Below are 115343 nucleotides of genomic sequence, written 5' to 3'. Positions count from 1 at the left end.
CCATGCAAATGTAGATAGCGCTCATCCGCAGGATTCACACAAATTGCTGCATCCGCCATGATGGTTTCTGGTCGGGTCGTGGCGATTGTCACATATCCAGAACCATCCACGAGTGGATATTGGATGTGAAATAATTTGGCCTGAACATCTTTGTAGATTACTTCTTCGTCCGACAAAGCCGTTTTTCCTTGCGGATCCCAGTTTACCATGCGCACGCCTCGGTAGATCAAACCCTTGTTGTATAAACGAACAAAGGTGTCAATCACCGCTTGATATAAGGAAGGTTCCATCGTGAAACGGGTACGATCCCAATCACATGAAGCGCCTAATTTTTTTAATTGATCGAGAATAATTCCGCCGTATTTGTCCTTCCATTCGAAGGCATGTTTTAGGAATTCCTCGCGTGTAATGTCTTTTTTCTCAATGCCTTTTTCCTTCAACATCGCTACAACTTTCGCTTCTGTAGCGATTGAAGCGTGGTCGGTGCCCGGAACCCAACATGCCTCTTTTCCTTCCATGCGCGCTTTACGAATCAGCACGTCTTGGATGGTATTGTTGAGCATGTGCCCCATGTGCAATACGCCCGTCACATTGGGTGGAGGGATGACGATGGAATACGCTTCTTTATTTGGGTTAGGCTTCGAAGCAAAGACTTTTTGCTCTAACCAATAGGCGTACCATTTCTGTTCAATTTCCTGCGGGGCGTAATTCTTATCAATCATAAAAGGGTATGAGTATTTATAGCCTACAAAGATAATTGATTTCAGTCAAAGGAGCGGGTGGATTATTAAAACAATTCGCTGTAATTTTGGTTAAAATCCAAAATGCAAATAATGGGAATTCTACTTTGGTTGGGGACATTTTTAGGAATGGAAGGTGTCGCTTGGTTTACACACAAATACATCATGCATGGAATTATGTGGAACTGGCACGAATCCCACCATGTGCATCACAAAAATGCCTTGGAAAAAAATGATTTGTTCTCCGTGGTTTTTGGGATTTCATCCACGCTCACGATCATTGTGGGCGCAGAAATTCCGGAATACTGGCCCTTGTTTTACATCGGCCTAGGCATTGCGACGTATGGAATATTTTATTTCATCTTCCACGACATCATCGTACACCGAAGAATTAAAATCAAATACAAAGCGGGATCAGCCTATATGAAACGCATCATGAAGGCACATTATGTGCATCATGAGGTACATACAAAAAAAGGCGCAGAGGCTTTTGGTTTCCTCTACGCCCCTAAAAAATATCAATAGTTCTATTGAACGAATCCTACGCCTACCGTCGAGTTAGAAAATTCATCAATTAAAATAAATGCTCCGTTCGAAGGATTGTTTGCGTACACATCCGCGCTAATTGGCTGCGCGGTACGTAAGGCAATACGCCCGATTTCGTTTAGTTTCAACGAATCTACACCTTCTGTTGCAGTTTGTGCAACGACATCTAAGCGCTCAGTAATCTGAGAAATCTTCGCTTTGGTGATGTTGATGCCGTGTTGCAACAAATAGGTTTTTCCAGGAGTAAGGGCTTGGTGATCAAGCCAACAAACCTGCGCGGAAAAATCTTTTAACTGCGGAGCGTTCGCTTCCGAAGCTAGCACAATCGTGTTGCCGCGTGAAATATCGATGTCGGTGGATAAGGTAATCACGACAGAATCGCCCGCTTTGGCATGGGTTAATTTCGATTCAAATTTCTCAATCGTTGCGATTGTACTTTCTTGACCTGTCGGTAAAACCCGAATCGCATCACCCACCTGAAATGTACCCGAGCTTATTTTGCCCGCATATCCACGGAAATCGTGGTAGGCCTCCGTCATGGGACGAACAACAAATTGCACAGGGAAACGTGCAGGAGCGTGCGCTAATGTTTCTGCGTATTCAAAAGCCTCCAATTCACCCAAAAGCGTGTTGCCTGTAAACCAAGGCATTTGCTCCGCTTTCGTTGTGATGTTTTGCCCATAAAGTGACGAGATAGGTAAGAAGCTAATTTCTTGTCCTTCAAAAGTCGTTTGTTTAACGAGTTCCGTTAGGCTCGCTTTTATTTCTTCAAAAGTCGATTCTTGGTATTGAACCAAGTCCATTTTGTTTACACAAATGATCACTTTGGGAATGCGCAACATGGCTGCGATAGATAAGTGACGAGCCGTTTGTTCGACCATTCCTTGGCGAGCATCCACCAAAATCAAGGAAACTTTCGCATTGGATGCTCCTGTAACCATGTTTCGTGTGTATTCTACGTGACCGGGTGTATCCGCAATGATGTATTTGCGGCTAGGGGTAGAAAAATAGATATGGGCAACGTCGATGGTAATTCCTTGTTCGCGTTCTGCGATCAGGCCATCAGTCAAAAGGGATAGGTCTAAGAAGTCCAATCCTTTGCGTTTCGAAGCTGTTTCAAGTGCTTCAATTTTATCTTTGGTAATCGAATTTGTCTCGTATAATAAGCGACCGATCAAGGTACTTTTTCCGTCATCTACGGAACCGGCTGTTGCTATGCGTAATATATCCATTGTCTTTCTTCGCTTGATTAAAAATACCCTTGTTGTTTCCGTTTTTCCATGGCGGCTTCGGAGCGTTTATCGTCGATACGCGCACCCCGTTCCGAAATTTCTGCAGATAAAATCTCTTCGATGATGACATCGATTTCCGTTGCTTCGGATGCAACTGCAGCTGTACAAGTCATGTCACCCACCGTGCGGAATCGAACAGTTGCCTCAAATGGGATTTCATCAGCCTCTTTGTTCAAGTGTTCTGAATCCGCCCAAAGCATGCCATCGCGCTCAATAACTTGGCGTTTATGCGAGAAATAGATGGATGGAATTTCCATGTTTTCCTCTTTGATGTAATTCCAAACGTCTAATTCTGTCCAATTGGAAATAGGGAAAACGCGGACATTTTCGCCTACGGCAATGCGGCCGTTCAACATATCAAATAATTCTGGGCGCTGGCGTTTCGCATCCCATTGACCGAAGTCATCACGAACCGAGAAGATTCGCTCTTTAGCTCGTGCTTTTTCCTCATCCCGACGAGCCCCTCCGATGCAGGCATCGAATTTAAATTCCTCGATCGTGTCCAACAAAGTCACTGTTTGCAAAACATTGCGAGAAGCGTATTTACCGGATTCTTCTTTTGCTTTCCCTTGGTCAATCGAATCTTGGACATAACGAACGATTAATTCTGCGCCGGTTTCTTTGGCTAACCAATCTCTAAACTCAATGGTCTCCGGGAAATTATGTCCCGTATCAATGTGTACGAGTGGGAAAGGGATTTTACCTGGATAGAAGGCTTTTTGGGCCAAACGAACTAAGGTAATGGAATCTTTTCCACCAGAAAATAACAAAGCTGGACGCTCGAACTGAGCCGCCACTTCGCGCATGATGTAAATGGATTCGTCCTCCAACTGGCGAGGAAAATGTCCGATTTTATCGTTTAACTTATTCATATTCTGCTATTAGGCGTGTAAACCGCATTCTTTTTGTGAATTTTCCCACCACCAACGGCCCGCGCGGGGATGTTCTCCTTCCGCAATGGCCCGCGTACAAGGGGCGCAACCAATGGAAATGAAGCCCTTTTTGTGTAATGGGTTTTGGGGTATTTTATATTCAGCTAAATAATTTTCTAAGGTCTCAAATGACCAATCAATCAATGGATTGATCTTATATAAATTCTTTTGAGCATCCCATTCGATCATCGGCATATCAGCGCGATTCTCCGATTGCTCAGCACGTAAGCCGGTAATCCAAACATCCGCTCCTTGTAATGCACGATTTAAGGGCTCGATCTTCCGGATAAAGCAACATTCTTTCCGGTTTTCCACCGAGCTATAAAAGGAATTAAAGCCTTTCGTTTCAACAAGTTTTTCAACAGCTGATGTTTGTGGAAAGTAGGTTTTCAGATTGAAGCCCAACTTTTTTACGGTTAAATCGATGAGTTCGTAGGACTCTTGAAATTGTCGGCCTGTATCCAAAGTGAAAATTTCGATGGCCAGTTTTTGGGATGCAATCGCATGGGTAATGGCTTGGTCTTCTTGCCCAAATGAGGTAGAGAAGACGATTTTTTTGCCCGCAAAAAGCGTTGTAATCTGCTGCATGCGTTCCAATAAGGAAAGCGTCTCAAGCGATTTTTCGAAATTTTCTGGAATCATTTTGACAAAATTTTCACAAAGATATATAAAGCCTATTGAATTGCTATACTAAGTAAAAAAATAAACGGATTTGTTTGAAAACTTTTTAATTTAGTCGGGGTTTATAAGCTATGCGAACAGGGAACGAAATTTTGTTGGATCAAGCTACGGGAGACGAGACTGAAATGCACTTAGATTTGCGAAATCTTAAGCATTTGGTGCGTCATGGGGAAGGGCAACGGCTGGAGTTTAAAATGAAAGTCAAGTTTCCTGAAAAAATCATCAAGGAGTTGGTTGCCTTTGCAAATTCAGATGGCGGGCATCTGTTCGTGGGTGTCTCGGACGATGGGCAGATTGAAGGATCAAAGTTTGTAGATGAGGATGAATTTTTGTTGGAAAAGGCTATATCCCAGTATTGTTTTCCTGCATTTACCTACCACGTGTATCGAATTGCATTGGAAAATGGGCGGTCCGTATTAGTTTTTCGGGTATTTGAGAGCATCGATAAACCCCATTTTGTCCAATTGGAAACGGACCCGAATCCGGTTTGTTATGTTCGTGTTAAAGACCGAACGATTAAGGCAAGCAAAGAGATGAAGCAAATATTGCGTCGGGAAAACGAAGAAGGCCTTTCTTTTGCCTATGGAGATGCGGAGCGCTGGTTGATGGAATATCTTCGGGCAAATGAGCAGATTACTTTGGCCGACTTTGCGTTGAAATGTCAACTGCCTGCGTGGTTGGCCTCTCGGAAATTGGTATTGCTTGTGTTAAGTCGTGTCTTAAAAATAGAGCCTGGTGAAAATCAGGATCATTATTTCTTGCGATGAAAAAATGGTTTTTATTTCTAGTGATTATTCCATTTGCGTGTTCCAAAGTCGCGAACGATCCGGGTGTTACTCCAACGCCGCAAGCAGTAACTGTATCATCATTTGACTTATTGCAGGATAAATTGTTGACGCCCAGTTGTGCGAGTTCGGGTTGTCATTTTTCGTCGAAGGATGCAAGTTTTGCCCAACATGGTTTGGTATTAACGAAGGGGAGTGCTTATGCTAATTTGGTGGGAGTAGCTTCTGTTAACCCAGTCGCGTTGAAAAATTCGGTTATTCGGGTTCGGAAATTTGCTTCGGGAGAGAGTTTGTTGTTTCATAAATTGAATTGGGATTTAAGTCATCATGGACTTGTAAGCTACGGAGCTCCGATGCCTTTAGGCGGAAAGCCGATTTCAAAAGGCCAATTAGCCTTTGTACAGAAATGGATTGATGCGGGTGCACCTGCCGCCGGGGAGGTCGCTGATGCTAGTTTGCTTGACGACACGACTCCAAGTTATGTGGAAGACACGAACTTTAGTCCTTTGGCCAGCCCATCAGAAGAAGGGCAGTCGGGGATACAGTTGAAAGTAGATCGTTTCGTGGTTCCCCCCAACTTCGAACGCGAATTGTTTGTTCGTCGGCCACTGAACAACACAGCACCCGTTTATGTTGCTCGAATTAAATTGAAATCACGGGCCAACAGCCATCACATGGTATTGTACGATTTTCGGTCGAAAACCTTGTTGCCCAATACCGACGAAGTGCGTGATTTAAGAAATTTAGACAACTCTTTAAATATTCCGACCGTTCTTCAAATGTCTAATCACATTTTTTTAGGTGGGGGAACGGATCCAAATTCTGATTATCGATTCCCTGCGGGAATGGCATTGCAATTACCTGCAAATGCTTCGATTGATTTAAATCCCCACTACTTTAATAAGACGACGGATAATTTATATGGCGAAAATTATGTGAATTTGTATACGGTTCCTGCCGATCAGGTTAAGCAGGTTGTCAAAATGATTGATTTTAATGTGACGAGTTTTACGTTGCCTGCCAACCAGAAAACGACTATTACTACGGATTTCAAATTTGATAAACCTGTGGCAATTGTTTCCTTGACTTCCCATTACCATGCCAGAGGAAAACTATTTCAAATAAAGATAAAAGGAGGAGCACGTGATGGTGAAGTGGTATATGAGAATACGGATTGGGCTCATCCGAAGGTCATTAACTACGATAGCCCCATTTTGCTGCAAGCGGGCGAGGGTTTAACTTCTGTGGCGACATATTTAAATGATACAAATAAAGTCCTTGGTTTTGGCCTTACTTCGGAAGACGAAATGGACATCATTTTTGGCTATTATTACGAGCGGTAATTCACAAGCTTTCAGGCTTTTGTCGAAAAGTTTTTGAAAGCTATTTGATATCTAAAACATTGAATTATATTTGCCTCCGCTTCTTGAAATATTTCAAGAAATAACACCTAAATAGTACAATTTTCTGCAATTTTTGCATTCTAACCATAAACAATTCTGCTTGGATAGACTTTTACTCCCCTAGGTTAAAATGGAACATAAACACAAGAATAAAATGACGGCTGCTGGTCTTTTGGTAGCCATGGGAATTATCTACGGGGATATCGGAACTTCTCCGCTCTACGTAATGCAAGCCATCATTGGCGACAATCCCATTAACGAACTAACGGTATTAGGTGGCTTGTCCTGTATTTTCTGGACCTTGACACTTCAAACAACCTTGAAATACGTTATTTTAATTTTACGAGCTGATAATAAGGGTGAAGGAGGAATCTTTGCCCTTTTTGCTTTAGTTCGTCGGCATGCCAAATGGCTTACGCTACCCGCAATTATCGGTGGCGCGACCTTGTTGGCCGATGGAATTATTACGCCACCAATCTCGGTTTCCTCGGCGGTAGAAGGGCTTCGCATGTTGCATCATGCTGATGGCCGACCGTTTGTTACGGATACCGTTCCGTTGGTGATCATGATTCTTACGGGATTGTTTTTGTTTCAAATCTTGGGTACCAAGATTGTCGGCAAGTTTTTTGGACCGGTCATGTTAGCCTGGTTTTCTATGTTGGCCTTAACAGGGCTTTTAGGTATCGAAAATGATTGGTCGATTTTACGTGCCGTGAATCCAACGTATGCATGGGATTTATTAACAACGCATCAAGCGGGAACCGCCGGATTCTGGAGTTTAGGAGCCGTTTTCCTTTGTACAACAGGAGCCGAAGCCTTGTATTCGGATTTAGGACATTGCGGTCGTGAGAATATTCGTGTATCCTGGATGTTTGTCAAAGTCGCATTATTGTTGCAGTATTTCGGCCAAGGTGCTTGGTTATTGTCGCAAAATGGAGCTTTACTAGGCGTTAAAAAACCGATTTTTGAATTGTTGAAATCTGAATTAGGGGTTCAGTTTCTGTTCTCTGGCATCATGCTTGCTACCTTGGCAGCCGTTATTGCTTCGCAAGCCTTGATTTCAGGTTCCTTTACCCTGATTTCGGAAGCGATTCGCTTGAACTTTTGGCCTCGCGTTCGTTTGATTTACCCTTCGGATCAAAAGGGTCAATTATATGTTCCTTCTATTAATTTATTGCTTTGGATGGGTTGCATCGGGGTTGTATTGTGGTTCCGTGAATCAGCGAATATGGAAGCAGCCTATGGTTTGGCGATTACAATGACCATGTTGATGACCACGTCATTAATGGCTTATTATTTACATATCAAGAAAATCGATATGTGGTGGATCCTACTCTTCTTAGTCGTTTATGTTTCGCTGGAGGGTGCATTTTTAGTGGCCAACTTGCAGAAATTCTGGCATGGAGGTTATGTCTCACTCTTTATTGCGGGTGTCATTGTGCTGTTGATGTGGGTGTGGTTCCGTGCGACGCGTATCAAAAAGAAATTAACCGAGTATGAAAAATTGGCTGATTACATTGAGCCATTGAAGGAGTTGAGTAAGGATGAAACGATTCCGAAATATGCGACCCATTTGGTATTTATGTCGAATGCTGCACGCGTGACGGATATTGAATCAAAGATTATTTATTCCATTTTCCAACGCCGTCCGAAGAAGGCTGATATCTATTGGTTCGTACACGTAGACACGATGGATGATCCCTATACCATGGATTATAAGGTAACTGTGATTGAGCCGGATGATATCATCAAGGTGAATTTCAAATTGGGATTCCGGGTGGAGCAACGCATCAACTTGTATTTCCGTAAGGTTGTGGAAGAAATGGTGGCACGCGGAGAGGTGGATATTACCTCTCGTTACAAGTCATTGAACGAGCAAAATGTGATTGGTGATTTCCGATTCGTCGTTTTGGAGAAATTCTTGTCTTACGATAATGAAATGCCATTATTAGATCGTTTGGTGATGAAAGCTCACTTCTTTGTGAAGCAGTTTACGCATTCGGAGGACAAGTATTTTGGCCTAGATAGTGATGCGGTGAAATTGGAAAAAGTGCCTCTAATTATCAAACCGATTACGAAATGTAATCTTAGACGGATCGACTAATATGGCGACGATATTTACCAAAATTGTGAATCGTGAGATTCCTTGTCACTTGATCGCAGAAGACGATCGTTTCATGGCATTCTTGGATGTTATGCCACTTGTGGAGGGTCATGTGTTAGTAATTCCCAAACAAGAGGTTGATTACATTTTCGATTTGGAACCAGAATTATTGGGGGACTTGATGAAGTTTGCCCAAAAGGTTGCACCCGCCATTAAAAAAGCGATTCCTTGTAAGCGGGTGGGTGTTGCCGTCATTGGATTGGAAGTACCCCATGCACATGTGCACTTAGTGCCGATGAACCGCATGTTGGACATCAATTTTTCGCAAGAAAAACTGAAGCCAAGTCAAGAATCTTTGGCCGCTACAGCTGAGAAGATTCGGTCTTTTTTACTTTAAGAAACCTTTGAGTTTATTCATTTCCACTTGTGGATTCGCCTTCTGATAAACGATGTTGTAAACAGCTTCGATAATCGGAAGGTGAATATTGTGTTGGCGCGAAATCGAATAAATACTGCGTACTGCATAATAACCTTCCGCAATCATGTTCATTTCGATTTGAGCGGATTTGACGGAATATCCCCGACCAATCATATTACCAAAGGTTCTATTCCGAGAGAATTGCGAATAGGCTGTCACCAGTAAATCACCTAAATAACCCGAACTGTTCAAGTCACGATTCGTTTCTGGATAAACCGCATCCAGGAAGATTTTGATTTCTTGCATGGCGTTGCTCACCAACACAGCCTGGAAGTTATCTCCAAAACCCAAGCCGCGTGTAATACCACAAGCCATGGCGATGATGTTTTTGATAACGGCACAATACTCTACGCCATATAAATCTTCGATCGCATGTGCTTGCAAGAAACGACTATTTAATAAGTTCGAGAAGGATTGCGCAACCGTCAAAGACGGAGATGCGATGGTCAAATACGATTGTTTTTCAAGCGCAACTTCTTCCGCATGGCAAGGTCCTGCAATTACACAGGTCTGGTTGATGGGTACATTAAATGCTTTTTCCATCCAGTCGGTGACCAATAAATTCTCCTCCGGAATCATCCCCTTGATCGCTGAAACGATTTTCTTTCCCTCAAAATGTTTACTGTTGAGGTCCTTCAATGTCTCCGGAATAAATGCAGCAGGTACGGCTAAGATGATGTATTCGACGCCGGATAGGGCTTCCGACATCTTGCTATAGGTCTTAACTTTGCGGGGATTGATGGCCACATCCGTTAGGTAACTCGGATTGTGATTGTATTTACGTATGAAGTCAACGTCTGATTTCCGGCGAATCCACCACTTGATTTTTACCTGATTTTCGGATAAAATTTTAACAAGTGCTGTTGCCCAACTACCTCCACCAATCACAGCAACCTGTGTGGGAATCTTCTTTTTTAATTCTTCTAATTGACTCATGGCCGTAAAATTACCTATTAAATTAAAATTTAGCTGAAACAATCAGAAATTTTGCCGAATTTGTTTTCGCTTTGCTTAATGCCAAGCACAAATCTAAACCTATGAAAAAACTATTTGCTATCCTATTGCTAGGAGCTAGCTTTCTTGGCTATGCTCAAAAATCAAATCAAGCGCTTCCTGAACATCCTCGGCCCGATTTAATGCGAACACAATGGTTAAATTTGAATGGATCTTGGGATTTTACGTTTGATTCAACTTTTGCCATTCCTTCCAAATTCGCTTATAAAATTCAAGTTCCATTTCCATGGGGTTCTAAACTTTCGGGTGTGAAGGACGAAGCCGATGTGGCTTGGTATCACCGGACATTTCAGGTGCCAGCTGCATGGGGATCGAAACGAGTATTCTTGAATATTGGAGCCTCTGATTGGCATACTTCAGTATATGTGAATGGTCAATTTGTGGGGGAACACAAGGGCGGATATACCCCGTTTGATTTCGATGTGACCTCATTGATGAAGCCAGGTCAAGCTCAGCGCGTGGATATTCGTGTCGATGATAAACGTCGGATGTTTACCTTATATGGAAAACAAGGCTATGGAAATGCGCGTGGACTTTGGCAAACCGTTTATTTAGATGCACGTGGTTCAGATTACATTGATCATTATGCCGTTTATCCGGATATAGACAAGGGCTCGGTGCTTGTCAAAGCTTATTTGGGGGGTGAGGCCTCGAAAGATACGCGGTTGAGTCTTAAGCTTTCGAATGGACAATCAGCTGCTGCACTTGTGAAAAAGGGCTCGTCCGTTGCGGAACTCTCATTACAATTGAATAAAGCACATTTGTGGTCTTTGGAAGATCCATATTTGTATGATTTGACTTTAAGATTAGGGACGGATGAAGTGCATGGCTATTTTGGATTGCGTAAGATTTCAGTGACGCCACTTCCGGGATCAAAGATTCCCTACATCGCCTTGAATAATAAGCCCATTTATGTGCAATTGGCCCTGGATCAAAGTTATCATCCAGATGGATTTTATACGTTTCCATCCGATGCATTTATGAAGGATGAGATCATTCGGAGTAAGCGAATTGGTTTGAATGGGATTCGTACACACATCAAAGTGGATATTCCGCGTAAATTGTATTGGGCAGACAAATTGGGATTATTGGTCATGTCGGATTTGCCAAATTCCTGGGGAGAGCCAGATGCGGATATGCAACGGGAGTCGGAATATACCTTGCGTGAGATGTTGAAGCGTGATTTCAATCATCCTGCGATTTTTTCTTGGATTACCTTTAATGAGACCTGGGGTTTGTTTACGCACATTGATAAGAAATCGGTTTATACCCCTGAAACCCAAAAGTGGGTGGCATCGGTTTATCGATTGGCCAAATCCTTGGATCCTACGCGTTTAGTAGAAGATAATTCGGTTTGTTGTGGACGCGGGCATACGGAGACGGATATTCACTCATGGCATGCCTATCAGGCGGGTTATGAGTGGGATAAATTGATGGATGATCAGTCGAAAAATTTATTTCCAGGAAGCCAATGGAATTTTGAAAAGGGATATGTGCAAGGGGCCCAACCGATGATTAATTCGGAGTTTGGGAATGTTTGGGGATATCAGGGAAGTACGGGCGATGTGGATTATACATTTGATTATCACAAGGCGATGAATTCATTTCGGAATCATCCAAAGATGGCGGGCTGGTTGTACACGGAGCATCACGATGTGATTAATGAGTGGAATGGCTATTATAAATTTGACCGTACGGAGAAAGAAACGGGATTGGGTGCTATCGTGCCAGGCATGACCTTGAAGGATTTGCATGGGCCATTTTATATTTCGACGGGCCAGGAAATAACCTGGGCAGGGAAGGCTGGCCAAACGGTAAAAATACCTTTGCATTTGTCTTCCATGACGGATTTGTCGGGGGACTTACGTCTGAAGATTTCATTCGCAGGCGTTACTGCATGGGGTGAAAAGCAAAGCCATTGGACCAAAGAATTGCCGCTAAAATTTGCGCCTTGGGATGTGAAAGCCTTGGATTCTTTGGCAGTTGTACTGCCAAAAGACAAGTCGGTGAATACCCTATCTTTTATCTTAACGAATTCAGCGGGCAAAGTTTTGCACAGAAACTTTGCGCACATCATCGTAGAAGAAGGGAACATAAAACCATCGAATCCTAAATTGGAATTTATTTCGGTTCCCGTAGAGCGTTTTAGCGCCGCGCAATTTCCTGAGAAGCAATGGTCAGGGGTTTTAGGGCATAAGTTGAACGGGGCAGGAGCCGGTTATTTTGAATATGAGTTTCCTATTTTCGGGACTGATATTGCTGAAGTTCGTTTTATGGTGGAGGCGTCGTCCAAACCTGTTTTAGGGAAAGATCGTTCAGATGCAGGTAAAATGGATGGGGATTACATGCTTGGCAAAGGCACTTTTGATCCGGGAGTGAATCCGAATGCATATCCGCAAACGGATGTGTATCCTTCAGCTTCCTCCATGCGGGTTTCGGTGAATGGAATTACGGCGTTAGAAACTGTATTAGCAGATGACCCTGCGGATCACCAAGGAATCTTGTCGTGGCATTACCAGGCTCGAAATAATAAATTGGATGAAGCGGGAACCTATGGCTATTTAGTGCAAGGTATAATTCCACCAGCTGCGTGGCAGGCGGCTTTAAAAACAGGAAAATTGGTGCTTCGTTTTGAATCGACTCGGGGTGGCTTGGCGCTTTATGGCGATCAATCTGGTCGTTATGTGACAGATCCGAGTATCTTGATTTTGCGGAAGTAAGATTATCAACTACTTGAACTTTTTCCCTTGTACCTTTGGCAAACCTGGTTTGAGGATTGCCAAAGGTAAGGGGGTATTAAACGCCGAATTGCGTAAGGTGATGATCTATATGTTTGTATAGTAGGTTATTCCACTCCAACGCTGAGAGTTTTCCTAAACTTAGGGATGGTGTATTTGCTAGTTTTTCCGCCCCCATTTCTTGGATGGTTTTGATTAAACTTTTCAAACGCTCTTTTTCTTTCTCTACATCATATTGCTCTGTTCGAATGAAGCTGGGGGCAGTTGGCAAATTTTGTTTATATGGCGTCTCATTCACCATCGATCTCTTTAAAAATAGAGTCAAAATGATGCGCATCAATAAAGGAGGTTGCTCCTTATTAATACCAAGGATTTGTTCATAAGGAACCGCACAATGCGAAAGCATTTGACCTACTGTCATCTTTCCCCAAATTCCTTGACTATGCTCATTTAATTGATCAATCCGACCGAACAAATCTTCCGTCGTTTTTGCGAGGTAAATAGATGGATACGCCATAATTTTATCGATTTCTTGAACTTATTTCTGCGTACCTTTGGCAAACCTGGTTTGAGGATTGCCAAAGGTAAGGGTTAATTTAACTTCCAGTTCTTCACGTGATACAATTCCGATTTCTTCGTACCTGTTTCCGTGAATTTAGCTTGATTAATCGTAATATCTTTCGCTTCAATCACGCGATATCCTTGCACACTCTCAATATCTAAATTGCTCAACTGAATATGATGAATCGGCATTTCAGGTAAGCCACGAATTAATAAACCTGTTTCAGCCCCTTTCGCTACCACGTTATCTACAAAAATGTTTTTGAATTGCGGCGTACCTTCATTCACCGGAAGCAATTCGATTTTTGGAGCCTCGCCTCCATTTCCAAACGTCGCCACAGGATCCTTGCCTTGGTAATACATGTCGAAGAGAATCGCCTCCCCGGCAATATTTTTCATGGATATATCACGGATGAATACGTTTTCCACGATGCCACCCCGACCGCGTGCTGTCTTAAATCGCAATCCCACATCCGTTCCTAAGAACTGACAATTGCGGACAAATAAGTCATGCACGCCGCCCGACATTTCACTTCCCACAACAAAACCCCCGTGTCCATGGAACACGACACAATTTTCAATCAAAATATGGGCACTTGGTCTTCCGCGTTTCCGACCTTCAGCATCCTTACCTGATTTGATACAAATTCCGTCATCTCCCACATCGAACCGCGAATTACGTAATGACACATATTCACAGGATTCGATATCGATTCCATCTCCATTTTGCGCATACCATGGATTTTTTACCGTAATATTCTCTACGGTTAAATGCTTGCAAAGCAAAGGATGCACGTTCCACGCTGGGGAATTTTGAAAGGTTACGCCTTCCAATAATACTTGCTCACATTCCCGTAAACTGATCATGTTCGGACGAACAAATTCCTTGATTTCTTCGGTGTTCGCTTCTGTAAATCCAGCCGCTACCACGCCGGGTTGGTCCATCGCGGAAGCCTTCAATGCACCTGCTGAAGGATACCAGGTTTCTTTTTTTGGATCTAAAACACCTCCCGAACGAACCAGTTTTTCCCATTCACCCGCAGTTAATTTGCCTTTTTTAACCGGTCGCCAAGCTTCTCCTGCACCATCAATGATACCTTGTCCCGTAATGGCAATGTTATGTGCACCCAAAGCCGAAATGGGTGATTGTGCTCGAATGGCATCTACACCCTCCCAGTTTGTTCGCACCAATGGATAATCTTTGGGATTATTACTAAACTGCAAAACCGCACCTTGAGCCAAATGTAAATTCACATTGGACAAAATTCGCACCGGACCACTAATCCATAAACCTGCCGGAATAAGTACCACGCCACCACCTTGTTCATTCGCCACCTGAATGGCTTGTTGGATTGCGGCAGTATTCAATAATCCAATGGAACTTTTAGCGCCATATTGTACGATATTAAACGTGTCTTTTTTAAATGCCGTACCTGCTACATTGGGTAATTCGAAGGCGTATTTTTGCGTAAAATCGGATTTCTTCAGAAAGCTTTTTAAGTGCTCCGTCGAGTTATTTAATGCATCTGCTACCAAATTAGCCATACGCGTTGCCCCATAAGGCGAGAAATGCGTATCATCAGCTACGCCTTTCATGAATTTCTTAAAAATACCCACTGGATAATGAAGGAATAGTTTTTTTGCTCCTTCAGGCCCTTCTTGCTGAATGATTGTTTTGCTCGCTTTTTCAACATCGATTAACATCACCTTTTCCTGTGCAGCCACTTCGCGAACGACACTCGGGTAGTCGGCATGCTGATCCAGAAACACGCCCGTCGAATCAAATTTACGACGCTGTGTTGGGGTTAATAAAATAGGCGTTGCTCCAGCAGCACGCGTTTCTTTTACATAACGAATCAAGTTTGCGCGGAAATCCGTTTGAGCAGGCGCAAAGCGCGATGTATCACTTGCTTTGGCATCGTTATGGCCAAATTGAATAAACACATAATCCCCTTTTTTTAATTGGGCTTGTACTTTCGCCCAGCGACCTTCGCGTCGGAAACTTTTGGTGCTCCGACCATTATATGCATGGTTTTGAACCTCGACTGCCTCGTTGAACAATTTGGCAAATGGCATACCCCAACCGGTTTCAGGAAAATCTGCGGGGATTTTGTCGGCCATCGTTGAATCGCCGATTAAAAATACACGGAGTGGTTCAGTAGCTGAGAAGCTGAAAAGTAAGAACGTGCTGATGATCAGCGCAAAACGAAGTTTCATAAGGTCATAATTTGACCTTAAAAGCATTTAATGTGGCTGATTTACTGATGAATTAGCGATTAATCGCCACCGAACTCAAAATCGTCTGAATGATTTGTAAACTCGTGATGTTATCCGCCTCTGCCTCGTAAGTCAAAATAATCCGGTGATTTAACACATCCGGTGTCATTTCCTTGATGTCTTCTGGCAAGACATAATCACGGCCAGCCAAATAAGCCATCACTTTGGCCGCTAAATTTAAATGAATACTCGCACGCGGAGATGCACCAAATTGAATGTAATCCGCCTCCTTCGTTAAACCATAATCCGCCGGATTACGCGTCGCAAAAATCAATTCAATGATGTAGCGCTCCAAGGTTTCCGATATCGTAATCTCATTAATCTCTTTCCGAATCGCTTGGATATCTTTTAAACTCAAAACAGATTTGGGTTCATACTTGAAGTCCATGTTGGACATCTTTCGCATGACCTCTAGTTCCTGATCCTTGTCCAAATAATTCAAGAAGACCTTCATCATGAAACGATCGACTTGTGCCTCTGGTAAAGGGAAAGTTCCTTCTTGCTCCACGGGATTTTGTGTTGCTAATACCAAAAATGGCTTGTCCAACGGATAGGTTGTTTCGCCAATCGTCACCTGCTTTTCCGCCATGGCCTCCAACAAAGCTGATTGCACTTTCGCAGGGGCACGGTTGATCTCATCCGCCAAGATAATTTGTGCGAAAATAGGCCCTTTTTTGACTTCAAACTCGTTTTTTAAGGGATTGTAAATCATGGTTCCCACCAAGTCGGAAGGAAGCAAATCCGGTGTAAATTGAATCCGTTGGAAATGTAAATCCAAGATTTTGGCAAGCGTATTGATCGTCAATGTTTTGGCTAAACCCGGAACACCTTCTAATAAGACGTGCCCACCGGTAAAAAGGCCAACAAGCAAACGGTTGATGAGGCGCTCTTGCCCAACAACCACTTTACCCATTTCGTCAATGACTGCTTGAATTTTTTCTCTCGAATTCATATTACCATTTTTTAAAAATCACGATGACCGCCAGGATGATTAATCCAAAGCCGACGAAGTGATTCCAAGCTAATTTTTCGGACTTGACTACGAAAATAAGAAAAAGTGTGAACACTATCAGGGATAATGCCTCTTGAATCGTTTTCAATTCGAAGAAAGTAAACGGTCCTCCGTTTGCTTTAAATCCTAGTTTGTTGGCGGGAACTTGCAGTACATATTCAAAGAACGCGAGTCCCCAGCTGAAGAAAATAATACTCCAAATCCCCGCATGTTTTAACCATGAGGTTTCTTTCCATTGCAAATGTCCATACCAAGCGATGGTCATAAACAAATTGGAAAGGGCCAACAAGATGATCGTAATCAATCCTCTCATCTATTGCAATTTCTTGTAACGAATACGTTTCGGTGCCGCGTCGCCTAAGCGTTTCTTGCGCGCTTCCTCATATTCAGAATAGTTACCTTCAAAATAAGTCACCTGCGAATCGCCTTCAAATGCCAAAATATGCGTAGCAATACGATCCAAAAACCATCTGTCGTGGGAAATAACGACAGCACATCCCGCAAAATTTTCAAGGCCTTCTTCTAAAGCACGCAAGGTATTAACATCCAAGTCATTGGTTGGCTCATCCAGCAATAACACATTCGCACCTTCTTTTAGCATCATAGCCAAGTGAACACGGTTACGCTCCCCTCCAGATAAATTGCCAATTTTCTTCTCTTGATCTGCTCCGTTGAAGTTGAATTTACTTACATAAGCGCGCGCATTCGATTGCTTACCGCCTAACATGATCCAATCGTTCCCTTCGGCAATGGTTTCGTAGACCGATTTTTCTGCTTGGAGTTGATTGTGCTCCTGATCTACATAGGCTAACTTCACCGTTTCACCCACCTCAAAACTACCTGAATCCGGCTGTAATTGGCCCGTAATTAATTTAAACATCGTTGTTTTACCGGCACCGTTTGGCCCAATAATTCCTACGATCCCTGCTGGTGGTAATGAAAAGCTTACGTTTTCATACAATAATTTGTCGCCAAAGGATTTAGAAACTCCTTGAACTTCAATAACCTTATTGCCCAAACGAGGACCTGCTGGAATGAATAATTCCAACTTGTCTTCTTTCTGGCGATTCTCTTCGGATAATAATTTCTCGTAAGCGCCGATACGTGCTTTGGACTTGGCTTGGCGTGCTTTAGGTGCCATGCGAACCCATTCCAACTCGCGTTGTAAGGTTTTTTGACGACGTGATTCTGTCTTCTCTTCTTGTGCTAAACGATTTTGTTTTTGCTCTAACCAAGAAGAGTAATTTCCTTTCCAAGGAATTCCCTCGCCACGATCTAATTCTAAAATCCATCCTGCCACGTTATCCAAGAAATAACGGTCGTGGGTAACGGCAATAACCGTTCCTTTGTATTGACGTAAATGTTGTTCTAACCAATCCACAGATTCCGCATCCAAGTGGTTGGTCGGCTCATCAAGCAATAAAACATCTGGCTCCTGCAACAACAAGCGGCAAAGTGCCACGCGACGTTTTTCTCCTCCTGAGAGCGTGCTAACTAGCGCATCTGAATCGGGACAACGCAAGGCATCCATCGCTTTTTCTAAACGCGTATCTAATTCCCATGCATTGCAGTGGTCAAGTTTTTCTTGTACTTCCCCTTGTCGGGCTAATAATTTATCGAAATCGGCATCCGGATCTGCAAAAGCTTCATTGATTTCATCAAACTCTTTTAACAAGTTTTTGATTTCAACCACGGCTTCCTCCACAACTTCTAAAACCGTTTTATTGGGATCTAATTGGGGCTCTTGTTCAAGCAAACCAACACTGTAACCCGGAGACCAAACCACATCTCCCGTGTAGGATTTATCTAGTCCCGCGATGATCCGAAGTAAAGTCGACTTACCAGATCCATTGAGACCTAATACCCCGATTTTAGCTCCGTAAAAGAAGGAAAGATAGATGTTTTTAATAATCGTTTTCTGTGGTGGGATGACTTTGGAAACCCGTTCCATGGAAAAGATAATCGTCTCGTTACTCATGTTATTTGCTTAAAATTTGAAAAGAACCTGCAAAGAATGTGAAATTTGTGTAAAAAAATGAATTTCGGGGATGGAATTCTTTATTTATTCATAAAAAATTAGATAAATTGTGTCAGGATTTTATTTGAATAAATCTCAATGTTAAGCCCTTGAGTTAGTGCGCTTGCGCGAAACTCTTTATTTAAAACCTTATATGAACCACCTCGTTAAAAATGAGTACGGATTTTGCCAAGATGGCAAAGTGTACATCAATGCCTATTTAAACTTCCCTCAACGCGAAATTGGATTTGTTCGAAACACTGAACAAGAAGCTTTAGATTACTTTGTTAATCGCTTTGAATTAGCCAAAACCAAAGTAATTCAGTTAGCATCCGAAATTAATGATGTCCAAAATAAAGGATCTTATTTGACCAAAGTCGTACAGATGAAGGCCTATTTGGCTGAATTTGATGGCCTTGGTGATTTTGTTCCGCTCTTTAAGCAGCTGGATTCATTGGAAGTGTTCTTGCGCGATTTGATCCAAAACAATCAAATTAAAAATCTCGAAATCAAACGTGCCCTTATTGAGGATGCGAAAGCCATTGCGGGTCAAGAAGATGTCTTGCAAGCGACGGAAGATTTGATGGAGTTGAAGGCCAAATGGGTGAAGACAGGTCCCGTAGATAAACAGTTTCAAGATAGCTTAACGGAAAGTTTTCAAGCGGTGATGGATGATTTCTTCTTACGTCGTCGTGCGTATTTTGAAGAGAAAAATCGGCAGATTGATGAAAAGATTGCTTTGTTACAAGGCTACATCGATGCTGTGCACCAATTACGTAAAGCGGAAGATTTGGATGACTCAATCATCAAAGTAAAAGAATTGCAAAAAGAATGGAAGAATGTCATCGGTTTGCCACCAAAGAAACAATCCATGTTATGGAAGAATTTCAAGAAGGCGAATGACATGTTCTTTGAAAAATATAACCGGGTTAAAGGAATTGAATACAAACCGCGTGTCGATCCACGCATTCAAGAATTGACCACAATGACTGGGGAGCTTGAGTTGAAGCTGCATGACCAACCGAATATGGCTGCGACTGCTGATTTAGCTAAGGCTTATTTGGTTAAATGGAAAGAAATTACCGCACAAATCAAGTCGATAGACCGTCAAATGGCCGAACGTTTCCGCAATGTTTGCGACAAGATTTTCGAAATGAATTATTTGTTACGCGTTATTTCCTATCGCCATCCAGCTTTGAATGAAAAGCCTCGTATCGAGCAATTGAAAATCATGATTAATCAAATGGATTACATGACCAAAAAAGAGCGTGGCGAATTAGAGGATTTCATTGCCCAAGCCGAACGTGACCGTCAAATGGAAGAGAAGCCTGTCATCAGTAAAATCAATACGCAGAAGCGTAAGATTAGCATGAAGGAATTGCTTTTGACCGGCTTCAAAACAGAACTTGACGCGCTGCTAAACGCTTAATAGTCCCATTTCTTTTCCCAAAACAGGAAGGTCCAAACCATCAAATGTTCCGGATGACATCATCAGGAGGTTCGCATTTGACCAGGTTTGGGCCAAAATTGCCTGTTTCAGTGTTTCCGAATCACGGATGACTTTCAGATTCGGATGTTTGAAATAGGTTTGCACAACGGATTCTTCCATGCGATCCATGCGTTTGATTTCCCGCGCATGTTCACTTAAATACACAATTGCTTCATCCGCCAAATCTAAGGTTCCCGCATATTCCGGTAAAAAGGCTGGATTCAAACTGCTAAACGTATGCAGTTCTAAACAGGCAACGAGTTTTCGGCTAGGAAATTGATTCTTTAACGCTTGCGTTGTCGCTTTTACTTTTGATGGAGCATGTGCAAAATCCTTATATAGCAAACTCGTTTCTGAAGAAGCGACTAATTCTAAACGCTTTGCAGCGCCTTTGAATGTAGCAATAGCTTCATAAAAATCTGTTGGGCTAACTCCAATTTGCTCACAGATTAAGCGCGCACCATTCAAGTTTTTCAGTGTATGTTCCCCAAAAACTTGAATCGGATAGGACTTCCCATCTTCGCCTCTTAGAATGGTTTGGCCATGTTCGATTTTCGCCGGGTGCGCCTCGTATCCCGTTTTTTCGCAATGTTCAGGACAGTCGGCCGTTAAATCATTCAATACCGAATCGGTTTGGTCAAAGAACAAACTTCCTGCTTTGGGTAATCCGGCAATCAAGGTTTTGAATGAGTCTGTGTAGGATTCAAAGGTTGGATAGACATTGATATGATCCCAGGCTATTCCTGAAATCAAACAAATGTGTGGCTGGTATAATAAAAATTTCGCCCGACGGTCAATTGGCGAAGCCAGGTATTCGTCTCCTTCGATGATGATGATGGGTGCATCGGATAGGGAGGCCATGAGTTCAAAGCCTTCGATGCGGGCGCCAACTAAATAGTCAAATTTGCGTCCTAAGGTTTTGAGTACGTGCAATACCATGGAGGTAATGCTCGTTTTGCCGTGACTTCCTGCAATAACGATGCGTTGCTTATTAAGGCTTTGCTTATATAAAAAGGATGGATAGGATTCTACGGGAATACCCAATTCCTGGGCTTTCAGTAATTCTGGATTATCGGGACGCGCGTGCATGCCCACGATAACCGCCTCCAAATCTGTTGTTATTTTTTCTGGGAACCAACCAAATTCCTCAGGTAAGATGCCATGTTGGGCCAATAAACTTTTGGAAGGCTCATAAATCTCATCGTCGGAGCCACTGATTTCGTAGCCTTTTGTTTTCAATGCTAATGCTAAATTGTGCATGGCAGCGCCGCCGATTGCGATAAAATGTATTTTGGGCATAATAACTTAATCTGTAATTCGTTTGCAAAGTACATACTTTTATTGCAGTTTTGCACGTTTTTCCACAAACTCAAGTGCGCTTGGGTACAATTCATCTGACTGAATGAAAAATTACGTCGATCTAATTGATCAAACCATTGAATTCCCTACACGTGAATTCAATATCAATGAGAATAATGAGTTGTTATTTAACAACGTACCCTTGATGGAAATCATCAAACAATATGGTACGCCGTTAAAAGTTTCCTATTTACCTAAGATCTCAGAGCACATCGAAAATGCCAAATTGCTTTTTCGTAATGCGATTAAGAAATACAATTACAAGGGAAATTATACCTATTGCTATTGCACGAAGTCTTCCCATTTTTCTTTCATCTTAGAAGAAGTGTTGAAGCAACATGTACATTTAGAAACGTCTAGCGCGTTTGATATTCCCATTATCCGGGATATGTACAACCAAGGAAAAATCACGAAATCGACCTATATTCTTTGCAATGGCTACAAGCAGCCCTTGTATACGCAATACATTTCGGAATTGATCAACGATGGATTCAATTGCATCCCGGTCTTAGATAATTTAAAAGAAATTGACTTTTACGAGAAGTCGGTTACTGCTGAAAAGGCCAACCTAGCCATTCGCATCGCAACAGATGAGGAGCCTGATTTTGCATTCTATACCTCGCGTTTAGGAGTTCGTTATTCGGATGTTATTTCCTTGTATGAGGAAAAAATCAAGCCAAATTCGAAGTTTAAATTGAAGATGTTACACTTCTTCATCAATACCGGTATTAAAGATTCAGCCTATTATTGGTCGGAGCTAAGCCGCTTCATTTACAAATACTGTGAATTAAAGAAGGTTTGCCCTGAATTGGATTCTATTGATTTGGGGGGTGGTTTACCTATTCAAACGTCGCTTCAGTTCAACTATGATTACCAAGCGATGGTAGATGAAATTGTGGAATCAATCTCATGGATTTGCAATAAAAACAATGTGCCCGTACCGAATATCTTCACGGAATTCGGTTCTTATACCGTAGGGGAGAGTGGCGCGGTTTTGTATGAAATTATTGACCAAAAATTGCAAAATGATAAAGAATTGTGGTACATGATTGATGGTTCTTTCATTACACAATTGCCAGATTCATGGGGCATGAACCAGAAATACATCATGTTGCCGGTCAACAACTGGAGCTCGCCTTATCAAAAGGTAAACTTAGGTGGATTGACCTGTGATTCCATGGATTTTTATAACACGGAAGCGCATAGCTCCGATTTATACTTACCGATTTTCGAAGAGGATCAAGAGCGTCAATACGTAGGTTTTTTCCATACAGGAGCTTATCAAGAGTCACTGGGTGGATATGGTGGAATTCAACATTGTTTGATTCCTGCGCCGAAGCACGTGATCGTGGACCGATTGGAAGATGGGACGATTACTACGCGTTTATTCCAGGAGGAGCAAGCGAGTGGTTCAATGTTACATATTTTAGGTTACAACAATCCTGCGGATAAGACCGTTGCGATCGATGCAAATAATGAAGTATCAAAAGGCAATCCAAAGAAATTAGCTTCTGTTTAACTCAATATATCATGAAAAAAATTATCGCAATGAGTGTTTTGGCAGGTATGATTTTGAGCTCATGCTCTCAACAAGCCAACTGCCCAGCTTATGGTACAACGCGTGCGGATGCTCCTAAGGTAAAAAGAGCTTAGTCCTCCGCCCAGTCGAAACTTTTCGTAACGGCTTTTTTCCATTGCTTCCGAAGCTTATCTCTGCTTTCGGCCGGCATGTTTGGCTTCCAGGTATGGGCAATTGCCCAGTTTTTCCGTAAGTCATCTAAGTTTTCCCAATAGCCCACGGCTAGTCCAGCGGCGTACGCAGCACCTAAGGCTGTTGTCTCGATGATTTTTGGGCAAATAACTTCTTCACCCAAAATATCTGATTGAAATTGCATCAGTAATTGGTTGACAACCATACCCCCATCTACGCGCAAGGAACTAATTGCGATTCCCGCATCTTTTTCCATGGCTTCTAATACTTCCCAGGTTTGGAAAGCTGTTGCCTCCAAGGCCGCGCGTGCAATGTGCGATTTATTGATGTAACGTGTTAATCCTACAAGTACCCCGCGCGCATCTGATTTCCAATAGGGCGCGTAAAGACCCGAAAATGCTGGGACAAAATAGCATCCGCCATTATCATCTACAAGTTTCGCGAGTTTTTCGATATCGGGACTGTTTTTGATGATTCCCAAATTATCACGCAGCCATTGAACGAGTGCTCCCGTAATCGCAACGGATCCTTCAAGCGCATAGTGTACAGGTTCATTTCCTAATTGATAGGCTACTGTTGTTAATAAACCATGTTGGGACGGTACCGGCTTTAAACCCGTATTCATTAATAAGAAGCATCCTGTGCCATAGGTATTCTTCCCCTGACCTGGATTAAAGCAGGTTTGACCCACCAAAGCAGCTTGTTGGTCCCCCAAAATCCCCGCCAACGGCACACCTCCTAAGACCCCTTTCGCATGGCCATAAACCATGGAACTCGATTTGATTTCAGGAAGCATCTTTTTGGGGATATTCAGGACTTCAAGGATCTCATCGTCCCATTGGCAAGTTGCTAAGTCCATTAATTGGGTTCTGCTGGCATTGGTCACATCCGTGATGTGAATTCCCCCTGCTGTTCCCCCAGTTAGGTGCCATGCGATAAAAGTATCCATGTTGCCAAAAAGAGCATCGCCTTTTTCAGCATCTGCTCGGAGGCCTTCGATGTTATTAAGTAACCAGCGTAATTTTAAGCCACTAAAATACGTGGCCAAAGGCAAACCTGTTTTCGCTCGAAAACGATCCATGCCACCATCTTTGGCAAGTTCAGCTAATTCATTCCCGACACGTGTATCCTGCCAAACCAAGGCATTGTAATAGGCTTTTCCTGTGTGTTTGTTCCAGGCAACGGTTGTTTCCCGTTGGTTGGTAATTCCCACCGCAGCAATATCTTTCGCTGAAAGGTTGGCCTTCCCTAAGGCTAAACCAATCACTTCTTGTGTATTTTTCCAGATTTCGGCGGGATCATGTTCGACCCAACCGGCTTGCGGATAAATTTGTTTATGCTCTTTTTGGCCTACGGAAATAATTTCACCGCCTTTGTTGAAAATAATGAAACGCGAACTGGTGGTTCCTTGGTCAATCGATCCGATGTACATGTTCGTATTAATTTAATGTCAACAAATATGCGCCTAAAACAGCACCAGCAGCTGGCCCCAAGACTGGAATCCAGGCATATCCCCAATCGGAATTTCCTTTGTTTGGAATCGGTAAGATGGCATGCATGATGCGAGGACCTAAATCACGCGCAGGATTAATGGCATATCCAGTGGTGCCTCCTAAGGCTAGACCTACGACCCAAACTAAAATGCCAACCATAAATGGTCCTAATCCTGTTTCAATCGTACTAAAAGTTCCTAATGCTAAGACTGCAACGGCAGAGGCAAAGGCTTCAGAAATAAAGTTGAATGGCGTATTGCGGATGGCAGGGTCCGTGGAGAAAGTGGCTTTAATTGCTCCGGCATCTTCTGTGATATCATAATGAGGTTTGTAATGAATCCAAACGAGTAATTGGCCTAGCATGGCTCCCAATAATTGGGCCCCAATAAACGTAGGGAATAGACTCCAATCGCCTGATTTAACACAACCAGCTATCGTAACAATCGGATTTAAATGAGCTCCTGAACTTCCGAAATAGGTGGAAACGAAGATCGCAACCGTTACGGCAAATGCCCAGGCTGCTGCGATGGCTAATAATCCGGTTCCGTTTCCTTTGGTATTTTTTAAGAGGACATTGGCAACGACGCCATTTCCGAGGTATAAAAGGGTAGCTGTTCCGGCTAACTCGCCGATAAAAATAGAGCTCATAGGTTTAGATATTCTTGTTGGTTTATCAAAACTATAAAATCTTCGCAATAAAAAAATTATCTTTGAGTTCAATTTTGAATCAACAGAGTCCTATGCGGGAAGATTATTTAACAGGGGATGCGGAAGCATTGAATCCACAGGAACGTGAGATCGATAAAGCCTTACGTCCGTTGAGTTTTTTCGATTTTACCGGTCAAGGAAAAATCGTTGATAATCTCAAAATTTTCGTAGGGGCTGCTAAAGCCCGCGAGGAAGCCTTGGATCATGTCTTGTTGCACGGCCCTCCTGGTTTAGGCAAGACAACCCTTTCGCATATTATTGCCAATGAGTTAGGCTCTACCTTGAAAATTACTTCAGGTCCTGTCTTGGATAAACCCTCTGATTTAGCCGGTTTATTGACGAATTTGCAACCTTTTGATGTGTTATTTATTGATGAAATTCATCGCTTGAATCCGATTGTGGAAGAGTATTTGTACTCGGCCATGGAGGATTATAAGATTGATATTATGTTGGATTCCGGCCCGAATGCCCGGAGCATCCAGATTAGTTTGAATCCTTTTACTTTAATCGGTGCCACCACGCGTGCGGGTCTGTTGACTTCGCCATTACGTGCCCGTTTCGGGATTAATGCACGTTTAGAATATTACGATGCCAAATTATTAACGGGTATCGTCAAGCGTTCCGCACAAATTTTAAAGATGCCGATCGAAGAGTCGGGGGCATTTGAAATTGCGCGCCGGAGTCGAGGAACTCCACGTATTGCGAATAATTTATTGCGTCGCACCCGTGATTTTGCCCAAGTAAAAGGCAATGGAGAGATTGATGTGCGCATCGCACAAATCGCTTTGGATGCCTTGGATGTAGATCAAAATGGCTTGGATGAAATGGATAATCGTATTTTGATGACGATTATCGAGAAGTTCAAAGGTGGGCCTGTGGGACTAACAACCATTGCTACGGCTTGCGGTGAGGAAGCCGAAACGATCGAGGAAGTATATGAGCCCTTTTTGATTCAAGAAGGATTTCTGAAACGGACCTCACGCGGAAGAGAAGCAACCGAAAAAGCCTATCGTCACGTGGGTATTGAACCCAAAGCTCAAACCGGATCTTTATTTTAATGCGCTATATTATCTGTTTTTTATTGTTGGCCTCCACCTGTTTTGGCCAAAAGGTGCAATCTTTTGATGTCATCGTCTATGGCGCTACACCAGCTGGTGTGATGGCAGCTTATGCGGCAAAAGCGGCCGGGAAAAAGACTTTGCTGATTGATGCTTCGACAACGTTACCCTATGCCCAACAAGGCTTTGGGATGAAATTTGAATTGAATCCTGCCCAAATTCATGGATTACCTCGGGATTTTTTTCGTAAGGTAGGAGGGAAGCTAGGGAAATTTCAAGCCTTTGAATTTGACTCCTCCACGGGATATGAGGTTTTGCAGTCTTATTTAGATGACGCTAAAATCGTTGTTTGGCCAGGACATCAGGTGATCGCAAGTTTGGTGGAAGGAAATGAGGTTAAGCAATTGAGTTTGCAAGCTGAGGAAGGAGTGAAGTTAGTGAAGGCTAAATCCTATATTGATTGTTCTTATAACGGAGATATGTTGTTGAAAACCGGTTATCAAGCCACCAAAGAATTGGAAGAAGATGGTATGGGCGGTTCTACTTCACGTTTGATCTATGCGGAACCTACCTGGACAAATATGCAAGCGCCTGTTTTGATTGCCGGGAAAGGGGTCGACGTAATCAACATGCAATTAGGGCAGTCGGCGGCCATCAAAGCCGTGGAGTCCATTTTGCGCGATATTCCTGTCGCTAAAATTTCTTCCGAAGAAGTGGAGCGTTACTATAAATACAATCCCTGGATGGATGGTTCTCGTCCTGAATTAATCGTCGATGATGCGGAGGCGGCGAACATGGAGATTATAGGTCATTGGAATAAAATCAAAAATCAGCCAGGTACGTTTGGCGGAACATATTTGCAAACAAATCCTTTGGATGATTTGGGGTCTCGCATACGATTTACCTCTAAAACACCGTTGAAAGGTGATTACCAACTTTACTATTACATTCCTGCCGTAAGAGGAGGAACTACCGTGATTAATTTAGAGGTGTATGTTGCCAAAGTTCGCCATGTGGCAAGTGTACATATAGCGCCTGATACAACGGAAACATGGGTTCCAGTAGGGACTTATCATTTTGAAGATAACACAACGGGGGACGTATTGGTTTCTCAACGCGGGGCCAATGGCCTTCTGGTTGCAGATGCCGTATTATGGTTACCCAAAAATAAATAAGTATGAAAAAGTATTTGATTTTACTCATGGGAATGCTCGTAAATTCGGCCGCATGGTCACAATTGGTTTATCCGAAAACCCGCCAGGTGGAACATACGGATGTTTATCATGGTGTCACCGTGGCGGATCCTTACCGCTGGCTGGAGGATGATAACAGTGCCGAAACTAAGGAATGGGTGAAGGCTCAGAACAAAGTGAGTTTTGGCTACCTAGAAACCTTACCCTTACGCGAAACTTTCAAGAAACGGATCGAGCAATTAAGTGATTACGAGAAAATTTCTGCACCGTTCAAACGAGGCGATTGGTTTTATTTTTACAAGAACTCGGGCTTGCAAAATCAATCGGTCTTGTATCGCCAAAAAGGATTAACAGGTACTCCGGAGGAAGTTTTGGATCCCAACAAATTATCCACGGATGCTACGACGCGCTTGACTGTTTTCAGCCTGAGCAAAAATGGCCGCTATGCTTGCATCGGCTTGAGTAAAGGCGGGAGCGATTGGCAGGTTTTTGGCGTAAGGGATATGGAAACGGGTCAAGATTTGCCGGATCAATTGAATTGGGTAAAGGTTAGTGGCGTTGCCTGGAAAGGGGATGGTTTTTATTATTCGCGCTATCCAGCACCCGCTGAAGGCAAGGAACTAAGTACGAAAAATGAAAACCACCAAGTTTGGTTTCATCAAGTAGCCACTTCGCAAAGTCAAGACCGCTTGGTCTACGAAGACAAGAAAAACCCACAGCGCTTTCATACAATGAGTACATCGGATGATGAAACCTTAGCCTATTTGACGATTAGCGATCGGGGTAAAGGCTTGGATGGCAATGCATTATGGTTTATTCGTACGGATGTGGTTGGCGATGTCTTCCGACCAATCGTCCGCGAACCGGGTGCCTTTCATTATTCGGTCGTGGACAATGAAGGTGATCGTATTATTTTAGAAACAAACGATGGCGCTCCGAATGGGAAATTGATGGAGTTGACTTTGGCAAAGCCGGAAAAGTCGAATTGGAAACCCTTGGTACCTGAACGTGCGGAGCCATTGCAGGCTGTTGCAAGTGCGGGTCACCGATTGTATTTGACGTATTTGAAAGATGTTACTTCCCGTACGTTGATTTACAATTATAACGGCGTTGGCATCGGGTCCGTGAAATTGCCTGGTTTAGGGAATGTGAGTGGTTTTCACGGGGAGAAGGAGGACAAGTTTAGCTTTTTTACTTATTCGTCGTTCAACTTCCCGCCAACGGTTTACAAATATGAAATTGCTCAAAACACGAGTAAAATATTTCAAAAGCCTCATTTGGCCTTTAAGCCCGAAGATTTCCAAGTGATTCAAAAGTTCTATATGAGCAAAGATGGGACACGTGTTCCGATGTTCATTGTGAGCAAAAAAGGATTGGTATTGAATGGGAAAAATCCAACTATTTTACACGGATATGGTGGATTTAATATTAGTTCGACACCAAGTTTCACAGCAAGCTTAATGGCCTGGTTGGAAAAAGGCGGAGTCTATGTATTGGCAAATTTACGCGGCGGAAGTGAGTATGGAGAGAAATGGCATCAGGCAGGCATGAAGCTCAACAAGCAAAATGTCTTTGATGATTTTATTTATGCAGCGAAGTATTTAATCAAACAAAAATATACTAATGCGTCGTATTTAGCCGCTTCGGGTCGGTCAAATGGAGGATTGCTGGTGGGGGCGGTTATCAACCAACATCCTGAATTATTCGGCGTGGCATTGCCAGGCGTAGGGGTAATGGATATGTTGCGCTTCCAAAAATTCACGATCGGTTGGAACTGGATCGCCGATTACGGCTCGAGTGATAATGCGGAAGAATTTAAGGTGTTGTATAGCTATTCTCCATTACACAACATTGAAGCAAAAGCCTATCCTGCGACTTTGATTACCACAGCGGATCACGATGATCGGGTGGTTCCTGCGCACTCATTTAAGTATGCGGCAACTTTGCAAGCGAAGAATACAAGTAAGAATCCGGTGATTATTCGGATTGATATGAACAGTGGACATGGGTCGAGTAATACGGCGAAGTTGATTGAATTGACTGCGGATATGTACGCCTTTGCTTGGGCGAATATGGGTAAATAAAAAACCCCGAACGTACGTTCAGGGTTTTATCTTAGGCGGAAATTAAAACCCCAGGCTTTAGCCTGGGGAAATGAACTAATCAACCTTAACTCGTCTTACAGCTCCGTCGGTGCCTTGGCTAACACGGATGAAATAGACACCTGCACCTGCTTTTTTGATATCGATTTGTCCCAAGTAATCACCTTGGAAATCTTTGATTTGCTCATTGGCTAATTCTTTGCCGTTGACATCAAGGATTGAAATCGACACATTTCCTTTTTCAGGGGCGTTAAACTTTACGCTAATTTTTCCATTGAACGGTTTGTTGGGCGTTGCTTTTAAGCCATGAATGGTTTTGGATCCTTCACCTAGAACGTCTTTATGGATTTTACGGAAGGCTTTCATGCGATCACCTGGGCCATCAAATTCAAACTTGAATTCACGAGGACCTTGGATATCTTCTGAAATGATATTGCCATCTTTATCGCCTTTTCGAATAATCATGACACGTTTTTCTTGACCAGGAGTGGGGGAACCGGCATGGCGTTCCATGACAACATCGCCGCCTTTTAGTTCTTTTTTATTCACATCCATGCGAATGATTTTCTTTACATCTCCAGAGATTTTCACTTCTAAATCAAGCGAGTCCGAAAGCTTTTTGATTTCACCTTCCGCTTTGCTGATGTCGGAAAAGTGACGCTCGATAACTTTTTGCTTACCGTTGTCATCAACAACAATTTTGATCGTTGCTTCTTGTTTTTCTTGAGCCCAAGCTGTTGTACTCGCGAAGGCCAAAACGGCCGTTAGGATTAAATATTTCATACGTTATTTTTTTAATGCGGAGCAAACTTACGAAATGCCTTTGAATCTTGTTTGTTAAGAAGTGTTAAGAGCTCTTTTATCCTCCCTGCATTTTGATAAATTTGTGCTTTCGATTTTTATAATAAAATGACTCAAAAGAAAATACGCTTGATTATTGGCTTGATGACCCTCGCATTGCTGGGGCTCATTGCTTTTCAGGCATATTGGCTTGGGTTCATGCTCGAAACCAAAAAGGAACAGTTCGCATCCGACGTACAAGATGGCTTGGCACAGGTGGTTCGGAAACTCGAGAAACAGGAGCTGGTGATGCTCGCCCAAAGGCAGCAATCGTATGAAAGTCAACAACAAAAGCTCAAGGCTTTGTCAAAAAAACTTGCGGTAAAACCGCAAAAGAAACCTAAATCGAAGGACTTCGAAATGACGGTGGACGTTCGTTCCGCGGATAATTTTATTAGTTCCGAAGGTGGGACTCATAATCAGCGAGGTGCGATTCATAATGAAGTTCGATCCGACATCATGTATGTTCGAAAATCATTTTTGCTTCCCAATGGACAGATTGCCGAAATTACGGAGGAGTATCAAGTTGATGTGGATCCGGAACAAGATATCCAACGGCGCTTGCAAGAAGACCAGCAAATTGCTGATTTGTTATCTCCCCGAGTTCAAAAACGCCAGCGGGCAATTCGGCATCGCCAGTTTATCAAAAGGGATACTAAAATGCATGTTAAAAAGGACGAAATCCCTTTGAAACCATCTGCAGCTGATGTTGCTCCCAAAGATGATGAAAAAGTGATCCAAAAAACAGCTTTAGCGAAAGAAGTATTTTCTGATTATTTGTTCAAAGAGCGCCCAATTCCGCAACGCGTTGAACCGCATTACATCGATAGTATGTTGCGAAAGGAATTAGCCGCGAAACATATTCAATTGAATTATGCCTTTGGGATTGCTCCACAAGCGCCCAAACAAGCGAAAGATTGGATTTTTGCTTCTAATACAAGCATCAAAAAACATACGCCACAATTCATGGCGGCACTTTTTCCGAATGACTTGCATGCCTCGGGTCAATTCTTGCATGTGTACTTCCCTGACTCGATGGGCTTCATTTGGCAAACGATGGGGGTAAATTTATTAGGCTCCGCAATCTTGCTTTTTATCATGGTCGGCTGTTTTTACATTGCCATGATGACCATTCTCAAGCAAAAGAAATTGGCCGAAATAAAAAATGATTTCATCAATAACATGACGCATGAATTCAAGACCCCTATTTCAACAATTTCTCTTGCTACCCAACTAATTCAGGAAGATGCTAGTGTGCATGACAATGGAAGTATCCAACGCTATTTGGGGATTATTAAGGATGAGAATGTGCGCTTAGGCCAACAAGTTGAGCGAGTTTTGCAAACAGCTCAAATGGAACGGGAAGAAATTGTGTTGAAGAAGAAACAGATTAATATGCATGAGCTGATTCAGCAGGTTATTGAGATGAACCAACCGATGTTGATGGCCAAAAATGGGGTGATTCATACGGTATTTTCAGACCTACCGGCAGAATTATTGATTGATGAAGTTCACATGAGTAATGTGATAAACAATCTGATTGACAATGCAGTTAAATACAGCGCTGAAGCTCCTGAGATTACGATTGAAACGAAAGTCATTGATTCGACATTTACGATCTTAGTTACTGACAAGGGAATCGGGATGCAAAAAGATGTGTTAACCCAGGTGTTTGAGCCCTTTTACCGGGTTCCTACGGGCAATGTGCACAATGTCAAAGGCTTTGGCTTGGGATTGAGTTATGTGAAGAAAATTGTTGAAGCACATGGAGGGAATGTCCAAGTGAAAAGTCAATTAGGAAAAGGAAGTACATTTGAAATTACGATACCTTATGGCAATTAATCCACAAATTTTATTGGCAGAAGATGACCCTAATTTGGGGCTATTGTTGAGCGAATTTTTAAAGAAAAAGGGCTATGAAGTAGTTTGGGCGCAAGATGGAGATCAGGCCTTGGACTTTTTCGTTAAGGGGACTTTTGATCTCTGCGTTTTTGATGTCATGATGCCCAAGAAAGACGGATTCTCTTTGGCCAAAGATATTCGCGCGACTCATTTAGATGTGCCCATTATTTTTTTGACGGCCAAATCCATGGAAGAAGATACCTTGCAAGGTTTTAAAGTGGGTGCGGATGATTACCTAACCAAACCATTTTCTATGGACGTACTCGTTGCGCGCATGGAAGCCATTCTGCGTCGGGCCCATTCGGATAAATCTTTACCGGCTTTGGCAGATGAAATTCAATTAGGCGATTTTACATACTATCCAGCGAAAATGCGCCTGGTTTTTCAAGGGAACGAACAAAAGTTTACCCCAAAGGAAAACGAGCTCATGAAGTTATTGTGTGAGAACTTAGGCCGACCGGTAAGTAGGTCCTATGCACTGAAATTGATTTGGGGAGATGATACCTATTTCAATGCGCGCAGCATGGATGTATACATGACGAAGCTACGCAAGTTGTTAAAAGAAGACCCTCGCGTACAATTATTGAATTTGCACGGCGAGGGTTTCCGATTGAGTGTGGACTAGTTGATGTGCGTATAGCCCGTATATGGAACCAAAACAGCTGGAATCTTAATGCCATCCGGCCCTTGGTTGTTTTCCAAAATTGCAGCCACGATACGAGGCAATGCTAATGCCGAACCGTTCAAGGTGTGGCATAGAATGGATTTTCCCTCGATCTTCGTACGCAATTTCAAGCGATTTGCTTGGTACGTTTCAAAGTTGGAAACCGAACTCACTTCCAGCCAGCGTCCTTGTGCCGCCGACCATACTTCCATGTCGTAGGTCAACGCAGATGTAAAGCCCATATCACCACCACATAGTCTTAATACACGGTAAGGCAATTCTAATTTTTGTAGAATGCTTTGCACATGCAAGGACATTTCTTCTAAGGCAGCGTATGAATTTTCCGGTTTTTGAATCTGTACAATTTCGATTTTGTCGAATTGATGTAAGCGATTCAAGCCACGTACGTGGGCTCCCCATGAACCCGCTTCCCGACGGAAACACGGCGTATGGCCTACGTTTTTGATGGGCAATTCTTTCTCGTTGACAATCACGTCACGGTATAAGTTGGTAATAGGTACCTCGGCCGTTGGGATTAAATACAATCCTTCCGCTTGGGTTACATACATTTGACCTTCTTTGTCAGGCAATTGGCCAGTACCAAATCCCGAATCTTCATTGATCAAGATAGGAGGTTGGATCTCATAATAGCCAGCCTTGATTGCTTCATCCAAGAAGAAGTTGATCAATGCACGCTGCAAACGAGCTCCTTTCCCTTTATATACCGGAAATCCTGCACCCGTAATTTTGTTGCCTAAATCAAAGTCGATGATGTCATAATCTTTGATCAAATCCCAGTGGGGTTTGGCTCCTTCGTTTAAGGTAGGGATAGTCCCCCAGTTTAAAACGACTTCATTATCTTCTGCAACTTTTCCTTCCGGAACAGAACTGTGTGGAAGGTTCGGAAGCGTAACGAGTAAGTCGGTTAATTCTTTCTCTGCGACACGCGCCGCTTCTTCCATGACTTTGATATCACCTTTTAGCGCGGCAGTTTCTGCACGCTTGCCTTCGGCTAACTCCTTTTGTCCAGATTGCATCAGCGCCCCAATTTCCTTGGCAGCGGCATTGGATTTTTCCAAAGCTTGCTCTGCTTGTTGGAGTAAAGACTTCCGTTTGTCATCCATAGCGATGAGTTGGCCTACGATATCAGCAGCATTTGCTACGTGTTTTTTCGTTAAACCGGCAATCGTAAGTTCCGTGTTTGTCCGGATAAATGGAATCGTTAACATGGTGTTTGTTTAAAAAAGTCCTTCGTTTAATGCGTTTAATGCATCATTTTTATGTTTGGCATCGACCAAAAGTGAGATGTTATGCTCAGAAGCTCCGTAAGAGATCATGCGGATTGGGATGTTTTTGATGGCATCCAAAACCTTGATCGCAATGCCTTCTTTGTCAGCCCAGAAATTACCCACGATGCAGATAATTACTTGGTCTTTATCCGGATCTTCTAACTCGGCAAATTCACGCAATTCACGCATGATGGCATCCAAATTCGCGGTTTGATCAATCGTTACCGAAACTGAAACTTCGGATGTTGTGATCATGTCCACGGGTGTTTTGTATTTTTCGAAAATCTCAAACACACGCTTCAAGAATCCATAGGCATTCAACATCCGAGTCGAGTGAATGTAAATAGCCGTGATATTGTCTTTGGCAGCGATGGCTTTGATTTCCACATCTGTCGATTTTTCCGAAATCAAGGTACCAAAGGCGCTTGGTTCCATCGTGTTTTTCAAACGTACAGGAACACCTTTGATTTTGGCTGGAGTTATGGTGCTTGGGTGCAAAATCTTTGCGCCAAAGTAGGCCAATTCCGCTGCCTCAGCGAAAGATAATTCACGAATCGGGAAGGTGTTTTTCACGATGCGCGGGTCATTGTTGTGCATCCCGTCGATGTCCGTCCAGATTTGAATTTCTTCGGCTTGAATGGCACCACCAATTAACGAAGCGGTGTAATCGGAACCTCCACGTTTCAGGTTATCAACTTCGCCCGCTGGATTGCGGCAAATGAAACCTTGTGTGATGAAGATTTGCTTGTCTTTTACTGGGGCTAAGGTTGCCGCTAATTTCGTTTCGATTTCAGCCATGATTGGCTCATTGTCCTCATCGATCACCATAAAATCCAAAGCAGGTAATAATGTTGAATTTACCCCTTCTTCTTGCAAATAGGCTTCGAAAATTTGCGTCGATAACAATTCGCCCAAAGCGACCATTTCCTTCGCTTGTTTGACGGTATAAGGTACCGTAGCGATCAGGCTGTCGATGAACGTAAATTCCTTCGTAACGATTGCTTGACCTTTCGCAAGACCCGCAGGCGTTTGGTAAAGCTCGGTTAAAAAGGCATCGTAATGCGCACGTAAATCAGACGCTTTGGTTTTCGCCTCCGTTTGATTTTGTGCGATTAATGATTCTGAAATGGATAACAATGCGTTCGTGCTACCTGATAATGCAGATAAAACAACAATTTTAGGTTTTCCGTCTTCTGTGATAAGTTGACGAATCGATTGCATTCTTTCTGGCTTTCCTACGGATGTGCCGCCAAATTTCCAAACTTGCATAATAGTATATCTTAATTTATTGCTAACATTTTAATGGCAGTAATGGCTGCCTCATCTCCTTTGTTGCCATGTTTGCCGCCTGCGCGATCCATGGCTTGTTCTTGGTTATTTGGTGTTAATACGCCAAAAATAACCGGTTTATTGTATTTCAAACTCACATTTGTAATGCCATCAGCTACGGCTTGGCAAATGAAATCAAAGTGACGTGTTTCGCCTTGAATGACACAGCCTAAACAAATCACCGCATCGATGTCTGCTTTCACAGCCATCTTTTGTGCTCCTAAGCTTAATTCAAAACTGCCTGGAACTTGAACGCTGACGATGTTTGATTCTTGAGCGCCGTATTTCAATAGTGTATCATAAGCTCCTGTATATAAGGCGCCCGTGACTTCTGTGTTCCATTCTGCGACTACAATCGCGAATCTCTTTTGGGAAACATCCGGCAAGTTGGCAGTACTAAAATCACTTAAGTTTTTTAAGGCAGATGACATGGTGATGGGGCTAAAACAAGAAGGGATAAAAGCTGATGCTCTTATCCCCTCATGACAATTTCGTAAACTTTATTATTCAGAGATAGAGCTTTCTAATAGCGCTTTATATTTCTTCGCTGGAATTGCTTCAGCAGCTTCTGGATATTTTTCCGTGATTGCTGTGTAAGTATCCAATGCCTCTTTCGATTGTTTATTTGCTTCGTATGCGTTTGCAAGTTTCAACAAATAACCTGGCGAAAAGAACTTGTTTGATTTGTAATCAGCTGCTTTTGTATAATATTCGATTGCTTCAGCATAGGATTTCTTTTCAGAATATGCATCGCCAATTAATGAATAAGCACGTGCTTGAACTAATAAATCGCCGCTGCTGAAATTTTTCAATTTCTCAATTGCGTTATCGTATTTACCTTGTTTCAACAAAGTAATACCCAAATACAAGTCAGCTAAATTTTGTGTGTTGCCACCAAATTCATCCGAAACTTTCGCTAAATCTTTCGATGCAGCTGCTAATGAATCTGATTCAAATGCGTAAACCGCTTTGTATAATTTCTTCTCACCTTCAGCATCTTGTGTGTTTTGGTACCAGTGGAAACCAAAGTATCCCACGATGATCGCAACGACAAGCACTGCAGCACCAATAACGGTTGATTTATTTTGATCGAAAAATCCAGTGACTTTTTCTAATTCGTGTTGAAGTGCCTCCGGGCTTTCAATGATTTCAATGGATTCGTTAACGTCTTTCTTCTTTGCCATAAAATTATAATGCTTTGATACTTTGACTATATGTTGCTAGCCAAAGGACTGCAAAATTATAAAATCTCTTCTATTTTTATCAATTTTAAATGAATCTTTTGCGTTTTATTTTAGAATTTGTTGAGTAAATTGAAGTAAATCGTACTTTATCCTTTGTAAACCTAATTTAAACGGATGGCCTTTAATCGCGCGGACCAAATAAAGAAATTATCAGAGCCTTTTGATTTGTGTATCATCGGAGGTGGCGCGACGGGTGCTGGTGTGGCATTGGATGCTACATTGCGCGGTTACCGAGTGCTATTAATCGAAAAAGGTGATTTTGCATCGCAAACTTCCTCCAAATCAACGAAGTTGGTCCATGGCGGCGTTCGTTATCTAGAACAAGCTGTCAAAAAATTGGATTGGCAACAATTCAAAATGGTTTACAAAGCCTTGCATGAACGTAAAATTTTATTGCAAAATGCGCCCTTTTTGGCCCATCCATTAGCTTTATTGACGCCTTGTTATACTTGGTTTGATCGAGTTTATTACCGCATTGGTATGTGGTTATATGATCAAATTGCAGGTCACACAAATTTAGAACCCAGTCGAGGTTTAGGCCCAAAACAAATGCGCGAATTAAGTCCTGCCATTTCGTTGGAGCATGTGCGTGGAGGTGTATTGTATTATGACGGCCAATTGAACGATGCACGTTATGCACTGGCAATTCTCCAATCTGCGGAAGCGGCAGGCGCTTGTGTGTTGAACTATGCGGAACTTACAAGTTTTGTGCATTCTCCCAAAAGTTTAAAAGTCAAGGAGGTTTGTTTTCAGGATGTCATTTCTGGGGAAGCTTATCAAATAGCTGTGAAGGCCGTTGTCAATGCAACTGGGCCCTTTACGGATGCGATTCGTGCCATGGCGAATCCGAAATTAAAACCTCGCATGAAGGTGAGTCGGGGTGCACATATTGTGTTACCGGCAACTTTTTGGCCTGGTAAAACAGCCTTATTGATTCCAAAAACAGATGATGGTCGGGTGATTTTTGTGATTCCATGGCGAAACTATGTGTTGGTGGGAACCACCGACGAGCCTGATACCTTACGTGAAAACCCGCCAATTTTGTCGGAGGAAATCGATTACCTGCTCGATTATTTTAATCGCTACGCTTCGGGAAAAGCCTCTCGATCGGATGTGACTTCTACGTTTGTGGGCCAAAGGCCTTTGCTACAAGCTGCCTTAGATGCTGCTATGGCGTCTGATACCAAATCATTGGTACGTGATCACGAAGTTGAAGTGGATGGCCGGAGTAAATTGGTCAGCATCATGGGTGGTAAATGGACCACTTACCGGGTGATGGCTGCTGATACGATGGACGTCTTAGAACGAGAGGTATTGAACCAAGTTCCCCAACCTTGTTTGACGGCCAATCATGTTTTGTCGGGAGGTAACGAATCTTTGCGCGAACAATTTTTGCAAGATGCCTCTACATTATCAGAATCTACACAACAACATTTATGGGAAACCTATGGCTCAAACAGTTTTGCTTTGCTTCAAGGGGATACCCAATTGTTGCATCCTGACTTGCCTTATATTCAATCTGAAATTGATTATTTGAAGCAACATGAAATGGTGACTTGTTGGGACGATGTCTTGCTTCGTCGCTGGGGGATTGCTTTACGTAACCAGGGCCTAAGTGAGGAAATTAAGGCCATAAAAAAAGAGGCTTTCGCCTCTTAATTAATATTCGTCTTCGTTGAAGAAGAAGTCATCCTTTGTCGGATAATCTGGCCAAATTTCTTCGATGCTTTCGAAGGGTTGACCATCGTCTTCTAATTCTTGTAAGTTTTCAACAACTTCTAAAGGAGATCCCGTACGGATCGCGAAGTCGATTAATTCATCTTTTGAAGCTGGCCAAGGCGCATCTTCTAGGTAGGAGGCAAGTTCTAATGTCCAATACATATTTTAAGTAATTTTATTATTTCATTTTGATCTGTGTGCAAAAGTAAAATAAAAAAATATTTATAAAAGATTTATTTCTTAAATTTTCGTTAATTATCAAAAAAGCTATTTAACGGCCTATTTAGGCCTATTTTTATGAAAAGAAATTCAAGGCTCGCAGTAGAAGTTTGTGCTTATTCATTGGAATCCTGTTTGGCGGCTGATCGTGCAGGTGCGGATCGTGTTGAGCTATGTGCTTCCCCATATGAAGGCGGATGTACGCCGTCGGCCGGGCTTGTTAAAGCAGTAATAGCTGGAACGAGTTTAGAGGTTCATGTGATGTTGCGACCTCGGGGTGGCGATTTTTGTTATGATGATTTCGAGAAGCAAACGATGCTTGAGGATGCTAATGAACTCATTCGTTCGGGTGTTCATGGATTGGTTGTTGGGGCTCTTCTGCCAAATGGGGATTTGGATGTTCCATTTCTTCAGGACTTACGAAACCGAGTAGGGAATTTTCCCTTGACTTGCCATCGGGCAATTGATGTGAGTCGGGAGCCAGAAGTCGTTTTAGAGCAATTGATCGAATTAAAATTCCAACGCATTCTGACCTCCGGACAAAAGAACAAGGCGCTTGAGGGAATTGAAAACATTGCCCAATTAGTTGCTAAGTCTGCTGGTCGAATCGAAATCATGGCGGGGAGTGGTGTGAATCCACAGAATTGCCGACAATTTATCGACATAGGAGTTGACGCCGTGCATACAAGTGCACGAACCGTGCGCGATTCAGCCATGGATTATCGCAGACCGGGTATTTCGATGGGTGGATTGACGGAAGTATCCGAATTTGAAATAGCGTACGCCAGCGAAGCATTAATTCGCGAAACAATACAACAAGTTCGGTTGGATTAGTACAAATCAGTTGTTACCCACTCTTCCTCTGGAAGTCTATTCAACGCATATAACTTCACAGAATTACGGCGATACGTAGGAACTTCGAATTCTGTTTCGCTCAGGCCTCCGTTTGTGTAAACATCCACCATATAGCTGAAACGCTCCTCCTCATTCATCGGGTTATTCGTTGACTCTGCATCCAAGGTAATCGTGCTGCCAGGTGTAAACTCTCGTTGACCAGAATCATCCGCTGTTTCATAATTCACCTCATTGCCTTCGAAATAAGTACTGAACTCATCGCCTTCATGCTCAAATCCAGCTGCAATAACCGTCAAGTACAAACTATCTCCTAATTCTTCATCTGTTGAGAATCCGAATTTGACCATATCTGCTTGTAATTTGATACGCTCGTTCAGGTAATTGATAATGATGTTTTGTTCCTTCATCTTCAGCGGATTACCGCTTCCTGTAGAAACCGTTACCAAGATGCGTTTTGCGCCATTGATCTGTTGTGAGTTCAATAATGGAGAAGTCAATGCTTCTGCGATGGCATCAAATGCTCGGTTGTCGCCGATTCCGTATGCGGAACTCATCATCGCCCGACCAGCATTCGTCAAAACTTTCTTCACGTCCATGAAGTCGGTATTGATATCGCCAGGTTTCGCAATTACGTCCACAACGGATTTAACCGCTTTAGCTAAAACATCATCTGCTTTTGAGAAAGCCTCCGACATCGGCAAGTTTTCGTAATGCTCAGCTAATTTATCATTCATGACCACGATGACCGTGTCACAATATTTTTTCAAAGATTCTACCCCGTTCAGGGCATATTGGATTTTATCGCGTCCTTCCCAATTGTAGGGTGCAGTTACTACGGCAACGGTTAACAAATTGCGTTCTCTTGCAATTTCAGCAATAACTGGCGCTGCTCCCGTTCCTGTACCACCGCCCATACCAGCTGTAATGAAAACCATTTGGGTTTCATTCGACAACATGTGTTGGATTTTTTCCCGACTTTCCATCGCTGCCAAACGGCCTACTTCGGGGTCTGTACCCGCTCCTAATCCTTGTTGGCCTAACTTAATCTTCGTCTGCACCGGATTTGAAGCCAAAGCCTGTGAATCGGTATTGCAAATAACCAGATCGGCACCTTTAATATCCATCTCTTGCATGTGCTTCACCGCATTGGATCCGCCGCCACCGATACCTACGACTTTGATAATTGATTTGAAGGTATTTTCGGGAATCATTTCCATGTCGTGATCGTAAAAAGAAGGATTAGTCGTATTCATAAGGGTATAGAAAAAATCAATTTGTTGCAAAAATAATCAAAATGCTGAGAATTTAATTATTTCCCCAGCGCCATTCATTTCCGAGCTCTAATTCGTGGCGCAGGTTTTGTTTGATAAAGAAATCGCGTGTCGAATAAAAGTCTAATTTCTTCGCCGGAATTGCGTTAGCATTCCCTAAGGCATATAAGAGCATCGAGGTATATTTGACATTATTTTCCATCTCTTTTTTATTCACCAAACTAAACACGTCGCAGTTCGCATGATAACAATCAAGTACCGATTTACTTAATTTACCCATCGGATCCGCCGCTGGAATTCCTTCCATCAAAAAGGCTTGATTGTCTGAGTGTAAACCTGCTGCGTTGTGTAAATCATTCGCAAAACTTGGATCGATGGATTTGATTTTATCGCCAATCTCTTTTAATAAAGGCATCATCTCATCGCGACCTCCTCCATTAAATCCATGTACATTGTTCGCCATGTCTAAATTGATCATGTAAACAATCTCATCTATCTCGCCCGTTTTTTTCGCACGTTCGATATAGGCTTTTGAACCTAAAAGTCCTTCTTCTTCGCCCATGAATGCCACAAACTCGATTGTACGCTTGCTCTTTAGTCCTAAGGCTTTGAATGTGCGAGCAATATCAATCACTGAAAATGATCCGATTCCATTATCGATTGCCCCTGTCGCTAAATCCCAAGAATCTAAGTGGCCACCGATGATAATTTTCTCATGACGTAAATGTCTGCTTTCTCCTTTCAGGGTTGCGACTACATTGCGCGCTTTGATCGGTTGGCTTACATTATGCATTTCAATCATACTCAATAAGCCCGGTTGATCAACAAGCCATTTTCTGATTTCGGTACCGCTTTCCAAGGAGATACAAACCGCCGGAATCGAAATTAAATTTCCCGTTACTGACGCCGTACCCGTTAATAAAACTTGGCCTTTTACTGTATTAACGAAAATAACGCCAGCTGCACCGTATTTGATGGCTAAAGCTGTTTTTTCGGAACGGTGTAGGTTTTTGCTTCCAGATGGGGCGTCGATTAATCCGATATTTGCAAGGGCAATTTTACCTTTGACTAATTCTTTTTTCGCTGCGAAATCTGCATCTAATCCATTGCCGCAATCCACAATTTGTCCTTGAATTTTCGATTCCACGGGCGTTAACGCGAGAGAAACGACAGGGATCTCACGGAAGTCATCCGATTTGGGAGGTGCCACCGATAAAGTTACCGTATCACGAGCCCAAGCTTCTACTTGAAAACCCTGGTATTTGGTATCCCGAAAGCCATATTTCTTAAATAATTGAAAAGCAAACTCTTCTGCTTTTTTGCCATTTTCGCTACCGGTTAATCGGTGACCAATGGTTGAACACGCCGTACCCAGACTGGAATATGCCTGAGAGTTAGCATCTACTTCCTCTTTGATCCGCTTGAATACGGATTCTAACGATTCTTCACCTACCAAAGGGATGGCGTTTGTAAATCCGACAAGCGTTAAAGCAGTTAAACAGAATAGTAAGGTTTTTTTCATTGTTGATGGTTTGTACGGCGTATGTTATCCTGAAAATTACTCGATTTTACAGAATTAAACAAGAAGTTTTAAGGAAGCGGACAAGGATTTTTAGAGTCCGACTTTTGACTTAACCATTTGCACCAAAATTCCTTTTCTTTTGCTGGAATTTCCTTGCCCTGATAATAAGATTTGATTCGTTCCGTGGCAATGGCCAATTGGTCTTTGTCTAAGTCAATCAGCACTTCTAAAACGATGCATCGATTCGCTATTTGCGCATCAGTCAAACCGATTTTTTGTAAGCCATATTTGATTCCCGCGATACGATCGGGGCTGAATTTACGTGCCCGACTAGAAAATAAAGTCGACATGAGGGTATTTTCGGCTGCTTGTCTGACTATAACCGAGTCATTGGACTTTCGGTAGGTGGCCAAGTTGTTGATAAAATGATCAAACAAGGGATTGTTATTGTCGAGCATCACTTTCCGAATTAATAAAAACCCCAATTCTGATTCGTATTTGTCTTTGGGTAAAGCCTCTGCGAGCTGTTGAACGATTTCAATGTTTTGAACGGTGTCCAAGGTCATCCGAGTGAAATTGGCCAAGCCAATCATCTCATTAAATTCGCGTGCGCCTTGTAAGTATTTTTTTAAAGTTGCCTCATCTCTTTTTTGAGGATCTATCGCTTTTTGTAATGTGGCAAGAATTCCACTGACTGAATTTAATTCATCGCCCATGTTTTGAATATCCCATGGTTTTCCATCTGGACCCAGCACAATGAAGCTCGGTGTGGAGGGAATATACACTTTTTGTTTGCGCAAGAACATTCCATTTTCACGCTTGCTAATGTCTAGTTGGTAAGCCAAGACGTTCTTGTCAAGAAATTGTTTGATTTTTGGGTTTTTCAAGGTCACATCATAAGCCATGCAATGGGAGCAATTGGGTAGATAGGCCTCGAAGAATATGGGTTTGTTTTCTTTTTTCGCACGGGCAAAAATGGCATCAAAACTTTCCAACGTTTTAAATGAAGGGTTCTGTGCATTAGCAAAAAAAGCAATGAATGTGCTTAATACAAAGGCGAATAAAATTCTCATACAGGTTCTTTTTTTCAAAAATACATTATCCTCCCCAATTTTCCCTATCTAAACTTCGATACGCGATGGCTTCACTTAAATGTTCCAATGCTATTTTGTCACTTTCAGCTAAATCAGCAATGGTCCGGGCAACTTTAATAATGCGATCATAAGCGCGCGCGGAGAGGGATAATCGGTTCATGGCGGATTTTAAACGTATTTCTGAATGCTCATCCAATGGGCACATTTCTCGAATCATGCCTCCATCCATCATGGCATTTGTTCGTACCATCGGGAATTTCTCAAAGCGATTTTCTTGAATTTTCCGCGCACGAATTACCCGTTCATATATGTGTTGGCTTGATTCATTAGTGCTCTGTTTGCGCATTTCTTCAAATTGGATTGGAAGAATTTCAATATGAAGGTCAATGCGGTCGAGTAAGGGTCCTGAAATTTTATTTAAGTAGCGTTGGACTATTTCAGGCCCGCAAGTACAATCTTTCGACGGGTGATTGTAATAGCCGCACGGACAAGGGTTCATACTCGCCATGAGCATAAAATTAGCGGGGAACTCAACGGCATAGCGCGCTCGAGAAATATGGACAATGCGGTCTTCTAAAGGTTGGCGCATCACTTCCAAGGCATGTTTGGAAAATTCAGGAAGTTCGTCGAGGAATAAAACGCCATGATGTGCTAAGGTAATTTCGCCGGGTTGCGGATTCGATCCGCCGCCGATTAAGGCCGTGGATGAAATTGTATGATGCGGTGCACGAAAAGGGCGCTGGTTTATTAAGGATTGTTGGACTCCTAATTTCCCGGCAATGGAATGTATGATCGTACTTTCCATCGCTTCTTGAAGACTTAGCGGGGGTAGGATACTAGGTATACGCTTTGCAAGCATGGTTTTTCCGGCACCTGGTGGGCCAATCAGAATCAGGTTGTGTCCTCCCGCGGCAGCGATTTCGAGCGCCCTTTTGGCCATATCTTGCCCCTGAACTTGTGAAAAGTCGAGCTTGTGAACGCTAGATTCGCGCTCGTGCGGTTTAACTTGTATGGGTTTGTGAAAGGATTTTCCGCGTAAAAATTGGACGGTTTCTTGCAGGGTCTCCATCCCAAAAACCTCCATGTCTTCAACATAAGCGGCCTCATGCGCATTTTCCAAAGGCAGGATAATTTTGCGAATTCCATTTTTACGGGCTTCCATCGCGATTGGTAAGGCCCCCTTGATTGGACGAATGATTCCATCCAACGCCAATTCACCCATGATGACATATTGATCTAAATCGGGAAGGTAGATTTGCTCAGATGCTTGGATGATGGAGAGCGCAATGGCTACGTCATAGGATGAGCCTTCTTTTCGCACATTGGCGGGTGCCAGGTTGATGACGACTTTCCTTCGCGGGAAGAAACAGCCCATTTGTTTCATGGAAGATTCCACACGCAAAATGGCTTCTTTAATGGTGGAGTCGGGGAGTCCCACCAAATGGCATTTACTTCCTTGTCCCACATGGGTTTCAATCGTAATGAGCGCTGCGTTTACGCCAAAAACGGAACAGCCAAAGGTTTTTGCTAGCATGGTTTTTTTTGACCAAAACTAGCTGATTTCAATATTGAAAAGGCTTAAATCTGTCCAAGAACTTGGACATTTTCATTATTTACCAAGAACTTGATTTTTGTGCCAAACGGCAAGGCGAAATTGTTGGGGATATGACCTGCAGGGAAATCAAATGCGATGGGATAATTGGTCCCTGCGCAATGTTCTAGGACAAGTTCTTCAACAGTTTTTCCTATTTCTAATTTGGCCTCTTCGCAATCAGTAAATCCTCCTATGATTAAACCTTTCAGTTTAGCAAGGTAACCAGCACGTTTCAGTTGAACTAGCATTCTGTCGACGTGGTATAAGCGTTCTCCGACCTCCTCTATAAATAGAATTTTACCTTCAGGATTTGGGAAGCTTTCCGAGCCGATGAGGTGGGCCAGCAACGATAAATTTCCACCTACAAGTGTGGATATTGTTTCACCCGCACGATTGGCTTCATGGGATGGAATTTGAATATGCGTTTCTCCTGCAAAAAGGAGTTTGTGTAAGGATTCTAAGGCCTCATCGCCCCCTTTTTGGCAGAAATTATTTGGCATTGGGCCGTGAATGCCCGCAATTTGCAAGTTGTCAATGTGGCATATTAAAGCCGTGATATCTGAAAAGCCGACCATCCATTTGGGCGATTCTACAAAATGAGAAAAGTCCAAGGCGTCTAAAAAACGACTGCTGCCATAGCCCCCGCGTAAAGGGAAAATAGCTTTAATGCTGGGGTCATCTAAGGCCTGTTGCATGTCGGCCCGACGTTGCTCGTCGGTACCCGCCAGGCCAAAGTGTTTAGCTAAAAAATTTTCCGCAAATACGACCTCCAAACCCCAGGATTCCAATACTTCAATGCCCTTTTTCCATTGTTCGGAGCTAGGCGGAGAAGCGGGTGAAACGATGGCTACGCGGTCACCTTTTTTTAATAGCGCGGGAATCTGCATGAGGGTTTATTGGGTTGAGCTACAAATATGTCCTTTTTTTTCGTCAAAGGAAAGCCTGAAATTTCGTATTATTGTAAAAAAAACGGCTTGGCTTCCTCAAGATCTTTAGATTTGGTACATCCTTGTTACAACCCACATACGGGCTGGGCGGAGGATTTGCTATACTATTTTCAGCAATTTCGTGATCAATTGCCTGCAGATTTGCAGGTATCTGTGTATCTCGTCAATGATGGGAGTTCGCAGGGAATTCAAGCTTCTGATTTGTCCTTGCTTGAGGCAGGTATCGCTTCGTTTCACTTCATCGATTTACCTAAAAATGTAGGTAAGGGTGCTGCATTGCGTGAGGCCGTTAAGCAAACAACAGGCGATTTGATCATTTATACCGATGCAGATTACCCATATAAAATGGAAAACGCACTTGAAATGTATCGCCGCTTAGCTACAGGAAATGTGGATGTTGTTGTGGGTGTGCGTGATGAGCAATATTATGACTCATTGCCGCTTCGTAGGAAGATTTTTTCCTTGAGTTTGAAGTTGATGAATTACTTGTTTTTCCCTCGCTTGAAAGTCAAGGATACCCAATCCGGTTTGAAAGGCTTCAACCAGCGTGGAAAGGAATTGTTTTTGAAGACCCAAATCTCCGCTTTTCTGTTTGATATGGAATTCTTGGTTTTGGTTAGCCGTTCCAAAGACATTCGTTTTGAATGGATTTATGTCCAGTTGCGAGATGGGATTCAGTTTTCGAGCATGAAATTCAAGACGATTTTGACCGAGTTATTCAATTTTACATCGATCTTAATTCGCCGATTAATCTAAGTCTATGCGCCCGCAAATCATGATTACCTTGGATGTAGAGGAGTGCGATATCCCCACAGAGTATGGCTATGATTTGCCTTTGGAGGAACAATTATCGGTTTCGCGCAAAGGGGTAGAATCTTTCATGAATTTGATGGATAGATATGAAATCCCGGTTACGATATTTTGTACAGGCGTTTATGCGGAGGCGAATTCGGATTGGATTAAGGCATTACATCCCCGACATGCTTTAGCATCACATGGGTATTACCATGGGCATTTTGATCCGAAGACGGATTTAAAATCGTCCAAAGATTTATTGGAAAAGCTTAGTGGAAAGCCTATTTGCGGTTTTCGGATGGCGCGCATGCAATATGTTCCAGAGGAAGAAATTGTGAAGGCTGGCTATACCTACCATTCTTCCTTAAATCCGACTTGGATTCCAGGTCGTTATGATCACCGCGATAAGCCTATGAAAGCCTTTTTTGAAAAGGGGCTTTGGCAGGTTCCGGCTTCGGTCACGCCACGTTTCCGAATACCATTGTTTTGGTTGGCCTTCAAGAACTTCCCACTCATTCTATATAAGTACTTCACGTGCGCTTCGATGCGAAATGGCTTTTTGAATTTATATTTCCATCCTTGGGAATTCACGAATTTGGATGCCTATCCTTTGCCGGGGCATGTGAAGCGTGGACATGAGGGTGGATTATTGGAGAAAATGGAGCGATATTTACGCTGGTTGAAGTCGGAGGACTTAGGGGATTTTATAACAATGGATACTTATGTCGGTCAAATCAGCAAATCGTAATCCTTGGTATGCGCGATTCTATGTCTTACTCTTCATTTGGATAGGGGCGGGAATCTTTACAGGTTGGAAGCAGTATTCGCTTTCGGAGGTAAACTCACACATTAATAATTTTCAGATTTTCCGGGCGAGTTTTGGGCATTTTGTTCAAGGCATGCATTTGTATCCCTTGTATCCTCGGGAGTATTTTGACTTGTATCTATATGGTCCAGCCTTTGCTATTTTGATGGCACCCTTTGCTTATTTGCCTTTAGGCTGGAGTGTGGTTGTGTGGAATGCGTTGAATGCGGGGATGTTGTTTTGGGCGGTTTGGAATTTACCTGTAGGCCAAAAGCAGCGTGCATGGATATTATGGATTATTCTGAATTCCACGATTACAGCACTGTTAAATACGCAGTTTCATGCTTTGTGTGTGGCGATGATCTTGTGGAGTTATATCTTTATGCAAAGAGGCAAATTAGGCTGGTCGGCCTTATTGATTGCCTTGGGCGTATTCATTAAGTTTTATGGCATTGTAGGTTTAGCATTTTTCTTTTTCACCAAAGAGCGTTTTCGCTATGCGGCCTATTTACTGTTTTGGTTTGTGGTGGTATTTCTTTTTCCGTTTCTATTTGGCGGCTGGGATTATACCTGGCAATGTTACCAGGAATGGATGGAGGTTTTGTCGCATAAAAACACCTTGAATGTAGATATACGAAATTTAAGGACGGATGTATGTGTGATGGGCGTGTTCCGACGGATTACGGGGGATGGGACTTTGTCGAATATGTGGTTTTTGATTCCCTCTATGTTGCTTTCGGCTTGGGTATATTTTCAGCCGAAGAAATGGTTTCATGTGGATTTTCAGTTGCGATTGATGGCCCTGGTGTTGATTTATTTAATGTTGGCCAGTACAGGCACAGAATCTCCAACTTTAATTATGGCCTTTCCGGGTGTAGGACTTTGGTTTGTTTTGGGCGAAAAATCGCGTGGGCGCTGGATATTGTTTGTAATCACTCTGTTGATTTCGAGTTTTTCTCCGACAGATTTGTTCCCGAGGTTTTTGCGTGAGGCCTATGTGAATCGCTATGCGTTGATGATATTGCCTCTATTTGTTGTGTGGCTGAGCTTGTTGTGGGATTTGCGCAAGCCTTTGCAGGAGGATTAAAGGAAGATTACTTCTTGGATGACGGTTTTGCCGGCATGTTTATTAATTAATTCAATCATTTTTTGTTTCGCCATGACCAGTTCCTTTTTCAGGGGGGCTGAGTCGATTTGCAGGTATAATTTCTGGTTTTTCGCGTAGACTTTGGTGGTTCTGGCGGCGATGGGTTTGCCCATAATTTCGGCCCAATTCGCTTCGATCGAGGTTTCGTCGAACTGGTTCTGGAGTTTATAGACACGTAGGAGTGCGTCAATCGCGTCTTTCAGCGGTTGGCTATCGTTTTTACGCGTTGCAGCTCGGGGTCCTTTGGGGCTAAATGGCGAGTCCATGGAAACAAATTTGGGAAGACAAATGTACAGTATTTTGGTACTTTATGGCGTGTAAATAGGTTTAAATTAATTTTTTTTGAAAATTTTTTAAAAAAATAATTCTCAAAAAAGTACCTAATAATGGGGGGATTTTTGGTTAAAATATCAAGATAATACAATAGCGATGTGGGATAGGGGGGTATTTTGGTAAGGGAGGATAAATGCAGGTGTGCAAATTAATTGAGAATTCTATTACTTTTGCCTTTACCGAAAAAAGTTGTGGAGGCAAAACCTATGAAAACTACTCCCGCATTTTTCAACAAGTTTTATTAACAAAAAAATAATTCTTTAACCCCAAATTACCAAACTAATGAGTACACAACAACCAAAGCCAGCTGCTAAGCCAGCTGCAACTGAAAAAAAATCAGGTGGAATTTCTGCCGGTTTAATTCTAATTGTTCTTTTTGCCATTGCATTAGCTATTTACAACTTTGTAATGGGAGATCCTTCTCACTTTGAAGGAGGTACTACAGAAGGACACCCACTACCAGGCGATTACTTTGGTGTCGTTTACAAAGGTGGAGTAATTGTGCCAGTTTTGATGACTTGTTTCTTAACTGCATTAACATTTTCTATTGAGCGTTTATTCACAATCGGTAAAGCAAAAGGTACTGGTGATGTTAACGCATTCGTACGTTCAGTACAAGCGGCTTTAGACAAAGACGATGTTGAAGGAGCTTTGAAAGCTTGTGATAAGCAAAAAGGTTCAGTAGGTAACGTTACTTTATCTGCTATCAAAAAATACAAAGCGTTAATTTCTGAGTCTTCTTTAGACAAAGAGCAAAAATTAGCTGCATTGAGCAAAGAAGTTGAAGAAGCTACTTCATTGGAATTACCAATGTTAGAGAAAAACTTGACTATCATTGCAACATTGGCATCAGTATCTACTTTGATCGGTCTATTAGGAACGGTAGTTGGTATGATCAAGGCCTTTGCTTCATTAGGTAACTCAGGTGGATCTACAGATTCATCAGCGTTAGCGAATGGTATCTCTGAGGCCCTTATTAACACTGCGTTAGGTATCGGTACTTCAGCGATCTGTATCATTGCATACAACGTATTTACAGCGAAAATTGATGAGTTAACTTACAGCATTGATGAAATCGGCTTAAGTGTTAACCAAAACTACGCTACACATCACAATTAATATTTGAACTGATTTAGGGGCTTTGCCCTTTCATTCAATTTTATTCACTGTTCAAAAAAATAATTGTTATGCCAAAAGTTAAAGCTAAACGACATAGTGTCTCACTCGACATGACAGCGATGTGTGATGTGGCTTTCCTTCTTTTGACGTTCTTCATGTTAACCGCGAAGTTCCGTCCAGAAGAGGCAGTTACAATCACGCCACCATCATCTATCTCAGAGAAACCTTTGAATACGAAAGATGGTATGCTGATGGTTAGTGTTTCACCAGAAGGAGGCGTTTATTTGGCAACTGATGATCAAATGGCAAGAGAGTTTATGTTAGAGCGTATGGCTAATCGCTATGGTATCGCTGTAACGGCTGAAATGAAGAAGAACTTTATGGCTTCGGAAATTGTAGGCTATCCTCTTGGAGCTATGCGTCAGGTGTTGAATATGAAACCTTCAGAAGCTAAAAAGCTAAGCAAGGGAATTCCAATTGATTCAGCTAATAACGAGTTATCGTATTGGGTGGGTTATGCGAAATTGTCTAATCCAGAGTTAAAGGTTGCTATTAAAGGAGATAAGGAGTCTAATTACAAAGTGTTTGCTGATATCATCGGTACTTTGCAAGCTCAGAACATCAATATCTTTCAATTGGTAACTGGTCCGGAAAATAAACCGAAATAAGTTTTCATTTTTAATTACAAACAGAAATGGCAGAAATAGATAGCTCCGGCGGCGGGAAGAAAGGCGGGAAGAAGCGAAGTAAAAAGATGTCGACCAAAATCGACATGACACCTATGGTGGACTTAGGCTTCTTGTTGATTACTTTCTTTATGTTAACGACTACGTTAGCAAAACCCGTTACCATGCAATTAAACATGCCTGATAAAACGGATACGAAGGAAACTTCACCTGTTAAATTATCGGAAACACTTACTGTGTGTCCAGATGTTGACAAGGTGTATTACTACCAAGGTATTCCTACTGAAGCAGGTACAGTAATGCAGGTGACCAACTATTCTGAGACAGGCATTCGCAAAGTGATTGCGGATCTTAAGGCGAAGGTTGGTTCTAATTTTACCATCGTAATTAAGCCTACGAAAAAAGCAAAATATCGTAATATGATTGATATGCTTGATGAGTGTGCGATTACCAACAACAAGCGTTATGCTTTGTTGGAGATTGATCCGGATACGGAAGCTTTGATTAAACGATCAGGTAAATAGACCTATTAAATTAATTTTAAATTAAACGAATATTATGTCACAAGTAATAAGCCAAAATGCTACTTTGGACGATATTATCTTCAAAGACAAAAACCGTGAATTCGGTGCTTTTGTTCTTCGTAAGACGTATCCCAAAGTAATGAAGCGGTCGGTATTACTAGGCTCTGCACTCTTTGTCGGTGCTCTTTTAATCGCAGCTTTCTGGAAACAGTTGACTGCAGAATCAGAAGAAAAGACTGAGGTGACTGCTGAAGTAATGAAACTGGATAAGCCAGCTCCAACCAAGAAGGTTGAGTTGCCTCCACCGCCACCGCCGCCACCACCCAAAGAAATTCCTAAGGTGACAACGACGAAATTCTTACCTCCTGAAATCAAGCATGATGAGGAAGTGACGAAGCCTGAGCCGCCACCTGAAGAAGTTCGTGGTAACACGGCAGCTGAATCTGTTAAAGGTGAATCGGAAACGTATGAACCACCAGTGGATCCAGATGCTAAAGGAACTGAGCCAGTTGAGCCGCCTAAACCAGCTGAAGATGAAATCTTTACAGCGGTTGAGCAGCAAGCAGAATTCCCTGGAGGACCCCGTGCATTCGGATCCTTCTTGCAGAAAAACTTACGTTACCCATCTGCTGCACAACGTGCAAACGTGGGAGGTAAAGTATACGTTCAGTTCGTTGTGAACACAGACGGTACTATCCAAGACGTTCAAGTTTTGAAATCTGTAGGTTTCGGTTGCGACGAAGAAGCCGTACGTGTAATTAAATCGGTACCAAGATGGACTCCTGGTAAGCAATCGGGTCGCCCAGTGCGTTCTCGCTTTACACAGCCGATCACGTTCGTGTTATCTGAGTAATTTTTATTTGAAGATTCATGTCAGACCTGCTAAATGTTATTTGGCAGGTCTGATTGTTTAAATTCCATTATGAAACGTTCCATGGCCATTTGGGTTAATATTTCTTTTCGTGTTTTTGTCGCCTTAGCATATACTTTATTAGGTGCTTATGTTGCCTTTTGGTCTTCATTCGATTTAGGTGAATGGGGGGGCGTGCAGATTACCCTTTTCTTAGGAATCCTATTTATGTTGTATGGATTGTTTCGGATTTGGCGCGCTTATTTGTATTTTCGAGAAGCTGATGAATCATCTAATTATGCTGAATATGAAGACTAAATTAATGGCCGGCTTATTGACTGCAATTGTCATGATGGGCTGCGGTACGAAAAAAAATGAAGTGAAAGATGGTCCTACAACTGGGACGATAAGTCTTGGGGTAGATGAGTCTTTCCAACGGGTAGTGGAAGCAGAAAAAGTGGCTTTTCGCGACAACTACCATTTTGCGAATATCAATTTGCAATTCAAGCCTGAGAATGAAGCGATTGCCGATTTACTCAATGACAAGGTTCGAGGTGTTGTTGTGACGCGGGAATTGACTGATGCTGAGAAGGCTGTGTTTACACGCGAGAAAATTACCTACCGTAGTTTTAAGTTTGCGGCAGATGGTATTGCCTTATTGGTTCATCCTTCAAATAAAGACACCTTAATTGGTTTAGATCAATTGAAGGCATTGCTTTCAGGCCAACAAAAATCATGGAAATCCATCGGTTCTTCGCGCGGAGGGGATGTTGAATTAGTGGTAGATAAGGCGAATTCGAGTAACATTAAGTTTCTTGTTGACCTGTTTGGATTAGGGAATAAAGGATTGTCGGTATCTGCTGCGGGTTCCAACAAAGAGGTAATCGAATATGTTAAATCACATCCGAATGCAATGGGAATTATTGGGTCGAATTGGATTAGTGATGGGGATAATCCTACTTCCCTTGGGTTTATTCGTTCGGTCAATGTGATGTCGGTCGCGAAGGAATCTTCGTTACCCAAGGCTGAATTTTATCAACCCTTTGGCTATAATTTGGCATTAAAGAAATATCCTTTACGTCGTGAAGTGAAGATTATATTAAAGGAATCTTATTTAGGTTTAGGGACTGGATTTGTCAATTATGTCTGTGGTGACATGGGGCAGCTGATTGTTTTGAAATCAGGCTTAATTCCTTTGACCCGACCTATCACGATTCGACAGTATCAAATCAGTCAATAATGGCTAATTTATGGCCTTGAATTTTGAATTTTTAGGAGAATTATTAGTATATTTGTGATTCTAAAATTATTAAACTTTTAAAGTAATTAGTTGAATTATTTCAATGTTTACGCCTAAGAAAAATACTATTTAAACAAAATTTTAATTAACAATGATGAAAATGAAATCATGGCTTTTGGGAGTTGGTTTGTTGTTGACCAATTTGGCTTTCGGGCAGACAGTTCAAGATGGTTTGCATATGATGGATCGCCATCAACCGAGCCGTGCGAAACAGGTTTTTGAGGGTTTAGTTGCTGCTCAACCTACAGGTGAAAATTATTTTTATTTAGGATATTATTTCTTGAATCAACGCGATTGGGATAATGCTCGTAAGGCATTTGAAGCAGGTAAAGCGGCTGATCCTAAGAACTATTTAAATCAAGTAGGTTTGGCTTCGATCTTGGTAGGTCAAAATAAGGTTAATGAGGCAAAACCTGAGTTTGATCGTATTTTGGCGGAGACTAAGAATAAAAACGTTGATGTGATGTACCGAATTGCTGAAGCATATTCGATGTATTATATTTTGGGTAAAGAAGATTCATTCAATGCGAACAACAATGATCCTGCTGAGGCAATTCGTTTGATCGATTTGATTCAGGATCGTATGATGAAGGATAAGAAATTACCTACAGCCGATCATTACATCGTAAAAGGAGATGCTTATTTGATCAAGAATGATGGTGGAAATGCGGTAACTGCTTACGAAAATGCAATCGCACAAGAGCCACGCAACATCAAGGCAAAAGTGAAAATCGGTACGGTTTACATACGTGGTAAAAACTACAAGGAAACTCAAGCTCGCTACAAAGAGGCGATTGATTTGGATTCTAACTATGCACCAGCATTGCGTAAGTATGGTGAGTATTTGATCGTAGGTAGCCAATACAAAAATGCTTCTCGTTATTTCCGTCGTTATTTGGAAAAAGCTGAAGCTACTCCTCAGGTTACTTTAGAAACCGCAAAATTATTGTTCTTGTCGAAAGATTACGAAGGAGCAATGAAATTTACGGATGAAGCTGATAAGAAAGGTGTTCAAGATAATGACATCTACCGTATGCGTGGATATTCGAATGTGGAGATGGGTAATTTCCAACAAGGTATCGACAACCTAGACGGTATGGTGAAGAAAGGTGTTAAGCCTTATTTCATGGATGATTTGTATTTTGGAAAAGGATACCAAGGATTAGGAAAAGATTCATTGGCATTAGTTTACCTTGAGCGTGCTGCACCATTGGATACGAACAATAACGTTTATTCAATCATTCATGATGTGCGTTACAAGCAAAAGCGTTATGCGGACGCAGCAGCAGCAGGAATGAATGCAATTCAATGGAAAGTGAAAAAGTCACAGACTGTTGGTTCTGGTGATTATTTCAAAGTTGCCATGGATTACTACTTGACATCTGCATTTATCAATAAGGCGGATACGATTGCTCGTCCAGCGATGGCGATGCGTGCTGATACAATGTTTGCGAAGGCGATTGAAATCAATGACAAATGGCCTCCATTCTATATCAACCGTGCACGTGCCAATAACCTAATTGATTACACAGGTACAAAATGGTTAGGTGCTCCTTATTATGAGAAATTCTTAGCTGCGGTGGAAACACAACGTGCTGAAAAAGGACAATACAAAGAAGATAAAAACCAATTATTTGAGGCGTATAAGTTCTTAGGTGGTTATCATTTATCGGTAACAAAGGATGAAGCCAAAGTGAAAGAGTTGTTCACGAAAGCGCAAGAGATTAAGCCTGACGATGCCGACATCAAAGCTTACTTTAATCCGACCCCAGCGGGTGCTCCAGTTGCACCTAAAAAATAAGATTTTAAGAAGCCCAGCAATGGGCTTCTTTTTTTTAACGAACATGAATTATGGCTTACGCATTAATTACAGGAGCAAGTAAAGGCATTGGGAAAGAGATCGCAAATGAGCTAGCGATCAAAGGATATGATTTATTGCTCATCGCACGAAATTCCTATGAACTTCAAATGGTCAAGGAGGAATTTGAAAAGAAGTATGGCTTGAAGGTGGATTACCTAGTCGCCGATTTATCGGAAGTGGGTTCTGTCGATCGTATCGTTACTTGGGTCGAAGAAAAGCAAGTTGATTTACGCATCTTAGTCAATAACGCAGGTTATGGCTTGGTAGGTCAATTCGAAAAATATACGTTCGAAGAGAATCAAAAAATGATGCAGGTTAATATGCAAGCATTGGTTGAGATGTGCCAAAAGTTTTACCCTTATTTGGTTGGGAAAGGTCAAGCCTATGTATTGAATATTGCGAGTTCGACAGCTTACCAAGCGATTCCCAATATGAGTTTATATGCTGCAACGAAAGTGTTTGTCTTGAACTTCTCGCGTGGTTTATTTCACGAGTGGAAAGAAAAAGGTATTTCGGTTACGGTGGTTAGTCCAGGTGCTACAACGACCAACTTCAATGATCGTGCTAATTTACAAGATAAGGCACGCAAGGCTGCTGAAAAGGTGACAATGACACCTGCTGCTGTAGCTAAATTAGCGGTGGATGGGATGTTTGCGAAGAAGATTGAGGTAATTACTGGGATGGTCAATAAATTAGGGGCATTCTTAGCTTGGGTCGCACCTAAAGCCATTAGCGAAAAAGTCGCCAAAGGGATTTATGAATAAGTCAAAGGGCCTGCATTTGCAGGCCTTTTTTGTTGGTTGAGATGACATGTTAACCTGCGACCAAAAGCCGTCCAGAAGTGTACGCACCGGACAGCGCTTCAATCCGATTTTATGTAATGGTATGTTTCGGTAATTTTTGTCAATCTGAAACAATGAATATTCGTCTAACACTTGACCATTTTTCCGTAAACATCTTCAACATGTACGTGCCTGATATGACATCTGCGAGTTCAATGCGCTGAATTTGCATGGAGTCACTCAGTTGCCAATGTTTGATACTTGTACCTTGTAGATTATATAATTCGACCTCAATGTTTTGAAGGGATTCCTGTATTTCGATTTGCATTTTTTCTCCTTTGTTTGGATTCGGATATACATGTACGCCAGGGTCGTCTGGAGGAATCCCGAAACTCGCTACTTGAAAGGGGGAATAACATTGAATGGGTTTGGCGTCTGCCATTTCATATTTTCGAATGGCTCTCACCTGAAATAATCCGGTTTGTCTCATTTTGATTTGAGCTGTCGTGTCGAGTAAGCTATTCTTATTTAAAATCCATTCATACCTAGAAATGGGTTCCTGGTTGGATGCAACAATAAAGTATACACCCGATCGAATGAGTTTGGGCATCCAAGGGTTTTCTTGGGCGATGACTCGAATGGGAAGGCTAGGTGGGGACCAACAACCATATTCGTTCTGTGTTTTTAGGTAGATGACATCACTCGTAGCGACAATGATTGAATCGCTTTTTGCGCCGGTGCTCCAATGGTATTCAAATGCCGGTGTTGCTTGAACAATAATGTATTCACCTAAACAAAATTGCCGATTTGTTGCATGGATGATAGGTTGCTGTTCGTCGGGGAAGTGGTATGTTGTCATGGATTCGCTAAATGGAGACCAACAACCCATTGAATCCTGCCAAGCTACTTCGTAGGAGGCAGGACGGAGGGAGTAAATATTGTGCTTCGTTTCATGGGTAGACCATCGGTAGTTGATGCCGGTTTTATTTAGGGTCAATTTTGTCGAGTCACCCCGACAAAATCCTCCGTTTTTTAGTAAAAGGATCTTAGGTATCTCGGGTGTTGGGTTCACTTGGATACTTAATGTTTTGCTGGGATTTGACCAACAAGTTCCATCATCTGACACTTGGGCATGAACCTCAATATTGCCGGCTTGTTTGCCAAACACGATGAATGTTGAATCAATATTTTGTCTGTTCCATAAATAGAAGGGATGTGAATCAATCGTACGGACCAGGGCGGAATCCCCAACACAAATATGCCTTGCAGTACTGACGAGTGTTGGCGGTGCAGGTTTGGGATGCACTTCGATATAAATGGATTCGCTTCGATAGGTGCAAGCATTTCGCTGAATGATGGCTTGGTAATTGCCCGGTGCGAGTACTTCGTTTAGATTGTTTTGCTGTGTAAAAAGATGGCCATTATATTCCCATCCAATCATGTTGGCGCCGTTCGGTAATTGAATACCTAGGCTTGTTTTATCGCCCTCACAAACGAAATTTTGGTAGTTGGTCTGTATGTTTATTTCAGGAGGATTAAGTCCGGGAAGTAAAATAGTTAGCGGTTCGCTGATGCTCTCAGGACAGGTGATATAGAGTTCCGTGTTTTCGGGAATGTAGGATTCGAAATCATTGCTTACTAAGGTTGTTTGTCGGTTTATAGTGATTTGCGTTCTAACGGGGCAGCCGCTTACATGTAAATTATATGTTGCCTCTCCGCAGTTTTGGCGGAGTTGGTAACTTATTTGGATGCGAGGTAAGGGCTTCGATGTTGTGTCAACCGGAGGTGGATTAACAATTGGCGGCGGATTTGAATTTGTAGTATCTACGGGGTTGCATGCAGCGGCTGAACGAATTCGGACAGCTATGGCCGTTCGATCACTTTCGCATCCATTGATTTTTTGAGATACATAGCGAGTTAAGGTGCTATTTTCAGGATTTGCGGTGGAGGAATAGGTCGTTGCGGTACTCAATGGGCTAGTACTCGTGGCATTCTGATACCAAATATTATTAACCCCTCCACTTGCTTTAAAAGTAATCGTAAGACCTGGGCAAATTTCTGTGACAGTTCCAGCATTTTCGGGTGGGGCTGGCTTTGGAAATGCTTGTGCTTGCGTTCCTGTTGAAAGCGGACTTTCGCATCCGGCGTTGTTGCATGCGGCGAAGTACGTTCGTGGATTTTCGTCGGGATGTGTTACGAGTAAGCGCGCGCCCGATCCGATGGGGTTTCGCTGGGCATCATACCATTGCGTTGTATAGGGCGAACAGCCAGAGGCATTGACGGAAAAGGCCTGGTTGATACACCCTGAATAGGTGTTTGCGGCATGTCGGGGTATAGGGCTAAGTTTGATTTGTAAGGTGATTTCAGTTGAAGTGCGTGGACATGTTAAGGTTTGATTTTGATTACTCGTTGAACCTTCATTATCGTTATTCGGGCTGACGGTAAAGTCAATGCGTATTTTGAATTTCTGTCCATCGAGATTCGCGGTGGCCTGCGTGATGCGTAATTGATTTAGTTGGCTCCCTTGAAATTGGTTATCATCCACCAAATCGATGAACGCACCTCCATTGACTGAGCGCATCCATTGAAATTGCGTTGAACCTTCGGTTTGGACGGATTCCAAAACTCCATTTCCTCGTTCGCAAATTGCGGGGTTCAGGATGGAATTGATTTTGCGTAGTTGTATGCTAGCCGGATTTGAATAAACGAAACAGCTCCCGATGCCCACTTTCACGCGGTATTGCGTTCCTGTTGGATTTGCAGTATTTCCCGTGGGCATGATTTGGTAATTCGCTTGCGTTGCCCCTGAGATTGCTGTGAAATTCACATCCTGAGGTCTTTTCTTCTCCCATTGGAAAGATGTTCCATTACTCGCCACGATCATCCGTATCGAGTTGCCATCGCAGTCGGCCTGCGACTGGGGTTGCTGGCTTATGGTGGGGCATTGGGAGAATGCGAGGAAGGGGAGGAGGAGAATAAGTAAGTATTTCATTTTATTAGGGTTAGGTTTTATAGCCCCAGACTTAAAAGAGTCCGAAGTCCGGAGTCTAGGGTTAGGTGTTATTCGCCTTCGGCGTTTCCCTAGGCTAAAGCCTAGGGTTATAATTAGACGCGAGGTATCGCGTCTCTACACTCAATATATGTTTTGTTCGCCTTCGGCGCTCCCTAGGCTAAAGCCTAGGGTTAAAATTAGACGCGAGGTATCGCGTCTCTACATTCGTTTGGGAAGATAATTTGAGAATTCGTTTTACCTTATGCGGAAATGGAATCCCACCTGCGATTATCAACTTAACGATAAAAAAAGCCAGCCCCCGATCATCGGAGGCTGGCAGGAAAATCAATAAGATGATAATTTTAGATATCGCAAATGCCAACGGCCTGAGCAAGGGAAGCCATTTTGTCTTCGCGAGCCGGAATGAATTCCTGGCCAATGTATCCTTTATATCCTGTGTCGTAAATCGCTTTGATGATCGCGCGGTAATTCAATTCTTGCGTGTCATCAATCTCATTACGTCCGGGAACACCACCGGTATGGTAGTGGGAGATGTACGGATAGTATTTCTTAATTGTCGCAATTACGTCCCCTTCCATGATTTGCATGTGGTAGATGTCGTAAAGCAATTTGAATTTATCTGAACCCACCATTTCACAAAGTGCTGCGCCCCATTCGGTCGTATCAGCTTGGTAGTCTTTATGATTGACTTTGGAGTTCAATAATTCCATCGAAATCGTCACATCGTAACGTTCCGCGGTTTTCATGACACGCTGTAAGCCTTTCTTGCAATTGATCAAACCATCCTCATCACTCATGCCATCGCGGTTTCCCGAGAATGTGATGATGTTTTTTACGCCGGCTTTCGCAGCTTTTGGTATGATATCTTCGTAGAAACCGACCAAAGCATCGTGGTTTTTGACTTTGTTAAAGAAGTTCGGGATATTCATGCCCGCTGGGTATTTACCCCAACCGATTGCCGCGGTCATGTCGTATTTTTTCAAGATGTCCCATTCCTCAGGACCCGTTAATTCGATGGAAGATAAGCCAATGCGTTTGGCATTCACGATTAATTCCTCAAACGGGATTTTATCATAACACCAGCGACAGGCCGAATGCTGTACTTTGCCTTTAAGGTCTGCACCCACGGCGATATCCGCTTTCTTGAAACGGTCCTCCATGGACGAACCGAATAATCCCAAACCGGCTAATCCTGCCGAGCTTTTAAGGATTTCTCTCCGACTCAAATTGTTTTTCATAGTCTTTGTTTGATAGGTTTAATTGAAATTTGCAAGCATGCTCGCCGTTTGGTAAGCAATCTTTTCATTGTAAGCGCGCGCGATGGATTTGTAACGAAAGAGATCAATGATGGTACCAATCAATAAAAATCCACCCGTAAAAAAATAGAGCAATCCCAAACCGATTCGATCCGTGATGAAACGTTGAAGCCCTGCAAAACACACAAATCCGGCCAACGTACAAACCAAAATCAAGACCGGATCGCGGCGCTTGCTCAGGTAAATCGACATGAATTGTGATTGTTGCTCCTCTGACATCCCCTGTAAAATCGGCGTAAGGCCATTGGCTTCTGCCAAATCTAAACTTGCCAATTGGGGAAGGATGTTCGAGTTCATCAGTGAAAAATCAGATTCAAGCTGTTAGTTACGAAAATTTCACTTAGCTCAAAAATGATTCCCGGGAAAATTCCGAAAATGATACTTAGGATGCCTAATCCGAAAAGGCTGAACTTCTCGAGTAAGGTCAAATCAGGTAATTCCCAAGTGCTTTCGCGAACAAAATAATTGCCTAAATATATCTTTTGGAAGGTCCATAATAAATAGCCTGCGCCTAATAAGATGCCCAATCCACCTAGGATGGCATAAATGGGTGTTAAATGCGTGCTCGTAAAGGCTCCCATTAAACTGAAAAATTCGCCGATAAACCCAGAGAATCCCGGTAAGCCTAAGGATGCGAAAATCGCAATTCCGGATACGACCGTGAACCAAGGCATTTTACTTGCTAGGCCTGAGAAATTGTCGATTTGGCGATTGCCTGTCCGACTGTACAACACGCCTACCATCAAGAATAATAAGGATGATAAAATCCCATGGGATAATAATTGGAAGATGGCACCCTGCCAGCCTTCAGGGGTGAAGGATGCGATTCCGACCAACACAAATCCCATGTGTGATACGGATGAATAAGCAACTAATTTCTTCAAATCCGTCATCGCTAAGGCATTGTATGCCCCATAAATGATGGACAAAACGCCTAATCCCGCCATGATGCTCGCTGCGTCAACGGCCTCCGTAGGAAAGAATGGAATGGCCATACGTAACCAACCATAAGCCCCAATTTTCAATAAGACACCAGCCAATAAAACTGAAATAGGCGTAGGGGCTTCCACGTGTGCATCCGGTAACCACGTGTGCAAAGGAACCAAAGGCAATTTGATTGCAAAGCCGATGAACAATAACCAAAATCCCCAGGCACGTCCCGATAATCCACCTAATAGGAATCCCGATTGTGGACTGAATAAGTTGTTGGGTTGGCAGTTTTTAGGATCACTTAACACCTGCAAATCAAAGCTGTGTACGATTTGATTCGGGGCGATTTCATGCGCTGCTAATGCAGTTTGCATGGACGATAAATCATGATATCCCAAATTGGGGAACGCTAATGCAGTTTCATTTGGATCCATATAGGCCAAAGCGATTCCTAACATCACTATTAGAATGAATAGCGAGCCTACTAACGTGTATATGAAGAATTTCAACGATGCATAATTCCGACGCGGCCCTCCCCAAATTCCGATTAAGAAATACATTGGTAATAACATGAATTCAAAAAAGACGTAGAATAAGAACATGTCTCGCGCTAAAAAACAACCCATTAAGGAAGCGTTCAATAGCAAGACCAAGGCATAATATCCCTCGATTTTTTCGTGTATGTCTTGGGAGTTCCACAAGGCAATAAAACTCACTAATCCGGTCAATAGGATCAATCCGATACTTAATCCATCCACACCCAAGGAATAATGGGAGACAAAATGTCCCAGACTTCCCAGGTTTAAGTGGATCCAGTCGAAGGATTCTATTGATTGAAATCCAGACTGCGCAGGCTCAAAAACCAAGGCGATTTTGGCCAAAATTAAAAGCTGAATGCCTGTCACCGCAATGGCTATTAGCCTTGCATAGCTTGCACCTAATTTTCCAAAACCAACCACGAGGGAGGCAATTAGCGGCAATAGAATGATGTATGATAAGTTTCCCATTAATACAAAAGGTAAATTAGGATGAAGACCAAAGTAAAGAATACCCAGAACCAGTAACGGTGCAATTGCGCCGACTGCCATGTTTGTAATCGAGCGCCCAAAGCGCGACTTGTGGATGCAATTAGGCTCACAGAACCATCAACCAGATGACGGTCGGTCCATGCACTTAAGTGGGCGATGACAACTTGTAATTCCGTGAATTTAACGACAATTCTGTCGACGATACGCGCATCGAATCGCTGCATTTGTTGGCCGATGTACCATGCCAATCGATAAGCTGAAGGCCAAATAAATCCAAGAAATTGATAATTTTTGGCAGGAACCCAACGGCGTGTCAGGTAGGTGATGCCTAAGCCAAAAATCCATGAACCAGCGGTAATGCCCAACCAAAATCCAGGAATATGATAATTTTCAATGTGGAAGAAAGCTAGAAATACGGAATCATGCGCGTCCATCGGATTCATGGAAGTCCAACAAAATAAGCTCAACAATATCAGTAAACTGATTGGAATGACTTGCAGCCATTCGTTGTGTGATTTTTCATGACTATGACCACCACGGTTTTGGCCTAAGAAAATCAAATAAATTTGTCGGCACATATAGGTCGCAGTTAAGCCCATCCCCAATGCCAATGCGCCTAAAAGCACATAGTAATAATTCGCATAGGCGCTATGCTGCGCCGAATCCCACAAGAATCCCGCAATATTTTCCTTGCTGTAAAATCCATTCGTAAAGGGTATACCCAACATCCCCGCGCCAAAAATCAGGTAGGCAATAAAACTCAGCGGCAATTGTTTCCGCAAGCCACCCATGTTGTGAAGACTTTGCGCATCTGCATGATGTGTCGTTTTTTGATGATGCAAATAGTGAATCACCGAACCAGCTGTTAGGAAAAGCCCCGCCTTGAAAATGCCATGCGCATACAAGTGAAATAGGGAAGCGCTAGAGCCCATTCCGAGCCACATTAGGCCGAGTTGGGAAATTGTCGAATAGGCCAAAGCCTTCTTAATATCGTTTTGGAACAGGGCAAAAAAAGCACCGGACACCAATGAAATCGCCCCGATGGATCCCATGAATAAATGGGCTTCCTCTCCGATGAAAGGGAAAACACGGATGCCGACAAATACGCCAGCTGCGACCATAGTTGCCGCGTGAATTAAAGCGGAAGCAGGCGTAGGTCCTTCCATGGCGTCTGGAAGCCAGGACATTAAGGGGAATTGGGCAGATTTACCGATACCCCCGAGAATTACGGCGATCCCAATCATTGCGGGAGCGCTTCCGTGCATACCTGAAAAAACACTTGTTCCAAAGTATTGACTAAGGCCTACAAGCCCAAAGAGCAATGCAATATCCCCGATTCGGTTCAATAAGAATGCTTTTTTGGCAGCTTTGATGGCTGCTTCTTTTTGATGCCAAAAGCTAATTAACAAATAAGAGCAGGCTCCCACCAATTCCCAAGAACCGTAAAAAATGTAGATCTGGTCGGTGAGAACAAGCAAGGTCATTGACCCGATGAACAGATGTAAATAGCTGTAGTAACGTCCAATGTTCGGATCTTCCGCGAGGTAGGATTTGGAAAAAATCTGTACAAAAAATGCGACGATGCTTACCAATAAAAGCAATAATTGGGCAGATTTGGTTACCCAAAAACTCGCTGTAATTGCCTTGCCCCCTAGGTTGAACCAAGGGAAGCTCGTGATATTTTCCGGCATGTGTCCTACTTGAAAAGCGAGGTAGGTAAATAGGCCCGCGAGTAGGATGGATGCATTGACTTGGACTTTTTTAGGGAGCAACGCAACCAAGCCGGCAGAAAGCCAAGGCAGGATGAGTAGCGCTAAAAAAATCGTTTGTATCGGCATAAAAGTATTTAAGGAAGCAAAGATAAAATAATCTACTGATTTTGTAGGGAATCAAGGCTAATTATCCACCAGAAACAGGGGGAATTAAGGCGATTTCCATGCGTTCTTCGATGATGAAATCGGGTTTTGGAAAATGCTGGTCGGCGGCAAGGCGCAATGAAGGTAGATTTTGAAGTTCAGGGTGCGCGTTTTTAACGATGCCCAAGAGTGTTTGTGCATCCACCTGCTGCTCCGTCACAATGGATATTTCATCTTTTTTTAATAAATCTCGACAAATGCCGAATAGGAGTAAGGTATAGGTGGCCATTAATTTTGTAATTTGCAGGTCGAATGTATAAAGATAATCAACTCTTGGATAATCACGGTCGGCCGATGACGTATTTACGTCTGGCTGTGACGGATCGATGCAATTTACGTTGTTCGTATTGCATGCCTGCCGAGGGGATTGTCTACATGCCGGAGCGGGAATTGTTGACCTGGGCAGAGATGTCGCGGGTGGTGCGGGTGATGCATGGCATGGGAATTAACAAGGTTCGGATTACGGGTGGAGAGCCTTTTGTGCGAAATGGTCTGATGGATTTTCTGACGGGAATATCGGCTTTGGAGGGTTTGGAGATTTGTTTGACGAGCAATGGGGTGTTGATTGGCGATTATATAGACCAATTGAAGGCCTTGGGTATTCGCTCCGTGAATTTGAGTTTGGATGCCTTGGATCGCGATCGTTTTAAGCAGATAACCCGTCGGGATGATTATGAAATTGTCTTCCAAAATTTATTGCGCTTGGTGGCTGAGGGATTTGAGGTAAAAATCAATGCGGTGGTGATGAAGGGGCAGAATGAACAAGATATTTTGGCTTTGGCAGCTTTGACCAAAGACCTGCCCGTTTCGGTTCGGTATATTGAGGAGATGCCATTTAATGGTTCGGGTTTGGTGGAAGGAACCTTGTTTTGGAACCATGAACGGATTTTGAATGAGTTGAAAACCGTATATCCTTCGCTTAAGTCAATTTTGATGCAGGGAGGCGAAACGGCGAATCGCTATGAAATTCCGGGGCATTGGGGTGACGTGGGGATTATTGCTGCGTTTACTAGAACCTTTTGTGGGACTTGTAATCGGGTTCGATTGACTGCCAAAGGGCAGGTGAAAACCTGTTTATATGATGATGGCGTTTTTGATTTGAAAGCGTATATTCGCAAGGGTGTGTCGGATGAGGAGCTCCGACAAGTGTTTTTAGAACTATATGCCAAAAGGCCATTGGATGGTTTTGAGGCGGAAAATAATAGAAAGGGCGTTATCAATGAATCGATGACGACGATAGGAGGTTAATTTATGAGCGCATTAGCGAATATTATTGATGGCTTTTCGAAGCTGCGGGTCATGGTGATCGGGGATCTCATGGTGGATGCCTATACCTGGGGCAAAGTGACGCGTATTTCGCCTGAGGCACCCGTGCCTGTGGTGAATGTGGTGAAGCGCGAATCCCGATTGGGTGGTGCGGGCAATGTGGTGTTGAATGTCGCAAGTTTAGGAGCCAAACCTTTGGTTTTTTCCGTGATCGGGGATGATGCGACGGGTTCTGAGTTGCTTAATATTTTGTCTCAGTCTGGTTTGTCGGTGGAGGGTATTATTCAGGAAGCCGGTCGGCCCACAACGGTCAAAGAGCGTGTGATTGCGGGGTCCCAACAATTAATCCGCGTGGATTCGGAGACAGAGCAAGCCATTTCAGCGGCCTCTTCCGTTGCGTTAGTTTCGGCGATTCGAGCATCCATTTCGGAGGTTGATGTGATTATTTTCGAAGATTACGACAAGGGTGTTTTGAGTGAACGCTTGATTCAGGAAGTGATGGGATTGGCTCGTGAGGCGGGAATTCCTACGGTCGTTGATCCGAAGAAAAAGAACTTCTTTGCATATCGCGGAGCTAGCTTATTCAAGCCGAATTTACATGAATTGCGAGATGGTTTGGGCTTGGATTCTTCCGATTTGAGTGCTTTAGCCTTGCCGGCAACGGTGAAAAAATTTAAAGAATCGCAGGGATTTGAGGGGCTTTTTGTGACGCTTTCCGAGCGTGGTGTATATATGGATTTCCGGTCGGAGCAGGTAGCCATTCCAGCGCATATTCGTCAAATTGCGGATGTCTCGGGAGCGGGCGATACGGTGATTTCGATTGCTGCATGTGCTTTGGCAGCGGGAGCTAGTCCGGCACAAATCGCTGAACTCGCGAACCTAGGCGGAGGTTTGGTGTGTGAGTTTTTAGGCGTGGTACCGATTGAGGTGAATCTATTGAAGCGGGAGGCTGCTAAAATAGACGTTGGTCATTAGACCTTAGACGTTGGAATTGTAGAGACGCGATACCTCGCGTCTTTTTTTCTTTGTAGAGACGCAATACTTTGCGTCTTTTATTTTAAGACACGAAGTATCGCGTCTCTACATAGTGTAGTTGTGCAATATCACGTCTCTATATTTTTTTCTTTGCCAAAGAAAACTACCCCACCCACGCCGTGAATTCGATTTCCACTTTGTATTGTGGTGCGATTAGGGCTGAGATTTCGTAGATACCAGTCGTTGGTTTTACATCGCCAAAAAAATGTGCATGGGCACGTGCGATTTCCAAATTTTGAGAAATATCGGTTGTGAAAATGCGTGTACGAACAACATCTTTGATGGATGATCCTGCTTCTTCTAAGACTACGGCGATACGCTCGATGATGTTATAGGTTTGTGCATAGAAATCATCTGCGCTTACTTTTTCCGCATCGATGAGGGCCACCGTACCTGAAATTTCTAATAAGTTTCCTGTTTTTACGGCACGGCAATAGCCGAATGTGTCTTCAAATGGAGATCCTGAGGAGATGTTGAGTCTTTGTGACATGGTGGTGGGGTTTTGTTTGCCGCAATTCATTGCGTCATTTTTTTTTTGTAGAGACGCAATACTTTGCGTCTTAATTTAAAATAGACGCGAGGTATCGCGTCTCTACATTTTGTAGTTGCGCGAAATATCGCGTGGTTGTTAATTTAGACGCGAGGTATCGCGTCTCTACTTCATATTTACAATTTTCTCCCACATCTCTGGCTTCGCGTGGCGAACCACTTCGCCGATAACGATGATGGCAGGGTTACGAAGGTCTTCTTTTTTTGCCAAATTTTCAAGCTCCGCTGCCGTGGAAATACCAATGCGCTGATTCGCCATCGTACCGTTTTGGATGATTGCAGCTGATATTTCCCCTTTGCCGTATTGTTGGCATAAAGATGCGATCTCGGCCAATTGGCTCATGCCCATCAGGATGACTAAGGTCGCTGTGGATTGAAGGCCGAGTTTTAAATCTTCTGACAAGCTGCCGTCGGATTTGGTACCGGTCATCACCCAAAAACTTTCATTTACGCCACGAACGGTCAACGGAATATCTGCTGCGCCAGCTGCCGCATAAGATGAACTGATGCCGGGAATATAGCCTGTGATAAGTCCGTAGGATTTCGCGAATTCGATTTCTTCCTGGCCTCTGCCAAAGACAAAGGGGTCACCGCCTTTCAAGCGCACGACATGTCCCAACGCATACGCTTTTTCCACGATCAATTCGTTGATGGCTGCTTGTGAATGGCTCTCGCCAGGCTTTTTACCCACATAGATTTGTTCGCAAGTAGGCGAGCAATGCTCTAATAAAATGGGGTCTACCAAAGCATCGTATAATACGGCTTGTGCCGAGGCAATCGCTTTAATCGCCTTCAAGGTGATCAATTCCGGATCACCAGGGCCCGCACCCACCACCGTGAGGCGGGGTTGTGGTTCTAATTTTCTGAAATGTGCTAAATTTTTCATGCGATGGCTTGGCGGAAAGAAGTGGCAGCTGTTAAAAAGTTTTTGGCTTGCGCAGCAAATTGACGCGCAAACGCTTCTGATGGTTCGTTTTGGTTGATCTGCAAGACCAATTCAGGGAAAGTCGCAGCCTCAATCGCAACTTCACCTGTCGCTACAAAATGTTCTTCAAACTTGTTGATCACCGCGTTTTGATTGGCTACGGTCACCGACTTGTCCAATAACAAGGCTTTGGCAGCTGAAATAAAGACCGAATAGGCATGGTAGATGGCATCTGCCCAGCGCTTGTCTTCCAAAGCCGCCGCTGTCCATTCGTATTTTTCTTCCGATTCAAACAAAAGTGTCGCGACCAAATCAATCATCACACCCGCACATTCACCTACGCCAATTTCCGTTGCGAACGTATCCGTCGCACCCCAATCGATGAAGTCTGAATCTACTAATGTTGTCAAATCTGCAATCGGTTTCAACAGATTATAGAAATATTTCTCGCCTTGACGATCGTAATATTCGTGGAAGTATTCGCCGTCTTGGGCATTTTCTTCAAAATTGTTCAATAAGACGCGCAATACTTGCGGACCTCTTTTGGAAGGAACTTTGATCACTTTATCTGCGATTCGTCCGTCGCCATTTCCTAAAGTTGCCCCGCCAATTAATACCTGCAAAGCTGGTAAAACGCGTTTATCTGCAGCCTTCAAAGAAGACCCGTGGAATCCGATGGACGCCATGCTGTGTTGGCCACAAGCATTCATACAACCGGAAATCTTGATTTTCATCGCTGAATCATGAATCAAAGCCGGGAATTCTTCATTGATTACTTGCTCCAATTTCGACGTAATATTCGTCGAATCAGAAATCGCCAAATTACAAGTATCCGTTCCCGGGCATGCCGTAATGTTCGCGATAGAATTCGCACCAGGAGCCGCAAGGCCATGTGCGTTCAATACTTGGAAGACATAAGGCAAGTTGGCCGTAGGCACAAACTTCAACATCAATCCTTGGTTGATTGTAATCCGGATATCATCCCCGATGTAGCCTTTCAGCGCCTCGATTAATGAGCGCGAAGTATCGCTGGAAATATTTCCATTCAGGATGCGCACATATACTGCGTGGAACCCTGCTTGTTTTTGTTCAAAGGTATTCGTTTCGATCCAGGTTTGGTATTCTGCCGTTTCTGGCGCCGCGATGTCCGCTTGTAACGTTGGTTCAGCTACCTCCCATGCCGATGCATCTGCAATCGCGAAGCTGTGATTTTTCAAGGCTTTGGTTTCAGCATTCACCAAATTCATGAATTCCTCAAAACCGATTTTTTGGATTAAGAACTTCATGCGGGCCTTGTGACGTGAATTGCGTTCGCCGTGGCGATCGAAAACGCGAAGCACCGACTCGATGAATGGGATGACCTGGTCTTCCGCTAGGAATTCGTAGGCAGTATGTGCCAACATCGGTTGGGCCCCCAAACCACCCCCTACCACGACTTTAAATCCGTGCGTTCCGTTTTGGATTTTGGGAATAAAGCCTACGTCATGTAGATATGCGAGTGATGTATCTTCTTCGGTGTTGGAGAAAGACATTTTGATTTTACGCCCCATTTCTTGGCAGATGGGATTGCGTAGGAAATAACGGAAAGCCGCGTCTGCGTGCGGACTTACGTCAAAAAGTTCTTTTGGGTCAATGCCGGAAGTAGGGGAGGCGGTGATGTTACGCACCGTATTTCCACAAGCTTCGCGCAAGGTGATATCGTCTTGTTCCAATTTCGCCCAAAGTTCCGGCGTGCGGTCCAAAGAAACGAAGTGGATTTGAATGTCTTGACGGGTTGTTAAGTGCAAGTTTCCAGTTGAATATTCGTCGGAAATATCCGCGATACGCTTCCATTGATGGAATTGAATCTTGCCATAAGGCAATTTGATTCGGATCATCTGAACGCCTTGTTGGCGCTGTCCATACACACCACGTGCCAAACGAAGGCTACGGAATTTCTCCTCGTGAATCTCGCCAGCCTTGAATTGGGCAATTTTTTTGGCCAAATCAAGGATGTCTTTTTCAACGATCGGGTTTTCTATCTCAGAGCGGAAACTTTGCATAAATTTTTTCTTAATAAAATTATAAAGTCTATATGTTATATAGAGTAGTAGGCAAAAGTAAGGCAAAAGACTTTTATTGCCAAAGAATTTTTATATTCGTTTCTAAATTTTTTAACATGAAATCAATTTTAACGGGAATTATTTGTTTGGGCTTCTTTGGGCTGTTTGCGCAAAAGCCTACGATGGACATTCAGGGGGTGGAAGTTGTGAAGACGACGCATGTGTTGAACCTGGCTGGAAAGCCTTTGAATTACACGGCTTATACGGGTTATATGCACATGAAGGCGGATACAGGGAAGGTTTTGGCCAAAATATTTTTTACCTATTACCAAAAAGATGGTGAGGATGCGGGCAAACGTCCCTTGACTTTTACGTTTAATGGCGGACCCGGTTCGGCATCTTTGTGGTTGCACATGGGTGGCGTGGGCCCGAAGCGTGTCTTATTAAAGGATGACGGAACGGCAACTGCGCCGCCGTATACTTATGTGGACAATGAATATGGCTGGTTGGACAAAACGGATTTGGTCTTCATCGATCCCGTTTCCACCGGTTATTCGCGTGCTGTCGGGCAGGATGCGAGTAAATACCATGGCTATGTGGAGGATATTGAGTCGATTGGTGCTTTTGTGCGCAATTTTTTGAGTCGGTATGAGCGCTGGGCATCGCCCAAATTCTTAGCGGGCGAGAGTTATGGAACGACGCGTGCGGCGGGATTGGCGAAGCATTTGCAGGATCGCCATCGGATTTACATCAATGGGGTGATTTTGATTTCGGCGGTCTTGAATTTTGGGACCAATGATTATGCGATCGGGAATGATTTACCTCGAGCATTGTATGTTCCATCTTACACGGCGGCGGCGTGGTATCATAAGAAATTAAGTCCAGCCTTGCAGGCTAGACCTTTGGCGGATATTTTAAAGGAGTCGGAAGCCTGGTCGATTGGTGAATATGCATCAGCTTTGATTAAGGGCGGATGGATGTCGGCCGCTGAGAAAGATGCCATTGCAGGTAAATTGGCTTATTATACGGGTCTTTCCAAAGAGTTGTGTTTGCAGGCCAACTTACGAGTAGACGAGAATCGTTTTTATAAATCGTTACGTCGGGCGGATGGATTGTCTGTTGGTCGGCTAGATGCACGCTTTACCGGTCGGGACCTAGACGATGCAGGCGAGTACGTGGATTTTGATCCGTCCTTTGCCAACATTGATGGGCCGTTTACGTCGACGATTAATGCGTATATGCAGAAGGAATTGAAATTTAAAGAGGAGAAGGGCTATAATGTGTTTGGGGATGTGTATCCGTGGTCGTACAAAAATGTGCAGAATAAGTATTTGAATGTGGCGGAGAGTTTGCGAGATGCGATGGCGAAGAATCCGGCCTTGAAGGTGTATTTGGGCTGTGGGTATTATGACTTTGCGACGCCATATTTTACGGCTTTGTATGACATTGAGCACATGTTTTTACGTCCGGAGCAACGCAGTAGGGTAGATATCAAGATGTATGAGTCGGGCCACATGTACTACATCCACAAACCGTCCTTGATTCAATTCAAAAAGGATATGGATGGCTTTTTCGATTCGTCGAAATAATTTGCTAGTTTTGCAGTCCATTCAGAGGGGTGTCCGAGTGGTTTAAGGAGCACGCTTGGAAAGCGTGTGTAGGTCTCAAGCTTACCGAGGGTTCGAATCCCTTCCCCTCTACAAGAGAAAAAAAGGAGTCCGATAAAGGACTCCTTTTTTTTGATATTGTTCGATTTACAGAAAGTAGGTTTTCGCGCAGCGAATACTGTAGGCTTTGTGCAAGATGCCCTTTGCGGATGACAGCGAAGTGAAACGCAGCTGTCACTCCCCCGCTTAAAAAACAAACCAATAAATTGTTTCAGTATTTAGTCCGCAAATTTTCAAGTTCAATCTTTACTAATTAGTTAAACAAATTGGCGAGCGTTGACATGGGTAGAAACATCCTTCCACTTTCAAGTTGGATGAAACCATATTTGGAATAAAATATAGTTGCATGCGTATCAATGGGATCTACAACAATAGCCATTGAGGCAATAGTGTTGATAGAAACGTCATAGGATTTTTTGAGTGCGTCAATTAATAATATATTGCCAATATCCTGGCCTTTGAATTTAGAATCTCTAGCTAATCTGCCAAGCAACGTCACTGGAAGATGCTGATAACTGAGTGGTAGTTTCTTGATTAATTCATCAGAAAGAGAAGTTCGAGAAATCGCATGGCTTGATAAGGTAAAATAGCCCAATATCTCTGTTTCATTAGGTTCTTGTGTTAGTATGAAACACTGTGCTAATTTTCTTTCTACATCTTGCCTTGCTTGTTTTTTTAAGTAGGTGTCAAGCAATTCATTCCCACATGAAAATGATTGTTTGTCGTGTTTTTTATTTAGTGGTGATATGTGGTACTTCATTTATTCGCTCATTTTACTTGTATACCTTTTTGCTCCTTCCAATAAGGTTTGATTAGGTTCAGGCGGTGAAACGAAGGCTTCAAAAAATATTTTTTGATCATTTTCGGAAGCTAAAATTTGCTGATTTCGTTCGATGATTTGAATGGCAGCTGTTTGCGTTGTTTGAATGACAAACTCACTCAAGGATTTGAAGCCCTCAATGCGGGCAGCTTCTGAAAATAATATTTTTTGTCGCTCAGATAGCCTTGCATCAAACCTAGTTGACCGGGCTTCTTTTTCTAAAGTGCTTGCTGTTGACATATAAATTCTTTTTTCAAACGCAAATGTACGTAAATTTTCCGTACAAATTTTCTGAGAAATTCATTTTGTATAATATTTACTTAAAAATGCAATTGAAGCAAATTTGTTGTATATTGGAAACGAAATTGTTGTTTTTATGAAAAATGCTATTGACAAACCACAGGAATTCAATGTTCGAAAGAGTGTCCTTCGGGCTCAACGAGCCAATTTGCACTCGACTCATGGGAACATATTAGACGGTTCTCGTGAATATACCTGGAATTCTAATTTAGGTAAGATGAAAATTATTCGTAAAGGAGTTTCTTATGATACGATTGAAGTATTGAGTATCCGGATTCAAGTCCCAATAAAAGAAATATTGTCAATTGTGGGTATACCGCAGACCACATATAATTCTAAAAAGAAGGATAATGTCATGATGAATCCTCGGGATAGCGAACTTGTCTTACAATTAGCGGAATTGTTTGATTATGGATTGGATGTATTTAATCAAGAAGAAGGAAAATTTAAACGCTGGCTGAAGAAAAAAAATGATGCATTGGGTGGCGGTACTCCGGAAAGTTTTTTGGACTCGAATACAGGGATATTAGAAGTTCGGAATTGCCTAAATCGATTGGAATATGGGAATCTTGCATAATGAAAGTATATCGAATAGAACGGGAAAAGTATTTAGGATTGACCTTGTCGGGTGAAGGAGCTGCCAAATCGATGGGTTTTCGTTGGAATAGTGTAAACACCTATGTTGTTTATGCTTCGGAATCACGCTCATTAGCTATGCTTGAGGTTTCTGTACATTTAGATCTACGGGAAGATTTGCCCTTGGACCGATACTTTGTCGAAATCGAAATCCCGGATGAAATTAAAATCATGGAATTGTCGGTGAAAGATCTCCCCAATAGTTGGGATGCAAAGCCCCCTCGGTTAGAAACCCAATTTATTGGAGATGACTTTATTGATTCACATGCCGCTGCAGTACTTAAAGTCCCCAGTTGCATCATATCTGCTGAATTCAATTATTTAATTAATCCCCATCATCTTGATTCAAAGGCGATTAGGGTGGTTTCGACAGAAGCCTTGCAATTTGATAGGCGGTTTCGAGAGGAGGGAAATGTTTGATATAATTTTTATTATTTAGAAAAAATAAATTCAATCGAAAAATCGGACCCTTTTATGCATCCTATAAATTAATTACAATTTTACTTACAATGTAACGTGACAAAATTGCTTTTTGAAGAAACATTTAGATCAGCAAAAGAAATATCTAGATTCTTAGAAAAATTTAGAGAAGAAAATCACCATTTTATGGATTTTGATTTGCTCTTTAGAGGTCAAGAAAAGGTATGCTGGAAATTATTGCCTAGTATTTCCAGATTTATAAACGAACCATCATACATTCAGTTACTTGAAAAAAAAAGACTAACATTATTTAAAGATGAAATGATAAAGAACAGAATATTTCAAATTATTTCGTCGGGTAAAACAGATATAGAAACTGAATGGAAATTTATACAACAAGCTCAACATTTAGGCCTGGCAACTCGTTTCATGGATTGGACAATAGTTAATAAAATAGCTTTGTATTTTGCTACTGAAAAAGAAGAACATGATTCATTTGATGGAGTTATTTGGGTGTATTTTGTTAAGCCAGGATCTGTGAAAAATATTGTTAACAATGATTATTTGTTAATTTCCCCAAGTGAATATCAGGAAACAATTTTCATAAATTCTCCAATTCTGTTTTCGGAAAAATTTAAAGAAGAGTTTGGCGAGCATAGGAAAAATATTCAAAGAGGAAGGTTTTTTGTTCAACATTACGATAAAGCTGTAATACCATTGGAAGATCAATTTGAACATCATTCTTTTCTAGGAAAAATTATAATTCCAAGTTATTGTAAAAAAGATATTCGATCAGAATTAATAATTGAAGATGGGTTATTAAATGATGGCATATACGCTAAAGAAACAATAATTCACGACGACAAGAATGAATACAAAATAATATTTGAAAAAACTAAACATATTGTTCAGAAACTGAATTCTATATTTTAATTGACTTATTATTGTAAGCGTCTACAATTTTATCAATGTTAAAAAATTAAATAGTAAGACCGAAACCTACATTATTTTCTTCTTACACACTTTCCTAGATGGTGCCTGTTATTTGAATTTAATTTCTTTGTTGAAGTTGTCAATTTCAATGCTGCCAAATCTTTCTAAAACTGTTTGGCCAAGTAGTAATGGCGCATTTACATTGTCAATTACAGTTGCTTTAACGTCGTTAAGCACCATATTTCCTATTTTTATTTCTTTTAAGTTTACGATAGTACCTTCTGATATTTTTCCTGTTGCATCCTGAAAATATTCAACATTTATAACATCATCCTTTTGAAGTGTTCCTTGTCTAAATAATACCGTTGCCTCTGCTGTTGAAATGCAAATATTACTAGCGCCAGTATCAAAAATAAAGCGTAATCGAATACCATTTATTTCAACCCAAACATATCTTACTCCATTCTCTATTTCCATCTTCAAAATGTTGCCATTATCTGATGGTAATGAGTTTGAATTGTTGCTTTTTAATTCACCATCTTTGAAATTCGATTTTAAACCTTGATTTCGCTTATATCTACTTTCCTCCGGATGTGTACAACTAAAAATGAAACACAATAAGACTAAGTAATTTATGGTTTTCATTCAGATTTTTTGAAATAGGGTATATGTCTTAAGGTATCTTTTTTTGTGAACTTTTTAATTCCATTGCTTACTTCAAAGCAATTTTTATTTAGTTCGTATAAATTCTCCTTGTAAAGGTTCTTTTGTTCAGAATAGTGAGAATTAATGTCCTTTTTATGGTTTTCGAATATTATATCAACAACTTCATCAATACTTGAATTACTTTTCAGCTTTTTAGAGATTATTTTTATTTCTTTATCATTTAATTCGTTATTTGGTAGTGGGTTTAGCAAATGCTGGTTTGTAGATTCTGCACCGTCTTCCTGTGAAGCTGAATCATGTACCTCTGCATCATTATTCTCTGAAGAGTCATAATATTCATTTTGAGGCACTTTGTCATCTGATTTATTTGATGCGTTTTCGCTAAAAATCAAAAAGTAACTTAAAGTACAAAGCAATGCAATTCCTAATATTATTGATATGATTTTATAAGGATTGCTTTTATCTGCTGTTTCTTTGTTTTTTGTAAAATCAATTGGTTTGGGATTAATTGGCGCACTGTAACGGTCATTATGCGTTTCAGTGTTTTCTAATCCTTTTACTTTCCCTAAATATGATGAGGAGTTTTTACTTTTTAAGATTTCAATATCTTCTCTAAGCTTTACTCTATTTGATTGATATGTTTTTAATGCAACATCTATAGATAAATTTTTCTGCTTGACCTGATTTAATATTTGGTTAGATTTGTTGATAAAATTATCATATACATCGTCGATTTTGGCAAAATTTTCTTTTGACTCTCTAACTTTTTTTTGGTTCTCAGCAACAACTCTATCATTTTGCTCAGAAAGTTGATTGAAATTTTCTTTCTCTTGTTTTCTTTCTTCTTTTATATTTTGAATTCTACTTTCTAAATCTGATAGCTGCTGTTCTCTTTTACGGTTTTTCTCTAGGGCTAAAATTTCTAATTGATTATCAAATTCTTTCTTATCTCCAACGTTTTGAATCCATTTAAACAACCCCCTTTGATTTACATATCTAATAACATCCTCATTATTGGTGAAATAAATAGTGTCATAGTCGTTTAATAAATCGATTGATTTATTAAAATAAATTTCCAATTCACTTGGTGCCGTGTCACAATAAACTACAAGGTTGTTATTAGATGTACTGAAATCTATATCCGGTAAATCAATCTTAGGATTAATGACTTTGTCGAAATGAGTTTTACTTAGATAAAGATTAAATTGGTCAGAGTGGTTCACCTTTAAAATACCATTATCAAGGTTCTCTTCAATTAAATTTTCATGAACCCCATTAAGGGCCTCAATTATATCATGTTCTTTTGCAATCTTATTTTCTAATATTAAGCTTGAACCTATAAATGTGCCGTCCCTTTTTGAGGTTTGTTCCTGTGCATATGAATAGATAGAGTAAGCTATTAAATTCGAATTTTCAACTTTTTCTTTTCTTATTGAATAAATTACAGATTCCGGGAATACCTTGATGGCATTCGTTAAGTCAAATACTTTTATTTTTCTTGCTACTTCAGGTTTGCTATATTTTACTGGACTTTGTCTAAAATCATTTGGATGACCAAATGTAGCAAATGTGTAAACATATAGATTGGTGATACTCATAGTTTAAAAATTAAATTTTATTCTTTCCCAAAATGTACCTTCGTAATCTAATGGATATCCAGTTATACCTTCATAAAGCCATTTTGAGATTATTTCGGCAGAATCTAAGTTTAAGTTTGTTATTTTTTCGGTATTTCCCTTTTCTTCAATCTTTCCTATTGTAAAATAAGTTTTACTAAATTCATATGCATTGATTCTATTATTAGTCATAGGAAGCCTCTCGCTGATAAATGATTCTAATTCATCTTCTGAAGCCACCCCTGATTTTCCTGATAAATCCCATTTAGAAATCACTAAAATTATATTCACATATTGTGGGTCAATATTTTTCTCCACCAATCTATTTAGGAATTGATTAATCAATGAATCTTCTTTGTGTGCAGAATCGTAACTCGTAACGATGATTATATTTAACGGGATCTTGGCATTCAAATAATTATCAATACTGGTATGATATTGATTGCCTTTATTTATATCCTGATGATTGGCACCAGCAGTTTCTAAAAAAGTTAAATTAATTGGAGGAACTTTTTTTGATCTATTGTTTGGTTCAAATTTTAAATCAATACGAGTAACTTGGTCTCTTGTAGTTCTATTTGGTAGAATACCTTTACTCATATTTTCAAAAAAATCAGCTAATAAAACTTGAGCTTCTTTTGAATTTGGCGTGCCAACTTTAGGACTTAATACACCTGCTTGTGAGCTTAAATAATAGAGAATTGATGACAGAATAACTGATTTTCCAGAAGCAGAAACTCCAAAAAAGAACACAAAATGGCTGTCTTTATTCTGTATTTGATTATTTGCTCCTTTTGTAATGGGTACAAAATCATCTTTGCTTTGAATGTCTTGACCTCTATTTAATTCAAGAGGTTTTATAGCATCATCACTATCTAATGACAATGGTTTTAAATTTTCTTTATTGCTCATTTGATTAGTTATTAGGAATTAATACTGTTCCTCTTCTTTTACTTGGAAACCCGTTGTTGCTGTTGTTATTTCCTCCATTTCTAGGGTCGGAAGGCATTAATAGGATAATTATCAATATTCCAAAATCAAGTAAGATGCAAGCTGCAAGAACAAAGAATTGGAACATGCCAAAGTTTTTAATTGCATGGTTGAAAGCGTATCCGATTTTACCAACTTCTTGAGTTTTAGATTGACTTGGAGTAAATTGGAATTTATCCTCTCCCAAAATTATATGTGCTCTGTTTCCTAATTTATTATACTCTGAAAGTGATTTGTCTATTTGACCTTGCGCCATTTCATCAATTTCATTTTGAGACATTAATAATAAACTTTGAATGTCTTTATTCCACTTTAATACTGCATTATTTAAGTCAGCTAAAAGGTTTTTTTCTTCTGGGGAGAGATTAAATACCATTTGGGTAATTTGTTCCCCCATTCTATCAGCTAAATCTTGGTAGCCAGATGCGGTTTGACTAACAGGTGTAAGTGGCGTTATTTTTTTGCCAATAAGTCTTTCAATTCTTGTGATAATTTGTTTTGCCTCTGTTCCAATACCTACATTTTTGGGGTCAGCAATTTGAATCTTTAGCAAGTTTATTTCGCTAACAATTGCCTGTCTTGTCTTCATGTCAGCAACAGAGTAGTTTAATTTAGCCGTAACATCTGTTTCAAGCTTATTGAATTTTTCATTTATTTCTCTAAGCTCAGTTGTATAGATGTCGGTTCGCATAAATCTTGTATACATGGCATTGAAGTTTGCTATAAAGCAAAATGCCGCGAAAAAGAAATAAATAACTCCTAATCCTGTTGAGGACTCTCCTCTTAGTTTGACTATTCGAATTTGCCAAAGCAAAAAAAGCAAAATGAGTGAAAGAACGAAAGCAATAATTACGGAACTTCCTCCGAATATTTGGTCTAATCCTAACCAAGTTTGATAAAAACTGACACTTATCAACGAAACCGCTAGAAATGCCAAAAACATGTCAGTTATTGTAAAATTCTGTTTTCTCATAGTATGTATTTTTGTTTTGCTTCAACAAAATTAGAAGATTGAAATAATATCATCATAGTTAATAAATATTATTTTGTATAACTATGTTTGGTTTGGATAGAAGATTTTATTTTTAATTCTTTTGAGAGTCTACTTATAAATTTATTTGTTGCGCTTTAATAAAGGACATTGAAAACTTTGTATTCCCACAGATTTCAATAATTAAATGATCCTCAATTTCATGATTACACCAAATAAAAAATTACCAAAATTCCGTATGTTAGTTGTCAATGTCTAAATGGGCGTTATAGATGTTTAATTTAAACACAATACGTGTAATAGAAATAAATATAATTATTCCTGCAATTAAGGCAATTATTTAAATATTGCTTTTTGTGTATTTCCATCTTTTTACATTCTGGTTATTAATTAGTTTGAATTAAAATCACCAAGGCTGCTTAGGAACATAAGTCTTATTCCCATTGCCATTAATGTAATATTGTCCTCCTCTTGGTCCTGTATAGATAGTTTGGCCTTGTCCATAATTAGATGCGCCTGATGAATAATCTTGTGGCACAGTTCCTAGGCTACCCGTATATGGATTTGTATTTCCATAGGTCGAATAGTTGTCTATGTTTGTATTGTTTGGAAGAGTCCGATTATAGCCCTCTACATATGTACCTGTACTTGGTTTGATGTAACCTGGAACATATTGGTTTCTTGTTTGAGAAAATCCTGAAAAGCCGATTAGGCAAATTGCAATTGTAAGTAATGTTTTTTTCATTTTTTAGAATTTGAATCCAAGTTATTGGATATTGTGAATGGATAAAAAAATATTTATTTAACGGTAGTAAAATTTTATACTCTAGCGATTTCTTGAGCAAATATCATCACGCCAAGTGCCAAATATTAAAAGCTACAAGCTTGTAATGCTCAAACTTGTAGCTCCCAAATCCTAAAACCTCCTCAAATCCTCGCCCTTGCCCTTCCGCTCCAGGTAGTTAATCATTGAATTCGCCACCCGGTTAAAGACCGCGTCTTGCATGTCTTCTTTGGCGAAGGCGGCACTGTTTTCCCGACGGATGTTCATCTTTTCGGCCATGTCCACGGCGTCGAGCGTGGCACCTAGGAAGCTAAATGAGAATTTGCCGCTGGCCTCTTTGGTTTTGATTAAGGCTTGAATTTGGGCTAATGAAAAGAATTTGGAGACGTTCTCGTAGCCATCGGTTAGGATGACGATGATGGCCGTGTCGCCTTCGTTTTCGAGTAATTGGTCAACCCGACTAATGCTTAGACCAATGCCGTCCAATAAGGCCGTGCCACCGTTTGGTCTATAGTTGATTTGGTTTACGTTCGGGAGTTGGTCTGCCGGTAAATCAACATAGCGGATATCTACTTCATCACTAAATACGGTTAAGCCTACACGAATATCCTGGTCGGGGAATTCCTGTGCGATGGCCTTGATTTTTTTGTTTTGAGATTCAAGTCCGCTCAAGGTTGATTCCACACAATCACACATGGATCCGCTTTGGTCTAATACGAAATGGTAAATGGTTTTTTGCTTTTTCATGGTATAAGAATTTATGTTTTTGAATGTTTTATATTCATTAATACCCATATTGGAAAAACGTCACCCTGTTTTGTTGAAAAATTTTTATTTCTCAGAATTTAACTAAATTCAAGTCCACAAATCTTCCGTTTTGGCACAAACAACTGTTCCTTCGAATCAATACTACCTTGACCTGTTTAAGGCCAGGTATGAGCGCGCGATTGACCAGATTTATTTGGACCATAAACGTTATTTTATTCATTATTTGGAGCAGTATTATCCGATTTATTCGGATTTGGAATTGATTTATCAAGACGCGGTGATGGTGTTGGTTGAGCATTTGAGTAAACCTAGTTTTGAACTCCATTGTACGATTCAAACCTACCTGAATGCCATTGGGAAGAACCAATTGTTCAAAATGATTAACCGTGAACCCGAGGTCTCTAGCTTACCGGATGGATTTGATTGCCAGGATTGGTTGGAGGACGTGGAACTCGAGGGCATCAGCCCACGAGAAATCGCTATTTTTACAGAGGTTTTTAATAAGATGGCAGCGGCGCGTTCCAAATGCTACCAATTGTTTCAATTGTTTTATTATCAATCGCGTTCCATGCGCGAAATTGCGGATGAATTGGGTTATAGTTCGGAGGCGAATGCACGCCAACAAAAATACAAATGCCTCACGCGCTTGCGGGCACATATCGATAAACTTTTGGACAGATGATGCGACCCATAGATGAATTAATGGCCTATTATGCTGCCCGCCAAATAAAAACGCGCGGAGTTCGCAAACCGCGTTTATCGCCGGAGGCACAGGAATTGAGGGTGGAATTTGAAGTCCTCATGGATTCGCTCATGTCGCTGAGTCGTCTGGTTGAGCACTTCGCTGATCGCTTTGCTGTGGCCGATATTACGAAATTGTATGAGTTATTTCCGAAGGCGGATTTCCAGGTGATGAAGAATAATGATCTGATGAAATCGCCAATCAATGACCTGCTATTTGAGGAGCAAGTTGCTCACTTTACGCGCATGCAGGAGCGGGAGCGTATGCGGAAGCGGTTTAAGGAGCTGGAGGAAAAAGAACATGTATTTGCCTCAGATGAAATGGATTCTAAGCATGAAAACATCCCTCATCTTGCACAAGGGGAAAAGACGGACTGGCCAGTCTTTCTTCAGGTTGTTTTTGGGATGTTGTTATTTTTCTTGTTAATGATGATATTGAAGTTTTTGTTGGGAATATAATTACTTACTCATGTGACCTGCGCGTACATGCAGAAGCATAACCCCTAAAAACAGGATAATTAAACCTTGGAAGAGAAATCCAATCCATTCCAGATACAAGAAAAGTAAGGCATCGATGAAAAAGGCAAGTCCTAATAATAGCTCCCAGAAAATTTTTATCCCATTATAATTATTCGGTATTACAAACAGGGGAGACGGGAAATTTCCTTTTCTTGTTGTGATGAAAAGGAGGGTGTTTATGATTATTAAGACGACACTCAAAAAAGCGAAAACAAAAAAAGTATCTTCAAAAATTGGAATGGCTATACTGTCAGCCTTAGGGGGGTAATCCCCTCTTAAAAGATGGGTGGTGTAATATTTGACGCTATCATTGTAAGTACGAACGGTCTCAAGCGCAATCATTAACATCCATGCAAGGTTTACAAACAAATAAATTTGACCCTTTTTAAATGAGTTTATCCGATACTTTGATAGGTTTTGATTCGTGATAGGTGTATTAGCTTGAAATTTTAATGTAATAAGTCTATTTTTCTGAATGATGAAAATAGCTAAAGAAACAATGAAAATGAGTGGGTATAATATGACGAAAAAGACGAAGTTTACTTCATAATATGATAGGCCTAATAGATTGGCCAAATTAATGACGAAATCCGTGCAATAAGCGTATAGTGCCTTAAATAAATGTATTATTGATCCCATTGAAATTAATTTTTGATTCTATTTATTTCGTCTTGAATTGCTAGCGACCTAAACCAAAAATAAAAAAAGGTAAATGGGATGAATAGTACCAAAATAAAAATATTCGCCAAAGCATAATTCCCCATCATTTGGAGCGCTGATATCATCCCGAAATAAAAAATGTCAGTTACCTTGAAATAAGGCTTTAGCAGTTTAACATGTTCTTTTTTACAATAGGAAGTATTATTATGACATGCCCAGGTACATTTAGTAGGGATGTATTTAGCGGAGTTTATCGTTTTGATGCCATGAATTGAATAGTGCGATTTGGAAATATTTTTTCGTACAAATTCATTGACAAGAACTATAGTCAGAAAAGGGAAAGCGAGAATTGTTAGATTTCGCAATAAAGGATTCATTTTAGTTTTACTATTATTTGAACCAAAGAAAAAATAATTCAATTTTAGCAATTTGGGGATTAAATTAATTTATATTTTTCCCATTCATTACTTGCTCTCTAAGTTTGTTGATATCAATAGGCTTGTCATAAAATTGTATCGATTTAAACAAGCCATTTAAAATGTTATTTGCTTGCTTGACATCTCCATCCATTGAGGAAAACGAAAAACTAAAAAGTTTTTCGCCATGAACGAAATCGAGGTAGCAGGTTTTTAGCACAGGTTGCTTTATTTTAGAATCTTTAGGAAGCGCAAAATTCCAATACTGTAATTTTAAATTATCTTGACTGGATATGTACCTTTCTACTTTGATTTTTTGTTTGAAAATTTCATCTTCTTGGTAGTCATGCTCCCAATTATAATAATTAGTTAACGCCATTTCTTGAGTACCTCCAAACTTGCTTTTAGGATATGTAATCAATTGAAAATAATCATTATTGTATTTTACGAGTGGAAAATTTGCTAAGTCTATATCGCCAGATAAATTAAGCGTGTAACTATTATTTTCATCATTAAAGTAAAGTAGGAAACCCGTTTTAGTTTTTATAGCACCCTTTTTATCCAAATTTTGAGCGTCCACTAAAGTGCAATTGAATCCAAAGAGTATTAAAATAAATAGAAGCTTTTTCATAGCATTTTATAATAGAAATAGAAGAAGAGTACACCTGCTGTGAATCGAATGAAGAATATAACTAAGGAAGCTAAAAATCCTTTTAGCTCAAAGTTCTTTGCGATTTTTCCTTTTTTAATCTGATTCCAGATATACCAACTTGTTAATCCATAATTAACGGCAACTGACACGCCAGCCATGGATTTTTGTTCTGTTATTATTTCGAAGAGAAAATGAAATACACTGAAAAAGATGATTCCTTTTCTTGCTGCTTTCCATTGAGCTTCCTTAGTTTGAATTTTGTTATTGTTTTCTTCCATGATATATATGAGTTTATAATCCTATCCTCTTCCTCTCCCCCCTTTTCCCTTGAATGTAATAATGTTTGGCAAGTTCCTTCCCCAAAGCCTTTTCAAAATGCCCTTTGATCTTGGCCATTTTCTCTGAGGTGGAATTATTTAACGCATTACACATGTCATCAATCGATTGCCGCATTTCCTCTAGGGAACCCAAGGACGAGATGCTCGCATAGATTTCCTGCAATTCAGATTTGTATTCCACCAAACTCGTCAGGTGTACGCCCTCTGGGTAGCGCATGTACAATAAATACAAAGTCTTTTCCAAAGGGGTCATGCGAATTTCCAAATTCCCATAGGCGGGTATCACCAGGTTGTTTTCGCTCGTCACGACCAAAGGACTGGGTTCAATGTGCTGCCGCATGTTTTGGGCAAACAGCATTTTTATCCGCAAGGATTCCAACAGTTCAAATACATGATTCGTTTCTGGCGGATTAAGTTTTTTGACGAGTCGTTCCATGCATTTTGGACAGATGTCGGCGGTGCGCATTTTCAGAATGACCTCGCGTTTATTTTGGCAGAAATCATTCACGCAACCGACGGGTTCTTGATGGAGAATATGCACCAAATCGCCCTCTTTTTGAACCATGTAATGCTGAACCATTAAGGCCAAAATATGATAGGCCACGGGTAATTCCGTTGGGCAATGAATAAATCGTTCCCAATCCCCCGCATGGATAAACCCATTCCTCGGATGCGCTGGGTCCAAATACCCAAAGAAGCGATTTTCGTTCGGTTTCTCGGTCAAGATGAATACGAAACTATCGGCTTCGATGCCATTTTTCATGCGCGCCGTTTGGCATAGGTCAAAAAGATCCTTCCACGGAAGAACCCGCTTGTCGGGCAAGGGGAGGGGATCCCCTTGGCCAACAAACGTATTCATGCCCGAGATGGCCTGCAACAATTGCAGGACGGATTCAAAGGTTTCCGGTTGGACGTCTTCTCCGCGAAATAGGGTTGCTTTCATGGCTATTTTTTGTCGTATAATTCATCCAAGGACGCGCCTCGGCGTTTTTTGTCTAAGTAATGATCCATGGAATCTGAGAGTTTATTCCAAACATCTTTTTGCATATTCGCCTTGTCAAAAGCCATCGCGTTTTGGCGCTTGATATGCATTTGCTCAGCCATGTCCACGGCATCTAAGGTCGCGCCAAGGTAGGAAAATGTCCACCGACCGCTCGCTTCTTTTTGCGTAATCAACGCACGGATCTGTTGCAAGGTAAAAATTCGGGACGCATTTTCATACCCGTCGGTTAAAATGATAATGACAGCGGAATCCTGCGGGGAGTTCATTTGCTGCTCCACACTTTGGCTGGTTGTTCCGATGGCATCCAATAAGGCCGTATTTCCATTCGGGCGATAATTATGGATGACTTGAGCGGCCATTTGGTTGACGGTCAAATTTTCGAAAATGTTGCGTACCTGACTATTGAAAAACGTCAAGCCCACACGAATTTCTTGTTCGGGAAATTTCTCCTGAAGCTCGATAATCTTATTGCGTTGTTCGAAAAGCCCATTAACTGTTTGGCTGATGCAATCATTCATGGATCCACTCTCATCCGCAATGATGTGATAGAAGGTTTTTGGCTTATGCTCAGACACCACATGGATGTAGATATTGTCTGGATAATCCCCGCCAAAAACATATTCTGTCACCGGACACAACCATAAAATGTGGCCATTGCGGTCGGCCTTATAATACGCGCCATACTCCACGGGAGCATGTCCCACGGCATCCAATAATTCCTGATCTTTTCCGATGCCAATTTTCTTCAGGGCAAAGCTCTGCTCCGCATACGGTGCGGTCTCAATGTGTACGGTCACTTCCGTTCCGTGGTTGGACAATTGATCCAAAAAGATATCCGCTCCAGCGACCATCATCAAGTTGGCCTTCGTCCCTAACCCCGCCTCCAAATACGCTGGGAGGTCGATGTACCAGGTTCCTGTTTCCTTGTAAAAGCGGTGGGTCATGGCTTGTTTGTTTTGCATGTCGTTTTTTGTTTAGGTGAAAACTTGACACAAATTTGGGGGGTAAATCGCTGTTCGACCGGAAATTACAAGCTTGTAGTGGGGGGTGATTTTGTAGAGACGCGATACTTCGCGTCTAGTCCCTAGGCTAAAGCCTAGGGTTATAATTATATGTTGACACAACATGTAGAGACGCGATACCTCGCGTCTAGTCCCTAGGCTGAAGCTTTAGGTGATAAGTCAAAATTTTGTCACAGAATCTTTGACCGTTTAATCGTTTTTCTTGGCGATTTATTCTGCTATTTAATACCTTGAATATTCAATCGAAATCTATTTCAATCTTAACTAAATACTTGTGTTCAAGACCTCTTATTTATCTTTTTGTTTGCTATTGAGTGTGGGATTAAACCTCATAGCTAAACCTATTCAATTAAAATCATATAAAGTTGGGGGTGTACATTTGACAGGATATTTTCCGGTCGACCAACAAGTTTATTGGGTACGCAAGCGACCTATTTGTCATTCGGGACAATCGCTTATTGTTCCGGCGGCTTTTACACATCCGAACCAATCGATAGCAGGTGCAGCCATAGAGTGGGGGCAAACGGTCAATGCGCAGATTAGTGGGCAATTGAATGGATTTTGTGTCATTTCGTATTTAAGGCCCAGCATTGTCCATTCAAATCAAATGAATCCCACTAAAATGAAGCAAATGGCAAAAGTAGGGAATAGTTTATTCCAACAAGACCTCTTGGTTGAGAATGGGCATGCTTTGCCAATCGCCCACGCAGCTGCCTTGAATTTATGGCGGGCGCTTGTCATTTTCCCAGATCGATTCGAAGTCGTAGAAAATGACGTCAACATGCGAAGAGATGAATTTCAGGCAGCTTTACTGAAAATTGGAGCCCAACAAGCTATTTATTTGGACATGGGTACTTGGAGCGAGGGGGCGTATTTTAGCCCGGAGAATCGTGTGGTTAAGATAGGTAAGATGCGTCAAAATACGCGCCGACAAACGAATTGGTTAGTCTTTCATTGATATGGAGATATTGGATTTTGATCGCATGGAAAACCCGCTAGATGTGCAGCCGGGTTTGGATGAATTACCGGATTTTGTTCCGGATGAGGCATATCTGGAGCTAAAGTCAGCTTGTGCCGAGGCGTATATCGCGCTGCATTTACAACGGACACATCGTTATTCTATGTCGGATTTGAAGGAGGTGATTGACCGATACGCGGATTTGGCACATCAGGCAGATAGGCTTTTGCGGCTTTATGCGGCGAATGATGCCTTTGTATATCGCTACATGGATTTATGTGAGCGTTATGCGGAATTGGAGCAATTCATGAAAGTCTCGGATCAATTTACTACTACTATTTTCGAAGGCTGTGAGATCCGGTCTATTCAGGAAGTAGTCCAACTAAAAGATGCGCATTCGGCGATGTACGAGCGGGTCTATTTTGTTAAAGAATTTGAAGATTTTCGATTTCACTTTCAGATGTGTCGGGAAGCCGCCTTGTTTCTTACCCTCGATACGAAAAATGTCCAAACGGCACTCCGTGATTTTAATTATATGAGTGAGCTAGGGTGGATAAATTATTACGATGAACTTTTTATACGTATCAATGAGATGCTAGGTTTGGAATATTTTCCATTCAATACTGATTACAGGCCCTATTTTTATGTCCAATGTTTTCGAATCGCGAAAGTGGAGGTAACCGTCATGCTTCAGTTTTTGGAGAAGATGGGGGAGTTGCGGCACCAACAATGGAAAAGGCAATTGACCGTTAAATAAATTGTGGATAAGTCTTTCTGGACATTTTTTACCTTGCTTGAAATTTATGAATATGAAAAAAATCTTGATTTTAGTATTGTTGGCCTGCAGCTTTTCGGGCATGTCTCAGAGTTATTTCCTTCAAATGGGAATAAATAATTACGAGGAAGAAAAATACGATGAGGCGATCACCTTCTTCAATAAAGAATTACAAAAACGTCCGAAAGAGGGTCAGGCATATTATTATTTGGCCAAGATTCAGATGAAGAAAGATGCTTTTGCGGAAGGATTACGTCAGGTCAATTTGGCCATTGCCAATCTTGCCGACTCGGATACCGTGATGGCACGAGCATGGATTGCTAAGGGCGATATTTATCAGCGATTGTCTGATACAGCGAAATTTGAGGCAGCTTATGCCAAAGCCATACAGCTTTTTCCTGCTTTACCGGAAGTATACATGGAGCGCGCCTCCAGTTACGCTTCTTGGGATTTAATGGCAAAAGCCAAAACCGATTTGTTTAAAGTCATCAACTTAGATGCTTCTCACTTAGGAGCTCGAACCGTATTGTGTAACATCTACCTGCAAGAAAAAAAATATGAAGCGATTGTCAAGGAAGCTAGTAAAATGATCGCTTTGGATCCCTCTTATGTGCAATCCTATGATTACCGATCGCAGGCTTATTTCTATTTAAAAAGATACGATTTAGCTATTCAGGATGCATATACAGCGATTACTTTAGATGACCGTAGTTCTCGATACCGTTATAATTATTTAGTTTATGGGAAGAAAAATTTTAGCCTAGCTATCGCTAAGATTTCAAGCTTAATCAATGAATTTCCGCAAAAAGACTTGTTGTATCTGATTAGGGCACAACTACATCAGGAGAAAAAGGACTTTGATAAAGCCCAGAAAGATTATGACCGAATTTTCGAAATTATCACGCAAAACCTTCATTCCTACTATTTCGTGAAGCGAGGTGAGATGTTTGGTGAAATGGGTTTGCACCAACAAGCCGTAACGGATTATACAGATGCCATCCGTTTAGATTCAGCCTATAGTGATGCGATTGCGCGTCGAGGGGATGCCTATCGTTTGTTGGGGAAATATGACATGTCGGTGGCAGATTTTGATCGAGCTATCGAATTAGAACCTGAGGAAGCGAGTTATTACATGCAGCGTGGTTGGGTAAAAGATGAGTTTCAGGGAAATCATGTAGATGGATTAGCAGATTATACATCGGCCATTGAGCTGGATAGCAGTTTGGCTTATGTTTATTTATATCGTGGAAGGGCTTACAAACAGTTTTTTAATGATAAAGTACGCGCGCAGGCGGATTTTCGAAAGATTATTATGCTAGATACTGTAGCCGGTTCGAGAAGTAATGTCCGACATTATGCCTATGCAGAATTAGGTCAGGATACGGAGGCGAAGGCTTGGATGACTAAAATACTTCAAGAATATCCGAGTGATGGTAATTATTACGACGCGGCTTGCCTCTATTCTTTGTTGAAGATGCCAAATGAGTCGATTTCTTACTTGGATACGGCTTTTCAAAAAGGCTATCGGGATTTTGTGCACTTGGCAAAAGATAATGATTTAGATCCTGTTCGGAATTTGCCATTGTTTAAAAATATAGTAGCTAAATGGCGAGCGAAATTTGAATCAAAGGTTGTCAATAAGCCTGTTATTAGACCTGAAGACACTAAAATCACAGGCACTTACATTATCCCGTTCAAGTCTTCAAATGGTGGGACATTTGAAGTATCGAGTAAAATAAATGGCTTACCATTGAATATGATTTTTGATACAGGGGCATCGGATATATCCATTTCAAGAACCGAAGTTGATTTTATGATGAAGAATGGTTATTTGAGTGATCGAGATTATGTTGGAACCCAGGTCTACAATATGGCCAATGGCGTCGATGAAGAATCTAGAACAATCATGCTCAAGCGTGTAGAAATAGGGGGTTTGGTCTTGAAAAATGTAATGGCATCAATTGTCGAGAATCGCACGGCAGGGATGTTGTTTGGTCAAAGTGCCATGGGACGTTATGGATCCATAACAATCGATAATAAAAAGAAACAATTGATTATTACTGGTAATGCAAAATAACTTTTTTTACCTCCCTAAACAGCACCGTTGGGCTTATTTGCTTGGGATCTTCATGTTCGTGTTTATAAGTGCATTTTTTATGTTTCCCTGGATGATAAAAGCGCAATTTGGGAATTCATTACCTGATTATGCCCAATATGATTATATGTATCAATCTCGCGACATATTCTGGGTGTTTGAAAATTTCGTGTTTTTACTGAATTGCTGGATTTTTTCTTGGACTCGTTGGCCCAAATTGAAATATCTTGTCGCGGCTTTCGTTTTTGTGATGGGTTGGTTAATAACGATTACCGATTTTCGATATCCGGGTTCAGAAGTTATATGGGGAACGGGGTTATTATGTGCCTTGTATTACGTGTTGGTGCTTGCCGCCCAGCAAATCGACAAGCGAATAGCTCAATAAATGATTTGATGGGATTCTAATCTTTTATTAATATTTTTAAACTTAAAGGTTTATATTTGTGTCTAAAATATTAACTCAAAGGTTAAAATGAAAAATCTATCCTATCACCAGCTCGACGATCAAATCCATGCCTTTGTCAATGGCCAACGGCAGGATCGTGTCCCCACAGGCTGGATTCATGCTACGAGAACCTCGATTGGGATGACATTGCAGCAATTGGCTTCCCGACTGAGTTTGTCGGTACCCGCTGTTAAAAAATTTGAACAACGTGAACAGGCTGAAGCGATTAGTTTGGCGAGTTTGCGAAAGGTCGCTGCGGCGATGGACATGGATTTGGTTTATTATTTGAAACCTAAGTCAGGTACGTTGGAGTCCATGATGGATGCCCGCATTGAGCAAAAGGCGCTTGAATTAATGCAGGTTTCTAATCAGGCGATGCTGCTTGAAAATCAAGTACTTGATAATCAAAACCGTGCCCGGGAATTGAAACGCTTAATTTCCGAAATTAGGCAACAGAAATTAAGTAGTTTATGGGAATAGGCTTAGATGCATCAGAATTTGGACAAACACCTATGGATCCAGACCAATTAACGGGTCTTAAGATTCCGATGTTGCATACGCATGCCCAGATTAATGCATACGAACAAGCGAATATCAATGAGGCTTTGCGCTGGCTAATGCGTAAGCGGACATTGCCTACTTTGTTGACGACTGAATTTATCTGCCTCTTGCATCGCCGCATGTTCGGACATGTTTGGAAATGGGCAGGGGCATTTCGTAAGGTTGAAACCAATATTGGTGTGCCTTGGTATACGATTCCTACGGAGTTAAACGTTTTGCTTGCAGACGTTCAATATTGGATTCTCCATCAAACTTTTTCTCCCGTGGAAATTGCCATTCGTTTTAAATTTCGCCTAGTGTCCATTCATTGTTTCCCTAATGGAAATGGTCGGCACGCAAGACTCATGGCCGATTTATTGATGCAATACCGCTTTGGGTTGCAGCGCTTTTCTTGGGGCGCCCATTCAAAAGGCGATGTGCGCAAGCTTTATTTATCAGCCATTCAGCAAGCCGCTAAAGGCAATTTTGTACCCTTGATTGAATTTGCCCAACATTAATATGACCAAAACTGTACTTTTCTTTTTCCTACTATTCATCGGCCTCTTGGGAGCGCTCGTATTCTATTTCCGACCAAATGTAAAACACCATGTCAAACCCGGTGATCCATGGGCACTTGCCAAAAGTTATGAGGTGCGTGGCTTAGATCTTTCCCACTGGAATGGTCGGGTTATCTATGATGGCCTCGACTCTTTGGATTTTGTCTTTTTAAAAGTCACAGAAGGAGACGATCGGATTGACGATACCTTTGAGCAGCATTATGAGGCCTTTCGTGAGCGGGATATTCCCGTAGGGGCTTACCACTTTTTTCGTTTCGATGTGGATGGGAAGGAGCAAGCTCAACATTTCCTACGTCAGTTGGACGGTAGGCGTTTGCAATTGCCCTTGGTGATCGATGTGGAGCAGCATGGTAATCGGGCCATTCCGCATGATAAAGTGAAAAAACGGCTACATGCGTTCATGAAGGAACTGAAAAAGCATACCAAACACCAACCTATTTTCTACACCAATGGGGATGGCTATCGGGATTTCATCGAAGAGGATTTTGGGAATCATACGTTGTGGTTGAGCTCCACGAATGCCTGGCGACCTACGATGATGGATTGTACCTTTTGGCAATTCAACATCGATGCGGATTTGATGGCCATTACACACCGGGCCGACCTGAATGTCTTTCGGGGGAGTCGGGAAGAGTGGGATGAATACCTGGCGGAGCATAAGCCTTATGTGATATCAATGAATTGATAAATTTGGATTGGCCTTGGAGTCCCTAGTTTTAATCAATACTTTCGGGCATAAAAAAAACCTCTAGCAAATCAGAGGTTTTTTTTATGAAAATCTTTTGATTGGTTACGTTACCCTTTAAGGGAAAGAGGCTTTACCAACCATTACGATGTAAAAGTACACAAGATTTCTGAAGCTGAATATCATTTTATAGATAAATATGGAATTTGAAGCATTTGATTTTCTTTTTATTATCAATCAATTGATAATCTGTTGATTAAGTTTTGAGAATATACCAAAAGTATATACTTTTGAGAAAAAATGAAAAGATGAAAACCTTATCGCTAAAATTAGATGACCATATTTTTGATGAGACGGAGGCAATAACTGCACAGTTGCATTTGGCGCGTAACCGTTACATCAATGAAGCCGTTAACATGTATAATTTGGTGCAAAAACGCAGATTGTTGAAAAAAGCGTTAGCTAAAGAATCCGTTTTAACTTCCGCCGATTCCATGGATATTTTGCGGGAATTTGACATGTTGATCGATGGAGATTAAGCAATTTGATATTTGGTTAGCCAACCTGAACCCTAGTAAAGGAACGGAGGCTGGCAAAACCAGGCCAGTCGTTATTGTTCAAACAGACTTGCTAAATACGATGCATTTGTCCACGTTGATTTGTCCTGTTACGACAAATGTCCAACCGAAATTAGAATATTTGAGGGTACATTTGACCAAGGGTCAATTAGATGAATTAAGTGATGTGCTCGTTGATCAAGTTCGTGCTATCGATAATACTCGACTTATTAAAAGATTGGGGCGTTTGACACAAAACCAGCAAGTGAAACTGAAAACTAATTTGAGAATTATGCTTGATTTATAAGCAGACATTTGAATCTTACATAAATAATTTAAACCTATCCCATGAAAAACCTCCTATTTCTCTTACTCTTCGCGAGCTTCACCTCAAACGCCCAATGGATCGACCTATTCAATGGCAAAGACCTCGACAACTGGAAAATCAGTGAAAATCCGAGTTCCTTTCGCATCGAAAACGGTGAGCTGATTGTCAACGGAAACCGCGGCCACCTCTTTTACAATGGCTACACCCCCAAGAATTTTGAAGTACACGCCCGCGTAAAAACCTATCCCGGCGCTAATTCAGGGCTCTATGTTTGTACTAAATTCCTAGAAAACGATTGGCCCAAACAAGGCTATGAGATTCAGGTGAATAATTCGCATACCGACTGGCGTCGTACCGCTTCAGTTTATGGCATCGTAGATACAAAAGAAACTTTTGTAAAAGATGAGGAATGGTTTGATCTGAACGTCATCGTACAAGGAAATCATATCACTACGAAAATCAATGGCAAAACTGTGATCGATTATACGGAACCGGCTGATCGTAGCAATGGCACCGACCCGCGTAAAATTCAAATGGGAACGATTGCTATTCAGGCCCACGATCCGAAAAGCAAAGTGGCCTATCAACAAATTCAAGTTCGTGAAATCAAATGATGACACAAGCCGATTTCAAACCGCTACTTAAACACGGGAAAGTATTTGTCCTCGATGTGCGCAATAAAAACGAATTTGAAGACGGCCACATTCCTTGGGCGAAACATATTCCGCTTAAAGAACTCGCAGCACGATTGCATGAACTCCCGACGGACAAACCCGTCATCACAGTCTGTGGAAAAGGGGGTGGTCGGTCCGCAGAGGCGGCAGCGATGATTCCGGGTGCCGACTGGCTTGAGGGTGGAACCGAAGCCTATTTTGGACAATAAAAAAAGAGGAGCTAAGCTCCTCTTTCCTTTTTATAAATCGACTGCCTCGCCGTATGCCGCTTCCGTCGCGCCCTTGAAGGCTTCCGAAATGGTTGGGTGTGGGTGAATCGATTTCATAATCTCATAAGCCGTGCTTTCTAATTTACGAACCACAACAGCTTCCGCGATAAGCTCCGTTACGTTGTAACCGATCATGTGCGCGCCTAATAATTCGCCATATTTGGCATCGTAGATTACTTTTACAAAACCATCACGCGCTCCAGCAGCTGTTGCTTTACCCGAAGCCACGAATGGGAATTTACCTACTTTGATATCATATCCAGCCTCACGTGCCTTCTTCTCTGTCATTCCCACAGAAGAAATTTCTGGTGAACAATACGTACATCCTGGAATGTTCGAATAATCTAAGGCCTCCGTCTTGTGACCTGCGATTTTCTCCACACAAATGATACCTTCTGCTGATGCTACGTGTGCCAAAGCTGGACCCGGCGTCACATCACCAATCGCGAAATATCCTGGAATATTTGTCTCATACCATGCGTTCACCGGAATACGTCCTTTGTCCACGATGATACCTACTTCTTCCAAACCAATGTTTTCCAAATTGCAAATCACACCCGCCGCAGAAAGGACGATGTCACATTGGATATCTTGATTGCCCGTAGGTGTTTTCACACTAACTTTGCAACCTTTTCCTTTGGTATCTACCGACTCCACACTCGATGAAGTCAAGATGTCAATACCCATTTTCTTGTATTGCTTCGCCAATTCTTTCGAAACATCTTCATCCTCTACGGGAACGATGTTTGGCATAAATTCAACAATCGTTACTTTCGTTCCCATGGCCGCGTATACGTACGCAAATTCCACGCCGATCGCACCTGAACCGATGATAACCATCGAATCTGGACGTTTAGCTAAGCTCATCGCCTTGCGGTATTCGATTACTTTTTCGCCATCGATTGGGATATTCGGTAACGCACGAGCACGAGCACCCGTCGCAATCATGATATTTTTTCCTTCGTAGATCGTCGCTTTTCCATCGGCATCCGTTACCTCCACCTTTTTACCCGGTTGGATTTTTCCGTAACCCATGATCACATCGATCTTGTTTTTCTTCATCAAAAACTGAACGCCTTTGCTCATGCTATCAGCAACCCCACGTGAACGTGCGATTACCGCTGAGAAATCAGCTTCTGCTCCTTTCACGGTAATTCCGTAGTCCGATGCATGCTTGATGTATTCAAATACATTCGCAGATTTTAACAAGGCTTTGGTTGGGATACATCCCCAGTTTAGGCAGATACCTCCCAAAGATTCTTTCTCCACGACTGCACATTTTAAACCTAATTGAGAAGCTCGGATAGCTGCTACATAACCCCCTGGGCCTGAGCCTACCACGATCAAATCGTATTGTTGCGCCATTTTATTGCTTGATTTAAATGAATGAGGCCGCAATTTAGCACAAAATCGGGTATATTTGTACTTTATTTAGCAGAAATCCACATGACAAGAGACAGGTTCAATGACCTGAAAGCCAGAATAGAGGCTTTAAGGAGGTATCTTTGACTACGATCATAAGAAATATTTAATCTCCGAACTGGAGACCGTCACACTCGATCCCGAGTTTTGGAACAATCCCGAAAAGGCCGAAAGTACCATGCGCGAAATGCGTGGACTTAAATTTTGGACGGATGGTTTCGACCAATTATCCAGTGCACAAGACGATTTAGAGACGATTTGGGAGTTTTACGAGATGGGTGAAGCCACGGAACCCGAAGTGGATGCCGAAGGTGCCAAACTCGAATCTCTGCTCGAATCTCTCGAATTCCGCAAAATGATGTCGGAAGAAGGCGACAACATGAGCGCCGTTCTCGAAATTAACGCCGGCGCGGGTGGTACAGAATCCCAAGATTGGGCCTCCATGTTGCTTCGCATGTATCACATGTGGGCAGAGAAAAATGGCTTCAAAGTTCGTTTGGTTGATGAAAACGCAGGTGACGTGGCCGGAATTAAATCCGTAACGATCGAAGTCGACGGCGAATTTGCCTATGGTAATTTGAAGTCGGAGAACGGCGTCCATCGTTTAGTCCGTATTTCACCGTTTGACTCAAACGCCCGTAGGCATACATCTTTTGCCTCCGTCTATGTATGCCCGTTGGCCGATGATTCCATCGAAATTGACATCAATCCTGCCGATATCGATTGGGATACTTTCCGTTCCGGTGGGGCTGGTGGACAGAATGTCAACAAGGTTGAAACGGCGGTGAGATTAACGCACAAGCCTTCAGGGATTATTATCGCCTGTCAGCAGGAGCGTTCGCAATTGCAAAATAAGGAAGTGGCTCTACGTCTCTTGAAATCGAAATTATACCAAATCGAAATCGACAAGCGCAATGCTGCACGTGCGGAAGTAGAAGCGGGTAAAAAGAAAATTGAATGGGGTTCGCAGATTCGGTCTTATGTACTAGACGATCGTCGCGTAAAAGATCACCGGACAAATTACCAAACCTCAAATACGGATGCGGTGTTGGATGGCGAAATCAATGAGTTTATTAAGGCTTACTTGATGGAGAATTAAATTCCTGAATACCCCCAATAACCTTTGGCAATCCGCTCAAGTCTACTTTCGGCAAACCACTAAACCTTACCTTTGGCAAACCTGTTTTGAGGATTGCCAAAGGTAGTGGAGGAAAAATGTATTTGTTATTTCTTAACTGATTCTTCCTCGAGCTTTCTCAAATAATCAACTAGTTGGTCTTTTGCCAACGACAACGCAATCCCTACCGCATAGGATGTAATGGCGTTACCTAAAAAAGAAGACTCTTTTTTCTCTGATTTTTTCTCAGATTTATCACTTCCTGAAAACAGTGAGTATAATAAATAAGCCCCAGCCACGACAGCTCCTGCGACTAAAATTTGGGTGCCTTTTTCTTTGGCAACCTGCTTAATGTCGGCAATTTGTTCACCAATTTTATTTTCGAAATTAGCTGCCTCAGCCTCTAATTTCGCTTTCTTATTCGTTATCTGACTCATCTGCTGTAATTTCTTCTTCCGCTAAATCTTCGTTTTCCTGTGGCTTGCGAAAGCTAGCCACCATAATTGCGCCCACAATAAAACAGGCTCCAGAAACAATTAAATGTCCCCAGAATTGGCTGCCTAAATAGGCATTGATCATGTTGGCAATGCCATGTAGCAGGAATAATACTCCAATACCTAAAGCAAAAGCCAAGATGATGAATTTGAATATGCGTTCCAATAAGGCTTCCAAACGCTCTTGAATGTCGAGTTTGACCAATTCAAATTGCGTTTTCAAGTAGTTTTTCAATAAATCTACCAAACCATTATTGTCGAAAAATCCCATCTAGCGTTGTTTTAATTTGGCCTCAATCGAATGCTGTGTATGTGGAACCAAACGCAAACGCTCTTTGGAAATCAATTTGCCCGTGTCGATGCAAACTCCATACGTTCCGTTTTTGATTCGCATCAATGCATTCTCGAGGTTTTTGGCAAATTTTTGTTGGCGTACCGCCAGTTGATTCATGCTTTCCTTCTCTTGCGTATCTGCCCCGTCTTCCATGACCTTTGAGTTACCTGATGTGTCGTCCGTTCCTGGGTCATTTTTTTTGCTTAATGCTTCACGTAAATACTTTAACTCTGCATTGGTTTCAGCTAATTTACCTTGAATGATTGCTTCGAACTCTTTTAATTCTTCAGCTGAATAACGATTCTTCTCTTCCGTCGCCATATATTAAAAATACTTTTAATTTTAATCGAACACGAAAATTATAATTATTTGAATTTCAGCACCTTACTGATCTCTTCGCGTTCTATCTTACAAAGATAAATTTATTGAACAATTTTGTGTGCTGATTCGAATAAAATCTCTGACAATTTTTTAATCAATTGATTTTGAGTTTGTTGTGCCAGGAAATCCAACCGTAAATCGCCATGAAAACAAACACGAGATACAAGGCTGCAGTCCCCCACAAACCGTTAACTAAATACATGCCGACGTAGGCAAGGTCGACACAAATCCATAAAATCCAATTTTCGATTTTTCTTTGGGCTGCCCAATAGGTCCCCAACATACTTAAACCTGTCAATGTTGCGTCCCAATAAGGCGATTTGACTTGTGTGGAATATCGATCGTGTAAATAACCTGCTATCATTCCATAACATCCTGCTAAAGCTAATCCGATGATGGTCTGGCCCCAACTGTTTTTCGATGGCTTCCATGCCTCATCCACTTGCTTCCATTGATATAAGCCATACAGGGCCATCAAAATAAATATGCCCTGTAATTCCATGTCGGAATATAATCCCGCCGCATAAAATACATACATATAAATGCCCGATGCCAACATGTTCCAAAGCCAAGCCGAAGCTTTTCGTTGGCTTGAAAAATAGACGCCTAATATCGATGTTATAATTCCTGCTGCTTCAATCATTTTTCCTGATTTTTAGCAAAATAGGCACAGAAATGTGTAATCGAACATTCCTTGCACTTGGGGGTTCGTGCCAAACAAATGTAGCGACCGTGCAATATCAACCAATGGTGCGCGCGCGGAATAATGTCATTAGGCAGATGGCGAATTAAGGCTTTTTCAACCAATAAGGGCGTCCGAGCAGTTTGCGGAACCAAGCCTAATCTTCGGGAAACACGAAACACATGCGTGTCTACCGCCATGGCAGGTTGATTGTATATGACGGATGCGATAACATTCGCCGTTTTCCGACCCACGCCGGGTAAGGTCTGTAAATCTTCTAGGGTTTCAGGTACTTCGCCGGCGAATCGATCAACGAGTCTTTGGCCCAAACCTAAGAGATGCTTTGCTTTGTTATTGGGATAAGAAACGGAACGGATGTAACTGAAAATTTCCTCAACGTTGGATTCAGCTAATGCTTGCGGATCAGGAAAACGCTTGAATAGGGCAGGGGTAACCTGATTGATACGCTTGTCGGTGCATTGCGCAGATAACACGACAGCCACCAACAATTCATAGGGATTGCTGTAATGCAATTCCGTTTCGGCCTCAGGAAATGAGGATTCGAAATGGGAAATAAAAGCTTGAAATCGTTCCTTCTTTAGCATCGCGTTGAATTTGATGCAAAATAAGAAACAATTTCAAGATTAAGATTGAATCGACTCTTTGTGTTTGGAATAATCCAAGATACGATTAATCACAGCTTCAGATGGGGCTATGTAAGCCTGGTCTAAGGCGTTTTGGACCTGTTGGAATGCCGCTAACTCCGAGCGTAATCCTTCATTTGTTGATTCGTTGATGCCCGTTTGAGGCTCGTACAAGTTTTTAATAAGGTCATTTGGGGTAAAGCTTTGCGTCATAGGCAATCTCTTGTTTGTTTAGCATTTTCCTCAGGTTGATGAGCGCATAACGCATTCTTCCTAAGGCCGTATTGATGCTAACGCCGGTTTGGTCTGCAATTTCCTGAAAACTCAAGTCTTCATAATGCCGCATCACCAATACCTCACGTTGCTCATCAGGTAATTTTTTTATCATTTCCCGAATATTCTCCACTTGATCCGCCTTCATCTGCTGTTCCTCTACCGAGTCCTCTGCAAAATCAAAGCTGTTGAAAACCTTCGAGCCATCTTCTAATACAATCGTCGGATAACGTTTATCCTTCCGAAAATGATCAATCGCCATATTGTACGAAATACGCAGAATCCAGGGTAAAAATTTCCCTTCTTCGTTGTAGCGGCCCGACTTGATCACGTCGATGGCCTTAATATATGCCTCTTGCATTAAGTCTTCCGCAATGTAGCGGTCCTTAACGATCAAGTATATAGTCGTATAAACTTTGGATTTACTACGTTTGACCAATGTCTCAAACGCTTTATCGTCCCCTTGGATGTACGCTGATAATAAAGCCGCATCGCTAACCTGAATTTTAATCATAAAAATCAAAAATGTTAACGTAAAGGTTTATCTCATATTGTATCTCCTATCGATTTACTGGGCGAATTGATTAAATTTTGTCTTGATGACGTTTCAAATGTAGCCAAAACTTTTTTAAATCAAAATCGTTTTAAATAATTGAGCGACAAAATTTTGGTAAATATTTTATCTTTTTTGGCATTTATCAAATGAGGCTTTGTCAAAATGTGTAGCTTTGTTTCATCTTTAAACGAATTATTCCTTATGAAAAAATTATTCTCCTTAGCATTTGTTATCTGCGTTTCTGCTGTTCAATTGCTTGCACAATCCAATCCTGCTGATTACGCTGGAACGTTCAAATTGTCTGAAAATCCGTATGTAAAGTCAATTACGATCTCTGTCAAAGACAGCAAAGTGATTATGGCAGCCGAAGGTTTTCCCGATACCGAATTAGCTCCTGGGAAAAACGCGGATGAATTTGCCTTGGAAAGCATGGGTGGGACAGTAGTTTTCACGCGTGAGGCCGGAGCCGTGAAAGGCGTGAAAATCGAAGCACAAGGCCAAGTATTAACGGGTCAAAAAGAAGGGGCTACCTTAGGTGATTATGTTGCCTCGTTTAAAATGGCCGACAACGAATACGTGAAGAAAATCATCATTGCGATGAAAGATGGCCAGTTAGCGCTTAGTTCGGATGCAAATCCTGCTGAGGGAGCTGTTTTGAAGCCTAGCAATGAGAAGGATACTTTCTCTGCTACGATTCAAGGATATGATGCTGATGTGATTTTTTCTCGTGCCGCGGGTAAAGTAGCATCGATTAAATTATCTGTCGCTGGTGGCCAAGTTGTTTTAACTGGCGATCGCGAATAATAAATTTAGCTAGGCCGCCTCAAAACGGCCTAGCTTTTATTTCAATGCGCGTTTGTACAATTGGATTGTATTCTCCAGTCCATAATACAAAGCATCACAAATCAAGGCATGCCCAATCGATACCTCATCCAAGGGGGCAACATTCGCCTTAAAAAATGCCAAATTTTCCAAACTCAAATCATGTCCCGCATTAATACCTAAGCCTAGTTGGCTAGCACGAAAGGCTGCTTTTCGGTAAGCCGACACGGCCTGCGTCGGATTTTCAAAAAACTGTTCTGCATAGGGTTCCGTATATAATTCAATACGATCCGTTCCCGTTGTTGCAGCTGCTTCCACCATCTCAAGCACAGGATCTACGAAGATGGAGGTACGAATGCCAGCTTCTTTGAATTGTGCGATGAGTGCTTGCAATAAACCTTGGTGTTGGATAGTGTCCCAACCGTGGTTCGAGGTAATTTGCCCCAGCGCATCGGGAACCAAGGTTACCTGTTCCGGGCGAACTTCCATCACCAATTCGATGAATGATGGTTCCATCGGGTTTCCTTCAATGTTGAATTCAGTCGTAACAACCTCCTTGAGCGCGCGCACATCTGCATAGCGGATATGTCGCTCATCTGGTCTTGGATGAACCGTAATTCCTTCCGCCCCAAAACGCTCACAATCCAAAGCTACCTGAATGACATCGGGATTATTCCCCCCGCGTGAATTACGTAAGGTGGCAATCTTGTTGATATTTACACTAAGTCTTGTCATGTCAAAAAAAAAGGCCGGTATCACCGGCCTTCTCATTAAATTAAGTGATGTGCCGCGAGGTATTCCGCGATTTGAACCGCATTGGTTGCGGCCCCTTTACGCAAGTTGTCCGCTACAATCCACAAGTTCAAGGTATTCTTTTGGGTCTCATCCCGACGAATACGTCCCACGAATACTTCATCTTTTCCATGTGCCGTGATTGGCATCGGATAAACAAAGTTCTTTGGATCGTCTTGTACGATGATACCTTCTTCTTTTTCCAAAATGGCACGAACCTCAGCTAAATCGAAATCATTTTCGAATTCAATGTTCACAGATTCCGAGTGTCCACCGATCGTTGGAATACGAACCGTTGTCGCAGTCACCTGAATCGAATCATCCATCATGATTTTTTTCGTTTCCAAGATCATCTTCATCTCTTCTTTCGTATAGCCATTATCCAAGAATACATCGATATGAGGCAATACGTTCAAGTCAATTTTATGTGGATATACTTTGTTGTAATCTGTTTTCCCTGCACGCTCGTCGAACAATTGGTCAACGGCAGCTTTCCCAGTTCCAGTCACCGACTGATACGTAGAAACTACCACACGCTTGATTTTGTATTTTTTGTGCAATGGATTCATGACAACCACCATTTGGATGGTAGAGCAGTTTGGATTTGCAATGATTTTATCTTCTGGCGTCAATGTGCTTGCATTGATTTCAGGAACTACTAATTTTTTAGTAGGGTCCATGCGCCATGCTGAAGAGTTATCGACAACGGTAATTCCAGCTGCGGCAAACTTAGGAGCCATTTCCAAGGATGAACTTCCGCCCGCGGAGAAAATCGCCACGTTTGGTTTCATTGAGATTGCTGTTTCGTAACCTACCACTTCGAATTCCTTTCCTTTGAAAGCAATCTTTTTACCGATTGAGCGCTCAGACGCTACCGGGATAATTTCAGTGACAGGAAAATTTCTTTCCGCTAATACTTTCAAGATTTCGCCGCCAACCAATCCTGTGGCGCCTACAACAGCAACTTTCATGTTTATATCAATTAAAAATTATACTTCCAATTTAATGCCAACGATGCTCCTTGTGCACCCTGGGATTTTATTTCTAAGCTTATTTTAGGCTCTTCGCCCGCCAAGCTATTGTACTTTGTTAAAGCACGTTTTAAATGTCGCATACTGACAGATCCTACATAAACATTCACCAATGCCGATGTTCCGATCGCCGATAAATAAAAACCGTCTGTCACGTGACCCGGGTTTAATAACGAATAAAACGAAACGGCTAAACCGGCACTGGAAATCCAGGTCATCAGTTTGCGCTGGCGTTTAAAGGTATTGAATTCCAAACTTACTTCTGGATCTTTCGCTTCCAACAAGGGAATCTGAAGGGCCAAAGGGTTGTCTATTACCTGACGCTTGTAAACGAACTTATTCGTAAAGCCTTGTTGGATTTGTTCAACCGGAAACAAGGACTCACGAGCGGCTTGCTGGCCCATCAATGTAGTGGATGCACAACAGAATACCATCAAGAGTAATTGCCTGATTTTCACAAAGCAAAAGGATTTATTAGCCTGCAAAATTAGGGCTTATATTCTGAATCAAAAGGATTTTTTTGATAAAATCCATCAAAAAGGTGGATGCCCGTAGGCGTAATGCAAAGGTCTAGTGGAATGTCATGCGCTTCCACATCATCAATACGTTGCACGGCTTCATCCAAACAAACGCCAATTTTCAGCGCGTCGGGCCGACAATCCATTAAAAAACGATCGTAAAATCCTTTGCCATAACCTACTCGGTTGCCATGTGCATCAAAAGCTAGTAACGGAATAATGATGAGGTCTATGGCTTCTGAAGGTGTTCTTGTATTTGTTAGCGGATTGGGTTCCTGAATTCCCCATGTCGATGTAATCAAAGGGTCGCCTTTTTTTGTTTCATAGGCGGTCATCGAATGGTCATTTTCGACTCTTGGGAAACAGAGTTGGTGACCTAGCGACCATATTGTTTGGTGAATGGACTCCATCTCAACTTCTTTGCGTGCTACAATAGGCTGAAAACTCATGATCACCCGAGGCTGTTGAAAGCTTGTGATGAAATCCATGAATTCTTGTTGGAGCTCCTCATTCAACAAGGCAAAAATTCGCTCTGACACATTTTTGCGTCGGGCAAGAGCAAGCTGTCGGAGGCGAGATTTGTTCATGGCTTTGGCCTTAATTTTTCGGTATTTTTTCTTATTTTTGCTTCAATTTTGCCGATTATTTCATAAAAAACAACAAGACTGTGGCCTTTAAGGAATACAAAAATTTAGATTATGCTGCTGTAGCGGACGAGGTACTAAATTTCTGGAGAGAGAATCAAATTTTCGAACAATCGATTTCATCTCGCGAGGGGAATCCGACTTTTACTTTTTTTGAAGGTCCGCCTTCAGCGAACGGTACGCCGGGTATTCACCACGTGATGGCACGCACGATTAAGGATATTTTTTGTCGCTACCAGACCTTAAAGGGCAAACAAGTGAAGCGAAAAGGTGGTTGGGATACCCACGGCCTTCCCGTTGAATTGCAAGTTGAGAAGGAATTAGGCATCACCAAAGAAGACATCGGCAAATCGATTTCGGTCGAAGAATACAATCAAAAATGCCGCGAAACGGTCATGAAATTCACGGATCAGTGGAATGATTTGACAGAAAAAATGGGTTATTGGGTGGATTTAGCGAATCCTTACGTGACTTATCAAACTCCTTACATTGAGAGTGTTTGGAATCTATTAAAGCGCCTGTACGACAAAGGACTTTTATACAAAGGATATACGATTCAACCTTATTCTCCTGCGGCAGGTACAGGTTTGTCATCGCACGAATTAAACCAGCCGGGTTGTTACCGCGATGTGAAAGACACCTCGTTGACCGCTCAATTCGAGGCAAAAAATACAGCGAAATCTGCCTTTTTGTTTGAAAAATCAGGCGGAGCTCCTGTGTATCTATTAGCCTGGACGACGACACCATGGACTTTACCGTCTAACTCTGCGTTAACCGCCGGGAAGAACATTGCTTATGTCTTGGTGAAGACCTTTAATCCTTACACCTATTTACCCGTTCACGTGGTTTTAGCGAAGGATTTGGTCAAGAATTATTTCCAAGCAGCCGCAGAAAATGGAGATTTTGATGCCTATGTTGCAGCGGAGAAAAAGCCTAGTGCTATTCCGTATGTGATTGTTGATACGTTCAAAGGCTCCGATATCGAAGGTGTAGAATATGCCCAATTGATGCCTTATGTACAGCCGGCAAGTCCGGCTTTCTGTGTGATCTTGGGAGACTTTGTGACGACGGAAGATGGTACAGGAATCGTGCACACGGCGCCTACTTTCGGTGCGGATGACTTTCGGGTAGCCCAACAAAATAACATTCCTGCCATCTTTGTTCAAGATTCAAATGGAAAGGATGTGCCGTTGGTTAACCGACAAGGTTGTTTCGTTCAAGAGGTGACGGATTATGCCTTAGAGCCCGTAAAAGAAGCTTATTTAAGTGAAGAGGAAAAAGAAGCGGCCAAAATCAAACAAGGCCGTGATAAATATTTATCTGTTGATGAGCGTATTGCCATCCAATTGAAAACAGAAAACAAGGCTTTTAACGTTCAGAAATTTGATCACCCGTATCCACATTGCTGGCGTACGGACAAACCGGTATTGTACTATCCTCTGGATTCTTGGTTTATCAAGACCACAGCGGTGAAGGATAAATTGATCGAGTTGAATAATACAATCAACTGGAAACCGGAGTCGACGGGTACAGGTCGTTTCGGAAACTGGTTGGAAAATTTGGTTGACTGGAACTTGTCTCGTTCTCGTTATTGGGGAACGCCTTTGCCTATATGGCGTGCCGAAGATGGTTCGGAAGAATTGTGTTATGGCTCGGTGGAAGAATTAACGCAAGCATTAGCAAAGGCGATTGATTCAGGAAAATTAACTGCTGAACAGCAAAAAGGAAATGAAGCATTCATTGCCGCAGTGAAGGCAGGGGAGGCGGATTTACACCGTCCTTACGTGGATAATATCTTTGTGTTAAGCCCTTCAGGTGTTGTCATGGCACGTGAGGCGGATTTGATCGATGTGTGGTTCGATTCGGGTGCGATGCCTTTTGCACAGTGGCATTATCCATTCGAGAATCAAGAAATTTTCAAACAGTCTTATCCGGCAGATTTCATCTCAGAAGGGGTGGATCAAACGCGTGGCTGGTTCTTTACGCTCCATGCGATTTCGGCGATGGTGGAAGAATCGGTTGCATTTAAAAATGTGGTTTCGACTGGTTTAGTCTTGGATAAAAATGGCAATAAAATGTCCAAACGTTTGGGCAATGCGATTGATCCTTTTGATACGCTTTCTAAATATGGCGCGGATCCTACGCGTTGGTACATGATTACCAATGCGCAACCTTGGGATAACTTGAAATTTGATTTAGCAGGAATTACTGAAGTGCGTAATAAGTTCTTTGGTACGCTAACAAATACCTATAATTTCTTTGCCATGTATGCGAATTTGGACGGATTTACGCCGGATTCGAAGGGTGTTAATATGGCCGATTTAACGGAATTAGACCGTTGGGTCCTGTCAAAATTAAGCAGTCTAATCGCTGAGGTTGACGAGGCTTATGCGACCTATGAGCCAACTAAAGCCGGCCGTGCGGTGCAGGATTTTGTATGTGATCATTTGTCCAACTGGTATGTTCGTTTGTCACGCCGACGTTTCTGGAATCCTGAGGATACGAACCAAGGGATTTCAGCCGATAAAGCTGCTGCATATCAGACTTTGCATACTTGTCTGACGACAGTGGCACAATTGATGTCACCGATCGCTCCTTTCTATGGAGATTGGTTGTACAAGAATTTAACGGGAGCTACTTCGGTACATTTAACGGATTTTGTTCAGGTTAATTCTGCTTGGCAAAATGCTGATTTAGAAGCTTCCATGGACATGGCACAACGCATTTGTTCTTTGGTTCACTCGATCCGTAAGGTGCATAAATTGAAAGTACGCCAACCGCTAGCACAGGTCTTAGTTCCTGTGCTGCAAGAATCTGCCCGTGAGCAAATTCGTAAGGTAGAAGATTTGATTAAGTCGGAGGTGAATGTGAAGTTGGTGAATTACCTCGACGACGCATCCGGCGTACTAAGCAAGAAAGTAAAACCTAATTTCAAGGCCTTGGGTCCGAAATTCGGGAAAGACATGAAGGCGGTTGCGGAAGTTATTACAGGAATGAGTTCGGGTGATTTGGCGCAGATTGAAACATCCGGTTCTGCGAATTTGCAAGGTTTCGAGATTGCTTTAGCTGACATCGAAATCGTAACAGAAGATATGCCAGGCTACTTAACCGCTTCGGAAGGTGGTTTGACAATCGCCTTGGATAATACCTTGACGGCTGAATTGGTTCAGGAAGGAATGGCCCGGGAATTTGTGAATCGTATCCAAAATTTGCGGAAGGATTCAGGTTTTGATGTCGTAGATAAAATCGCGATTCATGTGGAAGAAGGTCCGGCAGCGTGGATGGAAAGCATTCAGGTTTTTGGTGCGTATATCCAACAAGAAGTTCAGGCTTTAAGTATTACGATTTCGCCGGCTTTAGCAGGCGGTAAATCGGAGCTTGTGATGGATGATGCCACCTTATTTGCCCAAATTCAGAAAATCAACTAATAGCTAATGGTATTCAATTCCTTACAGTTTTTGGTGTTTTTTGGAATTGTGACCGCCGCCTATTTTTTATTGGCTCATCGCTTTCGTTGGATGCTTTTATTGGTAGCCTCCTGCTACTTTTATATGGCATTTCAGCCTATTTATCTCGGGATATTGGGTTTCACGATCGTGGTGGATTATTATGCTGGGATTTATTTAGAGCGCTTTGAGGGTAGGGCTAAGAAACTTTTTTTGGCTTTGAGTTTGATGGCTAATATCGGAGTTCTGGCTGTCTTTAAATATTATGCTTTCTTCACGGGGAATTTTATGCATGCTGCTAGTTATTTTGGCTATACCTTGCAGATTCCGCAATTGTCCATACTTCTGCCTATTGGACTTTCCTTTCATACGTTTCAGGCCATGAGTTATACCATTGAGGTCTATCGTGGGCATCAAAAGGCAGAACGGAATTTTGGGATTTACAGCCTGTATGTGATGTTTTATCCGCAGTTGGTGGCTGGCCCCATCGAACGTCCGCAAAACCTCATTCATCAGTTTTACGAAGAACATGTTTGGGATGCGGATCGGGTGAAGGCGGGCCTCTTTCAGATGGCTCAAGGTTTGTTTAAGAAAGTTGTGATTGCCGACCGACTTGCCATACTTGTTGATGCTGTTTATGGAAGTTTAGCGATTCAATCCGGAGGTAATTTGCTGTTGGCATCCATATTTTACTCGTTCCAAATCTATTGTGACTTTTCAGGTTATTCCGACATGGCGATTGGGGCAGCAAAAGTGATGGGTTTTGATTTGATGACGAATTTTCGTGCGCCGTATTTGGCGAAATCCATCCCGGATTTTTGGCGTCGCTGGCATATATCCTTGTCCACCTGGTTTAAGGATTATGTCTATTTTTCTTTAGGGGGAAATCGCGTTTCTATTCCCAAATGGTATTTTAATATCATGGTGGTCTTTATTATCTCCGGTTTTTGGCACGGAGCGAGTTGGAACTTTGTTATCTGGGGAGCCTTGCATGGGATTTTTCAATTGATTGGGATTACGGTGAGTCGGCGCTTCCCCGCATTATCACCTGAAAATGCACGCGGGATTTATTTGCGTTTTTTACAGCTATGGACATTCGCATTGGTGACCTTGGCTTGGGTATTTTTCCGATTATCCCATTTCGCTGAAATTAAATTGTATGCGCAACGTTTATTGATTTGGAAAGCGGATGCACCACTTGGGATGCATCTGAATGAAATCGTTTTGAGTTTGTTGTTGATTTTAGGATTATTGTTTTGGGATCATCGGTCAACGAATAAAATCAGTCCTAAGCTCTGGGTTTTGCCTATGGTCCTTTTGGCGATTTATTTTTTAGGGGTATTTAGTTTGAAGCAGTTTATTTACTTTCAGTTTTGATGAAAAGAGCGTTTGCCTTTTTGGTGATGATTGTGTTGCTTCTGGTTCTTGGAATCAGTAGTTCGGATCAGGCTATGCGCTGGGTTTCCAAAGCACGGTATCAGCAGGAAGGAAATTTGGGTTCAGATAAATATCGCTATGGCGATTTATATGGGCTATCCTATCTACCCGACTTTCGCATGTTGAAAGACACGTCCATACTAGCAAATCAATTTACCTCTCTGGGACTTCGTGATACGGATTTATATATAATTGGGGATAGTTATTTGTATAGCTATATTCAAATGGATACGGCGAATTTCGCGCGTTCGAAACAAGTCGTCTTTCGGAAATGGTCAGAGGGGGATGCAGGCGCAATCGTCCTTCAGCCAACGGGAAATAAGAAGGTTTTACTCATTGAATCGGTAGAACGAAATATCGGTACGCTTATTGATATGTTGCGGGTAAGGGCACATTTGGAAGGGTATAAAGCCCCGTTGACATGGAATGAATCGTTAAATGCGACCCTGGCTGATGCGCTGTATGATCCACTTTTGGAGCAAAATATTGACTTTACTTTGTTTAATTTTCAAGGTTTGAGTTTTCTGAAATCGCTGAAAGCCCAGGCAAATTTAGACATCTTTCATCGAACTACGCCTGAGGTTGTTTTGTCGAGGGATCATCAGTTTCTTTATATGAAGGAGACCATGGATTCGCTCCAAAAAGGAAGTTCATTTTATCCGATTAGCGCTGAGGATATTCAAGTGCTTTTAGGTCGCATGACTAAAATAGAGCAATACGCACATAGCAGAGGTTTTGATGAAGTAATATTTAGTTTTATTTCGAATCCTGTTGCTATTACCCGAACAGAATCTAGGCCAACAAATCAGTTGATCGTTTCATTGAGCAAGGCGAATCATGGCCGATTACATATCCTCGATCCGACGCAGGTATTAGCGAAAGGGGGCAAATCGTATTTTTTTAAATCAGACTCCCACTGGAATCAACAAGGTGCGCAAGCATGGTTAAATCAATTGAATCAATATTTGATTAAGCTATAGAGGAACATGACGCAATTAGGCAAGGGTATGGGTTTGTATGTGCGTCGGCTACTGCTATTATGCATGTTTTTGTTCGGGATTTCTTACTTCGCCACAGCGCAAGGAAAGCGATTAATTCAATCGAAGGCAGGCCAAGAAGCGCTTTTTCAGGAAGGGATGCGGCATTACATCAAGGAAGATTACTCGGAGGCCATTTTGGTTTGGGAAAGTTTGGCATCGGTTATTTCCAATGAACCTGCGCTCTCATTTTATCTTGCCAAAGCTTATCTCGCAGAGAAAAATCCGAAGAGTGCGTTAGTCCATGCGCGGAAAGCACATGAATTGTCGCCCTATTCGCTCGATTATGGCTTGTTTTTTGCTGAACAATTGCTTGCCGATAAACAGATTTCAGAGGCGATTGCATGCCTGACGAAGTTAAGTCAATATGATGAATCGCATCCGGAAGTTAATTTATTATTGGCTCAGGCATATGTTTGGACTGAACAAGGGGATCTTGCTCTGCAAGCTTTGGATCGCGCGGATCATTATGTGGGGGAATATCCTGCCATTATTCGAACGAAGGAATTTATCTATTTGAAACAAAATCAATTGATGAAGGCCTTGCATGCAGGCAAGCGACTCATCGACATGGATGATGAAGAGCAAATTTTAACTTGGGATCAGATGGATGTTGCTTGGGATTTAAGTCAGGCAGATTCAATACGGGCGGATCTGAGTGCATTGCAAAAGAAATATCCATCTCAAGGTCAATTGGCTTTGTTACTGACAAACGGCTATCTCCACCAAAAGAATTTTGATTCATCGATCGTTCAGCTTCGCAGAGCAGCGGAAGATCATGAGGTATTGCCATCGATGGTCGCTCAAGTGACCATGAAGGTTTTCGAATTAATTGATGACCCGATCAAATGGGAGCAAGCCAACTCGTTGGCAACACATTGGTTAGCGATTTACCCCGATGAGCCTCGCTTTTTAGCCATTCAGGGGGATTTGTATGTGAGTGCATCCAAACTAGAAGAAGGCCAAAAATATTATTTGCGCGCGGCACGCATGGGGGAACCAAAATATGAAGTTTGGGCTCGAATAATTCAGTTGGATTTTGAATTAAATGCGGTGGATAGCGCGGCTACACATGCCGCGGAGGCATTGAAGGCTTTTCCAAAGCAAGGGTTTTTAAATTTCCAATTGGGCTTTGCGCGTTATTTACAAGGTGATAATCCTGATGCGTTGCGCTATTTAGAAATTGCACGTGGCATCATTAAGCCTACTGATAATTGGAATGTACAGCTCTTTTCGATGTTGGGTGACGTATACCATGCCGTGGGAAGGCCGAAAGATTCGGATGTGGCTTTTGAGAAGGTATTGGCTTTGAATCCGACCGACGAACATGTGTTGAACAATTACAGTTATTATTTGTCATTGCGGAAGGAACGTTTGGAGAAAGCGGCTATGATGTCGAAGCAATTGGTTGAAAAATTTCCGACCGAAAGTACCTATTTAGATACCTATGCGTGGGTATTGTATCAGCAGGGAAAATATGAGGAGGCCTTTCGTTATTTAAGTTTGGCACTTGCGGATGAAAAATCCCAAAGTTCTGCGGTTTGGGAGCATCATGGAGATGCCTTGTTTCGGCTGGGGCGGATAAAAGAAGCGGTAGAAAGTTGGAAGAAGGCCATTGCTTTGCCAAATGCTAGCCAATTACTTGATAAAAAAATCAAGATGAAGCAAATTGTCGAAAATTGAGATAATTTTGCATATCAAATTAACTATGACGCGTTTCGTTCTACTCTTTTTGGTTTTTGTTTGCCTGCAGGCTTGTAAATCGAGTTCTGTCGTTCAGGTTGCGCAAGAAAAACAAGTAGATACTATTCGGGTTGTTTCTTTGCCCGATAGTGTTCAGAAAGAGATTCCTAAGTCTAATGATGTCCTTGAGCAAGATTCCAAAGAATCAGTAGAGGACTTGGCATTTAGTTACCTAAAAGCAAAATCTCGGGTAGCTTGGAAGTCGGGCAATAACACAGACAATTATTCCGTTGATATTCGCGTTAAGAAAGACAGCATTATTTGGGTGAATATTTCGCAGGCCGGCTTGACGGGTGCGACGGGTTTGTTTAGTCAAGACCGGGTACAGTTTTACCAAAAAATCAGTGGTGAGTACTATAATCTGACCTACGATAGCCTGAGTACTGTGATGGGATTTCGGATTGATTATCGGATGTTACAGTCCTTGATCGTAGGGAATCAGCCATTTAAGAAGAATAATTCACGGGTTATTCGGGAGAATGAGAATATCATTATCAAGCAAGATTCGGGCCGGATTAAGATTGACAACATGGTAGGGCCGAATCGAAAATTGAAGAAATTATTGGTTCGTGATGAGCCATCAAGTAATAAATTAACTTTGGATTTTGAGGAGTTTACGAATCTGAATCAGGTGATATTTCCTTTTTCAAGCCAAATAACTTTGGATGTAAAGAACAAGGAGGACAAGCGGGTGACAACGGTCATTCAAATTAAATATTCGAAAGTGGAGTTGCTGGAGACGCCACTTGAATTTCCATTTCGACTTCCGGCTAAATTTTTGAAAAAGTAATGCGCTATATCAGTTTAATTGTTTGTTTGTTAGGTGTTTTTGTGGCTTGGGGACAAGTGGATAAGAAGACACAATTAGAGCAACAAAAGAAGGACAACTTGGCAAAAATCAAGGAGTTGAATTCGATTATTTCTCGAACATCGAAAAAGAAAAACGTATCGATCGGAAAGTTGAATGTCTTGAAAGAGCAGATTGTTGTTCAGAAAAAACAGATCAATGTATTGAATGAGAACCAACAGCTTTTGGCTGCGGAGGCGTCTAAATTAACACATGAAAGTGATGTCTTGGCTGCAAAGTTGGAGCGCTTGAAGAAAAACTATGCACTCATGTTATATGAGGCACAAAAGGTTTCGACGGTATCTAATAAAATCAGTTTCTTGTTATTGTCACAGGACTTAGGCGAATTCACACGCCGATTTGATTATTTGCGTCATTTTACGACGAATCGGAAAGAGCAAGCCCATAAAATTTTTGAGACGCGTCAAGATTTGATGACGAAGAAGCAACAAGTGGTTTTCAAAAAGAATGAGGAGAAAAAGGTCTTGGTCGAAAAGGAGAAGGAGAAAGCAACGCTTGAAGTGTTGAAGACAAAGGAGACGAAGGTCGTGACAGTTTTGACCCAGCAAGAAAAGAAGCTTCGTACGGAATTAGAGCGTAAGAAATTAGCGATTCGTAAGTTGGATAATTTGATTGCAGGGATAGTTCAGCGGGAGATTCAGAAGTCGATGGAACGTGAACGTAAGTTACGAATGGCTGCTCAAGCGCGTAAATTAGAAGTGAATAAGCCTGCCTTGCCCAAACCGAAATTAGAAGAAGGGATGGTGAAGAAATATGAAAAGCCTACAGGCGGGGAGTCGAAAGAAGAAGCGAAGTTAGAGGCGCGTGTTGAGAAAAAAGAAGTAGCAAAACCGAAGAAGGAGGAAGCTGCTCCTGTTGCCAAGGTTGAGGAGCCTGCCTTAAATTCGAACACCTATTACATGAATGCGGATGAGGCAAGATTGGCGAGTTCATTTGCTGCCTTGCGTGGCCGGATGCCTTTTCCTGTGCCTTCGGGATTCATTTCAGACCATTTCGGCGTGCATAAACATCCCGTTTTAAAAGGAGTGATGGTCAATAACAATGGAATTGACATTCAAACTTCGGCGGGATCCCCTGTGCATTCGGTTTATGATGGCGTGGTTGCTACCGTTCAAAATATTCCAGGGATTAATATGGTTGTGGCCATTCAGCATGGGGAATATTTTACGGTATACAGTAAATTAGCCAATGTATCCGTTAGTGCGGGTCAAAAGGTGAAAACAGGCCAACGAATTGGGTCGGTTGCTTCCGATGAAGATGGTACATCGGAAATTAATTTTCAAGTGTGGAAAAATACGCAACACCAAAATCCGGAGAGCTGGTTGCGTCGTTAGATTTTATACAGGACACGTAAACTGATATTGCGTCCTTGGTCATCCGCATAGTACCGGAAACGGTTTAAATAATCTCGGTATGCTGTGTTAAATGCATTTGTAATTCGAACGCCTAAGTCAATTTTCTTCAAACGGATTCCCCAATTCGCTTGGACAAGTTGGTAGCCCTTCGGAGGTGCCGCATAATCAGATCCAGGTTCTACCCGCGTTTGTTCGCCGACTTGCACGAGCCCCAAACTTATATATTGTTTTTCCTGCATCCAGCGATAACTCAGCGTGTATTCAAATCGGTTTGCTGGAATATTAACTAGATAACTGAAATTATGGCTAACATCAAAGGCATGAACAATGCTTGATTTCTGTTGGAAAGATAGTTTTGGGCTTATTTGATACGATATTTGTGCATCAATTCCTTGGAAAACAGCATTAATTTGTTCGTAGGCGAATCCGGGGAAAGCGCCCCTAACCGTCGTGAAATAAACCGCGTTCCCATTATCAACCATGGGTCTTAAATAAATAAAATTTTGGATGTAGTTATTGTAGACGCCTAGTTCAATTTGTAAATTTTTTGGCGCATAAAGTGTATTTAAACTTAGGTTATAGGCTGTCTCTCCTTTTAAGCTAGGATCTCCAATCTCAAATGCGGCAGCGCCATGGTGAACTCCATAGGAAAACAGTTCATTGACCCCCGGAGCACGAAAGGCACGCGCAAGGATGAGGTGATTTTCGAGTTTATCTGTCCAATGATATTTTAGCCCCAAACTTCCCGAAAGACCCAAATAATGATTGGCATTTCGGTAAATGATATTCGAATAATTTACTTTAGGGCGATGTACATCGATCGTTTTTTCATCAATGCGGAGGCCAAATTCAAACTCATATTTTTCTTTTACGATACGCTCAATCCCAAATAAACCAATCGTGTTTTGAAAATAATTGGGTAGCAAACTTGTGGTCAATGTAGGACTTACGACATCTTTTCCTGAGGTAATATTGCCTTGAAGCTGGAAGTTTATGCCAAATTGCCCCTTCCATAATTGGTTAGAATTCGATTCATCGAGCAATATTTCCCCATTGAATGTCCGCAATAGGAATTGTAGGTTATTGATATTTTTCCCGGCTCTCAATACATCTAATTCAAGTCGTTCATCATTTTGTAATGCTAAGGTTGTTCGAATGGCCCTACCATTGTTTAGTTGATATTGAGACTTTATCTTTCCTAAGCTATGGGTAACATCTTGATTCGGACGATCAATTTCTCGGCTAAATTCCAATGGAGTAAATGCGGCAAAAGGACGCGTACGTGCGATGGAATTTTCTAGGTCATTTACATTTCCAATGTGTGAGCCTAGATATATACCGATAACGGAATGGAAATGACTGAAAAACAAGTCACTTGACCATTTAGCTTTTTTGTATCCAAGGGCTGCGGAGAAATTTTGTTCCTGAATCCCTGTGTTAGCTAGGTAGTAATTGGCAGTTTGAATATTACCACCATTTTTTACGGTTCCTTGGATA

Annotated in this window: 114 protein-coding genes and 1 tRNA gene (2 of these 115 cut by a window edge); 55 read left to right on the top strand and 60 right to left on the bottom strand. The window is 41.9% G+C overall.

The features are described 5' to 3' along the window. A protein-coding gene (locus V7S75_RS06275) for a valine--tRNA ligase (protein WP_459512316.1) crosses the window boundary here: on the bottom strand, window positions 1-722 show its 5' portion. The gene continues 1903 nt to the left of window position 1, outside the view; 722 of the gene's 2625 nt are visible here — the first part of the coding sequence; its start codon is at window positions 720-722; the stop codon falls past the left edge of the window. 111 nt (window positions 723-833) lie between these two features. Here V7S75_RS06275 and V7S75_RS06270 point away from each other — a divergent pair, with 111 nt between their 5' ends. After that, complete coding sequence (locus tag V7S75_RS06270) at window positions 834-1265, top strand: sterol desaturase family protein (RefSeq protein WP_377975714.1); 432 nt, start codon at window positions 834-836, stop codon at window positions 1263-1265. Window positions 1266-1267: 2 nt separating this feature from the next. On the opposite strand, the gene V7S75_RS06265 is transcribed toward V7S75_RS06270, so the two are convergent. The 3 genes from V7S75_RS06265 to V7S75_RS06255 are packed head-to-tail and all read right to left on the bottom strand — an operon-like array spanning window position 1268 to window position 4152. After that, window positions 1268-2518: a sulfate adenylyltransferase subunit 1 gene (locus tag V7S75_RS06265; RefSeq protein ID WP_459512313.1), complete on the bottom strand. Its 1251-nt coding sequence runs from the start codon at window positions 2516-2518 to the stop codon at window positions 1268-1270. A 17-nt stretch (window positions 2519-2535) separates the two neighbouring features. Further along, entirely contained in the window at window positions 2536-3450 is a 915-nt protein-coding gene (cysD, locus tag V7S75_RS06260; RefSeq protein ID WP_315577427.1) for a sulfate adenylyltransferase subunit CysD, read from the bottom strand. Between the two features lie 9 nt (window positions 3451-3459). Further along, entirely contained in the window at window positions 3460-4152 is a 693-nt protein-coding gene (locus V7S75_RS06255; protein ID WP_459512310.1) for a phosphoadenylyl-sulfate reductase, read from the bottom strand. 110 nt (window positions 4153-4262) lie between these two features. On the opposite strand from V7S75_RS06255, the gene V7S75_RS06250 reads away from it, so the two are divergent. The 4 genes from V7S75_RS06250 to V7S75_RS06235 all read left to right on the top strand — a co-directional run bounded on the left by V7S75_RS06250 (window position 4263) and on the right by V7S75_RS06235 (window position 8880). Continuing rightward, window positions 4263-4958, top strand: a complete 696-nt coding sequence (locus tag V7S75_RS06250; RefSeq protein WP_459512308.1) for an AlbA family DNA-binding domain-containing protein — start codon at window positions 4263-4265, stop codon at window positions 4956-4958. Beyond that, the gene (locus tag V7S75_RS06245) at window positions 4955-6319 is read left to right on the top strand and encodes a hypothetical protein (RefSeq protein WP_459512306.1); all 1365 of its coding nucleotides are present in this window, start codon (window positions 4955-4957) and stop codon (window positions 6317-6319) included. Before V7S75_RS06250 ends, V7S75_RS06245 begins: the two co-directional genes overlap by 4 nt. Before the next feature lie 190 nt (window positions 6320-6509). After that, a complete protein-coding gene (locus V7S75_RS06240; RefSeq protein WP_459512305.1) occupies window positions 6510-8483 on the top strand; it encodes a KUP/HAK/KT family potassium transporter in 1974 nt (657 codons plus the stop codon). Window position 8484: 1 nt separating this feature from the next. Continuing rightward, the gene (locus V7S75_RS06235; RefSeq protein WP_459512303.1) at window positions 8485-8880 is read left to right on the top strand and encodes an HIT family protein; all 396 of its coding nucleotides are present in this window, start codon (window positions 8485-8487) and stop codon (window positions 8878-8880) included. Here the strand turns inward: V7S75_RS06235 and V7S75_RS06230 are convergent. Then, window positions 8872-9897, bottom strand: coding sequence for an NAD(P)H-dependent glycerol-3-phosphate dehydrogenase (locus V7S75_RS06230; RefSeq protein WP_459512301.1), 1026 nt, complete (start codon window positions 9895-9897; stop codon window positions 8872-8874). The two genes, V7S75_RS06235 and V7S75_RS06230, sit on opposite strands and share 9 nt — an antisense overlap. A gap of 101 nt (window positions 9898-9998) precedes the next feature. Between V7S75_RS06230 and V7S75_RS06225 the strand changes: the two genes are divergently transcribed. Continuing rightward, a complete protein-coding gene (locus V7S75_RS06225) occupies window positions 9999-12695 on the top strand; it encodes a glycoside hydrolase family 2 protein (RefSeq protein ID WP_459512299.1) in 2697 nt (898 codons plus the stop codon). A gap of 76 nt (window positions 12696-12771) precedes the next feature. Here the strand turns inward: V7S75_RS06225 and V7S75_RS06220 are convergent, their stop codons facing one another. From V7S75_RS06220 to ettA, 5 genes are all read right to left on the bottom strand, one after another. Continuing rightward, the gene (locus V7S75_RS06220) at window positions 12772-13230 is read right to left on the bottom strand and encodes a DUF1569 domain-containing protein (RefSeq protein ID WP_459512297.1); all 459 of its coding nucleotides are present in this window, start codon (window positions 13228-13230) and stop codon (window positions 12772-12774) included. Between the two features lie 74 nt (window positions 13231-13304). After that, the gene (locus tag V7S75_RS06215; RefSeq protein WP_459512295.1) at window positions 13305-15491 is read right to left on the bottom strand and encodes a glycosyl hydrolase family 28 protein; all 2187 of its coding nucleotides are present in this window, start codon (window positions 15489-15491) and stop codon (window positions 13305-13307) included. A 52-nt stretch (window positions 15492-15543) separates the two neighbouring features. Beyond that, on the bottom strand, window positions 15544-16503 hold the full coding sequence (locus V7S75_RS06210) for an AAA family ATPase (RefSeq protein WP_459512293.1): 960 nt from the start codon (window positions 16501-16503) through the stop codon (window positions 15544-15546). Between the two features lies 1 nt (window position 16504). Then, window positions 16505-16876 (bottom strand): DMT family protein, encoded by a 372-nt coding sequence (locus V7S75_RS06205; protein WP_377975694.1) that lies wholly within the window; start codon window positions 16874-16876, stop codon window positions 16505-16507. After that, entirely contained in the window at window positions 16877-18541 is a 1665-nt protein-coding gene (ettA, locus tag V7S75_RS06200; protein ID WP_459512290.1) for an energy-dependent translational throttle protein EttA, read from the bottom strand. It abuts the gene before it with no gap. A gap of 193 nt (window positions 18542-18734) precedes the next feature. On the opposite strand from ettA, the gene V7S75_RS06195 reads away from it, so the two are divergent. Further along, window positions 18735-20009: a DUF349 domain-containing protein gene (locus V7S75_RS06195; protein ID WP_459512288.1), complete on the top strand. Its 1275-nt coding sequence runs from the start codon at window positions 18735-18737 to the stop codon at window positions 20007-20009. Here the strand turns inward: V7S75_RS06195 and V7S75_RS06190 are convergent. Beyond that, complete coding sequence (locus V7S75_RS06190; protein ID WP_459512286.1) at window positions 19998-21368, bottom strand: UDP-N-acetylmuramate--L-alanine ligase; 1371 nt, start codon at window positions 21366-21368, stop codon at window positions 19998-20000. The two genes, V7S75_RS06195 and V7S75_RS06190, sit on opposite strands and share 12 nt — an antisense overlap. Before the next feature lie 103 nt (window positions 21369-21471). On the opposite strand from V7S75_RS06190, the gene V7S75_RS06185 reads away from it, so the two are divergent. After that, complete coding sequence (locus tag V7S75_RS06185) at window positions 21472-22947, top strand: type III PLP-dependent enzyme domain-containing protein (protein WP_459512284.1); 1476 nt, start codon at window positions 21472-21474, stop codon at window positions 22945-22947. 11 nt (window positions 22948-22958) lie between these two features. Continuing rightward, a complete protein-coding gene (locus V7S75_RS06180) occupies window positions 22959-23081 on the top strand; it encodes a hypothetical protein (protein ID WP_377975686.1) in 123 nt (40 codons plus the stop codon). Here the strand turns inward: V7S75_RS06180 and glpK are convergent. Next, window positions 23078-24571 (bottom strand): glycerol kinase GlpK, encoded by a 1494-nt coding sequence (gene glpK / locus V7S75_RS06175; protein WP_459512281.1) that lies wholly within the window; start codon window positions 24569-24571, stop codon window positions 23078-23080. The genes V7S75_RS06180 and glpK overlap by 4 nt on opposite strands. A 7-nt stretch (window positions 24572-24578) precedes the next feature. Then, window positions 24579-25280, bottom strand: a complete 702-nt coding sequence (locus tag V7S75_RS06170) for an MIP/aquaporin family protein (protein WP_459512279.1) — start codon at window positions 25278-25280, stop codon at window positions 24579-24581. A 92-nt stretch (window positions 25281-25372) separates the two neighbouring features. On the opposite strand from V7S75_RS06170, the gene ruvB reads away from it, so the two are divergent. Genes ruvB through V7S75_RS06155 form a run of 3 tightly spaced genes read left to right on the top strand, consistent with a single transcriptional unit; the run spans window position 25373 to window position 29675 of the window. Beyond that, the gene (gene ruvB, locus V7S75_RS06165) at window positions 25373-26398 is read left to right on the top strand and encodes a Holliday junction branch migration DNA helicase RuvB (protein WP_377975739.1); all 1026 of its coding nucleotides are present in this window, start codon (window positions 25373-25375) and stop codon (window positions 26396-26398) included. Further along, on the top strand, window positions 26398-27573 hold the full coding sequence (locus V7S75_RS06160; protein WP_459512276.1) for an FAD-dependent oxidoreductase: 1176 nt from the start codon (window positions 26398-26400) through the stop codon (window positions 27571-27573). The genes ruvB and V7S75_RS06160 overlap by 1 nt, the downstream gene beginning before the upstream one ends. Before the next feature lie 2 nt (window positions 27574-27575). Further along, window positions 27576-29675: a prolyl oligopeptidase family serine peptidase gene (locus V7S75_RS06155; RefSeq protein ID WP_459512274.1), complete on the top strand. Its 2100-nt coding sequence runs from the start codon at window positions 27576-27578 to the stop codon at window positions 29673-29675. A 75-nt stretch (window positions 29676-29750) separates the two neighbouring features. Here V7S75_RS06155 and V7S75_RS06150 read toward each other — a convergent pair whose 3' ends face one another. Next, window positions 29751-30476, bottom strand: coding sequence for a T9SS type A sorting domain-containing protein (locus V7S75_RS06150; protein ID WP_459512273.1), 726 nt, complete (start codon window positions 30474-30476; stop codon window positions 29751-29753). Window positions 30477-30602: 126 nt separating this feature from the next. Here V7S75_RS06150 and V7S75_RS06145 point away from each other — a divergent pair, with 126 nt between their 5' ends. Both V7S75_RS06145 and V7S75_RS06140 read left to right on the top strand, forming a co-directional pair. Further along, window positions 30603-32375, top strand: a complete 1773-nt coding sequence (locus V7S75_RS06145; RefSeq protein WP_459512272.1) for a sensor histidine kinase — start codon at window positions 30603-30605, stop codon at window positions 32373-32375. After that, complete coding sequence (locus tag V7S75_RS06140; RefSeq protein WP_459512270.1) at window positions 32365-33060, top strand: response regulator transcription factor; 696 nt, start codon at window positions 32365-32367, stop codon at window positions 33058-33060. Before V7S75_RS06145 ends, V7S75_RS06140 begins: the two co-directional genes overlap by 11 nt. Here V7S75_RS06140 and serS read toward each other — a convergent pair. From serS to V7S75_RS06120, 4 genes are all read right to left on the bottom strand, one after another. Then, window positions 33057-34328, bottom strand: coding sequence for a serine--tRNA ligase (serS, locus tag V7S75_RS06135; protein WP_459512269.1), 1272 nt, complete (start codon window positions 34326-34328; stop codon window positions 33057-33059). The two genes, V7S75_RS06140 and serS, sit on opposite strands and share 4 nt — an antisense overlap. A 9-nt stretch (window positions 34329-34337) precedes the next feature. Beyond that, window positions 34338-35657 carry an aspartate kinase gene (locus tag V7S75_RS06130; protein ID WP_459512267.1) on the bottom strand — a complete coding sequence of 440 codons (1320 nt, stop codon included), beginning with the start codon at window positions 35655-35657 and terminating at the stop codon, window positions 34338-34340. An 11-nt stretch (window positions 35658-35668) separates the two neighbouring features. Then, a complete protein-coding gene (ribH, locus tag V7S75_RS06125; RefSeq protein WP_459512265.1) occupies window positions 35669-36148 on the bottom strand; it encodes a 6,7-dimethyl-8-ribityllumazine synthase in 480 nt (159 codons plus the stop codon). Window positions 36149-36220: 72 nt separating this feature from the next. Then, window positions 36221-36901, bottom strand: coding sequence for a tetratricopeptide repeat protein (locus V7S75_RS06120; protein ID WP_459512263.1), 681 nt, complete (start codon window positions 36899-36901; stop codon window positions 36221-36223). Between the two features lie 174 nt (window positions 36902-37075). Here V7S75_RS06120 and V7S75_RS06115 point away from each other — a divergent pair, with 174 nt between their 5' ends. Continuing rightward, window positions 37076-38620, top strand: coding sequence for a glycerol-3-phosphate dehydrogenase/oxidase (locus V7S75_RS06115; protein WP_377975664.1), 1545 nt, complete (start codon window positions 37076-37078; stop codon window positions 38618-38620). On the opposite strand, the gene V7S75_RS06110 is transcribed toward V7S75_RS06115, so the two are convergent. Next, entirely contained in the window at window positions 38621-38842 is a 222-nt protein-coding gene (locus tag V7S75_RS06110) for a DUF2795 domain-containing protein (RefSeq protein ID WP_130895915.1), read from the bottom strand. It abuts the gene before it with no gap. 135 nt (window positions 38843-38977) lie between these two features. On the opposite strand from V7S75_RS06110, the gene V7S75_RS06105 reads away from it, so the two are divergent. Beyond that, window positions 38978-39733 (top strand): copper homeostasis protein CutC, encoded by a 756-nt coding sequence (locus V7S75_RS06105; RefSeq protein WP_459512260.1) that lies wholly within the window; start codon window positions 38978-38980, stop codon window positions 39731-39733. On the opposite strand, the gene ftsZ is transcribed toward V7S75_RS06105, so the two are convergent. From ftsZ to V7S75_RS06080, 5 genes are all read right to left on the bottom strand, one after another. Beyond that, the gene (ftsZ, locus tag V7S75_RS06100) at window positions 39730-41007 is read right to left on the bottom strand and encodes a cell division protein FtsZ (RefSeq protein ID WP_459512258.1); all 1278 of its coding nucleotides are present in this window, start codon (window positions 41005-41007) and stop codon (window positions 39730-39732) included. The genes V7S75_RS06105 and ftsZ overlap by 4 nt on opposite strands. A gap of 52 nt (window positions 41008-41059) precedes the next feature. Further along, window positions 41060-42547, bottom strand: a complete 1488-nt coding sequence (locus V7S75_RS06095) for a M20/M25/M40 family metallo-hydrolase (RefSeq protein WP_459512256.1) — start codon at window positions 42545-42547, stop codon at window positions 41060-41062. 68 nt (window positions 42548-42615) lie between these two features. Beyond that, on the bottom strand, window positions 42616-43620 hold the full coding sequence (locus tag V7S75_RS06090) for a thioredoxin family protein (protein ID WP_459512254.1): 1005 nt from the start codon (window positions 43618-43620) through the stop codon (window positions 42616-42618). A gap of 25 nt (window positions 43621-43645) precedes the next feature. Next, window positions 43646-45175 carry a YifB family Mg chelatase-like AAA ATPase gene (locus V7S75_RS06085; protein ID WP_459512252.1) on the bottom strand — a complete coding sequence of 510 codons (1530 nt, stop codon included), beginning with the start codon at window positions 45173-45175 and terminating at the stop codon, window positions 43646-43648. Between the two features lie 44 nt (window positions 45176-45219). Further along, window positions 45220-46122, bottom strand: coding sequence for a S66 peptidase family protein (locus V7S75_RS06080; RefSeq protein WP_459512250.1), 903 nt, complete (start codon window positions 46120-46122; stop codon window positions 45220-45222). A gap of 87 nt (window positions 46123-46209) precedes the next feature. Between V7S75_RS06080 and V7S75_RS06075 the strand changes: the two genes are divergently transcribed. Genes V7S75_RS06075 through V7S75_RS06065 form a run of 3 tightly spaced genes read left to right on the top strand, consistent with a single transcriptional unit; the run spans window position 46210 to window position 48869 of the window. Then, complete coding sequence (locus tag V7S75_RS06075) at window positions 46210-46938, top strand: glycosyltransferase family 2 protein (RefSeq protein WP_459512248.1); 729 nt, start codon at window positions 46210-46212, stop codon at window positions 46936-46938. Between the two features lie 4 nt (window positions 46939-46942). Beyond that, window positions 46943-47725: a polysaccharide deacetylase family protein gene (locus tag V7S75_RS06070; protein ID WP_459512246.1), complete on the top strand. Its 783-nt coding sequence runs from the start codon at window positions 46943-46945 to the stop codon at window positions 47723-47725. Next, the gene (locus tag V7S75_RS06065) at window positions 47700-48869 is read left to right on the top strand and encodes a glycosyltransferase family 87 protein (protein WP_459512244.1); all 1170 of its coding nucleotides are present in this window, start codon (window positions 47700-47702) and stop codon (window positions 48867-48869) included. The genes V7S75_RS06070 and V7S75_RS06065 overlap by 26 nt, the downstream gene beginning before the upstream one ends. On the opposite strand, the gene V7S75_RS06060 is transcribed toward V7S75_RS06065, so the two are convergent. Beyond that, window positions 48866-49195: a DciA family protein gene (locus tag V7S75_RS06060; protein WP_377975645.1), complete on the bottom strand. Its 330-nt coding sequence runs from the start codon at window positions 49193-49195 to the stop codon at window positions 48866-48868. The two genes, V7S75_RS06065 and V7S75_RS06060, sit on opposite strands and share 4 nt — an antisense overlap. 349 nt (window positions 49196-49544) lie before the next feature. On the opposite strand from V7S75_RS06060, the gene V7S75_RS06055 reads away from it, so the two are divergent. The 8 genes from V7S75_RS06055 to V7S75_RS06020 all read left to right on the top strand — a co-directional run bounded on the left by V7S75_RS06055 (window position 49545) and on the right by V7S75_RS06020 (window position 56366). Beyond that, window positions 49545-50381 (top strand): MotA/TolQ/ExbB proton channel family protein, encoded by an 837-nt coding sequence (locus V7S75_RS06055; RefSeq protein WP_459512241.1) that lies wholly within the window; start codon window positions 49545-49547, stop codon window positions 50379-50381. Between the two features lie 68 nt (window positions 50382-50449). Continuing rightward, a complete protein-coding gene (locus V7S75_RS06050; RefSeq protein ID WP_459512239.1) occupies window positions 50450-51049 on the top strand; it encodes an ExbD/TolR family protein in 600 nt (199 codons plus the stop codon). Window positions 51050-51075: 26 nt separating this feature from the next. Then, the gene (locus V7S75_RS06045; protein ID WP_377975641.1) at window positions 51076-51591 is read left to right on the top strand and encodes an ExbD/TolR family protein; all 516 of its coding nucleotides are present in this window, start codon (window positions 51076-51078) and stop codon (window positions 51589-51591) included. A gap of 34 nt (window positions 51592-51625) precedes the next feature. Then, window positions 51626-52444, top strand: a complete 819-nt coding sequence (locus tag V7S75_RS06040; protein WP_459512236.1) for an energy transducer TonB — start codon at window positions 51626-51628, stop codon at window positions 52442-52444. Window positions 52445-52513: 69 nt separating this feature from the next. Beyond that, window positions 52514-52759 (top strand): hypothetical protein, encoded by a 246-nt coding sequence (locus V7S75_RS06035; protein WP_459512235.1) that lies wholly within the window; start codon window positions 52514-52516, stop codon window positions 52757-52759. Then, entirely contained in the window at window positions 52749-53681 is a 933-nt protein-coding gene (locus tag V7S75_RS06030) for a PstS family phosphate ABC transporter substrate-binding protein (RefSeq protein ID WP_459512233.1), read from the top strand. Before V7S75_RS06035 ends, V7S75_RS06030 begins: the two co-directional genes overlap by 11 nt. 151 nt (window positions 53682-53832) lie before the next feature. After that, window positions 53833-55542: a tetratricopeptide repeat protein gene (locus V7S75_RS06025; RefSeq protein WP_459512231.1), complete on the top strand. Its 1710-nt coding sequence runs from the start codon at window positions 53833-53835 to the stop codon at window positions 55540-55542. Between the two features lie 50 nt (window positions 55543-55592). Beyond that, window positions 55593-56366: an SDR family NAD(P)-dependent oxidoreductase gene (locus tag V7S75_RS06020; RefSeq protein ID WP_459512228.1), complete on the top strand. Its 774-nt coding sequence runs from the start codon at window positions 55593-55595 to the stop codon at window positions 56364-56366. 139 nt (window positions 56367-56505) lie between these two features. Here V7S75_RS06020 and V7S75_RS06015 read toward each other — a convergent pair whose 3' ends face one another. From V7S75_RS06015 to V7S75_RS05990, 6 genes are all read right to left on the bottom strand, one after another. Next, on the bottom strand, window positions 56506-59376 hold the full coding sequence (locus V7S75_RS06015) for an Ig-like domain-containing protein (protein ID WP_459512227.1): 2871 nt from the start codon (window positions 59374-59376) through the stop codon (window positions 56506-56508). Window positions 59377-59738: 362 nt separating this feature from the next. Further along, window positions 59739-60635 carry a hydroxypyruvate isomerase family protein gene (locus V7S75_RS06010; RefSeq protein ID WP_459512225.1) on the bottom strand — a complete coding sequence of 299 codons (897 nt, stop codon included), beginning with the start codon at window positions 60633-60635 and terminating at the stop codon, window positions 59739-59741. 18 nt (window positions 60636-60653) lie between these two features. Continuing rightward, the gene (locus V7S75_RS06005; protein WP_459512223.1) at window positions 60654-61010 is read right to left on the bottom strand and encodes a TM2 domain-containing protein; all 357 of its coding nucleotides are present in this window, start codon (window positions 61008-61010) and stop codon (window positions 60654-60656) included. Beyond that, window positions 61010-62650 (bottom strand): complex I subunit 4 family protein, encoded by a 1641-nt coding sequence (locus tag V7S75_RS06000; protein ID WP_459512221.1) that lies wholly within the window; start codon window positions 62648-62650, stop codon window positions 61010-61012. The genes V7S75_RS06005 and V7S75_RS06000 overlap by 1 nt, the downstream gene beginning before the upstream one ends. After that, entirely contained in the window at window positions 62650-64509 is a 1860-nt protein-coding gene (locus tag V7S75_RS05995; RefSeq protein ID WP_459512219.1) for an NADH-quinone oxidoreductase subunit 5 family protein, read from the bottom strand. Before V7S75_RS05995 ends, V7S75_RS06000 begins: the two co-directional genes overlap by 1 nt. Window positions 64510-64570: 61 nt before the next feature. Then, window positions 64571-64816, bottom strand: a complete 246-nt coding sequence (locus V7S75_RS05990; protein ID WP_459512217.1) for a MoaD/ThiS family protein — start codon at window positions 64814-64816, stop codon at window positions 64571-64573. Window positions 64817-64839: 23 nt separating this feature from the next. On the opposite strand from V7S75_RS05990, the gene moaA reads away from it, so the two are divergent. Together moaA and V7S75_RS05980 are read left to right on the top strand one after the other, a co-directional pair. Next, window positions 64840-65835 carry a GTP 3',8-cyclase MoaA gene (moaA, locus tag V7S75_RS05985; RefSeq protein WP_459512215.1) on the top strand — a complete coding sequence of 332 codons (996 nt, stop codon included), beginning with the start codon at window positions 64840-64842 and terminating at the stop codon, window positions 65833-65835. 3 nt (window positions 65836-65838) lie between these two features. Then, window positions 65839-66828, top strand: coding sequence for a bifunctional heptose 7-phosphate kinase/heptose 1-phosphate adenyltransferase (locus V7S75_RS05980; RefSeq protein WP_459512213.1), 990 nt, complete (start codon window positions 65839-65841; stop codon window positions 66826-66828). Window positions 66829-66991: 163 nt separating this feature from the next. On the opposite strand, the gene V7S75_RS05975 is transcribed toward V7S75_RS05980, so the two are convergent. The 3 genes from V7S75_RS05975 to V7S75_RS05965 form a co-directional block, all read right to left on the bottom strand. Then, complete coding sequence (locus tag V7S75_RS05975; RefSeq protein ID WP_459512212.1) at window positions 66992-67378, bottom strand: RidA family protein; 387 nt, start codon at window positions 67376-67378, stop codon at window positions 66992-66994. 165 nt (window positions 67379-67543) lie between these two features. Further along, complete coding sequence (gene cobA / locus V7S75_RS05970; RefSeq protein WP_459512211.1) at window positions 67544-68323, bottom strand: uroporphyrinogen-III C-methyltransferase; 780 nt, start codon at window positions 68321-68323, stop codon at window positions 67544-67546. Continuing rightward, a complete protein-coding gene (locus V7S75_RS05965; protein WP_459512209.1) occupies window positions 68320-70404 on the bottom strand; it encodes a nitrite reductase in 2085 nt (694 codons plus the stop codon). Before V7S75_RS05965 ends, cobA begins: the two co-directional genes overlap by 4 nt. 116 nt (window positions 70405-70520) lie before the next feature. Between V7S75_RS05965 and V7S75_RS05960 the strand changes: the two genes are divergently transcribed. Together V7S75_RS05960 and V7S75_RS05955 are read left to right on the top strand one after the other, a co-directional pair. After that, window positions 70521-71993 carry a S10 family peptidase gene (locus V7S75_RS05960; protein WP_459512207.1) on the top strand — a complete coding sequence of 491 codons (1473 nt, stop codon included), beginning with the start codon at window positions 70521-70523 and terminating at the stop codon, window positions 71991-71993. Window positions 71994-72016: 23 nt separating this feature from the next. After that, window positions 72017-72104: transfer RNA gene (locus tag V7S75_RS05955), tRNA-Ser, on the top strand. A 220-nt stretch (window positions 72105-72324) separates the two neighbouring features. Here the strand turns inward: V7S75_RS05955 and V7S75_RS05950 are convergent. Together V7S75_RS05950 and V7S75_RS05945 are read right to left on the bottom strand one after the other, a co-directional pair. Beyond that, window positions 72325-72831: a GNAT family N-acetyltransferase gene (locus V7S75_RS05950; protein WP_459512205.1), complete on the bottom strand. Its 507-nt coding sequence runs from the start codon at window positions 72829-72831 to the stop codon at window positions 72325-72327. After that, window positions 72832-73131 carry a type II toxin-antitoxin system TacA family antitoxin gene (locus tag V7S75_RS05945; RefSeq protein ID WP_459512204.1) on the bottom strand — a complete coding sequence of 100 codons (300 nt, stop codon included), beginning with the start codon at window positions 73129-73131 and terminating at the stop codon, window positions 72832-72834. Between the two features lie 136 nt (window positions 73132-73267). Here V7S75_RS05945 and parS point away from each other — a divergent pair, with 136 nt between their 5' ends. The 3 genes from parS to V7S75_RS05930 all read left to right on the top strand — a co-directional run bounded on the left by parS (window position 73268) and on the right by V7S75_RS05930 (window position 75180). Then, window positions 73268-73768: a type II RES/Xre toxin-antitoxin system antitoxin gene (gene parS, locus V7S75_RS05940; protein WP_459512202.1), complete on the top strand. Its 501-nt coding sequence runs from the start codon at window positions 73268-73270 to the stop codon at window positions 73766-73768. Further along, window positions 73768-74247 carry an RES family NAD+ phosphorylase gene (locus tag V7S75_RS05935; RefSeq protein WP_459512200.1) on the top strand — a complete coding sequence of 160 codons (480 nt, stop codon included), beginning with the start codon at window positions 73768-73770 and terminating at the stop codon, window positions 74245-74247. Before parS ends, V7S75_RS05935 begins: the two co-directional genes overlap by 1 nt. 96 nt (window positions 74248-74343) lie before the next feature. Beyond that, entirely contained in the window at window positions 74344-75180 is an 837-nt protein-coding gene (locus tag V7S75_RS05930) for an FRG domain-containing protein (protein ID WP_459512199.1), read from the top strand. Window positions 75181-75288: 108 nt separating this feature from the next. Here V7S75_RS05930 and V7S75_RS05925 read toward each other — a convergent pair whose 3' ends face one another. The 6 genes from V7S75_RS05925 to V7S75_RS05900 form a co-directional block, all read right to left on the bottom strand. Beyond that, the gene (locus tag V7S75_RS05925; RefSeq protein ID WP_459512198.1) at window positions 75289-75825 is read right to left on the bottom strand and encodes a retropepsin-like aspartic protease family protein; all 537 of its coding nucleotides are present in this window, start codon (window positions 75823-75825) and stop codon (window positions 75289-75291) included. Continuing rightward, window positions 75822-77444, bottom strand: coding sequence for a hypothetical protein (locus V7S75_RS05920; RefSeq protein WP_459512197.1), 1623 nt, complete (start codon window positions 77442-77444; stop codon window positions 75822-75824). Before V7S75_RS05920 ends, V7S75_RS05925 begins: the two co-directional genes overlap by 4 nt. Before the next feature lie 3 nt (window positions 77445-77447). Further along, window positions 77448-78374 (bottom strand): P-loop NTPase family protein, encoded by a 927-nt coding sequence (locus V7S75_RS05915; protein ID WP_459512195.1) that lies wholly within the window; start codon window positions 78372-78374, stop codon window positions 77448-77450. Between the two features lie 4 nt (window positions 78375-78378). After that, the gene (locus V7S75_RS05910) at window positions 78379-79425 is read right to left on the bottom strand and encodes a hypothetical protein (RefSeq protein ID WP_459512193.1); all 1047 of its coding nucleotides are present in this window, start codon (window positions 79423-79425) and stop codon (window positions 78379-78381) included. 424 nt (window positions 79426-79849) lie between these two features. Further along, entirely contained in the window at window positions 79850-80188 is a 339-nt protein-coding gene (locus tag V7S75_RS05905) for a hypothetical protein (protein WP_459512192.1), read from the bottom strand. Window positions 80189-80359: 171 nt separating this feature from the next. Further along, complete coding sequence (locus V7S75_RS05900) at window positions 80360-80974, bottom strand: vWA domain-containing protein (RefSeq protein ID WP_459512190.1); 615 nt, start codon at window positions 80972-80974, stop codon at window positions 80360-80362. Window positions 80975-81104: 130 nt separating this feature from the next. Between V7S75_RS05900 and V7S75_RS05895 the strand changes: the two genes are divergently transcribed. Next, entirely contained in the window at window positions 81105-81677 is a 573-nt protein-coding gene (locus V7S75_RS05895; RefSeq protein ID WP_459512188.1) for a sigma-70 family RNA polymerase sigma factor, read from the top strand. Then, window positions 81674-82195 carry a hypothetical protein gene (locus V7S75_RS05890; RefSeq protein ID WP_459512186.1) on the top strand — a complete coding sequence of 174 codons (522 nt, stop codon included), beginning with the start codon at window positions 81674-81676 and terminating at the stop codon, window positions 82193-82195. The genes V7S75_RS05895 and V7S75_RS05890 overlap by 4 nt, the downstream gene beginning before the upstream one ends. Here V7S75_RS05890 and V7S75_RS05885 read toward each other — a convergent pair whose 3' ends face one another. From V7S75_RS05885 to V7S75_RS05865, 5 genes are all read right to left on the bottom strand, one after another. Continuing rightward, window positions 82196-82603, bottom strand: coding sequence for a hypothetical protein (locus tag V7S75_RS05885; RefSeq protein WP_459512184.1), 408 nt, complete (start codon window positions 82601-82603; stop codon window positions 82196-82198). 753 nt (window positions 82604-83356) lie between these two features. Beyond that, window positions 83357-83962 carry a hypothetical protein gene (locus V7S75_RS05880; protein ID WP_459512183.1) on the bottom strand — a complete coding sequence of 202 codons (606 nt, stop codon included), beginning with the start codon at window positions 83960-83962 and terminating at the stop codon, window positions 83357-83359. Then, window positions 83959-84261 (bottom strand): hypothetical protein, encoded by a 303-nt coding sequence (locus tag V7S75_RS05875; RefSeq protein ID WP_459512181.1) that lies wholly within the window; start codon window positions 84259-84261, stop codon window positions 83959-83961. The genes V7S75_RS05880 and V7S75_RS05875 overlap by 4 nt, the downstream gene beginning before the upstream one ends. 13 nt (window positions 84262-84274) lie before the next feature. Then, window positions 84275-85264, bottom strand: a complete 990-nt coding sequence (locus tag V7S75_RS05870; protein ID WP_459512180.1) for a hypothetical protein — start codon at window positions 85262-85264, stop codon at window positions 84275-84277. 2 nt (window positions 85265-85266) lie between these two features. Then, window positions 85267-86286 (bottom strand): DUF6717 family protein, encoded by a 1020-nt coding sequence (locus V7S75_RS05865; protein WP_459512178.1) that lies wholly within the window; start codon window positions 86284-86286, stop codon window positions 85267-85269. A 334-nt stretch (window positions 86287-86620) separates the two neighbouring features. Between V7S75_RS05865 and V7S75_RS05860 the strand changes: the two genes are divergently transcribed. The 11 genes from V7S75_RS05860 (at window position 86621) to V7S75_RS05810 (ending at window position 94190) form a co-directional block, all read left to right on the top strand. Beyond that, window positions 86621-87304 carry a hypothetical protein gene (locus tag V7S75_RS05860; RefSeq protein ID WP_459512176.1) on the top strand — a complete coding sequence of 228 codons (684 nt, stop codon included), beginning with the start codon at window positions 86621-86623 and terminating at the stop codon, window positions 87302-87304. Window positions 87305-87329: 25 nt separating this feature from the next. Continuing rightward, window positions 87330-88061 (top strand): hypothetical protein, encoded by a 732-nt coding sequence (locus V7S75_RS05855; protein ID WP_459512174.1) that lies wholly within the window; start codon window positions 87330-87332, stop codon window positions 88059-88061. Between the two features lie 52 nt (window positions 88062-88113). Further along, entirely contained in the window at window positions 88114-90156 is a 2043-nt protein-coding gene (locus V7S75_RS05850; RefSeq protein WP_459512172.1) for a retroviral-like aspartic protease family protein, read from the top strand. Then, entirely contained in the window at window positions 90146-90559 is a 414-nt protein-coding gene (locus V7S75_RS05845; RefSeq protein WP_459512170.1) for a hypothetical protein, read from the top strand. The genes V7S75_RS05850 and V7S75_RS05845 overlap by 11 nt, the downstream gene beginning before the upstream one ends. A gap of 87 nt (window positions 90560-90646) precedes the next feature. Beyond that, window positions 90647-91099, top strand: a complete 453-nt coding sequence (locus V7S75_RS05840) for a helix-turn-helix domain-containing protein (RefSeq protein WP_459512169.1) — start codon at window positions 90647-90649, stop codon at window positions 91097-91099. Then, entirely contained in the window at window positions 91090-91677 is a 588-nt protein-coding gene (locus V7S75_RS05835; RefSeq protein WP_459512167.1) for a mobile mystery protein B, read from the top strand. Before V7S75_RS05840 ends, V7S75_RS05835 begins: the two co-directional genes overlap by 10 nt. A gap of 1 nt (window position 91678) precedes the next feature. Beyond that, entirely contained in the window at window positions 91679-92422 is a 744-nt protein-coding gene (locus V7S75_RS05830; protein WP_459512165.1) for a glycoside hydrolase family 25 protein, read from the top strand. A 308-nt stretch (window positions 92423-92730) separates the two neighbouring features. Beyond that, the gene (locus V7S75_RS05825) at window positions 92731-92961 is read left to right on the top strand and encodes a hypothetical protein (RefSeq protein ID WP_377975604.1); all 231 of its coding nucleotides are present in this window, start codon (window positions 92731-92733) and stop codon (window positions 92959-92961) included. After that, complete coding sequence (locus V7S75_RS05820) at window positions 92951-93286, top strand: type II toxin-antitoxin system PemK/MazF family toxin (RefSeq protein ID WP_459512164.1); 336 nt, start codon at window positions 92951-92953, stop codon at window positions 93284-93286. Before V7S75_RS05825 ends, V7S75_RS05820 begins: the two co-directional genes overlap by 11 nt. 41 nt (window positions 93287-93327) lie before the next feature. After that, entirely contained in the window at window positions 93328-93921 is a 594-nt protein-coding gene (locus V7S75_RS05815; protein WP_459512162.1) for a 3-keto-disaccharide hydrolase, read from the top strand. Beyond that, the gene (locus V7S75_RS05810) at window positions 93918-94190 is read left to right on the top strand and encodes a rhodanese-like domain-containing protein (protein ID WP_459512160.1); all 273 of its coding nucleotides are present in this window, start codon (window positions 93918-93920) and stop codon (window positions 94188-94190) included. The genes V7S75_RS05815 and V7S75_RS05810 overlap by 4 nt, the downstream gene beginning before the upstream one ends. 30 nt (window positions 94191-94220) lie before the next feature. Here V7S75_RS05810 and lpdA read toward each other — a convergent pair whose 3' ends face one another. Then, a complete protein-coding gene (gene lpdA, locus V7S75_RS05805; protein ID WP_459512158.1) occupies window positions 94221-95615 on the bottom strand; it encodes a dihydrolipoyl dehydrogenase in 1395 nt (464 codons plus the stop codon). An 81-nt stretch (window positions 95616-95696) separates the two neighbouring features. On the opposite strand from lpdA, the gene prfB reads away from it, so the two are divergent. Further along, window positions 95697-96771, top strand: a protein-coding gene (gene prfB, locus V7S75_RS05800) for a peptide chain release factor 2 (RefSeq protein WP_459512156.1) whose coding sequence is annotated in 2 segments (ribosomal slippage) — window positions 95697-95747 and window positions 95749-96771 — 1074 coding nt in all. Because the reading frame shifts where the segments join, the coding sequence is not laid out codon by codon here. Between the two features lie 125 nt (window positions 96772-96896). On the opposite strand, the gene V7S75_RS05795 is transcribed toward prfB, so the two are convergent. The 7 genes from V7S75_RS05795 to V7S75_RS05765 form a co-directional block, all read right to left on the bottom strand. Beyond that, the gene (locus tag V7S75_RS05795; RefSeq protein ID WP_459512154.1) at window positions 96897-97226 is read right to left on the bottom strand and encodes a hypothetical protein; all 330 of its coding nucleotides are present in this window, start codon (window positions 97224-97226) and stop codon (window positions 96897-96899) included. Continuing rightward, window positions 97207-97554 (bottom strand): phage holin family protein, encoded by a 348-nt coding sequence (locus V7S75_RS05790; RefSeq protein ID WP_377975592.1) that lies wholly within the window; start codon window positions 97552-97554, stop codon window positions 97207-97209. The genes V7S75_RS05795 and V7S75_RS05790 overlap by 20 nt, the downstream gene beginning before the upstream one ends. Further along, complete coding sequence (locus tag V7S75_RS05785; RefSeq protein WP_459512151.1) at window positions 97555-97938, bottom strand: TraR/DksA family transcriptional regulator; 384 nt, start codon at window positions 97936-97938, stop codon at window positions 97555-97557. It abuts the gene before it with no gap. Between the two features lie 154 nt (window positions 97939-98092). After that, entirely contained in the window at window positions 98093-98641 is a 549-nt protein-coding gene (gene pnuC / locus V7S75_RS05780) for a nicotinamide riboside transporter PnuC (RefSeq protein ID WP_459512149.1), read from the bottom strand. After that, on the bottom strand, window positions 98638-99285 hold the full coding sequence (nth, locus tag V7S75_RS05775; protein WP_459512147.1) for an endonuclease III: 648 nt from the start codon (window positions 99283-99285) through the stop codon (window positions 98638-98640). Before nth ends, pnuC begins: the two co-directional genes overlap by 4 nt. Window positions 99286-99324: 39 nt before the next feature. Beyond that, window positions 99325-99498 (bottom strand): hypothetical protein, encoded by a 174-nt coding sequence (locus tag V7S75_RS05770; protein WP_459512145.1) that lies wholly within the window; start codon window positions 99496-99498, stop codon window positions 99325-99327. Window positions 99499-99511: 13 nt separating this feature from the next. Beyond that, on the bottom strand, window positions 99512-100111 hold the full coding sequence (locus V7S75_RS05765) for an RNA polymerase sigma factor (protein WP_459512143.1): 600 nt from the start codon (window positions 100109-100111) through the stop codon (window positions 99512-99514). Window positions 100112-100354: 243 nt separating this feature from the next. Between V7S75_RS05765 and V7S75_RS05760 the strand changes: the two genes are divergently transcribed. Then, complete coding sequence (locus V7S75_RS05760) at window positions 100355-100957, top strand: hypothetical protein (RefSeq protein WP_459512141.1); 603 nt, start codon at window positions 100355-100357, stop codon at window positions 100955-100957. A gap of 36 nt (window positions 100958-100993) precedes the next feature. On the opposite strand, the gene V7S75_RS05755 is transcribed toward V7S75_RS05760, so the two are convergent. Genes V7S75_RS05755 through V7S75_RS05740 form a run of 4 tightly spaced genes read right to left on the bottom strand, consistent with a single transcriptional unit; the run spans window position 100994 to window position 103903 of the window. After that, window positions 100994-101710 carry a pyridoxine 5'-phosphate synthase gene (locus V7S75_RS05755; protein WP_377975579.1) on the bottom strand — a complete coding sequence of 239 codons (717 nt, stop codon included), beginning with the start codon at window positions 101708-101710 and terminating at the stop codon, window positions 100994-100996. A gap of 35 nt (window positions 101711-101745) precedes the next feature. Next, entirely contained in the window at window positions 101746-102738 is a 993-nt protein-coding gene (locus tag V7S75_RS05750; protein ID WP_459512138.1) for an aspartate-semialdehyde dehydrogenase, read from the bottom strand. Window positions 102739-102749: 11 nt separating this feature from the next. After that, window positions 102750-103256, bottom strand: coding sequence for a hypothetical protein (locus V7S75_RS05745; protein ID WP_459512136.1), 507 nt, complete (start codon window positions 103254-103256; stop codon window positions 102750-102752). Between the two features lie 29 nt (window positions 103257-103285). After that, complete coding sequence (locus V7S75_RS05740) at window positions 103286-103903, bottom strand: 5-formyltetrahydrofolate cyclo-ligase (protein ID WP_459512134.1); 618 nt, start codon at window positions 103901-103903, stop codon at window positions 103286-103288. An 80-nt stretch (window positions 103904-103983) separates the two neighbouring features. Between V7S75_RS05740 and ileS the strand changes: the two genes are divergently transcribed. Genes ileS through V7S75_RS05710 form a run of 6 tightly spaced genes read left to right on the top strand, consistent with a single transcriptional unit; the run spans window position 103984 to window position 113825 of the window. Continuing rightward, complete coding sequence (gene ileS, locus V7S75_RS05735) at window positions 103984-107388, top strand: isoleucine--tRNA ligase (protein WP_459512132.1); 3405 nt, start codon at window positions 103984-103986, stop codon at window positions 107386-107388. A 6-nt stretch (window positions 107389-107394) separates the two neighbouring features. Then, window positions 107395-108783, top strand: coding sequence for an MBOAT family O-acyltransferase (locus V7S75_RS05730; protein ID WP_459512130.1), 1389 nt, complete (start codon window positions 107395-107397; stop codon window positions 108781-108783). Beyond that, entirely contained in the window at window positions 108783-109823 is a 1041-nt protein-coding gene (locus V7S75_RS05725; RefSeq protein ID WP_459512128.1) for a hypothetical protein, read from the top strand. The genes V7S75_RS05730 and V7S75_RS05725 overlap by 1 nt, the downstream gene beginning before the upstream one ends. Window positions 109824-109829: 6 nt before the next feature. Continuing rightward, window positions 109830-111563 (top strand): tetratricopeptide repeat protein, encoded by a 1734-nt coding sequence (locus V7S75_RS05720; protein ID WP_459512126.1) that lies wholly within the window; start codon window positions 109830-109832, stop codon window positions 111561-111563. A 25-nt stretch (window positions 111564-111588) separates the two neighbouring features. Then, window positions 111589-112413: a DUF4292 domain-containing protein gene (locus tag V7S75_RS05715; RefSeq protein ID WP_459512124.1), complete on the top strand. Its 825-nt coding sequence runs from the start codon at window positions 111589-111591 to the stop codon at window positions 112411-112413. Then, the gene (locus tag V7S75_RS05710) at window positions 112413-113825 is read left to right on the top strand and encodes a murein hydrolase activator EnvC family protein (protein ID WP_459512123.1); all 1413 of its coding nucleotides are present in this window, start codon (window positions 112413-112415) and stop codon (window positions 113823-113825) included. Before V7S75_RS05715 ends, V7S75_RS05710 begins: the two co-directional genes overlap by 1 nt. On the opposite strand, the gene V7S75_RS05705 is transcribed toward V7S75_RS05710, so the two are convergent. Beyond that, window positions 113822-115343: the 3' portion of a TonB-dependent receptor gene (locus V7S75_RS05705; protein WP_459512336.1), read on the bottom strand. Its footprint extends 764 nt past the window's final position; the window shows 1522 of its 2286 coding nt (coding positions 765-2286); the start codon falls outside the window, past its right edge; it ends in the stop codon at window positions 113822-113824. The genes V7S75_RS05710 and V7S75_RS05705 overlap by 4 nt on opposite strands.

Source organism: Aquirufa sp. TARAVU-A1A (assembly GCF_054558675.1).
Note: the sequence above shows the minus strand (reverse complement) of the source record. Positions and strands in the feature narration are given on the sequence as shown.

Excerpts from the sequence above, each read along its gene's own strand:
- V7S75_RS06270 (WP_377975714.1), top strand. The coding sequence starts at position 834 with ATGGGAATTCTACTTTGGTTGGGGACATTTTTAGGAATGGAAGGTGTC.
- V7S75_RS06265 (WP_459512313.1), bottom strand. The coding sequence starts at position 2,518 with ATGGATATATTACGCATAGCAACAGCCGGTTCCGTAGATGACGGAAAA.
- cysD (WP_315577427.1), bottom strand. The coding sequence starts at position 3,450 with ATGAATAAGTTAAACGATAAAATCGGACATTTTCCTCGCCAGTTGGAG.
- V7S75_RS06255 (WP_459512310.1), bottom strand. The coding sequence starts at position 4,152 with ATGATTCCAGAAAATTTCGAAAAATCGCTTGAGACGCTTTCCTTATTG.
- V7S75_RS06250 (WP_459512308.1), top strand. The coding sequence starts at position 4,263 with ATGCGAACAGGGAACGAAATTTTGTTGGATCAAGCTACGGGAGACGAG.
- V7S75_RS06245 (WP_459512306.1), top strand. The coding sequence starts at position 4,955 with ATGAAAAAATGGTTTTTATTTCTAGTGATTATTCCATTTGCGTGTTCC.
- V7S75_RS06240 (WP_459512305.1), top strand. The coding sequence starts at position 6,510 with ATGGAACATAAACACAAGAATAAAATGACGGCTGCTGGTCTTTTGGTA.
- V7S75_RS06235 (WP_459512303.1), top strand. The coding sequence starts at position 8,485 with ATGGCGACGATATTTACCAAAATTGTGAATCGTGAGATTCCTTGTCAC.
- V7S75_RS06230 (WP_459512301.1), bottom strand. The coding sequence starts at position 9,897 with ATGAGTCAATTAGAAGAATTAAAAAAGAAGATTCCCACACAGGTTGCT.
- V7S75_RS06225 (WP_459512299.1), top strand. The coding sequence starts at position 9,999 with ATGAAAAAACTATTTGCTATCCTATTGCTAGGAGCTAGCTTTCTTGGC.
- V7S75_RS06220 (WP_459512297.1), bottom strand. The coding sequence starts at position 13,230 with ATGGCGTATCCATCTATTTACCTCGCAAAAACGACGGAAGATTTGTTC.
- V7S75_RS06215 (WP_459512295.1), bottom strand. The coding sequence starts at position 15,491 with ATGAAACTTCGTTTTGCGCTGATCATCAGCACGTTCTTACTTTTCAGC.
- V7S75_RS06210 (WP_459512293.1), bottom strand. The coding sequence starts at position 16,503 with ATGAATTCGAGAGAAAAAATTCAAGCAGTCATTGACGAAATGGGTAAA.
- V7S75_RS06205 (WP_377975694.1), bottom strand. The coding sequence starts at position 16,876 with ATGAGAGGATTGATTACGATCATCTTGTTGGCCCTTTCCAATTTGTTT.
- ettA (WP_459512290.1), bottom strand. The coding sequence starts at position 18,541 with ATGAGTAACGAGACGATTATCTTTTCCATGGAACGGGTTTCCAAAGTC.
- V7S75_RS06195 (WP_459512288.1), top strand. The coding sequence starts at position 18,735 with ATGAACCACCTCGTTAAAAATGAGTACGGATTTTGCCAAGATGGCAAA.
- V7S75_RS06190 (WP_459512286.1), bottom strand. The coding sequence starts at position 21,368 with ATGCCCAAAATACATTTTATCGCAATCGGCGGCGCTGCCATGCACAAT.
- V7S75_RS06185 (WP_459512284.1), top strand. The coding sequence starts at position 21,472 with ATGAAAAATTACGTCGATCTAATTGATCAAACCATTGAATTCCCTACA.
- V7S75_RS06180 (WP_377975686.1), top strand. The coding sequence starts at position 22,959 with ATGAAAAAAATTATCGCAATGAGTGTTTTGGCAGGTATGATTTTGAGC.
- glpK (WP_459512281.1), bottom strand. The coding sequence starts at position 24,571 with ATGTACATCGGATCGATTGACCAAGGAACCACCAGTTCGCGTTTCATT.
- V7S75_RS06170 (WP_459512279.1), bottom strand. The coding sequence starts at position 25,280 with ATGAGCTCTATTTTTATCGGCGAGTTAGCCGGAACAGCTACCCTTTTA.
- ruvB (WP_377975739.1), top strand. The coding sequence starts at position 25,373 with ATGCGGGAAGATTATTTAACAGGGGATGCGGAAGCATTGAATCCACAG.
- V7S75_RS06160 (WP_459512276.1), top strand. The coding sequence starts at position 26,398 with ATGCGCTATATTATCTGTTTTTTATTGTTGGCCTCCACCTGTTTTGGC.
- V7S75_RS06155 (WP_459512274.1), top strand. The coding sequence starts at position 27,576 with ATGAAAAAGTATTTGATTTTACTCATGGGAATGCTCGTAAATTCGGCC.
- V7S75_RS06150 (WP_459512273.1), bottom strand. The coding sequence starts at position 30,476 with ATGAAATATTTAATCCTAACGGCCGTTTTGGCCTTCGCGAGTACAACA.
- V7S75_RS06145 (WP_459512272.1), top strand. The coding sequence starts at position 30,603 with ATGACTCAAAAGAAAATACGCTTGATTATTGGCTTGATGACCCTCGCA.
- V7S75_RS06140 (WP_459512270.1), top strand. The coding sequence starts at position 32,365 with ATGGCAATTAATCCACAAATTTTATTGGCAGAAGATGACCCTAATTTG.
- serS (WP_459512269.1), bottom strand. The coding sequence starts at position 34,328 with ATGTTAACGATTCCATTTATCCGGACAAACACGGAACTTACGATTGCC.
- V7S75_RS06130 (WP_459512267.1), bottom strand. The coding sequence starts at position 35,657 with ATGCAAGTTTGGAAATTTGGCGGCACATCCGTAGGAAAGCCAGAAAGA.
- ribH (WP_459512265.1), bottom strand. The coding sequence starts at position 36,148 with ATGTCATCTGCCTTAAAAAACTTAAGTGATTTTAGTACTGCCAACTTG.
- V7S75_RS06120 (WP_459512263.1), bottom strand. The coding sequence starts at position 36,901 with ATGGCAAAGAAGAAAGACGTTAACGAATCCATTGAAATCATTGAAAGC.
- V7S75_RS06115 (WP_377975664.1), top strand. The coding sequence starts at position 37,076 with ATGGCCTTTAATCGCGCGGACCAAATAAAGAAATTATCAGAGCCTTTT.
- V7S75_RS06110 (WP_130895915.1), bottom strand. The coding sequence starts at position 38,842 with ATGTATTGGACATTAGAACTTGCCTCCTACCTAGAAGATGCGCCTTGG.
- V7S75_RS06105 (WP_459512260.1), top strand. The coding sequence starts at position 38,978 with ATGAAAAGAAATTCAAGGCTCGCAGTAGAAGTTTGTGCTTATTCATTG.
- ftsZ (WP_459512258.1), bottom strand. The coding sequence starts at position 41,007 with ATGAATACGACTAATCCTTCTTTTTACGATCACGACATGGAAATGATT.
- V7S75_RS06095 (WP_459512256.1), bottom strand. The coding sequence starts at position 42,547 with ATGAAAAAAACCTTACTATTCTGTTTAACTGCTTTAACGCTTGTCGGA.
- V7S75_RS06090 (WP_459512254.1), bottom strand. The coding sequence starts at position 43,620 with ATGAGAATTTTATTCGCCTTTGTATTAAGCACATTCATTGCTTTTTTT.
- V7S75_RS06085 (WP_459512252.1), bottom strand. The coding sequence starts at position 45,175 with ATGCTAGCAAAAACCTTTGGCTGTTCCGTTTTTGGCGTAAACGCAGCG.
- V7S75_RS06080 (WP_459512250.1), bottom strand. The coding sequence starts at position 46,122 with ATGCAGATTCCCGCGCTATTAAAAAAAGGTGACCGCGTAGCCATCGTT.
- V7S75_RS06070 (WP_459512246.1), top strand. The coding sequence starts at position 46,943 with ATGCGCCCGCAAATCATGATTACCTTGGATGTAGAGGAGTGCGATATC.
- V7S75_RS06065 (WP_459512244.1), top strand. The coding sequence starts at position 47,700 with ATGTCGGTCAAATCAGCAAATCGTAATCCTTGGTATGCGCGATTCTAT.
- V7S75_RS06060 (WP_377975645.1), bottom strand. The coding sequence starts at position 49,195 with ATGGACTCGCCATTTAGCCCCAAAGGACCCCGAGCTGCAACGCGTAAA.
- V7S75_RS06055 (WP_459512241.1), top strand. The coding sequence starts at position 49,545 with ATGAGTACACAACAACCAAAGCCAGCTGCTAAGCCAGCTGCAACTGAA.
- V7S75_RS06050 (WP_459512239.1), top strand. The coding sequence starts at position 50,450 with ATGCCAAAAGTTAAAGCTAAACGACATAGTGTCTCACTCGACATGACA.
- V7S75_RS06045 (WP_377975641.1), top strand. The coding sequence starts at position 51,076 with ATGGCAGAAATAGATAGCTCCGGCGGCGGGAAGAAAGGCGGGAAGAAG.
- V7S75_RS06040 (WP_459512236.1), top strand. The coding sequence starts at position 51,626 with ATGTCACAAGTAATAAGCCAAAATGCTACTTTGGACGATATTATCTTC.
- V7S75_RS06035 (WP_459512235.1), top strand. The coding sequence starts at position 52,514 with ATGAAACGTTCCATGGCCATTTGGGTTAATATTTCTTTTCGTGTTTTT.
- V7S75_RS06030 (WP_459512233.1), top strand. The coding sequence starts at position 52,749 with ATGAAGACTAAATTAATGGCCGGCTTATTGACTGCAATTGTCATGATG.
- V7S75_RS06025 (WP_459512231.1), top strand. The coding sequence starts at position 53,833 with ATGATGAAAATGAAATCATGGCTTTTGGGAGTTGGTTTGTTGTTGACC.
- V7S75_RS06020 (WP_459512228.1), top strand. The coding sequence starts at position 55,593 with ATGGCTTACGCATTAATTACAGGAGCAAGTAAAGGCATTGGGAAAGAG.
- V7S75_RS06015 (WP_459512227.1), bottom strand. The coding sequence starts at position 59,376 with ATGAAATACTTACTTATTCTCCTCCTCCCCTTCCTCGCATTCTCCCAA.
- V7S75_RS06010 (WP_459512225.1), bottom strand. The coding sequence starts at position 60,635 with ATGAAAAACAATTTGAGTCGGAGAGAAATCCTTAAAAGCTCGGCAGGA.
- V7S75_RS06005 (WP_459512223.1), bottom strand. The coding sequence starts at position 61,010 with ATGAACTCGAACATCCTTCCCCAATTGGCAAGTTTAGATTTGGCAGAA.
- V7S75_RS06000 (WP_459512221.1), bottom strand. The coding sequence starts at position 62,650 with ATGGGAAACTTATCATACATCATTCTATTGCCGCTAATTGCCTCCCTC.
- V7S75_RS05995 (WP_459512219.1), bottom strand. The coding sequence starts at position 64,509 with ATGCCGATACAAACGATTTTTTTAGCGCTACTCATCCTGCCTTGGCTT.
- V7S75_RS05990 (WP_459512217.1), bottom strand. The coding sequence starts at position 64,816 with ATGGCCACCTATACCTTACTCCTATTCGGCATTTGTCGAGATTTATTA.
- moaA (WP_459512215.1), top strand. The coding sequence starts at position 64,840 with ATGTATAAAGATAATCAACTCTTGGATAATCACGGTCGGCCGATGACG.
- V7S75_RS05980 (WP_459512213.1), top strand. The coding sequence starts at position 65,839 with ATGAGCGCATTAGCGAATATTATTGATGGCTTTTCGAAGCTGCGGGTC.
- V7S75_RS05975 (WP_459512212.1), bottom strand. The coding sequence starts at position 67,378 with ATGTCACAAAGACTCAACATCTCCTCAGGATCTCCATTTGAAGACACA.
- cobA (WP_459512211.1), bottom strand. The coding sequence starts at position 68,323 with ATGAAAAATTTAGCACATTTCAGAAAATTAGAACCACAACCCCGCCTC.
- V7S75_RS05965 (WP_459512209.1), bottom strand. The coding sequence starts at position 70,404 with ATGCAAAGTTTCCGCTCTGAGATAGAAAACCCGATCGTTGAAAAAGAC.
- V7S75_RS05960 (WP_459512207.1), top strand. The coding sequence starts at position 70,521 with ATGAAATCAATTTTAACGGGAATTATTTGTTTGGGCTTCTTTGGGCTG.
- V7S75_RS05950 (WP_459512205.1), bottom strand. The coding sequence starts at position 72,831 with ATGAAGTACCACATATCACCACTAAATAAAAAACACGACAAACAATCA.
- V7S75_RS05945 (WP_459512204.1), bottom strand. The coding sequence starts at position 73,131 with ATGTCAACAGCAAGCACTTTAGAAAAAGAAGCCCGGTCAACTAGGTTT.
- parS (WP_459512202.1), top strand. The coding sequence starts at position 73,268 with ATGAAAAATGCTATTGACAAACCACAGGAATTCAATGTTCGAAAGAGT.
- V7S75_RS05935 (WP_459512200.1), top strand. The coding sequence starts at position 73,768 with ATGAAAGTATATCGAATAGAACGGGAAAAGTATTTAGGATTGACCTTG.
- V7S75_RS05925 (WP_459512198.1), bottom strand. The coding sequence starts at position 75,825 with ATGAAAACCATAAATTACTTAGTCTTATTGTGTTTCATTTTTAGTTGT.
- V7S75_RS05920 (WP_459512197.1), bottom strand. The coding sequence starts at position 77,444 with ATGAGTATCACCAATCTATATGTTTACACATTTGCTACATTTGGTCAT.
- V7S75_RS05915 (WP_459512195.1), bottom strand. The coding sequence starts at position 78,374 with ATGAGCAATAAAGAAAATTTAAAACCATTGTCATTAGATAGTGATGAT.
- V7S75_RS05910 (WP_459512193.1), bottom strand. The coding sequence starts at position 79,425 with ATGAGAAAACAGAATTTTACAATAACTGACATGTTTTTGGCATTTCTA.
- V7S75_RS05905 (WP_459512192.1), bottom strand. The coding sequence starts at position 80,188 with ATGAAAAAAACATTACTTACAATTGCAATTTGCCTAATCGGCTTTTCA.
- V7S75_RS05900 (WP_459512190.1), bottom strand. The coding sequence starts at position 80,974 with ATGAAAAAGCAAAAAACCATTTACCATTTCGTATTAGACCAAAGCGGA.
- V7S75_RS05890 (WP_459512186.1), top strand. The coding sequence starts at position 81,674 with ATGATGCGACCCATAGATGAATTAATGGCCTATTATGCTGCCCGCCAA.
- V7S75_RS05885 (WP_459512184.1), bottom strand. The coding sequence starts at position 82,603 with ATGTTAATGATTGCGCTTGAGACCGTTCGTACTTACAATGATAGCGTC.
- V7S75_RS05880 (WP_459512183.1), bottom strand. The coding sequence starts at position 83,962 with ATGAAAAAGCTTCTATTTATTTTAATACTCTTTGGATTCAATTGCACT.
- V7S75_RS05875 (WP_459512181.1), bottom strand. The coding sequence starts at position 84,261 with ATGGAAGAAAACAATAACAAAATTCAAACTAAGGAAGCTCAATGGAAA.
- V7S75_RS05870 (WP_459512180.1), bottom strand. The coding sequence starts at position 85,264 with ATGAAAGCAACCCTATTTCGCGGAGAAGACGTCCAACCGGAAACCTTT.
- V7S75_RS05865 (WP_459512178.1), bottom strand. The coding sequence starts at position 86,286 with ATGCAAAACAAACAAGCCATGACCCACCGCTTTTACAAGGAAACAGGA.
- V7S75_RS05855 (WP_459512174.1), top strand. The coding sequence starts at position 87,330 with ATGGAAAACCCGCTAGATGTGCAGCCGGGTTTGGATGAATTACCGGAT.
- V7S75_RS05850 (WP_459512172.1), top strand. The coding sequence starts at position 88,114 with ATGAAAAAAATCTTGATTTTAGTATTGTTGGCCTGCAGCTTTTCGGGC.
- V7S75_RS05845 (WP_459512170.1), top strand. The coding sequence starts at position 90,146 with ATGCAAAATAACTTTTTTTACCTCCCTAAACAGCACCGTTGGGCTTAT.
- V7S75_RS05840 (WP_459512169.1), top strand. The coding sequence starts at position 90,647 with ATGAAAAATCTATCCTATCACCAGCTCGACGATCAAATCCATGCCTTT.
- V7S75_RS05835 (WP_459512167.1), top strand. The coding sequence starts at position 91,090 with ATGGGAATAGGCTTAGATGCATCAGAATTTGGACAAACACCTATGGAT.
- V7S75_RS05830 (WP_459512165.1), top strand. The coding sequence starts at position 91,679 with ATGACCAAAACTGTACTTTTCTTTTTCCTACTATTCATCGGCCTCTTG.
- V7S75_RS05825 (WP_377975604.1), top strand. The coding sequence starts at position 92,731 with ATGAAAACCTTATCGCTAAAATTAGATGACCATATTTTTGATGAGACG.
- V7S75_RS05820 (WP_459512164.1), top strand. The coding sequence starts at position 92,951 with ATGGAGATTAAGCAATTTGATATTTGGTTAGCCAACCTGAACCCTAGT.
- V7S75_RS05815 (WP_459512162.1), top strand. The coding sequence starts at position 93,328 with ATGAAAAACCTCCTATTTCTCTTACTCTTCGCGAGCTTCACCTCAAAC.
- V7S75_RS05810 (WP_459512160.1), top strand. The coding sequence starts at position 93,918 with ATGATGACACAAGCCGATTTCAAACCGCTACTTAAACACGGGAAAGTA.
- lpdA (WP_459512158.1), bottom strand. The coding sequence starts at position 95,615 with ATGGCGCAACAATACGATTTGATCGTGGTAGGCTCAGGCCCAGGGGGT.
- V7S75_RS05795 (WP_459512154.1), bottom strand. The coding sequence starts at position 97,226 with ATGAGTCAGATAACGAATAAGAAAGCGAAATTAGAGGCTGAGGCAGCT.
- V7S75_RS05790 (WP_377975592.1), bottom strand. The coding sequence starts at position 97,554 with ATGGGATTTTTCGACAATAATGGTTTGGTAGATTTATTGAAAAACTAC.
- V7S75_RS05785 (WP_459512151.1), bottom strand. The coding sequence starts at position 97,938 with ATGGCGACGGAAGAGAAGAATCGTTATTCAGCTGAAGAATTAAAAGAG.
- pnuC (WP_459512149.1), bottom strand. The coding sequence starts at position 98,641 with ATGATTGAAGCAGCAGGAATTATAACATCGATATTAGGCGTCTATTTT.
- nth (WP_459512147.1), bottom strand. The coding sequence starts at position 99,285 with ATGCTAAAGAAGGAACGATTTCAAGCTTTTATTTCCCATTTCGAATCC.
- V7S75_RS05765 (WP_459512143.1), bottom strand. The coding sequence starts at position 100,111 with ATGATTAAAATTCAGGTTAGCGATGCGGCTTTATTATCAGCGTACATC.
- V7S75_RS05760 (WP_459512141.1), top strand. The coding sequence starts at position 100,355 with ATGAAAAAATTATTCTCCTTAGCATTTGTTATCTGCGTTTCTGCTGTT.
- V7S75_RS05755 (WP_377975579.1), bottom strand. The coding sequence starts at position 101,710 with ATGACAAGACTTAGTGTAAATATCAACAAGATTGCCACCTTACGTAAT.
- V7S75_RS05750 (WP_459512138.1), bottom strand. The coding sequence starts at position 102,738 with ATGAAAGTTGCTGTTGTAGGCGCCACAGGATTGGTTGGCGGCGAAATC.
- V7S75_RS05740 (WP_459512134.1), bottom strand. The coding sequence starts at position 103,903 with ATGAACAAATCTCGCCTCCGACAGCTTGCTCTTGCCCGACGCAAAAAT.
- V7S75_RS05730 (WP_459512130.1), top strand. The coding sequence starts at position 107,395 with ATGGTATTCAATTCCTTACAGTTTTTGGTGTTTTTTGGAATTGTGACC.
- V7S75_RS05725 (WP_459512128.1), top strand. The coding sequence starts at position 108,783 with ATGAAAAGAGCGTTTGCCTTTTTGGTGATGATTGTGTTGCTTCTGGTT.
- V7S75_RS05720 (WP_459512126.1), top strand. The coding sequence starts at position 109,830 with ATGACGCAATTAGGCAAGGGTATGGGTTTGTATGTGCGTCGGCTACTG.
- V7S75_RS05715 (WP_459512124.1), top strand. The coding sequence starts at position 111,589 with ATGACGCGTTTCGTTCTACTCTTTTTGGTTTTTGTTTGCCTGCAGGCT.
- V7S75_RS05710 (WP_459512123.1), top strand. The coding sequence starts at position 112,413 with ATGCGCTATATCAGTTTAATTGTTTGTTTGTTAGGTGTTTTTGTGGCT.